Origin of the sequence: Streptomyces sp. NPDC055962, from assembly GCF_042270185.1 — a bacterium.
GTDB lineage: Bacteria > Actinomycetota > Actinomycetes > Streptomycetales > Streptomycetaceae > Streptomyces.
In genome coordinates this window covers 26,982-142,324 of the sequence record NZ_JBHJYN010000012.1, presented here as the reverse complement: position 1 = coordinate 142,324, position 115,343 = coordinate 26,982, and the positions used below count along the sequence as shown (strand labels likewise).

Genomic DNA, 115,343 nt, shown 5'->3' with positions numbered 1-115,343 from the left:
TGCGCCGGTGCTGCGGGGTCACCGCGGCATGCCGTTGTGGCCCGAGGGCACCGTCGGCAGCATGACGCACTGCGAGGGGTACCGCGCGGCTGCGCTGGCCTGGTCGTCCGAGATACGCGCTGTAGGTATCGACGCCGAGCCGAACGAGCCCCTCCCGCCCGACGTCTGGGGGATGATCTCGCTTCCCTCGGAACGAGCGAGACTGTCCACGGGCGCGCAGGACCCCGCTGTCCATTGGGACCGGCTGCTGTTCAGCGCCAAGGAGAGCGTCTTCAAGACCTGGTATCCGCTCACCCGGACGGAACTCGACTTCGACGAGGCGGACATCAGCTTCCGCCGTCGCCCGGGGACCGCCACCGAAGGCACGTTCACCGCGGACCTCTTCCGGACCGCGCCGGGGATGCCGGCGTCGTACGAGGGGAGGTGGCTGATCGACGACGGCTTCGCAGTGACGGCGATCGTGCTCCCGGCGGACCACGCCGCCTGACGCCACGGCGGGCAGCGGGGTGCGGGAGGGGCGAGGCCTGTCCGGTGTCCCTGGGTGACGCAGAGGCTCTCGGCTCGTCCCGCGTCCCTGGGTGATGCAGGAGGCTCTCGGTCGGTCCCGCCTCCCTGGGTGATGCAGGAGGCTCTCGCCATGGTGTCGGGAGTCCGGGGCCGGCGACGCATCGCGTGAACGGCCGCGCCGTATCGGCCTCCTGACCCGGAGCCCGGGGGGTGGAACGCCGTTACCACTCCACGGTAGCGATGCTACGCATGTGGTGTTAGCGTTGATTACATCAGGGTTCGTGGAACCGACGGCATCCCATTGCCACAGGAGCAGCGTCATGACCACCGATGAACAGCAGACCACCACCGGGCGCAGGGTCGCTCTCGTCACCGGGGGCTCGCGAGGAATCGGCCGCGAGAGTGCCGAACGACTGGCGGCGGACGGGTTCGCGGTCGTCATCAACTACGCGGGAAACAGGACCGAGGCGGAAGCCGCGGTCGCCGCGGTCGTCGCTGCGGGCGGTGAGGCCGTGGCGCACCAGGCGGACGTCGCGGACGAGGTGGCGGTCGCGGCGCTCTTCGACGCCGCCGAGGAGGCCTTCGGCGGCGTCGATGTGATCGTTCATGCCGCGGGTGTCATGACGCTCTCGCCGTTGGTCGACCTCGATCTGGAGGACCTGGACCGCATGTTCCGCACCAACGTCCGCGGCACGTTCGTCGTCGGCCAGCAGGCGGCCCGGCGTGTGCGCGCCGGCGGGGCGATCATCAACTTCTCGAGCTCGGTGCTGGGACTGGCCATCCCCGGATACACGGCGTACGCCGCGACCAAGGGGGCCGTCGAGGCGATGACGCTGATCCTCGCGCGTGAGCTGAGGGGCCGGGACATCACGGTCAACGCCGTCGCTCCCGGGCCGACGGCCACCGCCCTGTTCCTCGACGGCAAGGACGAGGAGACGGTCGCGAGGATGGCCGCTCAGCCACCCCTGGAGCGCCTGGGTGCCCCTGAGGACATCGCGGAGGTCGTCTCTTTCCTCGCCGGTCCCGCCCGCTGGGTCAACGGACAGGTGCTCCGTGCCAACGGCGGCATCGTCTGACGGGCCCGGACCGCAGCGAGCCCGGCGACTGCAGATCCACCATCGGCGACTGCCGAGCCACCGCCGATCCGCTGCCCGTCGTCGCCGATCCGCAGCCGGTGGTCGCCGATCCGCAGCCGGCGGACTATCGCGGCCGGGGACCAGGGCGTCGTGGGCGGCCCGAGCGGAGTGACGGGAGGCGGGGCCCGGAGGGTCGGCGGCCGATGCGGGCGCCGTCCGGTTCGCCGGGCGTGCCCCTTGATAGCGTCCGTCCGGTGAGTACACGAGCGCGCATCCTCGAAGTCGCGGCCCGGCTGGTCGCGGAGTCCCCCGACGGGGACATCTCCACGCGCGCCGTGTGCGAGGCCGCGCAGGTCGGGGCGCCCGCGCTCTACCGGCACTTCGGGGACAAGGAAGGGCTGCTCTCGGCTGTGGTCGACCACGGCTTCGACGCCTACCTGGCGACGAAGCGGGAGCGGGGCGAGACCACGGATCCCGTTCAGGACCTCCGTGACGGCTGGGACAGCCATGTCGACTTCGCCCTGCGGAACCCCAATCTGTACCGGCTGATGAACTCGCCGGCGATGCGGACGCCGCCGGCTGCCGCCCTCGAGTCGCACCGCATTCTGACGCGTGACCTGGAGCGGGCCGCCGGGCAGGGGAAGCTGCGCGTCGCCCCCGAGCTGGCCGCCCAGATGATCATGTCCGCCACGACGGGCGTCGCCTTGATGCTGGTGTCGCGCCCCGCCACCTTCCCGGACGCCGGAGTGTCCGCACGCGTGCGCGACGCCGTGCACGCCGCTGTCTTCACCCCGGACGTGCGGGCGAGCGAGCCGGGGGACACCGAGGTGCCCTCGGCCGCCGCCAGGCTGGGTGCACTGCTGCGCCGGTCGCACGGATCCGGGCTGAGCACGGCCGAGTCCGCGCTGATGACCGAGTGGCTCGACCGGGTGTCGAATGCGGAGTAGTGACCCGTCAGGGTGCGCTGTCGGGCCTCGGGGAGCGGCGGGGCCGGAGCCGGGGTGCGGTGCTCTCTGCTCGCCCCGGCCCCCGGCCCCCCGCCCTCGGCCGCGCCTGCCTGTCACTCCTGGTTCTTCTGCTCCCGCGTGCTCACCTCGGATCCCGCGACGTCCCCGGCCATCGCCTGCGCCATGCGCAGGTGAGGGGCCGCCTCCGCATGCCGGCCCTGACGTTCGAGGGTGCGCCCCAGCATCAGCCGTGCGTAGTCCTCGACGGGGTCGAGCTCCAGGACCTCGCGCAGCTCCGTCTCGGCCTTGACGAGCCTGGCCGAGTGGTAATAGGCGCGGGCCAGCAGCAACCGCGGTCCCACCTGCTCCGGAGCCTCCTGGACCAGGCCGCCCAGGATCCTGGCCGCCGTCAGGTACTCCTTCGCCTCGAAGAACAGCTGCGCCCGGTCCCAACGGTCTGCGGGCGAACCGAACTCGTAGTAGGTGTCGTCCACTTCTCCTCCTCGGCCGAAATCTGTGCACCCGCGTCAACACGGCCAAGTAGTTAAACATTCCACTAAATTTCCGGCGTGGGGACCGCCACGCACCGGCCGCACGGGAATAGGTTGTGCGCCATGAGCAATCTCGATCGCCAGGCCACTCCCTCCCTCTGCGGGGGCCGCGGCTTCGTCGTCGCCGAACCGGTGCGTGAGCTCCTCACGCCGCGGCGCGTCCAGCTCGGCGAGTCCACCGAGGTGCGCAGGCTGCTGCCGAACCTGGGGCGCCGCATGGTCGGCGCGTGGGCGTTCGTGGACCACTACGGCCCGGACGACATCGCCGACGAGCCCGGGATGCAGGTGCCGCCGCATCCCCACATGGGGCTGCAGACGGTCAGCTGGCTGCACGAGGGGGAGGTCCTGCACCGCGACAGCCTGGGCAGCCTCCAGCGGATCGGCCCGCGTGAACTGGGTCTGATGACGTCAGGCAGGGCGATCAGCCACTCCGAGGAGAGTCCGAAGCCGCACGGGCGGTTTCTGCACGGAGCTCAGCTGTGGGTCGCCCTGCCCGACGCCGACCGGCAGGTCGAGCCGCACTTCCAGCACCACACCGACCTCCCGGAAGTCACCGCGCCCGGCCTCACCGCGACGGTGATCCTCGGCGAGCTCGACGGCGCGACGTCACCGGGCAGGGCGTACACGCCCATCGTCGGGGCGGACCTGGCCCTGCGGGACGGAGCCGAGGCCCGGCTCCCGCTGGATCCGGATTTCGAGTACGCCGTGCTGTCGATGTCCGGCGAGGCCGAGGTCGACGGAGTGCCGATGCTGCCCGGGTCGATGCTCTATCTCGGCTGCGGCCGCAGCGAACTGCCCCTGCGCGCTGCTTCCGACGCGGGGCTGATGCTCCTCGGCGGCGAACCGTTCGAGGAGGAGATCATCATGTGGTGGAACTTCATCGGCAGGTCTCAGGACGACATCACTCAGGCGCGTGAGGACTGGGTGGAGGGGGTGAGGTTCGGGGACGTGAAGGGGTATGACGGGGCGCGCCTGTCCGCCCCGGAGCTGCCGCCGGGATCCCTGAAACCACGCGGTCGTACGCGCTGAGCAGGTAATTCTTCGCTGTCTTAGGTCGGTGGGTGCGGGGCGTCGTTCCCACTGACCTGTCGGGAGCAGCTTGCTGTCGCAGGTGTGCTCCTGGGTGCATCTGGGGACTCGCAGCGAACAGATGGCGGGACAGACCGCGGGAGCGTCACACCGTCTCCCACGCACGAACCACGACACGGTCACCCGTAGACGGTGCAGCGCTTGCCATCCGCGGCGCGTCGTACCGGATTCAGTGAGCCTGGTTCCGGGTGGCAGGGGACGTTGCCGGACCGGCGAGGAGTGATCGTCGGTCCAGCCGTGTACATGGTCTTGAGCCGTCCGGGCGCTCAGGTGGCTCGCCCCAAGGCTCATACGCCGGCCTGACCCTGTACCAGGTCTTGGGCCTCCTCCAGGGCCTGCTGAAGAGCTGGACCGACATCTGCACCACCTGCAACCGATTCCTGCCCCGCAACCGAACCTGAGGAAGAACCGCTAGGGGCGGGGCCGGGTGGCGGTGTCGAGGTAGAAGGCGTCGATGCTCTGGACGGCCTGCTCGAATGCCTCCAAGTTGACGGGCTTGGTCACGTAGGCGTTGGCGTGGCTGCCGTACGCGCCGGAGACGTCGTCGGGGGCGGTGGACGTGGTGAGGACGACCACGGGGATGGTCTGCAGGTCGTCATCGGTCTTCAGGACCTTCAGCAGGTCGTGGCCGTTCATGCGGGGCATGTTCAGGTCGAGGACGATGAGGTCGGGTCGGACCGTGTCGGGGGCGCGGAGGTGTTCCAGAGCGGCGACTCCGTCGGTGACCTGAACCAGGTTGCGGGTTCCGCGTTCGGAGAGGGCTTCTTCGATGAGCATGGCGTCGGCTGTGTCGTCCTCGACGAGCAGGACGTCGAAGGGGCGGGCGGGCGTCGTCATCGTGGGATGCTCCGTGGGTTTTTCGTTCGAGTGGTGGAAGAGTCCCGGCCAGCGGCGGCGGGCGCCTTGGCGGGTCATGCCGGAGGCGGCGCCGATCTGCGGGTAGCCGGCACCCGCGTGGGCGGCTTCTATGGCCGCTTGCCGCTGAAGCCTTTCAGCGGCTTGCTGCAGCTGGTCCAGTACGTGGAGCAGGGTCAGCGGGTACGCCGGGTCGCCGGATGCGGCAGGTGTCGGGGATTCCTGCAGCTGATGGGCAAGGCACTGTGCGAGCTCGCTGATTCTCGCGTCCGCGATGGCAGCTGTCTCCTGAGGGGTGGTCCGCAATACGAAGTCCTTGCCTGGCATACCCAGCACTGTAGGCCTCCGGGCAGCCCCGCGACAACATGTGTTGTCGGTGGGTCTAGAGTGGGGTGGCCGCACTCCACACGAGCGGCTTCCACAGCGAGGAGCGCTCAGGATGACCGGCGACATACAGCAACCGCGCACGCGAAGACTGTCCACGTGGACGACCCGGCGCTGGCTTCGCGTGGGGGTCGCCGCGTCCATGGTCGTGCTGACCCTGCTCGGGGTGACAGGGGCCTGGGTCATGGGACGGACCCAGTCGATCAGCAACAACCTCACGGACGTGCGGTCACCCTCGCTGTCCACCGCGTTCCGCCTGGAAACAGCCTTGGTCAACCAGGAGACCGGTATCCGCGGCTACGGCCTGACCGGCATAAAGGAGTTTCTCGCCCCCTACCGGCAGGGACTCGAGGACCAGAACGCGCACACTCAGTCGCTCAGGGAGTTGCTCCGCGGTGACACCGCTCGACTGAACGATCTCAAGGCCGTGCAGGACGCCGTGGCCAGGTGGCAGGAGGCGGTCGCCGAGCCCGTCGCCACCGCACCGTCCGGCTCGCTCCCCTCGCTGGCCCCAGGACTGCTGGCCAACGGCAAAGGGGCCTTCGACGAAGTCCGCTCGGCCCTCGAGAACCAGCAGGAGGCACTGCGCGCGGACCGCGCTCAGGCCAGAGCGGACCTGCAGTCCACGGTGACCCTGCGGAACTGGGTGTTCGGCACCATCGCACTGCTCATCGTCGTCCTGGCCGCTCTCGTCTTCGAAGGACTGCGCCGCGGCATCAACCGGCCCCTGGAACAGATGGGAGCCGATGCCCGCACCATCGCCTCAGGTGACTTCGACCACCCCATCACGCCGACCGGCCCGGCCGACCTGCGGCGTCTGAGCAGCGAGATCGACTTCATGCGCCGACGCCTCGTACGGGAACTTGCCTTCACCGAGGAGGCCCGGCTGCGGCTGGACGCACAGGCAGCCGACCTCCAGCGCTCCAACGCCGAACTGGAACAGTTCGCCTACGTGGCCTCCCACGACCTCCAGGAGCCGCTGCGCAAGGTGTCCAGCTTCACCCAGCTCCTGCAGCGCCGCTACGGAAGCCAGCTCGACGAGCGGGCCGACCAGTACATCGACTTCGCCGTCGACGGGGCGAACCGCATGCAGACCCTCATCAGCGACCTGCTCAACTTCTCCCGCGTGGGCAGGGTGCACAACGCCCACCAGAGCATCGACCTCGACAAGACACTCAAACAGACCATGTCGGCACTGAGCGTGGCTATCGAGGAAACCGGCGCGACGATCACCCACGACCCCCTGCCGACCCTGGTCGCCGACCCCAGCCAGATGCTCATGCTCTGGCAGAACCTGATCGGCAACGCCGTCAAGTTCCGCCGCCCGGGCGAGACCCCCACGATCCACATCACAGCGGCCCCGGAGGGCGGGCTGTGGCGGTTCACCGTTACCGACAACGGCATCGGTATCCCTGCCGAGTACGCCGAGAAGATTTTCGTCATCTTCCAGCGGCTGCACACCAAGGACACCTACAGCGGCAGTGGCATCGGCCTGGCGATGTGCAAGAAGATCGTCGAATTCCACGGCGGCACCATCACCATCGACCCGGACCACACCAACGGCACACGCATGACGTTCACCCTGGCACCCGAACCGCCGCAGCTCCCCAGCCCGTCCGCCACACCGGAAGCCACGCGTGCAGAAGCGGACCCGGCGCGATGACCGTCGCAGGGGAACACGTCCCTGATGCACCCTCGGGCCCGCCTCATTACCGGATCCTCCTGATCGAGGACGACCTCGGAGATGCGCTGCTCGTCGAGGAACTCCTCCACGACACGGGACTGCCCTTCCAGCTGACCACCCGCACCACCCTGGCCGAGGCCCGCACCGAACTGGCCACCAGCCAGGCCGACTGCATCCTCCTCGACCTGCACCTGCCAGACGTGTCGGGCATCCAGGCTCTCACCGCCGTACGGACACTGGCCCCGCAGACCGCCGTGATCGTCCTGACCGGGCTCTCCGAAGCCCAGGCAGGCACCGAAGCCATGGCAGCCGGAGCCCAGGACTACCTCGTCAAAGGCAAGGTCGATCCGGACACCCTGCACCGCACGGTGCGCTACGCCGTCTACCGCAGCCGGACCGAACGCGCGAACGCCCAGGCCCAGGCAGCCCGGCAGCGCGCGGAAGAGAACGCCCGCCTGGAACGCGGCCTGCTCCCACAGCCGATCCTCGACACCTCCTCGGTCAGAGTGACCTCCCGCTACCTGCCCGGTGCCGCACTGGCGCTGCTGGGCGGCGACTTCCTCGACGTGGTGGAGGGCGACGACGGACTGCTGCACGCGATCGTGGGCGACGTCAGCGGGCACGGCCCCGACGCGGCCGCCCTCGGTGTCTTCCTAAGGATCGCCTGGCGCTCTCTCGTGCTCGGCGGACACCGTGGCGAGGACCTGCTCCACCTCATGGAACGCATCCTGATCGCGGAGCGAGGCAGCGACTCCCTGTTCGCCACGTGCACCCTCCTCACCCTGGACCAGCGCGCCGCCGCCGTCACCCTCCACCTCGCCGGCCACCATGAGCCCCTGCTGACCACAGCAGAGGGGACCCACGAAGTCACCGCGGCACACGGCATGGCGCTCGGGATCGTTCCCGGTCTTCGTTCCTGGCCCTCCACCACCGTTCCGCTCCCGCCAGCAGGAGCCCTGACCCTCTACACCGACGGCCTCACCGAAGGCCACAACGGATCGAACGGTGACCGACTCGGCGTCGAAGGACTCCTCACACTGATCGGAAACCTGCCACCGGCAGACCCGGCCGTGCATGTCGATCGGCTCATCAAGGAAACCCACAGGCTGAACGCCGGACGGCACTCCGACGACCTGGCTGTCCTCCGCCTCGACTGGGGCGCCCTGTCTTCTTGACATGCTGCAGGTCGCTCGTTCCAGGACGCCGTCGTGGCCTGGCCCAGCCGGACATCGAGCGTGCGAGGTCTGCCGGCCGGACACCGGGCGGATCAGCTGAGCAGGCACACAAACGGCCCCGCCGTGACGGAGGCCTTTTCCGTGTGCAACGGAGGTGTCGGTCGGTCAGGTCGCCCAGGCCGGGCCCTGAACCCCCACGACGAGGGCATCGGAGTACTTTCCCTGGTTACAGACCGGCACAGCTCGTGCCGCCCCTCGTCGTGAAGACGTGTTCCCCATGCCCGGCCCACCTCGAGATCCGCGGCCCGCGCCAGGTCGGCGCGGGCCGCGGATCCATGTGCACGGTCCTGCGGCCTCGGCAGGTTCCCGCCGAGAACTACCGGTGGGCGGTCATGACGCGGTGGGGAGCGCCGCTTCGAGGCCACGAGAGGCGACGAGCCGGGCACTGCCGTCGGCCAGTCGGTAGGACAGCCCCACCACGCCGAGGCGGCCGGCGGCCACCCGCTCGGCCAGGACGCGGGAGCGCTCCAGCAGCAGGTCCACAGTGTGCTCGATGTGTTCGGCCAGGATCTCTTCGGCAGTCTCACGGCCGGCGGCACGGGCCGCGAGCACGCTCGGGGTAACCCGCTCGACGACGTCCCGGACGAAGCCGCCCGGTGTCTGTCCGTCCTCCAGAGCGGAGCAGGCTGCGGCGACGGCGCCGCACGAGTCGTGGCCGAGGACGACGACCAGCGGCGCGTCGAGGACGCTCACGCCGAACTCGATCGAACCGAGCACCTCAGTACCGGCCACGTGCCCTGCGGTGCGCACCACGAACAGGTCACCCAGGCCGCGGTCGAAGACGATCTCGGCTGCCAGCCGGGAGTCGGAGCACCCGAACAGCACGGCGAAGGGGCGCTGGGACGGTGCGGTCTCGGCGCGGCGGGCGGCGTCCTGATTCGGATGCTCGGAGGAGCCTGAGACGAAACGTTGGTTACCCGCCATGAGCAGCTCGAAGGCGTCGCGGGGCGTCGGGGGCTGGATCTCGGTCATGGCAGCAGCCTACGATCCGGCACCAGCCACGCACCGCCTCGCCCCTCCGTCCGAACCGGCCATGCCAACGGCTTGGGCGACCCGGGCGCCGGGCGAGGGAGGCTTCGATGTGGAACCCCAGCGCGCGGCGCAACGGCCTGCCCTGCCCCGTACGGCCGCAGGTTGTGCCTCGGTCCGAAGCTTGCGGGAGCACGCGTCGCTGCGTTCGAGGCCGAGCACGACATTGTCCTGCTTGACGCCTACCGATATTTGTTCACGCATGTTGGAGGATCAGGCTCGGCACCTTCCTACTTCGGTCTGTCGGGACTCACGGCCATCCGCTACGCGGAAACCGCCCGAGCCCTCATGGCCGGACGCCTGGAAGACGCTCCACACGCGCACGAGGGCCTTCATCAGAGGCCCGAGAGAGATCGGCCGATTGCGGTCGGCTACCTGCCTTACACGCCCTGCTGGCCGGTCACGGGCAGATGCCGAGGTGAGGGGCCGACAGCAGGGCTGGTGGGGCATCGGCCATTGAGGGGATTGGCGGCCCCGGGCAGGCGCGTCGAAGTGCTTGAGGGGGATGAGCCCGCATGGTGATCGGAGCTGTCCCATCCAGGCGGCGGCACCCCTAGTGTGCGGGAGATTTCATGTTCAAGCTCGGAAGTGCGGCAGTTCTGGCCGCGGCTGCAGGTGCCCTGGTGTTTGCCGGTGCGGGCGTGGCCAGCGCGGACGCCGGCGCACAAGGGATCGCCTACGGCTCCCCGGGTGTGCTGTCCGGCAACGTCGTCCAGATCCCCATCAACATCCCGATCAACGCGTGCGGCAACTCCGTGAACGTCATCGGTCTGCTGAACCCGGCCTTCGGGAACACCTGCATCAACGGTGACTACGACGGCAAGGGCTACGACGACGGCAAGGGTCACGACGACGGCAAGGGCTACGAAGACAAGGGCGAGGGTTACGGCCACGGCGAGTAGCCGCGCTTGAATCCCTTCTCTGCCTGGTTGCTTCGCTCAGGGGGCGACCAGGCAGAGACGGCTTCACGAAACCGGTCATCTCAGGCTGTTGCTTCTGATCACGGACCCGGTTGATGAGCAGCTGTCCGACGCCAGGAACTGCCTGCCCACAGGGACGTGGTGGCGTGGAGTGTCAAGGAGTTCGTGCGGCGGCCGAGCTGGGGTCTTCGAAGGGAACGGCCGCCGCACCACGGAAGATCCTGCTGGACTATCGGCTGTGGATCCTCCGGCGCTTGAGTATGCGTAGCTCCCAGGGTTCCCTTTGGTAGGACACGCTCACCGGCCCCGCTGTTACGGGCTGGAGGGCGGCTTCGGGAGCGCTGTCATCCGACAGTCACTGGTAGGAGCTGGGAGCGGCAACTGGTGCTGCGGCTCCCAGGGGCCGGATGGGTGCTCCCGGAAGCCGCAGCGGGTCAGCGCTCGGCAAGCTGACGGCAAGGCTGAGCGCGTCACTGCTGGCCACTCTGGCGCCTGTGGTGCGCTGCCCTGTGCGGCGACACGCGGGCGTCGGTGTAGGTGACGTCATGTGGTCCCACGAGCCCCTTCGCCGAGGTGCCGGGGCGGCCACGAAGACGCGAGGTTCGCGGGGGCCTGGGGCGGGCCATGGTTACGCCGTACAGGTGGGCGTGGACGGCCGGGGCCATCCAAAGCGTTACGTGTCACGAATGCGGGTTGTCGACGGCGCCACCTGGGGGTGGCGGTGTTGATGACGCGCCGCCGTGGCCAGCCCGCCGGCGGCGGCGCGTCGCCGCTTCCGCCGTCTTCAGTGGCGGCGGAAGCGAATGCCGCAGGGCCACCTGCACGCAGCGCAATGTCCCCGCGGTCTCCGCCCGGACTCGGAGTGTTGCCGCAGACGGTCGGCGGCCGGATTGAAGTCGACGACGAAGTACTGGCCGTCCAGGTCCACTGTCAGCTGCGACACCTTTGCCGCCTTCGCGTTGTGGGTGTCGAGTGTGTAGAAGCCGCCCCGGTCACCCACGCCGTGCAGTGCACCGGTCTGTACGCGGTAGTCGATGCCGACGAGCTTGGTGTCACCAGACAGGCCGCGCACATGCCCGATCGAGCGGGCGTGGCCGGGGGACCTGGGTCGAGAAGACGACGAGCTGGTCGTGCGCGAGGCCGATGGTGTGCGGTGCGTCGTCGGTCGCTGTCTCGCCGGCCACGGCGGCGGTCCGTGAGGCAGGTCCTGCTGGCGTGGCGGCTGCCGCGGATGCGGCGACGGCGATGGCTCAGGGCGGCGGCGACAGCGGGGGCGAGCAGGGATCTACGCATGGGTTTCTCCTAGGGAGCGGGGGCCGGCCGGACACCGGCATCACCAGGCGACGCAAACAGGCACGGCAAAAACGCGCAGCTACTTTCCGCAGTCGAACGGGAAGCGCCGGACGGTGCCCGCTCAGGCCAGTGGCTACAGGCGGCGCCCCTGAACGGCCGAACATAGACGTGCCCTTATGGGCCATTCGGTGGTTATTGCGCAATGGCCCCAAACCGGAGTGAAGGTGGCGTCGAAGTGATGGTGGACCCGCTCCGTTCCCGTGGGCGGGCCGACTACCGTTCGGAGTGCAACCGTGCGTACTCGTCTTCTGTCGGCAGCCGCTGCCGGCGCCATCGCGCTGTCCCTCGCCGCCCCCGCTCTCGCATCGGCTGAAACCGAGCCCACCCCGTTCGGTCCGCGCGGGCGGGCGGCGTCGCCCGGTCTCATCAGCGTGGGGCTGACGTCTGACCAGCGGTTGGTCGGCTTCCAGGTCACCAACCCCGGCGACAGCTGGTCGTTCGGCAAGGTCTCCGGCCTGCGGGCGGACAGGAAGCTGGTCGGCATCGACTTCCGGGTCCAGAACGGCAAGCTCTACGGCGTCGGCGACCGGGGCGGTGTCTACACCGTCAACAGCGACGCCCAGGCCGTCAAGGTCTCCCAGCTCACCGTCGCCCTGGCGGGCAAGAACTTCGGCGTCGACTTCAATCCGGCGGCCAACCGGCTGCGCGTCATCAGCGACACCGGCCAGAACCTGCGCCACAACATCGACGACCCGGCCGCGCCGCGCGCCACCACCGTCGACGGCACCCTCACCAACCCCACCACTCCGCCCTCAACCGCGCTCGGCGTCACGGGGGCCGCCTACACCAACAACGACCTCAACGCGGCCACCGCCACCACCCTGTTCGACATCGACACGGTCAACGACCGGGTCTCCCTCCAGTCCCCGGCCAACGCCGGCACCCTCGCCCCCACCGGAAACCTGGGAGTCAACGCAGGGCCCTGGGCCGGGTTCGACATCTACTACAAGCCCTCCGACGGCTCCAACCGCGGCTTCGCCGCACTGTCCACGGGTGGACAGCAGCGCTTCTACCAAGTGAACATCCTCGACGGCGAAGCGTCCCTCGTGGGCTCGTTCCCGGCCGGCCGCCAGGTCGTCGACATTGCACTCCCGCTGAACCAGCACTGAGCACGACCCGCGCCGGTGCCGGCACAAACCCTGCCGGCACCGGCGCGAGTGCCGTGGCGGCAGTGAAGCGGAAGAGCGGGTCGTTTTCGCGGCCCATCATCGTGGCCGACGTGGCTCTCGCCATCACTGAGCCTTTTCCATCCTCACTCCGAGTTGTCCAGATGCAGTGTGAGGACGGCTTGGACAAGGGCGGTGATGCGGCTCGTAGAGCATCGGAGCTTGGGGCGGGTCGGGTGCAGGAAGCTCAGAAGGTGGTTGCGGACATCGGCCCGGAGGACCAGTACGCACGCCAGATTGTGGCCGGCGATTGCTGGTCATAGATGTCCGGCTACGGCCTTCTCGCGAAGTCTCCGGTGTCGGCCTCGGTGAGGATGCCGAGCTTGACCAGGCGTTTCAGCTTGGCGCGGGCGCCTCCTACGTTCTTCGGCAACAGTTCGTGGCCGAGGGCTTCGCAGACGTCCCTCGGCCCGTAGCGGCCCGGTCACGTGGTTGAAGGCGTCGGGGATGCGCGGGTAGTCCGGGTGCTCTGGCAGGTCCGGCGTGACAGCCGGAAGCCGGTCGGCGAGGCCGGTGACGGTCTTGCAGGTGATCGCGAGGTGCTCCAGCTGCGTCTCGGCCTGTCGCAATCGGCTCTGCAGGTCGACGATCTGCGCACGGAGACCGTCGGCCAAGGTGCGGGCGGCGTCTTCCTGGAGGTCCAGGGCGTCGAGCAGGGGCTGGATGTTCATGCTGCTACCGCCCGTTCTTCGCGCCAGGTGGGGGTGTTCGTACTGAGGCGTCGGATCACGACGTGGGTCATCGCCCGGTGGAACCGGGAGGCGGAGGAAGAGGGGCGGCGCTCGTAGTCGCGGACCAGGCGCCGGTGCAGTATCAGGATCCCCCAGGTCTGCTCGATCCTCATCCGCTTCGGCTGCGGCACAAACCCCTTGACCTGCGGGTTGCGTGCGCCGATCTCGACGTCGACGCCCAGGTCGGCGCCGTGCATGACGACCTGGTACGTGAAGCTCTGGTCAACCAGGCCCTGCGGACGGTGCCGCCGGCGTGCTCGGGGACTCGGTCAAGCAGGACGGTGCCTGCGGGGTTGTCGTGGGTGTTCGGGGCGAGGACGACGACCGCGATGAGCAGGCCGAGGACGTCCACGGCCAAGCCGCGCTTGCGGCCGGGCACCCGCTTGGCCGGATCATGGCCGGTCGTGGAGGCGGGGATCCCGGCGGCCACATGAACACTCTGGGTGTCCGGTTCCACGGGGGTCGGGTCCTCTCATCGCCGGGAGCGTTCACGTAGGGGATCGCGTTCACGATCTCCCGCACGTCGTAGGCACCCTGGTGGCCGCTGACCGAACGGTGCCGGTCCTTTCACGCGGTGATCACCGGCTCGATCAACGACCACTGCTCGTCCGGCAAGTCACAGGGGTACGACTTGGGTTCACTCGTCCGATCACATCACGAGATCACCAACCGCGGACCGGCAGATGCTGCCCCGCCACCACGCCGTCAGGCGACAGCAGATCCACTCAAAGACTTAGGAATCGGCCACTGAGACCTCGTGCGACCACCCACTGGGCAGGGACCTGACCCGTGTGTACGCCGAGGAGGCCAGAAAGACGGTGTGGCGGGCGCTGCACCCGCCGTCTTCGCAGGTGTGGAGGCGTCTCGTATGCTGGCCCCGTGGAGCGGGGAAGACTGATCGCGGACCGTTACGAGCTGATGGACCGTCTGGGCCGGGGTGGCATGGGCGAGGTGTGGGCCGCGCGGGACCGTGTGCTCCACCGTCAGGTCGCGCTCAAGCTGCTGGATCCCGACGGGATTGCCCAGGCTGACCTGCCCCGGCGGTTCGAGCGCGAGGCGGTGGCCGCCGCCCAGATCGTCCACCCCAACGTCGCCGCCCTGTACGACCGGGGTATCCACGACGACGTGTTGTTCCTGGTCATGGAGAAGGTGGAGGGCCAGACGCTCGCAGCGCGTCTCCAGGCGGAGACTCCCTTTCCTCTGACGCGTGCTCTGGCCGTCGCCAGCAGCGTCTGCGCTGCGCTGGAGGCCGCCCACCGGGCCCAAGTCATCCACTACGACATCAAACCCCACAATGTCATGCTCACCGGCGACGGGCTGGTCAAGGTCATCGACTTCGGGATCGCCGGGTTCCTCCAGGCCGCGTTCACCGTGGCGCGCTCCTCCCAGCTGACCCCGGCCGGAACGCCGGAGTTCGGTGCACCGGAGCAGTTCCTCACGGAGCGCGGCGATGAGCGCTCCGACCTGTATGCACTGGGTGGGATGCTCTTCGCGATGCTCGCCGGTCGGGCGCCCTTCACCGGGCACAACAGCCTCGCGGTTGTGCGGCGCAAGATCGACGAGGATGCCCCGTCCCTCGACGCGTTCCGCCCCGGCCTGTCGCCAGAGGTGACCGCGCTCGTCGCCGGACTACTGGAGCGCGATCCTGGCCAGCGCCCCCAGTCGGCACAGCACGTCCAGGAGCGGCTACAGGCACTCTTGGTGTCGTGCGCGGCAGCGGAAGCTCCCACCGAGGCGCTTCCCCCGGCCCCGCGCACCCGCCTGATGCACGCCACGCCGCGCGCACCGGCGTCTCCCGATTCCTGGAACCGCGCCTCTACCGACGAGACGCCGTTCACTGCGGACGCCCTGCTGCCGCGGCGGTTCACCAACGACTTGAGTATCGAGTTCGCGCGGATCGCCGAGGAAACCCGCCTGGTCCATGAAGCGGGCCCCAGCGAGCTGACCGAGGAACTCACGCGCCGTGACTGCGGCGAATTGGTTGCCGCGGTCTACTCGGAGCAGCCCGGTCTCGAGGCCACGCCCGACAACCCCATCCTCATCTCCGTCCAGGTCTTCGCGTTCCCCGACGTGGCGACGGCCCAGGATGCTCACGGGTACCTGGGCGACGGGGAAGGGGGGTGGCGCCTCACCATGTGGAGCGCCCGCGACGGGGGCGGCCTCGTACCCTGTCCCGACCATGCCTACCGCAGTTTCAGATGGCGGTATATGTGGAGAAAGCACCGCTACCTGACCGCGGCGCTGGCCTACCGCGCCGACCTCACCAACGACGGCTCTATCAGGCCATGGCTTGCCGCAGCCGCCCGCAGGGCCGCGGTCTCCACCGGGCCGCAGAACCACCACGGCGTCTAGACTGGTCACACACTCAGCCACCAGTCGAAATCCGGTGGCGGTGTCAGAACCGAGCGACCCCGGTCGCGCCGATGCAGGCAACATGATCATCCCATAGCCGCCTGCTACGACCACGTGCTGGAGACCTGCGACCGAGCGTCGGCTGCTTGCATCGACAGACTCACCCCATGCATCGCACCGGACGGCGATCGGTGGTGTCCACCAACTGTGCGGGCAGCCTGGCGAGTTCCACTGTCAACGCTGCGGTCTGGATGCTCGGTGCTACCTGCGTGTCTACTCGCGACGAACCCGACGCTCTGAAGGCAGTTTTCAGGAAGTGCCCTGGGATAGCCCCACCCCCTGGAGCCGGTGCTTGTAGACCCGGTCCGTCGTCGGGGAGATCAGTGCCGAGACCTCACAGGGCCACGGAATCCAGTCGGGCAGTGGGGCCATGGCTTTGCCGTAGCGGTGCGTCGGGTCGGGAAGGCGGTACGAGGCGGGGCTGGCCTACTCGGCCGACAGACGGAGCATCGGTTCGAAGGCTGCGTCCTCCTCGCCCTCGGCCGAAGGGAGGAGTGCTACGAGCTGAGCGAGCACGAGGAGTTCGAAGCCTGGCGCGGCACCGGCGGTTGAGGGGACGACCGCTCGCCGTACGCGTCGGCCTCGTGGTCCATCTCCCGGCCGACCGACCACCGCGGCGCCTTGATGGTGACGGGCGCCCGGCGGGGAATACCAGTACAGCGCCCGTGCCCGTACAGGCCCCGGGCGGTGTCACGGTCCCGCTTGTAGTCGACCCAGCCGTCGACCGCGAGGCCCCGCAGCATCCTCAGCACGTGCCGCAGGTCATCGACGTCGTGGTGGTCACGGATATCGACGCAGGCGCACGCCGGACGTCAACGATCCGCAGGACATCCCGCTGGCCGTGGCACTGGACATGCCGGTCTACATCCGGTTCGACAACCGAGGCGGGAGCGACGTCCGGTGTCTGGAGCGCGTCGACGTCCGGGGCGACGGTGCCAACGGAGAGGACCACGTCTTCGTCTCGTCCGCCCTCGACGCGAAGCCGTTCTCCGGCTCGGCACGGAAGCCGGCTTCCAGGTCTACTGAGTATGGAGGCAGGTCGTGTTCCGGGACGGTGCCGTGACGGGCCACGGGCCCATGCCCCGGAGCGGCATCTCTCCCAGCCCCCGGGATCCCCCATGTCCGGGGGACTGCGCGCTTGCACTGCTGTAGTGCGAGGATCCCTCGCTCGAACGCCCCGGCCGTCGACGCCTTCCTGGGCGCTGCGGCGGGCGGGGTGTCAGCCCGAGCATTTCCAGCCGCCCCTGGGGAGGTGACCGTGCCCCCCCCAGGGGCACTGCGTGAAGTGATCTTGTCCGGGTTCGTCAGATGAGGCCGAGGACGGCCAAGGGGCGACGGTAATCGCGGGCCGCACGGCGGAGGGCGGCGGCCATGTGGGTCCGGCCGCTCCGGCGGTGGACGCCGACGGCGAGGTTCTGATCCAGGAGGCGAGTTCAAGGCCGGTTGCGGCGCCGGCGTCGAGGCTGGTGATCAAGTAGCCCTCCTTCGATCGACAGTTGCTCGGCGCCTTTCCGCCCTCTGGGCGGGCCAGTCGCCCACGGTGGTGCTGGTGGGGTTACCGGGGCGGTGCGGGGGTCGGCTGCCCGGCCCGTACAGCGCCGGTGCAGGGGTCGGGCCGGGCAGCCGGAGGGGGCGTGCGTCAGTTCGTCGAGGGGTTGACGGTGAGGGTGGCCGTGTTGTTCGTCAGGTCGGGGTCGAAGGTGCGGACGGCGGGTTCGTAGGCGTCGTTGTAGATGGCGGCGCGGGCGGTGGCGTTCGGTATGACGTCGTCGATGCGGAGGGTGAAGGGGAAGGTGTGGGTGGCGGGCTTGCCGGATTCGGTGAGGTAGATGGGGGTGTTGCAGCGGTAGCGGTTCTCGGACTGTGACCAGCAGACGTCGGGGGCGGAGGCGACCGAGGTGCCGGCGGGGATGTCGATGTCGACGGTCGCGGCGGGTTCGCCCGCGCCGAGGGAGGCGACCCAGGCGGGACCCGCGTTGTGGACGGTGACGGTGGCGGGGACGGTGTCGCCGGCCGCGCCGGAGACGGTGGAGGCGGTCAGCCGGTAGTCGGCCTGGTTGACGGTCTTCACCGTGAAGCTGCGGTACGGCTGGAGCTCGTCGGAGGGGGCGGCGGCCGGGGCGAGGTTCAGCTCAGGGCCGGCGCCCGGGGTGAAGACGCGGCCTGAGCGGGCCTCGGCGAGCGCCTGCTCGGAGTAGGGCTGCGCCGAATAGTCGACGCGGTCGAAGAGGGCCATGTCCTTGGTGCGGAACTTCAGCGGGAGGGAGTGGTACGAGCCCGGGGTCGTCCGCTCGTCCAGGACGCAGAGGAACGTACGGCCGGTGACGGCGTTCGTGGACTCGCAGTTGGAGGGGACGGACATGCCGAGTCGGATGCCGCGAGAGGTGAAGACGGTGAGCAGGGTGCGGTCGGCGGTGCGGTTGCCCTGGTTGCCGAGGACGACGGAGGAGTCGAAGGGCTGGTCGGGTGCCATGCCGGTGCGGTACTCGGCCTGGGTGAGGCCGAGCGCGGGGCCGTCGTTGACGGCGACGTAGGTCTCGCCCGGGTAGGCGTTCATGCCGCCGGCCTGGGCGGTGTAGCGGACGTAGCCGTCGTTGCCGTCGGTGGCGCCCGGCTTGGTGGTCAGGCCGATCCGCGCGGCGGGGGCGTTGGCGCCGCCGGGGAGTTCGGGAGTGGTGCAGACGGCAGTGGTCTCGTTCTCCGGGCGGCAGTTCGCGGGCCAGGTGACCTCGGCGAACGAGGCGACTCCGGAGGCGTCGACGGTGAGCGTGCCGGCCGGGACGGTGGTCGCCGTGTTGTCGTGGCTGATCTGCACGGTCAGCGACTGCGACAGTGCGGGGGAGCCGTCCTCGGACGGGCCCGCGAGGGTGATCTCGTACGGGTCTGACCAGAGCCACAGGGCGTCGGAGGCGGCCGCGGCGGGGGCCGCGGCCGGGCCGGTGACGGTGGCGAGCGCGCCGAGTGCGGCGGCAAAAGCGATGAGCGTCTTCTTCACGAGGATCAAGACAGCGGAGATCGACGGATGGTTGTATGAGGAAGGAGGGGTTTCCGTCCGCCGAGTCGGCCGTACCGTCGTCGAGGATGTCCGAGCGGGCGATGAGGTAGCCGAGGTGGGCGCGGCTGCCGTTGCCAGGGACCGCGGAGCGTGTGGCGATGTGGCCGCGGCAGGTGCGGACCTTCATGCCGAGGCGGCGGGCGATGGCTTCGTCGACGTGGCCCTCGACGAGGAGGTTGGCGATGACCAGCCGGGTCTCGGTGATCCCGTCGGGACGGGCTCCGTAGAGGGGTTCCACGGACCAGGGGATGCCCTGGCGAGAGCGCCCGGGCGACGGCCGAACGATTCGCGCGACCGAACGCCGCGAGCAGCACCTCACCGCTGCCTGGCCCGGTGCGGGGGAGACGCCGAGCTCGGCCGCGCACTCCTGGCGGTCCAGGGGGTCGACGTCGTCGTCCCGGCCCGGGAGCTCCGCCATGGGTTTGCCGAGGAGGTAGGCGTCGACCTGCTCGCCGTCGTACAGGCGCGAGCGGGCGTCGGCCCAGCTGAGGGCGTGATCCTGATGGGCTGTGCGCTTGGGATGGCCGGTGCCCGTACTACCCGATTCGACGGACTGAGGGCGCCGGCCGCTTCATGTCCGGGGAACAGCGAGCAGCCACCGTGCCGTCCGCACGCCTCCGTTCCAGAATCGCTCCCGTCACTGCCAGCAGCTTGCATCCGGTACCTAAGAGTTGTCCCGTAACTGCTGGTCACGGAGTTGCCCAGGCTGCGGAATCGGTGTGGCCACTGAGTTCGCGGTGCCGATATCGTCCGGTCTCTCGACCCGCCATACCAGCGGCCTACGTTCAGAGAGCGATGCACATGACCAGCCAGCACGCAACGACGACCCTGTGGCGCCCCACCGGCCCCAAGGAGCTGGATCTCGTTCGGGAGCTGAACTGGCGTGCGTGGCCGCCCCGGCTGCCCGAGCAGCCGATCTTCTACCCGGTCCTGAACGAGGACTACGCGATCAGGATCGCCCGGGACTGGAACGTGAAGCACGACGGCGCGGGCTTCGTCACTCGTTTTGAGGTCGAGTCGGAGTTCTTGAGCCGGTATCCCGTCCAGCAGGCCGGCGGGCAGACGATCCTCGAGCTCTGGGTTCCGGCCGAGGAGCTGGACGACTTCAACGCCCACATCGTTGGCGAGATCCAGGTGGTCCACACGTTCCGCTGAGGCGGGAAGGGATGTTGGGGGGTGGCGCGTCGGGCGGGTGCGATGATCCCGGCACGGCTGGTGTGATCACGGCGTCGGAGCCGCCCTGCAGCCCCCTTCACACGGCTGGGCCCCCGTGCCTTCGGGAAGCTGGTGACCGTGCTGCGGCGTGAGGGTGCGGACGCGGTCCGCAAGGGCCGACCATGAGGCCTGTCCTCGCAGGACCGGGCACTGCTGGTCGCGGCGTACCGGCGCACCAACTTGACGATGCGTCGGCTCGCGCCGCTGTTCGGGGTGTCGAAGTCCGCGGCGGACCGCGTGATCGACCGCGACGACGTCCGCGCTGTGATGACCGCTGACCCCCAGGCGGGCCAGGATTATCGATCACTTTGGCGAATCATATGACTGACTGCCAGTTCCGTGGCCTAGCCTTCGAGAGTTGTCACCCGATGAATGAGGAACTCATGCCCACCGCACGACGTGTACGCGCCCGCATCGCCGCTCCTGCGACAGCCGCCCTCCTTGCCGCGCTCTTCGTCGCCCCCGTGGCGTCGGCGGCGCCGACGAAGACAGCTGCGGAGGTCTGCGACAACATCTGCGTCGACGGGGTCCGCGCGGCCACCCACTCCGACCACGACCGTGTGGTGTTCGACCTGGGCACCGGCAGCCTTCCCACGGTCACAACGGCGACCAACACGACCGGGGAGTACGGCATGCCGAGCGGTCTGTCGGAGACGGTGGAGATCGCCGGTTCCTCGTACCTGTTCGTCGACTTCCACCCCGCACGCAGCGGGGACTACGCGGAGACCAACCCGGTGGTCGAAGCGTTCGGCCTTCCCACGGTCAAGGGTGTTCAGTTCCTGTACGAGCAGCACGCGCAGCCGGCTTTCGGAATCTCCCTGGACGGCCCGGTGTCCCGCTACAACGTGTTCACGCTGACCTCGCCGAATCGCGTGGTCATCGACATCTACCGCTAGTCAGGGCGGATCTCGCGCCGCTCCCGGACCGCCCTGCCCTGTGAGGTGGTTGCCCCGGACAGGCAGCGGGTCGTTGCTCTCACCGTGCCGTTGACCGACGCGCAGTGGGCGCGCATAGATCTCTTGCTGCCGGACCGGAGACCGAAACGGGGTGGCGGTGGAGGGAGTACCGGCAGGTGCTCGACGCCATCGTGTGGAAGTTCCGGACCGGGGCGCCCTGGGTGCGCCTGCCGGTCCTGGAAGGGCGTCGACACCCGACTGCGGAACTGGGCCGTCGACCCTGGTTCTCTGCGTGGACGAGAAGTCCCGGATCCAGGCCCTGGACCGGTCCCAGCCGGTCCTGCCGATGATGCCCGGTGTTCCCGAACGCCGCAGCCACGACTACGTCCGTTGCAGGACCACGATCCTCATGGGGCCCCTGGGTCGCCACCGGCAAGGTCATCGGCTCCCTCCACCGCCGCCACCGGGCAGCGGAGTGCAAGAAGTTCCTCACGAGGCCGGACAAGGAGGTCCCGGCCGATCTCCAGGTTCGTCTGATCTTCGACAACTACGCGGCCCACAAGACACCCGACATCAAGAAGTGGCTGTCGGCCCGTCTCCGGTTCCACCTGCATGTCACCCGGACCGGCGCGTCGTGGCTGAACCTGGTCGAGCGGTGGTTCGCCGAACTCACTCAGAAGAGCTCAAGCGCGGCGTCCGCCGCTCCGTCCAGGCCCTCGACCTCGACCTCGGCCACGTTCTCGCCGAGCCGCACCTCGCCGAGCCGCACCTCGCCGAGCCGTGTCCGCCACCCCCTCCACCGCCGTCGCGCCGCGCCGTCATCCGGAGAGGCCCCGGGCCGCCCGCACCGCGCCGGCCGTCCAAGTGTCAGATCGAGCCAGTTCGCCAATGCGCACAAAGCCGTGCTCGGGGAGGAATTCGCCTGGCGGGAGGCCGGGTTCCACGCCCCGGCGCCTCCGCGCCGGGCACGTCCCGCGCGCCAGAACCCCTGGTGCGAGCCTCCGAGGGCGTCCGACCCCGACGTGGCTCGGCACTGCGGCCGACGGCCTGACGGCGGCATGAAAACGACCAGAACTGGGTCGGGGACCGATATCCGGGATGGGTAACGTTCGCCGGACGGAGAGTCATCTGCACGGGGGCGAGGTGGGGGAGCTGAGCGGGATCACGGTCCATCTGCCGAGGAGCGGCGGCGGTGCCGAAGGGACGCACTGCGGTGACCCGGTGACGTTGCGGCTCCTTCCGGGGGAAGTGGCGCGCTTCGGGAGGGGATCGGCGACGACCCCTGTCGAACTGCGCCTCCACGACGAAGCCGTCTCCCGGCTGGCCGGTGAGATCCGGGTGACCGACGACCACTGGCAGCTCACCAACCACAGCGTGACCCAGAGCTACCTGGTGGAGAACCCGGAGGGTGCGGGAGAGTACGTGCGGGTCTCGCCGCGGCGGGCAGGCGCTCCCATTCCCTTCGAGTTCTCCCGTGTGGTGCTGCCCACCCGCCGTGGCACCACCGTCGCCTTCCAGGTCTTCGCCTCCGACCACGTCTACCTGGACCCCGACAGCATGACGGGCCACTGGGGCAGCCGCACCGTCACGGCCTACTCGCTGGACGAGACGGCCCTCTACTTCCTCGTCCTGGTCGCGCTCTGCGAGCCGAGACTGCGTGACGAGTCGCCGGTCGCCGTGCCGACCACCCCGCAGATCGTCGAGCGGCTCAGGGGGCACGCGGCGTGCGGCGGAACGTTGACAGCGCGCGCCGTCAGCTCGCACATCGACTACCTCGCCGAGGAGAAGGTGCGCATCAGCGCTCCGGCCGAGAACGGATCCGGGGGAGCGCGTCGCAACGGAAAGCGCGAGGCCCTTGTCGGGATCGCCCTGCGCTTCGGTCTCGTACGGGAGGAGCACCTGGTGCTTCTGCCGTCCCGGACCACGACCCGGGTCCAGGACCTGAGGACGGGCCGTTGACGGGACGTGGCCGGACGGAGTACACCGACCGCCTCCGCCGCACCAAGCCCTCCGGGTGCGACGGCTGCCCGTACGGCACCGGGCTCAGGGGGGCGCGGTGGTCCGCGCCGGTGCGGACGGGGGACCGGAGGGGGAGACGGTGCGGGGCCGGGGCGACACATCGGGAAGTGACGGTACGGAGCTGCTTCCGCGTGGTTACCGGTTCGGTGACTGGGAGGTCACCGAGCCACTCGCGTCCGGCGGCTGGGCGACGGTGTACGCGGGCCGCCCGGCCGGCTGCTCGGCCGTGGGGCCGGCAGAGGTCGCCCTCAAGTTCCTGCCGACCGCGGGGCTCGCACCACGCCAGGCCAGGAAGGTCGCGGAGAGCGCCCGGCGGGAAGTCGAACTGGCCCGCCGGGCAGGCCATCCCCGGCTGATCCGCCTGCTGGACGCCGTCGTGGTCAGCGATCCGGACCGTGCCTTCCTGGACGGTGCGATCGTGCTGGTGATGGAGCGGGCCGCGCGCAGTCTGCGGGATCTGTTCGACACCGGAGTGGCGGAGGATGACGTTCCCCGGCTGTTCGCCGAGATCTGCGAGGGCCTGGCCCATCTGCACGGCAGCGGCTGGGTGCACGGTGACCTCAAGCCGGAGAACATCCTGCTGATGGCCGACGGCGCGCTGAAGCTCTCGGACTTCGGGCTCGCCACCGAACTGACCGGCACCGACGGCACCCACGGGTATGCGCCGCCGATGGGCACCCTGGACTACCTCCCGCCCGAGCGTAGGCACGCCCCGCTCGGTGAGCGCGGGGTGGAGATCCGGCCCAGTGCCGACATATGGGCCCTGGGCATCATGGTCCACGAGGCGTTCACGTCCGGCGCCTCGCCGTTCCCCGGTGCGACCCCCATGGCGCGCGGCGCGGCGGTACAGGAGTACGCGGACGGGCGCGCACCGCTACGGATCGACGCCGCGGTGCCGCCGTTCTGGAGGACCCTGGCCGTCGACTGCCTGGCCCCGACCCACGCGGAGCGCTCCGCATGCAGCGCGGAGAGCCTCCTGGCGCGTATCACCGCAGGTGCGCCGCCAACCCGCCACGTCGCTCGGCGTGGGGGCGCTCGGGCCGTTCCGGTCACCGTCGCGGTGTGCGCCGTGGCCGCGACGGTCTGGCCGCTCGCCGTCGGCGACACGACACCGCGAGACGCGGGTGAACCAGCTGGTGTGGTCAGGGTGTTCAACGCCGACAACGACTGCCGCGACCGGGCGGACCGGAATCCGCAGTGCAGTCTCGGCCTGGCGATCGACCCCCTTCAGCCGTACACCGTCGACAACGTCGTACCGACCCGGGTGTGGCAGGGCGACGTCCTCGCCGTCGACTGCCGCCTCCTGAGGGGAGTGCCGATCATCGACGAGTCGGACGCCAGTTCCACGCAGTGGTACCGGGTGCGTCTCCCGGCCGGCTCCTCCCGTTCCTCGGCCTGGCTGCCCGCCGTGCGCACCACGGACCACCCCCGGGTTCCCGACTGTCCACAGCCCACGCTCTCCCCGTGAGTGTCGGAGACCGCGTCCAGGGTGTCACTCCGGATCGTTCCGGATGCCCTGCCGGGCAGCCCCACGGCTAGCTTGCGGACCGACAGCCACCGGACGGAAGAGGAAACAGCCCATGCGCGGCACGCGTTCGTTCCTGATCGGCGGGACCCTCGCCCTCGCCTCACTCGCCCCCCTCGCCCTGCCGGCGGGCACGGCCATGGCCGACGCGAGCGGCTCCGCGGCTCCCGCGCTGGTCGCCGACTCCACCCAGACCTTCCGCAATCAGGCCACGAACCGCTGCATGGACGACACCGACGACGGATTCCGCACGTGGACCTGCAACGGAAGCACTCCGCAGCTGTGGGACGTGAAGGTCTGGGGCGACGGGACCCGCCAGCTGCGCAGCGTCAACACGGGCCGCTGCGTCGAGGACTCCGACAACGGCTTCCGCACCGTGGGCACGTGCGGCTCCAGCCCCGAGCAGAGCTGGTGGATCCAGGTCTGGGGGGACGGCACCGTCCGCTTCCAGAACCAGGCGACGCTGCGGTGCATCGACGACAGCTCTCTGGGCTTCCGCACCTGGCCGTGCAACGACACCGCGTTCCAGAGCTGGATCTGATGCTTACTCGCCCAGCAGTGCCCCCGTTCCGCAGAGCCATTCCCCCCGGAAGGAGCACTCAGGTGCACGGCTCGACCCGACGACGCACGGTGTGGAGATCGGCGGTCCTCCTGGTCGTGGTCGCTGCGACCGGTCTCGGCACCCCGGCCTTCGCGCAGAGGGCTGGCGACCTGCCGGGCCCTCTCGGGAACACCGCGCCGGCCATGCTGTTCTGCGACATACCGGCGAACCGGGACATCGCGGTGACCCGCAAGGTGTACGAGGTCGGCCAGCGCCGCGGCGTGTCCGACAAGGTGATGCTCGCCGGCTTCGAGACGGGCTGGGTCGAGTCCCGCATGAACAACCTGGCGTGCGGAGACCGGGACTCCCTCGGCGTCTTCCAGCAGCGGCCCTCGATGGGCTGGTGCGAACCCGCCCAGTGTCTCGACGTCGACTTCGCGGCGAACAAGTTCTTCGAGGTGGCCCAGCAGATGGAGCCCGACTGGGACACCGCGGGAGAGCTCGCCCAAGCCGTCCAGCGCTCCGCGTACCCGGAGCGCTACCCGCAGGCGGAGGGCTACGCCCGGGAGCTGATGGGAGAGGCCTTCCAGCCCTACGGCACGATCGGGGCGAAGTACGCCGAACTGGGCGGTCCCGGCGGGCCGCTCGGCCGTCCGCTCCGCGCCGAGGAGGACTCCTCGCTCGGCGGTCGCTTCCAGCTGTTCCAGAACGGGATCGTCCTCTGGCATCCGGATGAGGCGCACGCGGTCCACGGGGACATCCTCACGAAGTTCTGGGACACCGACGCGGAGCGGCGCTGGGGTTTCCCGACGACGGAGGAGGCGGACGCGGCCCAGGCTCCCGACGGCACCCGGGGCCGCTATCAGTTCTTCGAGCGCGGCCTGTTCCTCTGGTCCGCGCAGACCGGTGCCCACACCGTCCACGGCGCGATCTACGACGCCTTCCACGCCGCGGGGCACGAGACGGTGCTCGGCTACCCGCTGACCGACGAGACCGACGAAGCCGGCGGCGGCAAGGCGCAGAGATTCCAGAAGGCCACGATCCACTGGAACGCGGACCGCGGCACCTGGATCACCGACAACTAGCCCCCTCGCCCGCATCGTCACGTCCGACCAGGAGGTCGTGTTGAGCAAGTACCACTCCACCCGCAGGAACATCCTGAAGGCCGCAGGCGGCCTTTCCACGGCCCTGGCGCTCGGTGCCGGCGGCGTCCTCGCGACCGCCACGGCGGCGAGCGCCGCCGGCGACGGATTCGGGCTCCACGTCGTCGACCACGACGAGAACGATCCCCGCATGAAGTACTACCGGTTCCAGACCGCGGCGATCGGCTGGAACCCCGGCGTCAACGTCCTGCTCCCCGACGGCTACGCCACCAGCGGCCGTAGCTACCCGGTCCTGTACGTGTTCCACGGTGGCGGCACGGATCAGGACTTCATCACCTTCGACCGGCTCGGCATCCGCGCCTGGACCGCGGGCAAGCCGGTCATCGTGGTGATGCCCGACGGCGGCCACGCGGGCTGGTACTCCAACCCGGTCAGCTCCAACGCCGGCCCGCGGGACTGGGAGACCTTCCACATCGCGCAGCTGATCCCGTGGATCGACGCGAACTTCCGCACCTTCGCGGAGTACGACGGCCGCGCGGTCGCCGGGTTCTCGATGGGTGGCTTCGGCGCGCTCAAATACGCGGCCAAGTACTACGGCCACTTCGCCTCGGTGAGTGCGCACTCCGGCCCGGCCAGCCTGCGCCGCGACTTCGGCCTGGTCACCCACTGGGCCAACGCGTCCTCCGCCGCCCTGGATCTGAACGGCGGCACGGTCTACGGGGCTCCGCTGTGGGACGAGGCCCGGGTCACCGCCGACAATCCCGTCGAGCGCATCGAGAGCTACCGGAACAAGCGGGTCTTCCTGGTCGCCGGCACGAGTCCCGACCCGGTCAACTGGTTCGACACCGTCAACGAGAGCCAGGTGCTCGCCGGTCAGCGCGAGTTCCGGGACCGGCTGGGCCAGGCGGGCATCCCCCACGAGTGGCACGAGGTGCCCGGCGGGCACTTCGTCCGGCCCGATCTCTTCCAGCGCGACCTCGACGGGGTCGTCGCACGGCTCCGCAAGGCCTGACGCGCAGGGCGGTGGAGGATCCGGCGCTGCGAAGCGGACCGAAGCGGCCCGTACCCGGCGCCCCGCCCCGCCCTCCCCCTTCCCCCGGGTCCACGCCCGGTCCCCCCACTCACACGGAGGATCGACATGTCCACCCCCTCTCAGCCGGAGCGCCGCGCCGCCAGTCGCCGGTCCACGCTCAAGGCGGGCATGGGCTTCGCCCTGGGAGCCGGCCTGCTCGGCGCGACCCCCGGCGTGGCGGCCGCTCGCGACCGGTCCGCCTCGCCGGCCGGTGCGGCTGCGCAACTGCGGCAGACCGGCGCCCCGTTGTGCGAACAGCCCGGCGACTCGGCCGCCGCACAGGGCCTCGGCTCCGGTGACCTGGCGATCCCGTACCACAGGGAGCACGACAACACCTGGGGCTATGTGTTCGGCGACGCGTTCGGCGGAATCGCCCAGGCCGAACCGTACCTGGGGTCTCCGGTGATCCTGAACCAGTCACGATTCGACGCCTCAGGCCAGACCCCGATCTCGTTCTCCTGGGCGCTGCCCACCGCCGGTGCCGCCCGCCAGTGCTTCGACTACGCGCACTGGGCGGACAACGGGCACGGCTTCGAGATCTCCCGCATCCCCAACGACTGCATCGAATTCGGCGGGCGCACCTACATCCAGTACACATCGGTGGCCCTGTGGGAGAACATTCCGGCCGGATACGACGGCTCGCTGATGTCGGGCGTCGCGTACTCGGACGACCACGGCGTGACCTGGCAGGACTACCCGTACCACTGGGCGGGTGACACGCAGGGGTCGAACCAGTCCATGTACGGGATGTGGTCGTTCGCGGGAATCGACCCCGACGGCTGGCTCTACATCTTCTCCAAGCGCTGGAACGGCACACATGTGAACACCGCCGACGGCGGCGCGATCCAGCTGTTCCGCATCCGGCCGGACCAGTTCCGCGCGGGCAATTTCGGTGCCCAGGAGAACTGGGCCTTCCTGGAAGGCCGCTGGCAGTGGACGACGGCGGCGGCACCGTCGATCATGCTGTCCGGGAACAGGATCGGGGAGTTCTCCGTCAAGAGGATCGGCAGCACGTACTGCATGAGCTACTTCGACGTGGACGACTACGCGATCTGCACGCGCACGGCGCCGCGACCGGACGCCGTCTGGACCGCTCCCAAGCCCCAGATCGTCGGTGACGGCCTCCCTCCGCACCACTGGGGGAAGCCCCAACTCCCCTTCCTCTACGGTGGATACATCCACCCGGGCAGTGCGAGCGCGACGTCCCTGACCTTGATCGCCTCGCAGTGGCAGTCGGCGAACCACGGGAAGACGCCCTACCGCGTCCTCCAGTACGACGGCATCCGCCCCTGAGGTTCCCGGTCACCGGCAGGCGTCATCGCGTACCGGCGCGGTGATGCCCGCCGTGGCCGACGTCCACGGCGGTCGCAGCGACTCTCCCCGAACACCCCGACGCGTCGTGTGACCACATCAGGGCGGTCCCGCGCCCGGGCCGCCGGCGACGACCCGCACGGGCCCGGGAGGTCACGGCCTCACCAGGCCGCCCACCCACCAGTCGTGCGGCGTGCCGTCGTTGGCGATGCTGCGACGGTGCAGTGTCCCTTCGACGGTGAAGCCGAGCTTCTCGGCGACGGCACGCGAGCCGGTGTTCCCGGCCATGGCCCACCACTCGATGCGGTGGACGTCGAGGGTCGCCCAGCCCCAGTCGCACAGGGCCCGAGCGGCCTCCACCGAGTACCCGCGTCCGCGTTGTCCGGCAGCCGCCCAGTAACCGAGCTCCCAGACGCCGCGACTGACGAGGGCCAGGCAGTACGAGCCGACCAGCGCGCCGGTGTCCTTGCGGAACGCGCCGAGGGTGTAGTCCCTGTCCGCGGCCCACTGGGCGGGCAGCTTCTCGCCGACGAGCTTCTCCGCGTCCGCGCGCCCGAACGGCACCGGCACCGGAGTGTAGAACTGGATGTCCTCGTCCTGGCAGGCTTCGTGCACGGCATCCACGTCGACAGGTGTGAAGGCCCTCAGCACCAGACGGTCGGTCTCAAGAGTCACTGGATCCATCGCGGCAGTATGGCCACCATCAACAGGCGGCGACCAGTGAATATCCCGTCCGCTCACCACCCGTCACGACACTCCGGTCCGGTCAGCAGCCGTCCCCGGCACCCTGGGACGAGGTGACGCGGGGCCGGCACCGTCCCCGTCCGCCGGCCTTCCTCCGACGATCCGGTCGGCCGTCGCCGGCTGACGGCCGACCGAGCGGAGCGGGTCCTTCCCGGGCTCACCTGGAGGAGGCGGCGAAAGTGATGTCGCGGTGGCCGAGGGACACCGTCCACGACCGGTTCGCCGCCTCCGGGGCCCGGCATTCCCCGAAGCGGGCATCACCCGGGCAGGAACGTCACCTGGGGCGCCCCCGTGCGCGGATGGACCGAGATCTCGCTGGTCACCTGGTACACATCGGCCAGCAGTCGGGGTGTGAGGACCTCGGACGGCGGGCCGCAGGCCACGATCTCGCCCTCGTGCAGGACGTGGAGGCGGTCGCAGTAGTAGGCGGCGAGGTTCAGGTCGTGCAGGGCGAGGAGGACGGTCGCCGGCAGGCGGCGCAGTATGCCGAGCACGTGCAACTGATGCCGGATGTCCAGGTGGTTGGTGGGCTCGTCGAGCACGAGGAGAGCGGGCTGCTGGGCGAGGGCCCGGGCGATGAGGACGCGTTGGCGTTCACCGCCGGAGAGCCGGTCGAAGGGGCGTTCGGCGAGGTGGGTGACATCCACCGCGGAGAGGGCGTCGTCGACGAGGGCGGTGTCCTCCGCCGTGTCGCCGTCGAGCAGCCGCTTGTGGGGGGTACGCCCCATGGCGACGACGTCGCGGACGGCGAGGTCGAAGTCGGCCGCCGAGTCCTGGACCACCGCGGCGACGGTGCGGGCCAGCAGGCGTACGGGCATGGCCCAGGCATCGGTGCCGTCGACGCGGACCGTGCCCGCGGCGGGACGCAGGACCCGGTACACGGCGCGCAGGAGGCTGGACTTGCCGCTGCCGTTGGGGCCGACCAGACCGATCACCTGGCCGTCCGACGCGGTGAGGGAGATGTCGCGCACCAGGTGGCGGGCGCCTGCGGTGAGGGTCAGATTCTCGACGGACAGGTCGGCGGCGGGGTTCATACGGCTCCTCCGCCGGTCGCGCGCCGGGCGTCCCTGCGCATCAGCCACAGGAAGAACGGCCCGCCGCAGAGCGCGGTGAGCACACCGACCGGAATCTCCAGGGGGGCGGCGACCGTGCGGGCCGCGATGTCGGCCCAGATCAGGAACACCGCGCCGGCGAGGGCGGCCGCAGGCAGTACCCGGCGGTGGTCGCCGCCCACGAACAGACGCACCGTGTGAGGCAGTATCAGACCGACGAAGCCGATCGGTCCGGCCGCCGCGACCAGCACTCCGGTGACCAGGGAGAGCAGTACGAACATCCGGGCCCTGAAGCGGGCCACGTCCAGGCCCATGGTGGTCGCGGCCTCCTCACCGGCCAGCAGCAGGTTGAGGTTGCGTGACTGGACCAGGAGGACGCCGATGCCTGCCGACACGGCCAGGACCGGGAGCAGGAGCGTGTCCCGGTCGACGCCGCCCAGGCCGCCGAGGGTCCAGGCGAGTACGGCCCGGGCCTCGTTGCCCCGGTCCGTGGTGAGCAGCAGCAGGTCCAGGACGGCGGTGAGCACCGCCGCGATCGCCACGCCGGACAGCACCAGCCGCGTGGAGGTGATGCGTCCTCCGGCGCGGGCGGTGACGTAGACGAGGACCAGTGCGCCGAGTGCGCCGGCGAAGGCGGCACCGGAGAGGGAGAGCGGTCCCAGGAAGCCCATGCCGAAGACGATGACCGTGACGGCGCCGAGGGACGCCCCGGAGGAGACCCCGAGCAGGTAGGGCTCCGCGAGCGGGTTGCGGATCAGTGCCTGCATCGCGGTGCCGACCACGGCGAGCCCGGCACCGGTCACCGCCCCCAGCAGGACACGGGGTGCCCGGACGTCGAGCACGATGGTCTCCCGCGCTCCCGACCAGCCGGCTTCCGTCCAGTCGGCTCCGAGCGCGTGCGTCACGATGCCCCAGACCTGGCCGGGTGGCACGTGGACCGAGCCGATGGCCAGCCCCGCGGTCGCGGACGCCACGAGCAGCGCGGCCAGCACGCCCAGTCCGCACGCGAAGGGCGCGCGGCGGCCCGGCGCGGGTCCGGACCTCTTTCCGGCGGACACGGGCCGACCGGCGGGTGCCCCGGTGGCGGCGGGCGTCACCGGAAGCTCTCCGGGTGCAGCCCCCGGGCCAGGTCGTCCACCGCGTACGCGGAGCGGATGCCGACCAGCGTCGCGGTCAGGGGCAGGACGACGAACCGCTTGTTCCTCACCGCGGGGACGTCGGCGAGGGCGTCCTGGGCGAGCAGGAACTTCTTCTTCTGCTCGACGCTTCCGGAGCCGGCGTAGTCGTAGACGGCGATGACCTCGGGGCGGCGTTCCACCACCTGCTCCCAGGAGACGTCACCGAAGACGTCGTCCAGATCGGCGAAGACGTTCCTTCCGCCGGCCAGCCGGATCAGGTCGGTGCCCAGCCCCTTCCCGCCCGCCGTGAACGCGCTCTTGTCTCCGCTGTCGTAGACGAAGACCGGCACATCCGGCCGGTCCTCGACGGCGGACTTCGCCTGGCCGACGCGGTCCTCCAGGTCGGAGACCAGTTTCTCGGCACGGCCGGAGACGCCGAAGATCTTGCCGATGGTGCGGACCTCGGCGTAGGTGTCCTCGACCGTCACCCGCTTCCTTCCGCAGTACTCGCGGTTGAGCTGCGTGTCGATCCCGGCGTCGGCGAACGCTTCCCGGGAGCGGCCTTCCTTCTCGGCGAAGGCACTGCCGTAGCCGCCGTAGACGAGGTCGGGTTCGGAATCGAGGATCTTCTCGAAGGACGGCTCGCGCCGGGCGAGTTCGGGTATCGCCTCGAAGTCCTTCCTCAACTCGGGCAGGACGGCCGAGTCGGGGAAGGCGGTGCCCACCATGCGGTCCTTCAGACCGAGGGCGAGCATCAGTTCGGCAGGATGCTGATGGATCGTGACCACCCGGGACGGCGGCCTCTCGTAGGTCGTCCTGACCCCGCAGTTGTCGATGGTGACCGGAAAGCCCTCCGGTGACGACGCCGTATCCGCGGGCTTCGCGGCGCTGCCGCCGGACGAGCCGCAGCCAGCGGTCAGCAGGGCGGCCGACAGGGCAAGGGCCGCGGCCGCGCCCCGCAGGGCCGGGTGCCGGCGGGCCGGGAAGGAACCCGCGCGGGCAGGGGTGGGCAAGGGATACACGTAGAGCCTCCTGGGGAGTCCGCGCTCCTCGGAACGGGCCCGCGACAGGCCAGTCTCCTGACTTCCGGCGGGTTCCTCTTCTGCACACGGCGTACGGATGAGGACGGACCGCAGGTCACAGTGGCGGGACCGTGCCGGACTCACACCGGCTTCCTGATTCCCATCGCGGCGATGACCTGGCGATATTACGTTTCTTCGCGTCGCGGGCATAGTGCCCCCCTGCTGTCACCACAGCGAAAGGGTGGAAGTATGACCGGAGCAACAGGCGACTGCGGTCCGAGGAAGCCGGTGAGAATCCGGCGCGGTCCCGCCACTGTGATCGGCGAGCGAGCCCCGCACACGACCACTGCCCCCACGGGTGGGAAGGCGCGGCGCGAGCTTCGACCCGAGAGCCAGGAGACTCACGCGGTCGCCTCCTCGACGGACCACCGGGGCGGGTCTCCCCGGAAGAGAGGAACGATCCCGCATGCCTGCCCGCACCCTCCCGACCGGCCGCGAACCTGTTCCCTGCCGGATCGTCCTGTGCCGTGACTGCTGCTGCGGCACCCCGAAGGTGACCGGCGTGGACCACGCCGCCCGGACCGAGCGGCTGAGTGCCCGGGCGCCGGTCCGGTTCTGCGCCTGTCCGGACCTCTGCGAGCAGGCCGACGTCATCGTCGTGCAGCCCTCCGCCGAGGGCCCTGCGGTCGGCGCACGACCCGTCTCGCCGAGACTGGTCAACGATCCGGACGCCACCGAAAACATCGCCGCATGGGCCACGGCCGGCGGGCCAGGAGTCCTACCCCAGCCGGATGTTCCCGACCTCTGCACCCTCACACCGCCACGCCGGCACACGACCCCCCGGCCTTGACGACGGCAGCCCGGACCGAGAGGCAGGACCCGTGGACGACGCCCGCGCACCAGCCGCATCCGTCACCGCCGCGCTGCACGACGTGGCGGGGATCGGAGGCTTCTTCGCCCTCAGGATCGGTGGCGAGGACGACGGCTGGCATCCGCTCGCCCGCTCCTACGCGGAGGGCTTCAGCGACCTCGCCGAGGCCGTCGCCCGCCGCCACCACACCCCCGAAGCACGCATCGACGTCTCCGTCGCCCAGCTCGGACACGCCGCCCGCCTCTGGTCCCCGGCCCTGGCCTGCGTCGTACTCCACGGGATGGTCCCCGATCTGGAGGGGCTCCAGCGCGCCGACGACGGACCGGCCCTCAGGGTGCCCCGCCCCGCCGGCTGGTATGCCGACCGGCTCGGCGACGGTGCACCCCGTGCTCTCTACCAGCAGGTGACACGCCATCTGTCGGCACTGTCCGACGGACTGCGCGTCAAGGTCGCCCCGCGCCTGCTGGACGGCAACTCGGCGTCGGCCCTCGCCGGGGCGGCCCACGCCCTGCTTGCGGCACGCCCCGATGTACGCCGACCGCTCACCGCCCTGACGGCCACGCTCCTGGACACCGGACGACTGGCGGGCACGGGCGTGCTCACCGGACCCGAACTCGCCTTCCGCCGCCGGAGCTGCTGCCTCTACTACCGCGCGCCGCGCGGCTCGATGTGCGGAGACTGCGGACTGGCCGGGCGCCCGCGTGCATGAGCCGTGCGCGGCGCCGTCCCGAAGGGCAGGACCCAGGGCGACCGCCGGCGCGCCATGCTGCCCCGTCCCGGCCCTGCTGGCCGGCGCGATCGCCCTGCCGGCCCTGTCCGCACCAGCATGGAGGTTCGCAGCGAAGCCGGGCCCCGTCGAAGCCTTCGTTCCCGCGCTGATCTTCGCGATCCTCCTCGGGCCGTCCATGGACCACGAGGTGTTCCCCCTCTCCCGTTCTTCGGAGCCTTCGTCCTCAGCGACGACCGCATGCTCCAGCAGTTCGGGCTCCGCCCGGCCGTCGCCGTCCTGCTGGACGGCGTGGTCGTCCATCGGACAACGGGACTGCCTTCGCCCCGCACCACGGCGTGCGTTCCCCCGTACCGCACGCGGCGGCACCGGTCGGGGACGCGCCTGCCAGACTGCGTTCCATGACCATGCAGCCACGCCGGATCCTCGTCATCGGCATCGGATCGGGGGACCCCGACCATCTGACTCTGGGCGCGGTGAAGGCGCTGCGCCGCGCCGACGTCTTCTTCATCGTCGGAAAGGGGAACCACACGTCGTCGCTCACGGATCTGCGCCACCGCATGCTGGACGAGCACGCGCAGGCGCCGTACCGCGTGGTGGAGGTGGAGGACCCGAGCCGGGACCGGAGCCCGCTGGAGCGGGGCGACTACACCCGGGCCGTCCACGACTGGCGTACCCGTCGTGCGGACATCTTCGAGGACCTGATGCGCGACGAGATGACGGCCGAGCAGACCGGAGCCTTCCTCGTGTGGGGCGACCCGACGCTGTACGACAGCACGCTCGGGATCCTGGCCGACATCGAGGCCCGTGGGTCCTTCTCACCGGACGTCGAGGTCGTCCCCGGGATCAGCAGCGTCTCGTCGCTTGCCGCCCGGCACCGCATCCCGCTCAACCAGGTGGGCCGACCGGTCCACATCACACCGGCCCGCCGGATCTTCGACGTGGGACAGAACGACGACGGGGACATCGTCGTGATGCTCGACGCGCACGAGTCCTTCACCCGGATCAAAGGGGACCACGTCTGGATCTACTGGGGGGCCTACCTCGGAACCCCGGACGAGCTCCTGATCGCAGGGCCGCTCCCGGAAGTGTCGGACCGTATCAGGCGGTTGCGGGCCGAAGCGCGTGAACGGCATGGCTGGATCATGGACACGTATCTGCTGCGGATGGTGGAGCCGCAGGCGGGACCGGCCGGCCAGGAGTGACCGCGGGGCAGCGGACCTTCGGCCTTCGTGCACCCTCACCGCCCAGGCCCCCTGATGCGCTGCTGTCGCAGGTGTGCCATCAGGCGGAGGCGTGCTCGTCGAAGCCCGGACCCGGCAGTCCCTCGGCCGTGCGCCGTCCGGGCATCCTCCCCTCGAAGTGTGCTCGGGGCCGGGTTCGGCGTCGTCCGCCGGGCGCGGTCGCCGACGCCTGTGTCGTGCGGTGGCGCCCGTTCCGTGGCGACGTGCAGGCGCGGCGGTGCACCCCTGCGTGCCGGCGGTGCCGGCGCGTGTGCCTCGCACCCTGCTCAGCGCTGCGCCCCTGGGCGGGGCCGGACGCCTCGTGGACGTCCGGCCCCGGGACAGGAAGTCAGGCCTTCTCGGCGGCCAGGTCCGCGCGGACTTCGCGGGCGGCGGCGACGAGGTTCTCGAGCGAGGTCCGGGTCTCGGGCCAGCCGCGGGTCTTCAGGCCGCAGTCGGGGTTGACCCACAGCCGCTCCGCGGGGATGGCCTCGAGTCCCTTGCGGAGGAGGGCCACCGCCTCTCGGATGCTCGGGATGCGGGGTGAGTGGATGTCGTAGACTCCGGGGCCCGCCTCGCGAGGGTAGCCGTGCTCGGCGAGTTCGTGGGCGACCTGCATGTGGGAGCGGGCGGCCTCCAGGCTGATGACGTCGGCGTCGAGGTCGTCGATGGCCTCGACGATGTCGCCGAACTCGGCGTAGCACATGTGGGTGTGGATCTGGGTGTCCGGGCGCACACCGCTGGTGGTGAGCCGGAAGGATTCGGTGGCCCATGCGAGGTAGGCGGCGTGGTCGGCGGTGCGCAGGGGCAGGGTCTCACGCAGGGCCGGTTCGTCGACCTGGATGACCGAAGTCCCCGCGGCCTCCAGGTCGTTCACCTCGTCGCGCAGAGCGAGGGCGACCTGGCGGGCGGTGTCACCGAGGGGCTGGTCGTCGCGGACGAAGGACCAGGCGAGCATGGTGACCGGTCCGGTGAGCATGCCCTTGACGGGTCGTCCGGTCAGTGACTGGGCGTAGGAGGTCCAGCGCACCGTCATCGGATCCGGGCGGGAGATGTCGCCGGCGAGGACCGGCGGGCGGACGTAGCGGGTGCCGTAGGACTGGACCCATCCGTGTCGCGTGGCCAGGTAGCCGGTGAGCTGCTCGGCGAAGTACTGGACCATGTCGTTGCGTTCGGGCTCGCCGTGCACGAGGACGTCGAGGCCGGCCTTCTCCTGGAAGGAGATCACTTCGGCGATCTCCGCTTCGATCCGCTGGTCGTACCTGATGGTGTCGATCCTCCCGGCGCGCAGGTCGGCACGGGCCGCCCGCAGCTCACCGGTCTGCGGGAACGAACCGATTGTGGTCGTCGGCAGCAACGGCAGGGCGAGGTGGGCGCGCTGGGATGCGGCCCGCTCCGGATAGGGCTGGGACCGGCGGCCTTCCGCGTCGGTGACGGCGTCGGCCCTGGCCTGTACCACCGGGTCGTAGGTGACCGGGGAGTCGGCCCGGGAAGCGAGGTCGGCCCGATTGGCGGCGATCTGCTGGGCGATGGCGTCGGTGCCCGCGGTGAGCCCCGCGGCGAGAGTGACGACTTCCTTCGTCTTCTGCCGGGCGAAGGCGAGCCAGCGGAGGATCTCGGGATCGATGTCGCTTTCCGGCTCCGTGTCGAGAGGCACGTGCAGCAGGGAGCAGGAGGCGGCGACGTCGACCTGGTCGGCGAGTCCGAGCAGGGTGCCCAGTGTGGCGAGGGACTTCTCGTAGTCGTTGATCCAGATGTTGCGGCCGTTGACGACGCCCGCCACCAGGCGCTTGCCGGGGAGGCCACCGGCGGCGGCCAGGTCCTCGACGTTTCCGGCGGCCGACTCGGTGAAGTCGAGGGCGAGGCCCTCGACCGGGGACTTGGCCAGGACCGGCAGGGCGTCGCCGAGGCGGTCGAAGTACGAGGCGACCAGCAGGCGCGGCCGGTCGGTGAGGCCGCCGAGCTCACGGTAGGCGCGGGCGACGGCGTCGAGCTCGGCAGGGGTGCGGTCCTGGACGAGTGCGGGCTCGTCGAGCTGCACCCACGCGGCGCCCGCCGCGCGGAGGTCGGCGAGGACCTCGGCGTAGACGGGAAGGAGCCGGTCCAGCAGGGTCAGCGGTTCGAACTCGACGTCGACGCCGGGGGCGGGCTTGGCGAGCAGCAGGTAGGTGACGGGGCCGACGAGTACCGGGCGGGGGGTGTGACCGAGGGCGAGGGCCTCCCGGAACTCGGCCACCTGCTTCGCGGAGTCGGCGCAGAAGACGGTCTCCGGGGCGAGTTCGGGGACCAGGTAGTGGTAGTTCGTGTCGAACCACTTCGTCATCTCGAGGGGGGCGATGTCCTGGTTGCCCCGGGCCATCGCGAAGTAGCCGTCGAGTGCGTCGGCGCGGACGGCCGCGCGGTGCCGTTCGGGGACGGCGCCGACCATGACACTGGTGTCCAGGACATGGTCGTAGAACGAGAAGTCGCCGGACGGCACCTCGTGGATGCCGGCCTCGGCCAGCTGCCTCCAGTTCGAACGGCGCAGACCGGCCGCGGTCTCCCTGAGGGCGTCGGCGCTGACGCGGCCCTTCCAGTAGCCCTCGACGGCCTTCTTCAGTTCACGGTCGGGACCCTGGCGGGGGTAGCCGTACACGGTGGCTCGTGCTGCCGCGGCTGCGGGCTTCGCTGTCACGGAACTCTCCTTCGCGAGATGTGTCCTGGACATCCCGGGGACGGGACGTGGACGCGAAGGGACGACCGATCGGACGGGTCACGCCGGGAATGCACCGTGCGTGCCGCTCGATATGTGCGCCGACCCGCCCACGAGGTCACCGGGATCTCCGCACGCGACCGGTCGCGTGCGGGCAACGGGCAGGTCTTCGGACTCGCGGGCACGGGCGTCTCCGAAGAGGCGTCCTCCTAGTGGCCGTCGCTTCCCAGACCCTCCCGGGGCCAGTGCGTATGACGGCGTTCGTTCCCACTCACCGCTGCGGGGCAGTCCCGGATTCCCACCGGGTTCCCTCTTACGACGCATCCCGTCTGGCGGACGGGGGCGAACCAGCTGCACCCGACACCCTACGGGGCGGACGGAATGCGTACACCCCCGCCCACGATCCGGGACGGCCGGGCTGCTGGTCCGACCGCACCGTGGGGTGAGGAGCGGGGACAGAACCGTTCCGCTCACCACCCCTCCACGGCAGCGCGGGTCTCAGCCCCGCTCGTACGTGCCCGCGCCCGGTTTCCGGCCGGGCAGACCTGCCCCGACCATGCGCGTGAGCAGCGGTGGCGGGGCGTACAGAGGCTCCTCGGACTCGTCGTGGAGCGACAGGGCGAGGGAAGGAACGGCCGTGTCGAGCAGGGTGTTCACGACGGACCCCGCCCGTTCGGCGGAGAGAACCACGGTCGTGGCGAGCGGCGTCGCCACGGGCACCTCCGGGCGCGGCGAAGATCTCCGTTGCCGCCTCGGCCGCCGAACCGATCGATGGTCAGTGCGCAGACACCATGGGCCGGACCACGGGAATCATCAGGCGGCCCGGACCGTAGGGCCCGCCGTCGGTGTCAGCGCGGCGAACTCCAGTGGTGCGGACGGGTCGACCGACACGTCGAGCGGGGCCGGTTCGGCGCCGGAGCGGACCAGCAGGTCGCCCACCGCGGCGATCATGGCGCCGTTGTCGGTGCAGAGCGTCATGCGCGGCACGCGCAGCTCGATGCCGGCCGCAGCGCACCGTTGTCCGGCCAGCGCGCGGAAGCGGGAGTTCGCGGCCACGCCGCCGACGACGACCAGGGTCTTCACGGCGTGGTCGCGGCAGGCACGGACGGCCTTGCGGGTGAGGACGTCGGCGACGGCTTCCTGCAGGGCGGCCGCACCGTCGGCGATCGACGGTTCCTCGCCGCGCAGGCGGTGCTGCTCCACCCAGCGGGCGGCGGCCGTCTTGAGTCCGGAGAAGGAGAACGCGTACGGGTCGTCGCCGGCCTTGCTCAGGGGGCGGGGGAAGACCACGGCCTCCGGGTCGCCCGTCCTCGCGGCATGGTCGATGGCGGGCCCCCCGGGGTAGGGCAGGCCGAGGATGCGGGCGACCTTGTCGAAGCATTCACCGGCGGCGTCGTCGAGTGTGTCGCCCAGGTGCGGGATCGGCTCGCGCACCAGGTCCCGGACCAGGAGCAGCGAGGTGTGGCCGCCGGAGACGATCAGCACGACGCACGGCCGGGGCAGCGGGCCGTGTTCCAGCGTGTCGGCCGCGACATGCCCTGCGAGGTGATGCACGCCGTACAGCGGGACGCCTGCCGCATAGGCGAGGGATTTCGCTCCGGCGAGGCCGACCTGGAGGGCACCGGACAGGCCGGGGCCGGTGGTGACGGCCACCGCGTCGATCTGTCCGAGCCGCATCCCTGCCTCGGCCAGAGCCTGCCGCACGACCGGTGTGAACGCCTGGAGGTGGGCGCGCGAGGCGATCTCGGGCACCACGCCGCCGAAACGCGCGTGCTCCTCCATGCTCGACGCCACCACGTGGGCCAGCAGCCTTCCGTCCCGCACGATGCCCGCGCCGGTCTCATCGCACGACGACTCGATCCCCAGCACCACCGGTGCACCCACCACGGCCTCCTTCTGCATGCATATTGCTCTTGCAATATATGTGCAACAAGGCTCTGCTGGTGGACCGGGTGTTCAGCGCGCCGGAACGGGAGGGACGGTCAGGGGTGCCGGGCCACCGCCAGCGGTCAGGAGTGTGGCGACGCCGACCGATGCGTTCACCGGCCGCCCCGGGCGGCAGTGCGAACTCGGCACCGCGCAGGAGGCTCAGCGGCCGGTCCGGCCGGCGACCGCGGCCAAGGCGTCCTTGACCTCCTGTGCCACACGGGCCGCGTCCTCGGGGTCGTTCACCACGTCGGTCTCGGTCATGTCGATGACGAGGACCTCGCTGGCCGAGTAGTGCTGGTGCACCCACGCGTCGTATCCCGACCACAGCGTCCGGTAGTACTCGACCAGGCTGTCGTCCTGCTCGAAGTCACGTCCCCGCAGCCCGATGCGGTGCAGGACCGTTTCGAAGTCCGCCTTGAGGTAGACCATGAGGTCAGGAGCCTTGCGGTAGGGCAGGCCGTCGATCTCTCGCATCATCTCGTCCAGCAGTCCCTCGTACACCTGCAGTTCGAGCGAGCTGATCCGGCCCAGATCGTGGTTGACCTTGGCGAAGTACCAGTCCTCGTAGATGGACCGGTCGAGGACGTTGTCGTCCTGCTTGTACGCCTCCTTGATCGACGCGAACCGGGTCCTGAGGAAGTACAGCTGGAGGAGGAAGGGGTAGCGCTTGGCCTGGATCTCCTCGGGGCTCGCGGTGTAGAAGAGCGGAAGGATCGGGTTGTCTTCCACGCTCTCGTAGAAGACCTTGCTGCCGAGCTCTTTGGCCAGCAGTTCGGCCACGCTGGTCTTGCCGATCCCGATCATGCCTCCGACGCAGATCACGGACATACCTCGTTTCTCCCTGGGCGTCTTCTGTCTGTGGGCAGGTGGGCACCTCACGCCACTGGGACGCACGTGATTCCCGAGGTCTTCATGATCAGCGCCACGCGGCCCGTCCGGACCACGGTTCCGGAACGGTCCGATGTCCTGACCGGCGCGACCGCTCTGCGGCCGTGGCGCAGGAAAGCGAGCCACAGGCACCACATCCGACGTGAATCCTAAAGGATGGTCCACCCTGGGTCGGTCCGTGCTGCGCGCTGCTCACCAGGCGCGATTCCGGAGCTCCGGTGAGGTGGGGGCGCCGTCCGGAACGTCGGCCGGGGACGCGCGCGCGGCCGTCGGCGGCGCGGAGGCGACGAGCGGCGGTGCCCGGGCGCCGGCTCGTCCGCCTGGCCACCGTCCATCTGTGGGCCTGTAGTTTTCCGGCCCTTTTGTGATGACGGAGGCATGACATGTCCGGGTGGAGGGGCATAGTCCTGACGCCCAGGAAGAACCTGCACCGGCCGGCCGGCCGATGCAGGTCATCCCCACTCTCGGATCCCCTTCGGAACCGAGTTCCCCCACGAGTGAAGGGACAGCAATGCCGCATTCCTTATGGTCGAGGGCAGCCGGCACCGCCGCCGCGATCGCCATGGCCACAGCAACGGCAGCGCACGCCGCACCCGCACCGGAGACGGACGGGACGAGGAGCGCCGCAGCGGTGGTGACACTCCGCTACGACGACAGCCGCGCAGTCGGCTGGGAGGCGGCGATCGCCGCCGGAGTCGCCTCGTGGAACCAGAACGTCGCCAACGTCAAGCTGGTCGAAGCCGCACCTGGCGCCCGCGCCGAGATCCAGATCGTCGCCACCACCGGCTGGCCGCAGGCGACGCTCGGTCCGGTGCGCCCAGGCGGACAGGTGCGTGTGGAGCTCGGCAGCCAGGCGGTGTCCGACGGCTACGACAAGACCCGCATCGCCGCCCACGAGATCGGACACAGCTTGGGCCTGCCCGACACCAAGCCCGGTCCCTGCACCCAGCTGATGTCGGGGTCGAGCGCCGGCACCGCATGCAGGAACGCCGTTCCGAACGCGACTGAACGCGGCCGTGTCGAATCCGCCTACGCCAACGGCTTCGCTCCGCTCCTGCCTTCCGCCGGACGCACCCTCGTGGACGCCGCCTACTGATCACTCCACCGGAGGGTGACCTCTGGGGACGGGTCTGCCCGGGTGCGCCCCTCGGGCGGGCCGGAGACCGCGGACACGCGCTCCGGCCCGCTCGGGCGCACGGCATCCGTCAGAGAACGTTTCCGCCCTCCACCTGCCGTCAGGCCGGGGCGATGCGGGAGATGCCGCCGGCTATGCCGAGGACGTACAGTTCGCCGTCGCAGCCCTGCACGAACGAGACGGTCTCGCCGCCGTTGACCCCGAGGTCGCTCACGCCGGTCACCTCGCCGTTCTCCATCTGCAGTGCACGGACGGTGCCGTCGCAGTAGTCGCTGAACACGTACTGACCCCGGAGGCCAGGAATGGCCTTCCCCCGGTAGACGTACCCGCCGACCACCGAGCAGCCCAGTCCGGTGCGGTCGTATTCGTGGATCGGACGCACATGGTTCGCGGGCTCCGTGCCACCCCGGAACGGATGAGTGCCCTCCATCTGGGACCATCCGTAGTTCTCACCACCCTCACTGTCCGCCGGGGCCCAGTCGATCTCCTCCCAGTCGCTCTGGCCGACGTCGCCGATCAGCAGGTCACCCGTGCCGGAGTCGAAGGAGAACCGCCACGGGTTGCGCAGCCCGTACGCCCAGATCTCACCCCTGGCGTTCGGCGTTCCGACGAAGGGGTTGTCCGACGGGATCGCGTACGGTGTGCCGCCGCGCGGGTCGATCCTCAACAACTTGCCGAGCAGCGTGTCGAGATTCTGCCCGTTTCCGTCCGGATCGCCACCGGAGCCGCCGTCGCCGAGGGCGATGTAGAGGTAGCCGTCGGGGCCGAACTTGATGTCACCGCCGTTGTGGTTCGAGTAGGGCTGAGTCTGAGTGAGAACGGTGCGCCGGGAATTCGGCTGGATCTTGCCGCCCCGCACCGCGAACTCGTCGACGGTACTGGTGCCTTCGAGGTCCGTGAACGAGATGTAGAAGTGCGCGAACTTCTTGTCGAAAGCGACGCCCAGGAGGCCGCGTTCGCCGTCGGTGGTCGTCTCTGCGGAGATGTCGAGGACGGGCTTTCCGAGTGTGCTGCCTTTGAGGACCCGTACCTTGCCTGCGCGTTCGGCTATCCAGACCGTGCCCCCGGGGCCTGCGGTCCCGGCGGTCGGATTCTGGGCCGTGGCCACCTTCTTGAGCGCGACCTTCGCCGACTGGCGTGGGGCGGCGGGCTCGTCGGCGGACGCCGTGGTCAGTGCGAGGGAAGCGACGAGGGCGATGGCGCCGATGATCGCCGAACTTCTGGTGCGAACTTTCACCGTGACCTCCTGGAGGCGGCGAAGGGGGACGTCACCCGTCTGTTCGGAACAGGGTCAGGTGGGTGTCGCCCGCGCCAGCGCGCAACCTGAGTGGGGGATGGTGCTACTGGCCACGGATGAGGATACGGGGACGACGACAGTTGGTATAGACCAAAACCCTGCCTGTCTGTTCTTCCTCCGTCCTCCGCCCCGCGACCTGCTCGGGGCCCACCCATCGGTCCGACGGCGCTCGAAGGGTCGTGGCGAGGGAACGAGGGGATGTCCGGTCTGCTTCCGGATCTGCGAGACGACGGATCCGGAAGCCACATGACTGGCCCGGCCTAGGGACGCCACTCGGGCCGATGGTCCGGGTGGTCGGCGTGTGCCTGCGCGAGGTGCCGTACCACCATGTCGACGGCCATGCGGTGCACGTCGTCCGCAGAGCGATGGGACGCGTCAGGAAGCTCTGCACCCGTCCCGGACGCCGTGTACCGCTCGAGCAGGCCCCGTGTCGCCTCGACCTGACGCAATACCTGTGCCGGGCCGTGCAGGGCGATGTGTTCGGCGCGGGCGGCGTCCTCGTCGGACCCGCCGACCTCCGGGCCCGCGGTGACCAGCGGGGGGACGTCGTCCTCCGCGGTGGCCGCGGAGTACACGCCGGTTCCCAGGGCCCGCCAGATCTCGCCCGTCCCGCCGGCGGAGACAGCTGCTGCGGCCTGCTCGTCGAGACGGGCTCGGAGAAAGTCGACCAGGTCGGCGGTCACGCCGGGCTCCCCGGCCGGTCGGTGGCTTCCCCGTCGTGGGGGTAGTCCCGGTGCTCGACATAGGGCGCGGCGAGCAGCCGAAGCTGGAACTCGGCGTTCCTGCCGTACGGCCCCGCGGTATCCAGGTACGGGACCACGGTGTCGTCGAGCAGCACGAGACGTGCTTCAGCGGCGGCGACGGAGAAGCGGGCGTGCTTGGCGGCGTCCTCGGGTTCGACACCGAAGCGATCGGGCTGGGTGACCACTACGTTGGCGGCGAAGCCGGCCTTCTCCAGCTCCTCGTTGAAACGTGCACGGACGAACGCCACCAGTTCGGCGGTCATGCGTAACTCCTCGGAGGGGTGGGCCTGGACCGTGTGAACGCCCTGACGCGCTTCCCGGTGTCCTCGCACGGGGCGGCCCCCAGGTCCCGGACAGCGCCCCGGCGGGCTTCGCGCAGGTCTCCCCGCAGGCCGCCCGGCTCATCGCGGGCGGCCTGCTCGAGGTGGTCCGTCTTGATCATGCAGGACTCCTGCGTTGCTCTGTCATCTTCCTCGACTGTCACGACAGCGTGGCCTTCGGCAGCAAGGATGGCCGTTGTGCCGTACGACGAGCAACTTCGGTGGGCGCCGGGGAACGCCGGATGGCGGCCCGGCGCCACCGGCGGGCGCCGCCACACACCGCAGCGCCGCCTCCAGCTCTTCCCGCTCGGCCTCCGTCCTCTGCGGCAGGGGAGGAGGGCTGCTGGAGGCCAGGTCCCGGGCACGCCGGTCACCGGCCGTGTATGACTGAGGAGTCCCTTCGAGACAGGGCGCCGCACCGGCAGCCTGGCCGACAGCAAGGATTCCTCGTGATCTGGAAAGTGGCGTTCGATGCCGGCCGTCCCGAGGGCGGCACCTGTTCCCATGTCGGGGACGAGCTGCCGGAGGTGGCTCCGGCCAGCTCATCAGGGTGCGAGGACTGCCTGCGCGAGGGCACCCGCTGGGTGCATCTGCGCTCCTGCCTGACCTGCGGCCATGTCGGCTGCTGCGACAGCTCGGTCCGGAAGCATGCCGCTGCGCATGCCGAGCACGCCCGGCATGCGCTGGCCCGGTCGCTGGAGAAGGGTGAGACATGGGCGTGGTGCTACGAGGACGACGTCTTCCTCACCCCCGACCGCGGCTGAGGACCGTGAGCAGGAGCGCCGGTCGTGATGCGTCGTCGGCCGGGCGCTGTCGCCGACGCCTCCGCCGGGCGGTGGCCGAGGGTGCCGCTGGTCAGGGGGCAGGGGCCATCGGCAGGGCTGTTGCCGCCGGTCAGAAGGCGTAACGGACGGTCAGCCAAGGGACATGGGTGCCGATCAGGGTCCGCATGGTCTCCACCCCTGAGGCTTTGATGCCGTCGCGGTACCGCACGTTCCAGCTCTCGTTCTGCGAGCGCTTCGGCTGCTGGAGGTCCGGGCGCCAGAGGGTGTCCTCGGCCCGGGGGTGCCACGCCATGTTGACGTCGTGAAGGTCTCGGTTGTGGGTGAGCATGATGATCTCGGCCGAGGCCTGCCTCTTCACCCGCGCCGGAAGGACATCGTCCATGCGGCGCAGCACCTCCGACCAGGCCTGCACCCACCCCGGTCTGATGACGACGGGGGACAGGTTGAAGTGCACTTCGTAGCCGGCGTCGAGGAAGTCCGCGGCCGCGGCGATCCGGTCCTCCACGGGACTGGTACGGATGTCGAGAAGCCGCGAGTCGGCAGGGGGCATCACGGAGAAACGGACGCGGGTCCGGCCCCCGGGGTCGAGCAGGAGCAGGTCCGGGTTGACGAACTTGGTGGCGAACGACGCCTTGGCGGTGGGCCACCTGGAGAAGGCGCGTACCAGATCCGCGGTGTTGTCGCTGATCAGCGCGTCGACCGCACAGTCGTTGTTCTCGCCGATGTCGTACACCCACGCGTCGGGGTCGCACTGATTGGCGTCCCGCTTGGGGCCTTGGGCGACGACGTGGTGCCGGATGCGCGCGATGATGCGGTCGATGTTGGTGAAGACGGTGATCGGATTGGCGAAGCCCTTCCGCCGAGGTACGTAACAGTACGAACAGGCCATGGCGCACCCATTGGCCGCCCCGGGAGCGATCCAGTCGGCCGAACGGCCGTTGGGCCGGACGGTCAGAGTCTTCCTTTCGCCCAGTACCAGGACGGTGCGTTTGATCCGCACCCAGCGCTCGGCGTTCCCCTCGTTGCCGTGAAGCTGCGGAATGCGCCAGTGGGAGTCGGTGTGCACCACCTCGGCGTCGGGGAAGGCCGCAAGGATCTGTCGGCCACGCGGTGACACGGCGGATCCAGGCTCCGCGTGGATCCGCCGCACCGACAGCATCCGCCGGGCCTCGGGGGAGCCGCGGAACGCGGACTCCGGCGCGGCGCGCCCCGGCCCGACCGGAATGTCGTCGAGGCCGAACAGCCCTTCGGGGCCTTCGTCGTCCGGCGGACCGGACGGGTGGGACCAGCGCATACCTCTCCTGAATCTTCCGTGTCGGCCACCACTCTAGGCAGGCGCGCGGCATGCCTCGCTCACCCCACCACCCACCGCCCACCGCCCACCGCCCACCGGCTCGGGGTCAGGGCGGGCCGTCACCACGGGCGTGCTCCTGCCGGCGTACGTCCGCGAGGTCGCCGAGCCGGTCGAGCTGCTTCACTGCTCGCGAGGTCCGGTGATTGTGCGCGAGCCGGTCCCGGTGCCGGTCGACGAAGGTCCAGTAGCCCGTGGTGTACGGGCAGGCGTGCTCGCCGGTCCGGTCGCCGGGTCTGTACTCGCAGGGCCCGCACATGTCGCTCATACGGTTGATGTAGGCACCGCCCGAGGTATAGGGCTTGGTCGTCATCCTGCCGCCGTCCGCGTACTGGGACATCCCGATGACGTTGGGGACCATGACCCAGTCGTAGCCGTCCACGAAACTGCGGTGGAACCAGTCGGTGACCCCCGCGGGGTCCCAGCCCCGTTGGAGTGCGTAGCCGCCGAGGACCATCAGCCGGGGGATGTGATGGGTCCACCCGGTGTCGCGGACCTGAGCCAGCACCGTCCGCAGGCAGCGCGCGCCGACCGAATCCGCGTCCAGGTCGTTCCACCACCCGGGGAGCGGAGCGGTGTGCCGCAGGACGTTGGAGTACCGGTACTCCTCGCCGAAGTACCAGTAGAGGTGCCACATGTACTCGCGCCAGCCGGCGATCTGCCGGACGAAGCCCTCCACGCTGTTGATCGGCGCCCGGCCGGCCCGCCACTCCTCCTCCGCCCCCTCGACGCATTCGGCGGGGTCGAGCAGGCCGAGGTTGAGCGAGGACGACAGGAGACTGTGGCTCATGACCGGATCGGCTGCGAGCATGGCGTCCTCGAACGGGCCGAAGTCGTTCAGCCGGTGTGCGAGAAAGCGTTTCAGGGCAGCGCGGGCCTCGGTGCGGGTCGCAGGGAACAGGCGGGGCCCGTCGCGCCCGACGAAGGACACGTCCCCGTCCTTCTCCCAGCGGTCGAGGTCGTGCCGGACCTCGTCGTCGATGTCGTCCTCGCGGGGCCGGTAGGGCCGTCCGACGGAGAGGGTGGTGCTGTCGCGGGGCGGGCGCTGCCGGTTGTCGTGGTCGAGGTTCCACCGGCCGCCCGCCGGCTGGTCGCCATCCATCAGCAGGTCGTGGTCGCGCCGGACCCAGCGGTAGAAGTCCTCCTGGCGCAGGCTCTTCCCCCCGTGCGCGTCCGCCCACGTCGCGAAGTCCTCCATGGGCACGAGGAACCCGCGCGCAGGTGCCACGGACACCTGTGGCAGGCCACGCACCAGGCCGGCGGCCGCGAACGAGGTCGGGTGGTGCACCGTGACCGGACCTCCGCCGGTCGCCTCGTCCAGGCCGGCCCGGTAGGTGTCGGCGCGCACATAGGTCAGGCGGTCACCGAGCTCCGCCGCGCGGTGGCGCATCGCGGACAGGATCAGATGGGCCTTGGCCCGGTGGAAGCGGCGCCGCCGGAACACCGAGCGTGCCTCGATCATGAGCAGAGGAGTGTCGCGGCCGGGCCCGTCACCGGCACCCGGAGTCAGGAAGTGAGGGCCGAGCTGGTCGCCGAAGAGCCAGTGCATGACGTGTGTCTCCTCAGTCGCCGCCACGGAGTGCTTCAAGTGTGCGGCCGGCCGGAGAGGTCGAAAAGCGGAGCGGGACAGCCGGGTGAGGCGTGCCGGGTCCGACACCAGAGGCCAGGATCCGCGCCGGGGCCAGGATCCGCGCCGGGGCCGGGGCCGGGGTCGTGGCAGGCCCATGGCCCGGCGCCCATGACGCCAGGTCGTCATGGGCCGCCGGATCGAAGCCGCGGGGGCCCGCGCCGTGAGCCGGTGGGCCGCCTGACGATGTCGGCCCGAGCCGGCAGGGGGCCTGCCGTGGCGCGGCGCACCCGCACGGGTGGTCGGCGCGGACGAACGGTGACGGCAGGGGCGAAGCGCGTGTCCTGCGAGGGGTGAGCCGCGTTGTATCGATCATGAACGTACGCCGTACCCTCACCGCCGCCGCGGCCGGATCCTTCCTGCTGGCCGCCGCCGCCCCCGCCGCCCAGGCAGACGCTTTCGCCTCCACCCTCACCGACACCGCCCTGACCACCAGCACGGTCGGGCAGCAGGCCGCTTCCGCCGGCTCCGCAGTCGTGCAGAAGCCCGCCATCGCGAACCGGGTCTCCGCCGTCGGGGACCTGGCGGAGGCAGGAGAGGACGCGGTGAGCGCGGGCGACCAACTCGTCAACGGCTGACCGCGTGGCCGCCCCGTGCCCTGGTTGCCTCCGCGGGAACCGGCGCGGCGCGGTGGGCGACCCGTGGATCCCCGTCCCGGCCGGTGCCAGACTGGCCGTGTGACGGACTCCGATCGCCGGACGGGCCGGCTCCTCGAACGCGCCATCCTGGAACTGCTGGAGGGGCGTGGCTCCGCCGCGACGATCTGTCCCTCCGACGCCGCACGCGCGGTGTACGACGGGGACGACGACGGCTGGCGGGCGCTCATGGAGCCGACCCGCCGCGCCGCTGCGCGACTGGTCGCGGCCGGTGACGTGGAAATCACTCAGGCGGGCCGTCCGGTCGAGCCGGCACAGGCGCGCGGCCCGATCCGCATCCGTCGCGCTCGCTGACATGCACCCGCAGGCTGTACCGCGCCCATCGAGGACCCGGCTGTCCCGCGGCGCGCTCGTGTTCCCGGAGCGGGCCACCCGCTGAGCGCGTTCGTTGACGGTTCCCACGCCCCCGCGTCGTCCTCGCCCGTGGACGGGCACGGGTCACTGGAGGGCGCCGCTGAGTCTGCCCTCCTTGAGTAACGCCTGGACCAGGGCGGAGTTCGCCCCGGGCGCCAGGAGGAGCCGGGGGAGTGGCTCCGGAAGATCTCGATGCGATGGCAGCCCATGAGGAGACCGACGACCGCCATCTGCTGCACCCCCGTCACCTCGCTCCACGCCACGAAGTCGCGTACCCGGCCGAACCTGCCGGTGACCGCCACGCCGCCCGCGCACAGACATCACCTGTTCACACCGAGTGTGGCGGTGAGCGCGCGCCATCCGAGTTTCAGGCCGTACACCGCGGCCACCACCACTGTCGTGACGACGGCGTTCTCGTCGACCGCGCTCGGGCTGACGACTGTGGTGATGAGCATGAAGCCCCAGGGAATCAGCAGGAATGCCCTCAGTATCTGCATGATGGCGCCCATTGCCGGGTTGATGACGGCGTAGTCGCCGCGTACGTTGCCGAGCCCCGGACCAGCCCCTGTGTTTCGCACCGGCGCTCCCTCGGTCGCGGCTGCATGCGCGCGGAGGGCGCGCGCCTCGTCTGCACGGCATGCGGGTGCCGTCGGCGCCTCGAACCGGCCCGCAGCGGCACGGTCCCGGACGACGCTCCGGGAACGCCGGTTCCACGTCTCTCGGACAGGACGTGACGGGGCATCAGGCGAGCGCCACCGTCGTCGGACTCACCGGTGGTGAGGGATGCGGACGGGGTGTGACACGACGAGCACCTTCCATCGGACCGGCACGTGGTGGGCGCTTTCCTGGAGCTCGATCCGGCCTGTGGCGCCGCCATCCGGGGGACGATGGTTTCAGGATTCGCCGCTGCGGGCGTCGGTGGAATCACGTACGTGCCCCCGTGGACGGGCCGGGCCGGTGCAGGTGTTGGCCGCCCGACGGGCCTCAGGTGCGGGCATGTACGTAGTGCATGTCAGGGAAACCACGGACGCGCGGCACCGCAGGGGATGGAAAAGTGGTTTGCGGGGGAGGGCCGGTGCGGGGGACCGGCCCGGGGGGCGATCGAGAGGCCGAACGCTGTCAGGGGCGTTCCGGACGTCTCGCCCCCCGCAGCCTTCCCGGGACAAGCAGTGACACCTCCACGGCCTGCTGCTCGACGTGGTAGACAATGCCGTGGAGTCAGCCAGAGGGATCACACCTGCGGGAGCGGCCCCCGGTGCCGCGCCAAGCCGCACGGGCGGGAGCCCGCTCGTCGGTCGTGAGGCCGAAATCGCCGCGATGGAAGCGGTGTTCGACCGTTCGGGCCGGGGAAGCCCCGCGATCGTCGACCTCACCGGCGCGGCGGGGATCGGCAAGAGCCGCCTGGTGGGAGAGTTCTGCCGGCGTGCCGGGCAACGCGGTGCGACGGTGCTGCGCGGACGGGCCACGGAGTACGAACAGCACCTCCCGTTCCAGCCGTTCGCCGACGCGTTCGCCGATGCGGACGACCGGGACCCGAGCGCGGCCAGCGAGTTGCTCGCCGTCCTGTCCCCTGCTCCCCGCGGGCTGACCATCGGTCCGTCCCCCGCGACGGACCCACCCACCGTCGACCGCTTCGCTCTGCACCGTTCCACGGCACGGCTGTTGGCGCAGCTCGGTACGACGGGCCTGGTGGTCGCCCTGGACGACATGCACTGGGCGGACCCGGCGTCGCTCGAGCTCCTGGACCACCTCGTCCGGCACCCGGTTCCCGGGCCGGTCGTTCTCCTCGTGTCCCGTCGCGACCGGCAGACGCCGCCGGCGCTCACCGTGGCGCTCACCCGTGGACTCGACACCGGCTCGGTGATCCGGATCGCTCTGCCACCGCTCCCCGAGCGGGAATGCGTCGAAGGGCTCGCCCCTGATCTGCCACGCGTCCGGGCGGCGCAGCTCTACGCCGCCAGCGAGGGCAACCCCCTGTACTTCCTCTCCCTGCTGCATGCCCACCGCGAGGGGGCCGCCCCTGGCCATGGCGCCTCCTCGACCGCGACCGGGGACGGCTGCGACGGGCTGCCGGCAGGCCTCGGACCGCTGCTGCTGAACGAGCTCACGCCGCTCACGCCGTCACAGCGCCGGACCCTGGAAGTGGTCGCGGTGCTCGGCGACCACGCCACGCCCTCCGTCACAGGTGCGACGGCCCGCCGCACCGACGCCGAGCTCGACGGCGACCTGGACGCCCTGGCCCGGCGTGATCTCGTACGTGCGGGTCCGGGCGGCCGGCTGATGCTGCGCCACCCGGTACTCCGGACGCTGGTGTACGAGTCCACCGCCTCGTGGCGACGCATCGACATCCACCGCACGGCCGCCGTCGAGCTGGCTCGTACGGGCGCCCCTGCGGTCGCGCGGGCCCCGCACATCGAACGCTCGGTGACCACCTGGGACACCGAGGCGGTAGCCGTACTGAGGCAGGCCGCCGACGAGACCGCGTCGACGGCCCCGACGAGCTGCGCGCACTGGCTCGCTGCCGTGCTCCGGCTGCTGCCGGACACCGCCGAACACGCCGCCGAGCGGCGACGGCTGATGCTGAGGCGCGCGCGTGCGCTCGGTGTCGCCGGCGGCCTGCGGGAGAGCCGGGAGCTCCTGCACCAGGTCATCAGCACCTCGGGTCCGGACGAGGCCGGCGTCAGGGTCTCGGCCGTGGTGCTGTGCGCCCTCGTGGAGCGGCACCTCGGACGGTACCCCGAGGCGATCGCCCTGCTGCGCCGCGAGCTGACGAGGGAGGCCGGACCGTCGCCCGCCGACAGGGTCTCGATCGGGCTCGAACTGGGCTCCTCCGCGCCCCACAACACCCCGTATCCGCAGGTGCGGGAAGAGATGTCCCGGACCCTCTCGGCTGCCCGCGACCTCGAGGACGTACCGGGTGAAGCCGGCGCCCTGGCCCTCGCCGCGTTCGGCGAGGCGTACGAAGGCGGCACGGCCACGGCGGCCGGGCTCGCCGGGCAGGCGGCGGAGCTGATGGACGGCCTGCCCGACGGCGACCTCACGCCCCTGTGCGAGCCCCTGGCCAGGCTCGGCTGGGCGGAGGCGTTCCTGGGCAGGTTCACCGACGCCGAGCGCCATGCCGACCGCGGCCTCGAGATCGCCCGGCGCAGCGGGCAGGTCTACCTGCTGCCTCTCCTGCTGCTGTGCAAGGCGCACGTCCGGATACAGACCTGCCGCCTGCCGTCGGCGCGGCAACTGGCCGACGAGGCAGAGGACATCGCACGAGGCACAGGAAGCAGCGAACTGCTTTCGTTCGCCCTGGCCAACAAGGCCCAGGTGCTGGTGGTGGCCTCCGCGCCCGGTGACCCGGAAGCCCTGTCCGCCGCCGAGGAGGCGGTCTCCGGCATGGGACCGAGCGACAACTGGCGGGCCTCCATGGCCTGGTGCATGCTCGGCTACGCGGCGCTCACCGGCGGCGACCCGCACCGCGCCCGGGACGCGCTGCTCCGGGCGGGCGGCGAGGACCTGCACGGCCTTCAGCCCTCGATGCGCCCCCTGTTCCTGGAACTCCTCGTCACCGCGGCGCTCCTCACGGGGGATGCCGGTTCCGCGTCCGCCTGGGCCGAGCGTGCGCACAAGGAGGCCGATCGCCTCGGCCTGCCCCTGCAACGCGCCTCCGCCCTGCGCAGCGCCGCTCAGCTGGCGCTGCACGGCGGCGACCCGGTGACCGCGGCGACGCTGCTCTCCGAGGCGGTCGAGGAGTGCGCACGGTCCGGTGCCGTCTTCTGGGAGGCGCGCTCACTGCTGCTCGCCGCCCCGGTCCTGGCAGCCGCCGGGTACGCGGCGCGGGGGGAGGCGATGCGGGAGAGGGGCCACCGGCTGGCCACCACCGGGGGTGCACACCTGCTGGCCGGTCTGGCAGCGGCGACGACGGCGGGAGCACCGGCAGCCCCGGAGGGCTCCGGCATCCCGCAACGGCTGATGTCGTTGACGGCGCGTGAACGAGAGGTCGCCGCGCTCGTTGCCGAGGGCCTCACGAACCAGGCGATCGCCGACAGGCTGTACCTGAGTCCGCGCACCGTCGAGACCCATCTGTCCCGGGTGTACCGCAAGACCGACATCGCTTCCCGCGCGGCCCTGGCCGCGCTGATGGCCCGCCGCTGACCGGGAGCTGCCGGCTCGGAGCGTGCCCGAGTCCGCGGGCGGCGGCACAAGCGCTGCGGTCAGGCTGCGCCGGGCCGCCGGGGGGCCTCGCCCAGGCCGGTGCAGTACGCGATCGTCGCGTCGTCCGCCGGCACCGCGCGTCTGGTCTCCTCCTGCCGGACGCGACGGATGACCTCACCGGGGCCGGCCGACGCGAGGATGTCCATCAGCTGCGTCCAGCCGGCGAGGCCGAACGGGTCCACGAAGCGCCCGGCCCCATTGCTGAGCAGGGCGGCCGAGGTGATCTCGGAGACCGGACAACTGCCCGTGACGGCCTCCTCCGCCGCCCGCGGATCGTCCTTGGCCACCCAGAAGCCACCGGGCGCGTTCCGGTTGGCGCGCAGCGCGCGGAGGGTGCGGTGGTACGCGTCGCTGCCCTCCGCGACGCCCTGGAGCGCGGCCTCGTACCGTCGGGCGACGACCACCTCCCGGGGATCGGTCACCACGAGTGGCGCCCGGTCCGCCCTGTCGAGCACGAGGACGGAATCGCCCAGGACCAGGTACTCGGCCAGACCGCCGGAGACGCGCAGGACGGCCACGGTCGCCGAGGGGCTGATGGGGTCGGTGACGGCGCAGGTGTCGCGGTGCTCGTCCGTCACCCGCGCGACGGCTTCGGCGAGCAGATCCGCGAGACCGCGGTCCGGCGCGAGTGCCAGGAGCCCGAGGAGGCTTGCTCCCAGCCGGCCCGCGTACCAGGCGACGCCGTGCCGGCAGGTGTGGTCGCTGCCGGGGATTCCGGCGCCGTCGATCAGTACCGCCCCAGTCGGCACGGCACCGGTGAAGTCCTCGTTCGACCGACCGGTCCGCTTCGGAACACTCGTCATCGACACCCGCATGCCCTGCCGCCCTCCTCCCGCCGACGGAGCGTCGACCCTACAGCCGCCCTGCGGGCGCGCACGGTCGCCGTCGTGCGCGGTGACGCAGCCGGGCGGCCCACGGCCGTGGACACGTCTGCTCGGGCAAGCCATGCGAAAGGGAGCCATATGTGTGAAGAGCAGGACACCGAGGGTGTCAGGTCGCTACGATTCCGGGCGCCGCGCCGTGTACGACTGCTCGGTCGGCCGCACGAGGCACCTCGCAACCAGCGTTCAGGGGGCAGTGGGATGAGTGCAGCGGGTCTGCGCGGTTGGGCCGCGGCGGGAACGGTCTTGCTCGCCGCGGGGGTGAACGTCGTCACCGGTGTGCTGACCCAGGAGTGGTCGGCCGCCTGGTGGGGTGCGCTCGCCGTTCTGGTGGTCGTAGGAGGTGGTCTCCAGGCGTGGCTCACCTTCAAGGACGGCCCGCACGCCGCCCAGCGGGTGTCGGGATCCGTCGTCGGAGGCTCGGTCGAGCAACGGCTCCACGGCGCCGGGGAGCAATCGGTCGCCGACACCCAGGTGCACGGCGGACTGACCCAGCGTCAGGACAACGACCATTAGCCGGTGGTGGCCGTGGCGCAGAAAGCCGGCGACGCACCTGCTCGAGCAGCTGGTCGACGACGTCGCAGTCGACGGGGATCTGATCCAGGCGGGCGGCCCTGTGGCTTCGCACGTCACTGCGGACACGGTCGTCGTCGGCGGCGACCACAGGAGTGACACCCGCGCCGAGTTGACCGTGCACGGGGATCTGACGGTGACCGGCGGATATGTCGCCGGTCGGGACATCCACATCGTGGAAAGCAGTCCCATGACACCCCCCAGCCCTCGTCTGCTGCCACGTGACGCCACAGACTTCGTCAACCGGGCCGACGAACTTGCCGAGGCCGCCCGACTCGCGGACGCGGAAGGGCCCACCCCTGTCATCGTCTTCACCGGCAGTGCGGGAGTGGGCAAGACGGCGCTTGCCGTGCGACTGTGCCATTCCCTGGCGGGGAGCCGTCCCGACGGTGCGCTCTTCACGGACCTGGGTGGCTTCGGCGGGCGGGAACGCCGTACGTCGGATGTCCTGGCCGAGTTCCTTCTGGCACTGGGGCTGCCCGCGCAGCGGATCCCCGCGGGGTTCGACGACCGGCGCAATCAGTTCCGCACCATGACCGCTGACGCGCGACTGGTCGTGCTGATCGACAACGCGTCCGAGGAGACGCAGGTCAGGGATCTGGTGCCGTCGGGTCCGTCGGCTGCGGTGGTCGTGACCAGCCGCAGCCGTCTGGCCGGACTGTCCGGCGCGAGGGTGCTGGAGGTGCGCGGACTCCGCGAGGACGCGGCGACGCGACTGCTGCAGATCGTCGCCTACCAGGTGAGCGACGCGCCGCCCGAGGCCCTGGCCCAGATCGCCGCGCACTGCGCGGGCCTACCGCTTGCGCTGGTGATCGCCGGTGCGCGGATGAACGTTCTCACGCACTCGGCGGGGGAGCGGATGGCGGAGATGCTGGGCGACGAGAGACGTCGTCTGAACTGGCTGTCGGCGGGAGACCTTGCTGTGCGGACGTCCTTTCGGACCAGCTACCGGCATCTGCCCGACGAGGAGCAACAGGCGTTCAGACTGCTGTCCCGGGTCGGGGAGGGCTGCTTCGCGGCCTGGCACCTGGCGCGTCTGGCGGAAGTGGACATCGACCGGGCGGATTCGATCCTCACCCGTCTTCACGATCTGAATCTGGTACGCACGGCATCCGTCTCGGACGGGTGTGATCACATTCTCTACGAGTTCCACGATCTGATCAGGGACTTCGCCGACGAGCTGTATGACGGGGAGGGGCCGTCGAACGCTCCGGATCGGCGGCTGCTCAGGGCTTACCGGCTGGTCACGGAGGCGGTCGGCCGGGCCCTTGCTCCCCGGAGCGATGGCGGAGCGGGCGGTGTGGCCGTCGACCTCGCCCCCGGGCGACTGCTGATCCACGATCACCTGGCGTGGTGCGCGGCGGAGCACGCCAATGTTCTCGTGATGGTGCGGCGGGCCTCGGAGGCCGGTGACTGGGAGGACGTGGTCGCGCTCGGCAGCGCGTTGATGCCTTTCTTCCAGACGCGGTGCATGTGGGCGACCGCGGAGGAGTGCTACGCGTTGGCCGGGAGCGCGGCCGACCACGCGGGTGATACCGCAGCCAAGGCGGAGTTGCTTCTCGCCGTGGCGGGCGTCCGCCGTTCGCAGGCGCGCTGGGCAGAAGCGGTCGAGGCGTTGGAGGAGTGCCTGGCCCTGCACGACGGCCTGCCTCCGGGCAAGGAGGTCGCCTACGCTCTCGGTGGGATCGGTGTGGCGCTGCGGAACGAAGGGTCCTGGGAATCCGCCTGGCGCTGCTTCCAGGAGAGCAGACAGATTCTGGACGCCGAACACGATCCCTGGGGGACGGCCTTCGCCGTCCGGGGCCTCGGTACGGTCCGTCAGGGGCAGGAACGCTGGGACGAAGCACATCAGTTCTTGTCCGAGGCTGCTGAACTGTTCCGGTCGGCCGGGGACTCGGGGCGCGAAGCGATGGCCCTGGTGCGCGTCGGGGCGGTTCTGCGGGGGCTGGGCCGCCCTGATGAGGCATTGGCGGTGCTCGGTCGAGTGGCGCCAGTCTTCGCGGATCGGCAGAACTCCAGCTGGGTGGCGATCACCGCCGTGCACCAGTCGGCCTGTTGGTCGGACCTGGGCGACCAGGCCCGGGCCGACGCACTTCTTGATCTGGCCGAACCGGTATTTGCCGATCTGGGCGACGAACGGTGGCAGGCCATCGCCCATCTGCACCGGGGAGTGTCCCGCCGCAAGGCGGGGAGCCATGCGGAGGCCGGCACGTGCCTCGGCCTGGCGGCTGAGGGCTTCGACGCCCTCGGTGACCGGCCCGGTATCGCCGGTGTGCTGTACGAGCGGGGGCTCCTCCTGAGGGAGACCGGCGACGAGCACGGCGCAGTCACTGCCCTGGAGGCGGCTCAGACGGCATTCCAGGCTCTGGGTTCGCGTCGGGCGGAACGAATCGCCCGGCTGCTGATGCCGGATCAGGCTCCCTGAAAGCGGGCTCGAGGAGCTCGGGGAGTCCCAGCAGGGTGACGAGGTCACGCCCCAGTTGTCGCTCGTCGGTGGCGAGTAGCGTCCGCATCCCGACGCCTGCGGCAGCCGCCAGATGCCTGGGCTGGTCATCGACGAACAGTACGTCGTCCGCTGCCAGGCCGAGCCGCCCGAGCGCCAGGTGGAAAATGACCGGGTCCGGCTTCGCATACCCGGCCTCGCAGGACAGGACGACTGGATCGAAACCCTCGTACGCCCCTGCCTGAGCCAGCGCGTCCGCCAGAGGCGGCCAGACGTTCGACAGGATGCCTGTGCGGACTCCGCGCGAACGAAGGCCGTGCGCCAAGCAGTACACCCGTTCGTGACGACGGAGCAGGTCGGGCCAGTTCCAGGACTGTTCGTCGAGACTGCGCTTTCGCCGAGGAGTCCGTTCATGGACGGAGGCCACGAATGCAGCTGTCGAGATACCACCTATGCGGAATGCGCGGTGCAGATCCTCGATCAGTTCGGCCGGGACGTGGGTCCCGAGTCGATCGCTCAGCATCAGCGCGTGACTCCTGAAGGTCCCGCCCGGACTGAGGACTCCGCCGTAGTCAAAAAGGACTGCCTTTATCAATCGTCAGACTCCTCGCCTTGACATGGGTGCGGTGGCACACTGCTGCGTGCAACTTCGGTTCGTAAGAGCACATGGGATGGATTCGTGTCACACAGCCAAAAGGGTACGCCGTCGCAGTGGTGCTGGAAGGTGCCGCGTCACTGATCGAGAAGAGGTGTCACATGGCAGATGCCGAGGTGCGCTCCGAACCAGTGCAAGAAGCAGTAGGTTTCCCTTCCGATTGCTTCATCTGTGCGGCATGCGGCGGTGAACCAGTCGTTCTGTCGCTGGACCGGCCGCTCAGACGCGAGGCCGGGGTGGGCGCGGTGATCACCGGCGCCGGCCCGCTCGCGATCGGCTATGTCCTGATCGTTCCGGACCGGCATGTCGGCGACATCGCCACGGCGCTCAGGGCTGACGGCTCGTTCCTCTCCTTCGTCAAGCGTGCTCTTGCCGAGTACGAGGAACTGTTCGGGAGGTACACGGTCTGGGAGCACGGATCGGCATCCTTGGATGTCCGTACCTCAGGGTGTGTCGCCCACGCTCACCTCAACGTCATCCCGGAGGCGTCCTTCGCCCCGCCGGCCAACTCCCGCGCTCTCGACGACTGGGCCGACCTCGCAGGGGTTTCGGCTTCCCCGTATCTACTGCTCGGTGGGAGTGGGGCCTCCCTGCTCGTCGGTGACGACTCGGGCGTCTCCCAGCACTACCGGCGCGCATGGGCGCAACGAGTCGGTGATGTCGACCGCTGGGACTACGCCTTGCCGGGTGGAACGGACCTGCAGACGGCCACCGCGGAGAGGTACGGGGCATGGTGACGGCGGACGGACCGCTCACGCGGGGGCCGGAAGGGGTGGGGCCGACGAACTGGGCTGTCGGGCCGGGATCCGACCTTCCCGACCACGTCACATGGAATCCCGCCGAACGGAACTGGCACCTGCGTGCCCCGTGGCGAGGCCGACTGGCACCCGCCGACTCCGCGATCGGACCATGTCCATTCTGTTCGGGTGGCCCCGAGGCCCCGTCGTCGGACGCTCCCCACGTCGTGACCAGCAAGTACCCCTTCATCGCCGCTCCCGCCGACGCGTCGTACGATCCGCACCGCGTGCTGTTCTTCTCGCCTCGGCACGACCGGAACCTGGACGCCCTCACCTGCCGTCAGCTCGTTGCCGTCCTCGACCGGATCAGCGACGAGTGCGCGGCGCTTCTGGAGTGCGAGGGCGTTCGATCCGTCTACGCCTTCCAAGCGTCGGGACCGCTGTTCGGAGGGTCCGTCTCACACCCGCATCTCCAGGTTCTCGGGTTTCCCTTCGTGCCGACGAAGCTCGTTCTGGACACCAGCTACGGGTGCCCGCTCTGTGTCGACTTCGGAGAGCGGGAGTGCACGGTTTCCGTGACTGCCGACTTCACTCTCGCGGTGCCACCGTGGTCACGACTTCCCTACGAGATGGTGATCGCACCCCGCTCGCATGTGCAGAGTCTGAGTGAGTGCGACACGGCCCAGATCGCGGTCCTCCTGTCCCGGGGACTCCGCGCGATCAGGGCATTGGTTCCCACCGCTGACACGCCCTACACACTCAACTTCATGACGGCGCCCATGTCCCTTGACGGAGCCGGAGGGAGATCCGTGCTCCCCGGGCACCACCTACGCATCGAGATCTTCCCCTTCTCGACCGAAGCGGGTCGCCTCCGACAGATCGTGGCCATCGAGGCGGGGGCAGGAGTCGTACTCAATCCGGTGCCTCCACCGGAAGCCGCCACACGCCTCCGGGCAGTCGTGGCACAGGACGCGGCAGGAGAGCAGTCATGATCCGGGTGCAGATGGTCGGCACCCAGAGGTCCGGATCGAATCTGCTGCGTCTGATGCTTGACCAGGGCGGCTCGCTCCTGGCGCCACCGTCGGCTCACGAACTGCGGGATCTGCTGCCGCTGGCCCCGCTCTACGAGCCGCTCGACGACGTCGGGAATCAGCGAAGGCTCGCGTCCGACCTGTCCGAGCTGGTCCGCGCGAACGCGCTCGCGTGGCCGGACGGCCACGTGGACGCCGACCGTCTGCTCGGCTGCCTCAAGGGGACCGGCCTCACCGATTTCGTCATTGCACTGTACGACCAGGCGGCGACCCACGCCGCCCGCATCGGCTGGGTGAGCAAGTGCCTGGAGAACGTTCACTGCTTCGAAGAGCTTGAGGCGACCGGGGCGTCCCCGCGCTATGTGCACCTCGTGCGGGACCCCCGGGACGTCGCCCTCAGCTTTCGCCGGGCACCGATCGGCCCCAAGGACCCCCGTGTCATCGCCGCCATGTGGCGCAACGATCAACAAGCCGCTCGTGCGATTGCTCGACGGTGTCCCGAGCGGACCCGCGTGGAGCACTTCGAGGATCTGATCCTCCGTCCCGCCCGCAGTCTGAGGTCTCTGGCTGCCTGGCTCGGAATTCCGTACAGTGACGCGTCCCTTCACTATCATCGGCGGAAGGACGCCGCCGAAGCCGCTGAGCTTTCACCCTTGTGGTCCAACCTGTCCAGTGCGCCTATGGCTGATCGGGTATCAGTTCATCTGGCCGAGGCGGGAAACGAGGAGTTCCTGTGTTCCGTCGAAGAACTGGTATTCGACGAGATGGCACGGTACGGATATGAGCCGCTCCACGCGACGTCGGCCCGTGTACTTTCACCGGAGGAATCTGTCGCAGCCAGGGAGAACGACGAGCGACTCAGAGAGGAATCCGTACGATCGCATTCCGGTCGCGACCAGTCGGCACATCTTCTCCGCGGTCGCTTGTTGCAGGCAATTCGAAGCTCACTCGAGCGATCCGAGGAGCCGGGCGGATGAAGACCACGGGCATAATCTGCGATGTGGGCGGAACACTGCTGCTCACTGACAGACTTCACCGGTCCGCCTGGCGCCGAGCGCTCAGGTCGCAGGGGCTGGAGACCGACGCGAACGTCCAACGTGCCGTCTCCGGACTGGAGAAGGGTCTTGACAGCTTCGCGACAGCCGGCTCCATGGGTGTCCCGCCGGATCAGGCGAGGCGCCTCGCGCGTTCCAAGCAGCAGTACGCTCAGGTGCCGGAGCCGTGTTCTCCCAATCGGGTGACGATCGAGTGGATGCGGGGACAGGAGCACGACGCTGTCTTCGCGGCCATCAGCCACAGCGACGAGTCGTGGACTCGCAGCATGCTGCAACTCGCGGGCGTGCTCGAACTTTTCGCCTTCGTCCGCGGCCGTACGGACCAGAGGTGTGTGGCCAAGGAGACCCTTCTCTCGGACACAGCCGAGATTCTGCACCGCTGGTGGGGAACCAGCGCAGTGATCTACTGCGGGGACACCGCGTACGACCGAGAAATCGCCGAGCAACTCCAGTTCTCCTACGTGGACGTGAGGTCGCTGTGAGAGAGGTCGGGAGTGCCGGCACCGAAGAGCGACTCGGACGGGCAGGACGGACGGGGCCTGAGCTTCCGCTCGACCGGCAGGCCGACGGGCTCCGCGATGTCGCGCGATGGGCCCGCCGCCTGGCCGTTCGCAGGGCACATGCCACCGGGCAGGGGCACATCGGAGGCGAATTCTCGGTCGTGGACATTCTGGTGACGCTGTACTGCGCGGTGATGAGACTGCCCGGGTCGGCCGGCGGGCCCGACCCCGACCGGCTCATCCTCTCCAAGGGGCATGCCGCCGTCGCGCTCTACGCCGCCATGGCCGCTGCTGGTGTGCTCGACCATTCCCGGCTACGGGCCGACGGTGGGGACGGCCTCCCCGGCCATCCCGTGAAGGGCTCCGCCCCCGGCATCGAGGCGACCACAGGCTCGCTCGGCCACGGACTCTCCCTGGGAGTCGGTGCGGCGCTCGGGTCGAGGATGGACGGCTCCCGGGCCCGCACCTTCGTCGTGCTGGGGGACGGAGAGCTGCAGGAAGGGTCCAACTGGGAGGCCTTCATGCTCGCAGCCCACTTGCGGCTCGGAAACCTGACCGCAGTGGTCGACGCCAATGGCCTCCAGCAGGGCGGCAGGGTCTCCACGACGAACGGCATCGAACCGCTCGAGGACAAGATGCGGGCGTTCGGCTGGTGTTGCAGCACTGTGGACGGACACGACTTCGAGGCCATGCTCGGCACCTTGACGCTCTCGCCCGGCACAGAATCCCGGCAACCCAGAGTTGTCGTGGCACGGACGACCAAGGGGTACGGAGTGAGCTTCATGGCGGACGATCCCTCCTGGCACCATCGAATCCCTACCGATGACGAACTGGTCCGCGCGCTGGGGGAGCTCGATGGCTGAGCCCCGGGTGGCCGTAGGCGGGCCGGACGACGTCGCAGAGCAGCCGTCGAACTGCCGGGACGCGTGGAGCCTCGCTCTGGAGGCCGCGGCGGCACGCGACGACCGCGTGGTCGTCCTGGTGAACGACTCGATCGGCTCGGCCGGCCTGGAAGGCTTTTCCCGACGCTTTCCGGAACGAGTCATCGATGTCGGGATCGCCGAGCAGAACATGGTGTCGGTGGCCGCGGGGCTCGCTACGACAGGCAGAACGGTCTTCGTCTCGTCGGCGGCCTCGTTCCTCACCGGGCGGGCGCTCGAGCAGATCAAGGTCGATGTGGCGTACACGAGAGCGAACGTCAAATTGATCGGGCAGTCCCCGGGCGTCGGCTACGGGCCGCTCGGCTCCACTCATCACGCGATCGAGGACATCTCCTGGATGAGCGCTCTGCCCGCCGTCCCAGTCGTCGCTCCTTCGAACCCTGCCGAAACGGCATCCGCCGTCGCCTGGGCTGCGGGGTGGGCGGGATGTGTGTACATCCGTGTGCCCCGGCGGTTGTACGGAACGCCGAGCACGTCGCCGGAAACCTTCACCTTCGGACGCGCGACCGTGGCCAGAGAGGGACCGGACATCACGCTCGTCGCGACCGGCGCGATCACCGGGCTTGTGACGGAAGCCGCCGAGCTCCTCGCGACGGAAGGCATCGACGCCCGAGTGCTCCTCATGAGCACGATCAAGCCTCTCGACCCTGGCCCGCTCCTCGACGCCGCACTCGGCGGGGCCGGCATCGTGACCGTGGAGGACGGCCTCGTGACCGGTCTGGGGGCCTCCGTCGCGGCCTTCCTCTCTGAGCACCTCCCCACCCCGATGCGTCGCATCGGCTTCCACGACGCCTTCGCCGGAACCGGCGACGACCACACGCTGCTGGAGCGGGCCGGCATCAGCGTTGCGGGGATCGCGGCCGCCGCTCGCTCCCTGATGGCGAGACCCCTCCCGCCGACTCCGTGTACATCCGCCTGCGGCTTCCGAGTGGCTGAGGTGCAGGGCGGATGAGGCCGTCCGAGCAGACACGGCCGTTCGGCGAGACAGGCCGGGCGCTCCCTCCGTTGTCGGTGGGCACCGCGGCCCTCGGGCGACCGTCGTATCTCACGATCGACCACGGACGGGATGTCACCGACCCGTCGGTGGAGGGCATGCGCCGTCTGACGTTCGACGTCCTGGACGCCGCCTACGCGGCGGGGATCCGTCACATCGACACCGCACACTCCTACGGTCTGGCTGAGCACTTCATCGAGGAGTGGATGGAGAGATCCGCAGCGGACGACCTGTTCCTCACGTCCAAGTGGGGCTATGCCTACGTCGGAGGCTGGAGCGTCGACAGTCGAGCCCAGGAGGTCAAGGACCTCAGGCTGACGACCTTCGCCCGCCAAGCGCCTGTGTCGTTCAGGCGCTTCGGGACTCGGTTGAGCGGATATCAGATACATTCAGCCACCGTCGAATCGGGTGTGCTGGCCGACGAGGCAGTACTCGACGCGATGTGTGCCCTGGCGGAGACAGGCGTCCTCATAGGGGTCTCGACCTCCGGCCCCCGCCAGGCCGAGGCCATCGACACCGTGGTCCAGTACAAGAAGTCGAACCGGTTACCTCTCAGCTTCGTGCAGTCCACATGGAACCTGCTCGAGACCTCCGCTGCCGCCGCCTTGTCGAGGGCTGCTGAGGCCGGAATCGGTGTGATCGTCAAAGAGGCGCTCGCGAACGGCCTGCTGGCCCGCGGTCACGAGATCCCACGCGAAGTCCGCACCACGGCGGAGCGACACGGAGTGGGCCCTGACGCGGTGTGCCTCGCGGCGGCGCTGGCCCTCGACGCCCGGCCGGTGGTGCTCACCGGACCGTCGACCGTGAAGCAGCTTCTGGAGAACCTCGAAGCGCCGGCACTCGAACTCACGGAGGTCGAGTTGCGTGAACTCGGCGGGAAGCCACGCGACCCCTCCGCATACTGGGCAGCACGTTCCGCTCTGCGGTGGTCGTGAGCGGGCTGTCATCGATCGAGGTCCGCAGAGGGGGCCGTCCGAGTGGCTTGGTCTGCCCGGCCAGTCGGACGGCCCCTCGGAAGGTGACGACCATGCTTCCTGCACAGGGCGGCATCGACGTAGGTTGCGCATGCTTACGGGAACGGCGTGCCTCAGCAGAGCGAGCTGTCATGCGGCTGTCGCCTGTCGCGACAGCCGGGCTCCGGACCTGGATGGCGGACTCGGCGTCAGTGGGCCGACGAAGCAGGCGGAGCAACACGACCTGCGGAAAGCTCCTTGGTGAGCGAAGCACGGGCCCGGAGGGGGCGGCCACCCCGGACGGGCCCGTGCGCGTACCACTCCCTTGTTCCGGCCGGGAGCAGGTGGGACGTCAGTCCAGGCCGAGTACGGACATCGTGTGTTCGGCCATGCGCCGCTCGCCCAGGGCGTTGGGGTGGACAGGGACGATGTTCGTGCCGAACAGGAGCGGCTCGATCCATCGCGTTCCGGACGCCTTGCAGGCGTCGTGGCCTTCGGACGCCGCGGCGAAGTCCACGTAGGTCGCACCGGTCTCCTCGGCGGCGCGTTCGACGACGGCGTTCAGGTGGGACTGGATGGCGCGCAGATAGGGCACGTCACCGGAGGCGATGGGAAGCTTGGCGAAGCAGGACGGGTCCGATGCGGCCGGCGTGATCCAGGGGTATCCCAGGGCGGCGATGCGGGCGTTGGGCGCCTTGGCCCGGAGGGTCTGCAGTGCTGACTTGAGGGCGGGGTAGGTGTTCGCCTCGATCTGGGCGTCGAACGAGTCGCCGTTCTTGTCCTTGCAGGGGCTGCCCTTCCCGCCGCTGAGGACACCCGCCGTGCCGCACGTGGTCAGGGCGTTGATGAAGGTGCTGTTGTCGTTGCCGCCCATCGTGAACGTCACCAGGTCGGTGTCCGCGCTGAGCGCGTCGGCCTGGGGGGCCACGCCCGGGTACTGGGAGTGGGTGAAGTCCTTGGTCTGCGCGGCGCCGCAGGTGACGTCCTTGAGCCGGGCGCCCGTCGCGGAGGCGATGACGTGGGGGTAGTTCGCGGTGGAACGCAGACACAGCAGATTGGACAGGTCCACGGGCAGGACACCCGAGCCTGCGCTGTAGCTGTCGCCGAGGGCGACGTAGTCCAGAGGCGTCGCAGCGTGCGCGGTGGTGGTCCCGGCGGCGGTGAGGGCCAGCGCACAGGTCAGAGCTGATGCGGCCATGACAGTACGGGTTCTGGTCATGTGCTCTCTCTTCTCGATGGCGGTGCGGGAGGGGTCTCGACTGCCTCGCGGCAGCCGGTCCCGCGGCGAAGGAGCGGCTCGAGCGGGGTGGCACCGACACCGGTGGGGCGGTCTGCGGTGCGCGCGCCGGTTCCCGTCGGACGCCTCGGGCGCGGTTACCGCCCGGTGCTACCCCTAGGTAATGTGGGCCACCCCCGCTGCGGCGTCAACTAAGTTGACACAACTTTCCCGGGCCGTCGTCGAGCCGGCCGCGTGCCCCTCGGCGTCACGCAGGGATCCCCGCCCGCCGGGGTGGTCGTCGGGCCTACTCTGGGGCACATGGCGCAGCCCGGATCAGGAACCACGACGCGCGGGGCCATCCATGCCGCAGCCACCCGGCTGTTCCAGGAGCGGGGATACGCCGGAGCGACCGTCCGTCAGATCGCGGCGGCGGCCGGAGCCGACCCGGCGCTGGTGATCCGTCACTTCAAGAACAAGGAACTGCTGTTCCTGGAGACGATGCATCTGACCATCGACGACGAACCGCTCCTGGACGTCCCCGTGGAGGTGCTCGGTGAGCGTCTCGTCGACCTGGTCCTCGGCCTCGACGGCGGCGCCCGGGGAGTGTTCCTCGCCCTGGTGCGCGGCAGCAACGAGCCGGAGATCCTCCAACGGCTCAAGGACACCCACGAGAAGGTCCTGATCGAACCGTTGCGCGCCCGGCTGTCAGGGCCGGATGCCGACATCCGTGCCCGCCTGGCGGCCTCGGTCGCGGCGGGACTGCTCCACTCCCTGTGGGTGGCACGCGACGAGACGCTGCTCGGTACCGAGCGCTCCACCCTGGTGACCTACTACGGCGCACTGATCCAGCACGTGCTGACACCACCCGCCTCCGGATCCCGCCTTCTCGAAACACCCTCCGCAGCAGGCTCCTCGTTCCTATGATCGATTCGGTCCTTCGGATCCCCGGAGGACCGACGGGAGGAGGGGTTGTGTCGCACCTATCGAGACGCAAGCTGCTGGGGTACTCGGGGACGGCAGCGGCGGGGGCCGTTTTCGCGTCCGCAGGGTCGGCCGAGGCCACGGAGGCTGCGGCGGACGAGGCGACGGCGACGGTCGACTTCACGGACGGAACGGAGTTCCGGGCCGAGGCGAGCATGTCCGAGAGCGACCTGATGATGGACATGACCTTCACGGTCCGCGTCGACAAGCCGAACGGCCTGCCGTCCGCGCAGGACATCACCCCGCTGGAGGTGGCCCAGGCGCTCTCGGCCCTGGCTCAGTCCAAGGGCTGGCCCCCGCTCACCTTCTACGGCACGCCGCCTCCTGTCGCGCTGAACTGACGGCACGGGACGCCGGGAGACTGCCGTCGGAGCGGCCCAACCCGGCGTCCCGTCCGTGCCGGGCATGCCCGTCGTGCCGGCGAGGGCGGGCCAGGGAGCGGGCGGGCAGGTGACGCTGGATCCCGCTCTCGCGGCGTACGGACGTCGCGGCGCCGGTCCGCCCTTCGCGACCGACGGGTGCGCCGGCCGCCCGAGCGCGTCACCCGGTGCGCGTGCCGGTTCGGGGCTCGGCGGGCCGTGCCGGGCGCAGCAGCACCGGTCGCAGTCTGCTGTACCCGCGCACCGATACCGGGCGGAGCACTTTCAGTTCGTACGGGGCCATGCCTGCCAGTTCGCCCGCCAGCACCGTGTTGACCAGGACGGTGCCGGGGCGGGCCACCGCGGTGAGCCGGGCGGCGATGTTCACCGCTGCCCCGTAGACGTCGCCGAATCGGCTGAGTACGGCGCCGTGGGCCAGTCCCGTCCGCAGTCGCGGCAGTGCCTGTTCCGCTTCGGCGCGGGCGGCGAGTTCCAGGGCGATGTCCGCGGCCGCCTGTGCCGACTCGCATACGAAGAGCACCTCGTCGCCGATGGTCTTCACCACCCGGCCCCGGCCCTCGGCGACCACGTCGCCGGTCAGGCCCTCGAACCGGTCGAGCACCTGCACGAGTTCGGTGCTGTCCAGTCCGCGGGTCATCCGGGTGTAGCCGACCATGTCCGTGAATCCCACGGCCCGGTCGCGGACGTCGGCACCCTCACGGGGTGGCGAGGTCCCGCCCGCCTCGTCCTTCCCCGGATCGCGCCGGGCCGGTGCATCCCGCTGCGTCTCGGCCAGAAGCCGCCCGGTGGACGCGGCCAGGTGGCGGCGCCAGACGTGCCGCTGGAGGAGTTCGATCTCGGGCAGCAGCGCCGCGGCGTGGCCCATCAGCTCCTCGTCGTCCCAAGGGGCGGCCGAGTCGTGCTGCATCCAGGCCCAGAGCGTGTGCACCTGCCACTCGGCGAGCCGGGACAGATGGTGCCCGAGGGCGCGCGCCATCATCGTCTCGCTCTCCTCGGTGATGAGGCCGGCCCGGATGAGCCGCTCGCCCGCACGGAGTGCCTCGACATCGGCGTCGGTGAACACCCTGGCGTCCTCGTCGGCCACCGGAAACCCCAGCGCACGCCAGATCTGGGCGGTCCGTCCGGGTCCGACCCCGGACCGTTCGGCGATGTCCCGCCTCGTCCAGACGCGGCCGCCACCGAGCAGTACCGCTTCGACGGTCCTCTGCGGATCGTCCGGGCCGGAGGGCTCCGTCGCGTCTTCCGCCGGCTCTGTCGCGCTCATGTGGTGTGCACGATCAGCACGTCGAGGCCGGCCTTCCTCGCGATGTCCGCCGGCACGGAACCGAGGATGCGTCCGGCGAGCGAACGCAGCCCCCTGTTCCCGACGACCAGGAGGTCGGCCGACGACTCCCGTGCGATCCGTACGAGTGCGGGGACCGGTTCGTCCTGCACGGCGACCGACCGGATCTCTGTCGCACCCTGCGCGCGGGCCCGGTCCCTGGCGATCCGCAGGGTGTCCTCGGCCGGTGCCGAGCCCATCACCTGATAGGCCTCGGACCCCAGTTGGTCCTGGGCCAGGGCGAGCTCGGGTCCGCGCATCGGTGCGTAGGCGCAGGCGATCACGAGTTCGGCCCCGCACACGGCGGCGAGCCGGGCAGCCTTCTCGACGGCTGCGAACGACGACTCCGACCCGTCCGTGCCGACCATGACAGTCCGGTAGGCGATCAAGTCACCCTCCTTACCAGGGAGTAAACTTACTCCCGGGTAAGATATGGCGCGCGGGCCCGCCGGGCAAGGGGCAGAACGAGCCGCTCCTGTCCGATCGTCCTTCCTGAGCCACCCCTTCAGCGCACCCGGTGTCGAGTCCTACGAACGGTGCGCGCCCGGTCGTCACATCAGGACACAGGGGGACCGTCGCATCTTCGGGTCATCCCCCATGCGGCATCCCGGCCGGCGGGAGGGAGACTTCCCGCCAGGGGCGTCGGCCTGTCATGAAGGCCGACGCCGGCCGCCGAAGGGGGACACACGATGAGTGGTCAGCTGTACGACGGGATCGGCGAGGCGTTCGAGGGTTTCAAGACCCTTCCCCTCGCGCGCTACGCGGAGGTTCCCGGCTTTCTCGCCCTCGTCGGCGACGTCACCGGCAGGTCCGTCCTCGACCTGGCCTCCGGAACCGGCTTCTACAGCAGGGAGTTCAAGCGCCGCGGTGCCACCGATGTGCTGGGCGTCGACATCTCCTCCGCGATGGTCGACGCGGCGCGGGCCCTGGAGGACCGTGCCCCTCTGGGCGTGCGCTACGAGGTCGGTGACGTCGCCGGCCTGCGTGCCTTCGAGCAGCGCTTCGACCTCGCGATCGCGGTCCAGCTGTTCAACTACGCCGAGGACGTCGAGACCATCGGGCGGATGTGCCGGGCCATCCACCGCAGCGTCGAGGACGGAGGCGAACTCTTCGTCCTCATGCAGAACCCGGACTTCCGCTTCGGCGGACCCTCACTGGCCAAGTACGGCTTCCTGTGCGAGTCGCTCGGCGAGGAGACCGCGATCGGGCCGCGCGTACGGATCACCGCCCTCCTCGACCCGCCGATCTCCTTCGAGGCGAACCCGCCCAGCCGGGACGTCTACGAGCAGTGCCTGGGTGCGGCCGGATTCAGCGAGATCGCGTGGGTTCCGCTGGAGATCTCCGCCGAGGGCCTCCGCGCGTACGGGAAGGAGTTCTGGGAGGACTGCACCGCCAACCCGCCGCTGACGATGCTGCGCTGCCGAGCCTGACCCCTGGTGCGCCCGCCCCGGGGCGGCCGGGTGCGGCCCGCACCTCCCGTGCCGGCCGACGGCGCAGGCCACGGTGGTCGGCGGCTGGGGGGGTGTCCGCCCCGGCCTCCCGGCGCGGTGGTGTGTCCGACCCGCTGCCGGTGTCCGGCGTGTCCGGCCATCGCTACCGATGCCCGGCGTGTCCGGCCCGGCCGGCCCTGTACCCGGCGGGGGATCGGCTGTCCGCCTGCTCATGTCCGGCGCCCGGCCGGCCGGCTGCCGCGGCCGAGGGGACGCGCGAAGGATGCGGTCCTGCACGCTCGTGAAGCACGGACGGAAATAATCTCGGAGAGGATGTCGAGAACCCGGGACCAGCTCCGTCCCCGTGGTGAAGGCGGCCGACAGGGCCCCACCAGCACCGAGGAGATCACGATGGCCAAGTACCTGCTTCTGAAGCACTACCGCGGCGCTCCGGCCCCGGTCAACGACGTACCGATGACCGAGTGGACCCCGGAGGAGGTCTCCGCCCACATGCGGTACATGAGCGACTTCGCCGACCGGCTGGAGAAGAGCGGTGAGTTCGTGGACGGCCAGGCGCTCGCCCCTGAGGGGACGTTCGTCCAGTACGGCGGCGAGGGGCGCCCGCCCGTGACCGACGGGCCCTTCGCGGAGACCAAGGACCTCATCGCCGGCTGGATGGTGATCGACGTCGACAGCTACGAGCGCGCCGTCGAGCTGGCCGGGGAGCTGTCGGCCGCCCCCGGAGCGGGAGGCAGGCCGATCCACGAGTGGCTCGAGCTGCGCCCGTTCCTGAGCGCGCAGCCGGCCGTCACCGACTGCCCCCATCGATGAACGAGGCTCTGATCCGGAGCCTCACGCCGAGCGTGCTCGGGGTCCTCGTCCGCCGCGGAGCCGACTTCGCGGCGGCCGAGGACGCCGTGCAGGACGCCCTGGTCGAGGCGGTCCGGGTCTGGCCGGCCGACCCTCCGCGGGATGCGAAGGGCTGGCTGGTCACCGCGGCCTGGCGCAAGTTCCTCGACGCCACCCGCTCGGACGCCGCCCGCCGCCGTCGCGAGGACCGTGTCGAGGAGGAGCCGGCCCCGGGGCCGGCTCCCGCAGCGGACGACACGCTCCAGCTGTACTTCCTCTGCGCCCACCCCTCGCTGACCCCGTCGTCGGCCGTCGCGCTCACGCTGCGCGCCGTCGGCGGGCTGACCACCCGGCAGATCGCCGACGCCTGTCTGGTCCCCGAGGCCACCATGGCGCAGCGCATCAGCCGTGCCAAGCGCACGGTCTCCGGCGTGCGGTTCGAGCAGTCCGGCGACGTCGCCACGGTGCTGCGCGTCCTCTACCTGGTCTTCAACGAGGGCTACTCCGGTGACGTCGACCTCGCGGCTGAGGCCATCCGGCTCACCCGGCAGCTCGCCGCCTCGATCGACCACCCCGAAGTGGCGGGACTGCTCGCCCTCATGCTGCTCCACCACGCCCGCCGCGCGTCCCGGACCGCGCCCGACGGCAGTCTGGTGCCGCTCGCCGAGCAGGACCGGAGCCGGTGGGACACAGCGTCGATCGCCGAGGGCGTGGAGATCCTGCAGGCGGCTCTCGCCCGCGACCGGCTGGGGGAATTCCAGGCACAGGCCGCCGTCGCGGCGCTGCACGCCGACGCACCCACCGCGGAGGAGACCGACTGGGTGCAGATCGTCGAGTGGTACGACGAGCTCGCCCACCTCACCGACAGCCCGGTCGTCCGGCTCAACCGCGCGGTTGCCCTCGGCGAGGCCGACGGACCGCGCGCCGGTCTGGCGGCGCTCGCCGCGCTGCCGGACTCGGTTCCCCGGCATGCAGCTGTGGCGGCGTACCTCCATGAGCGCGACGGTGACCTGGAGACGGCGGCACAGCTCTACGCCGAGGCGGCCCACAAGGCACCCAACCTCGCGGAGCGCGACCATCTGACACGTCAGGCCGCCCGGCTCAACGCCCGGCGCGGCCGCTGACGTGCAACGCACCTCCGCTACGGCACGGGCGCAGTACGGACACGGGCACGGCGTGGCACCGGACCTGAGCGGGGCCTCCCGGGCGGTCCGGTCCGGTCCGCGTCAGCGTGCACGGCGGCGCAAGGCCGGGACGGGCCGAGATATCGTACGGCGGTCTGTTCGCCGTGCGGAAGGAGCAGATGCCGCAGCCCGCAGGCCTCCGTCGAACCCGGACAGACCGCAACCTCTGCCGGGAACGTGGCTCACAGCTGCACGGCTCCGGCACGAAGACCTGCGACCAGGTGATGACCGTCCACATCCCGCCGGGGCGTACTTCGCACCGCTGATACCTCTGGAGGCAGACCGTGTCCACGCAGGCCCGTACGTCCGAACGCCGGCCCCCGGGCGACCGGGCCGTAGCCAATCTGATCGCCCGCTATGCCGAACTCGTGGACGACGGTGACTTCGAAGGGCTGGGCGACCTGCTCGCGGACGCGTCCTTCACCGGAGGCGGTGGGACGGTGAGCGGCCGCGAGGCGATCCGGAAGATGTTCCAGGACACCCTCATCGTCTACGCCGACGGCACTCCGCGGACTCAGCACGTCACCACGAACCTCTCCGTCGAGGTGGACGAGGATGCGGGTACGGCGGCCTCGCGTTCGTATGTGACCGTGTGGCAGGCGTTGCCGGATCTGCCGCTCCAGGCCATCGCCGGGGGCCGCTACCACGACCGGTTCGAGCGTCGCGGCGGGGAGTGGCGCTTCGTCGATCGGCGGGTCCGCATCACTCTCGTCGGCGACGTGGGCCGGCACCTGCGCCCGGCCGCGCGACACGGGTAGCTCCGCCCCGGCACAGGGGTGGCTCCGCCCGGCTCGGGTCCTCCCAAGGCAGAGGAAAAGGGGGGTGAGAGGGGACGTCCGGCCGTGCTTACATGGCCGCCATGGTGTCTCCTGAGCGTCTGCTCGCCTTCGCGGCCATGTCATTCGTGCTGATCATCATCCCTGGTCCGAGCGTGCTGTTCGTGATCGGCCGGGCGCTGGCGCAGGGGCGCCGTGCCGCGCTGACCACCGTCGTGGGCAACACCCTGGGCGCATACGTCCTCGTCGCGACCGTGGCGCTCGGCGTCGGGTCGATCGTGGAGCGTTCCGTCCTCGTCTTCACGGTGCTCAAGACGGCCGGTGCCGCCTACCTGGTGTACCTGGGGATCAAGGCGTGGCGGCAACGGGGTTCGCTGCAGGCCGCCTTCACCGGTGCCGCGGGCGCGCGGGGAAGCCTGCGCACGCTGTCGGAGGGCTTCATGGTCGGTGTGGCCAACCCCAAGACCATTGTCTTTTTCGCGGCGGTGCTGCCGCAGTTCGTCGACCGCGCCCAAGGGCATGTGGTGGTTCAGATGCTTCTGCTGGGGCTCGTCTTCACCGTCATCGCGCTGGCCAGCGACAGCGTGTGGGGGCTGGCCGCTGCCACCGGCCGGGAGTGGTTCGCCCGCTCGCCCCGGCGGCTCTCCCTGGTCGGGGGCATCGGAGGGATCACGATGATCGGCCTCGGCCTCACGGTCGCGACGACAGGCCGCAAGGACTGACCGCGCGGAGGGGCTGTCCTGCGAACGGGGAGTGGGGAGTGTCCGGACCGCGGCCGGCTGTCGCTCAGTTTCCGGCCCCGCCGTCCCCGTGCAGCCGCATCAAGTCCAGGTCCTCGCCCCGACCTGGTCGACCCTGGCGGGAAGCTTTGAATGATGGTTCACTCCTTGCATGGCCTACCGCAAGACCCCCGCCGAGATCAGCCGGCTCGAAGCCGCGCGGGAGCACCTCATCGCCTGTGCCACCGCGGTCGTCGCGGAAGTGGGCTGGTCACAGGCGTCCGTGACCGCCGTGGCCGACTCCGCCGGCATCGCGGCCGGCTCGGTGTACCAGCACTTCCCGTCCAAGGCGGCGCTCGCCGTCGAGGTCTTCCGGCGCGCCGCCGGACGTGAGGTCGAGGTGCTGGGCGAGGTGCTGCACGGCCCGGGCGACCCCGTGGAACGGCTCCGCCGAGGAGCCGAGGTCTTCGCCCGTCGCGCCCTGGAGAACAGAGGCCTCGCCTACGCGCTGCTCGCCGCACCCGCCGAACCCGCGGTGGGCGCGGAGCGTCTCGCGTTCCGGCGCCGCTACCGCGCCCTCTTCGCCGACGTGATCCACGGGGGCATGGCGGCGGGACAACTCCCGCCGCAGAACGCCGGGATCACCGCGGCCGCCCTCACCGGGGCGATCGGGGAGGTGCTCGTCGACCCGCTCTCCGCCCCTGACGCGGGAGCCACCGAGGAACTGCTCGCCGATCTCACCGCCACCGCGCTGCGCTGCGCGGGCGCCCCGGCCACCTGACCCCCGATCCGCTCCCGGAGGAAGCCCGATGACGACGACCGGTTCCGCCACCCACGAAGTGACCAACCAGGCACCGCCGTTGGCGGGCCACGACGCCGCAGACGACCCGGTGCTCCTCGACGGCGTGCGGAGGGAGGGCGCCGCGTGGCATCTCGACGACCTGCACCGGCTCGGCCGCCTGGTCGGCTCCGAGGAGGCGCAGCACCGCGCGGACCAGGCGAACCGGTTCGAACCCGAACTGCGCACCCACGACCGCTACGGCCACCGCATCGACGAGGTCGAGTTCCACCCCGCCTACCACTCCCTGATGGACACGTCGGTGAGCGAGGGCCTCGCGGGCGCCGCCTGGGCCGACGAGCGGCCCGGCGCCCACGTGGCACGGGCCGCCGGCTTCATGCTGACCACGATGCTGGAGCCGGGACACCTGTGCCCTGTCTCGATGACGTACGCGGTGGTCCCGGCCCTCCGCCACGCCCCGGACCTCGCCAAGACGTACGAGCCCCTGCTCACCGGGCGCGTCTACGATCCCGGGCTGCGGCCCCCCGCCGGGAAAGGCGGCCTGCTCGCCGGGATGGGCATGACGGAGAAGCAGGGCGGCACCGATGTCCGTGCCAACACCACGACCGCCACCGAGCAGAGCGACGGGACATGGCGGCTGCGCGGGCACAAGTGGTTCACCAGCGCCCCGATGAACGACCTGTTCCTCGTGCTGGCGCAGGCACCCGGCGGCCTCTCCTGCTTCCTCCTCCCGCGCGTCCTGCCAGACGGCAGCCGCAACACCTTCCGCATCCAGCGCCTCAAGGACAAGCTGGGCAACCGCTCCAACGCCAGCAGCGAACCGGAGTTCGACGACACCGTCGCATGGCTCGTCGGCGACGAGGGCAAGGGCGTACGGACGATCATCGAGATGGTGACGATGACACGGCTCGACTGCGTCCTCGGCTCCGCGGCGGGCACCCGTGCCGCCCTCGCCCAGGCCGTCCACCACGCCCGGTACCGGTCGGTGTTCGGCGCCAAGCTGATCGACCAGCCCCTGATGCGCAACGTGCTGGCGGACCTCGCGCTGGAGTCCGAGGCCGCCACGACACTCGGGCTGCGGCTGGCCGGTGCCGCCGACCGGGCCCGGCGGGGGGACTCCAAGGAGCGCGCCTTCCTCCGCCTGGCCACCGCGGCCGGCAAGTACTGGGTCTGCAAGCGCCAGCCCGCCGCCGTGGCAGAGGCTCTGGAATGCCTCGGCGGCAACGGCTACGACGAGGCGTCCGGCATGCCGCGCCTCTACCGCGAAGCACCTCTCAACGGCATCTGGGAGGGCTCCGGCAACGTCAACGCACTGGACCTGCTGAGGGCGCTGGCGCGTGAACCCGAGTCCCTGGAGGCGTTCCGCGCGGAGATCGAGCCGGCGGCGGGGGCCGACCGCCGGCTGGACGCCGCCTGGCGGGCACTCCAGGGAGAGCTCGCCGACACGGCGGACGCCCCCCTGCGGGCCCGCCGCGTCATCGAACGCGCGGCGCTCGTGCTGCAGGGCTCCCTCCTCGTCCGGCACGCGCCCGCCGCCGTCGGCGACGCGTTCTGCGCGTCACGCCTGGCCGGGGACCAGGGGATGGCCTTCGGGACCCTGGCCGCAGGCACGGACTTCGGCGGGCTGATGGAACGCCTCCCCGTATGAGAGATGTCATGTGAACCGATGACAGACCGCACTGCCGCCCGGCTCGCCCCGCCGAGAGCCTGGAGTGCATGAACGCAATCATCGAGAGCGTCGGACTGAGGCGCAGCTATCGGGGGTTCGACGCCGTACGCGGCGTCGACTTCACCGTGGCCCGCGGAGAGCTGTTCGCCCTGCTCGGCACCAACGGTGCGGGGAAGACCTCCACCCTGGAGCTCCTGGAGGGGCAGGCCGTGCCCTCCGGGGGAACCGTGCGGGTGCTGGGCCGGGACCCGTTCCGCGACCGGGCGGCGGTCCGGCCCCGGGTCGGAGTGATGCTGCAGGAGGGCGGCTTCCCTACGGAGCTGACCGTCCTGGAGACCGTGCGGATGTGGGCGGGCTGCACCAGCGGCGCCCGGCCGGCCGGCGAAGCCCTCGAACTGACCCGCCTGAGCGACCGGCGCACCGTACGGGTCAAGCAGCTCTCCGGTGGTGAACGCCGCCGCCTCGACCTCACTCTCGCCCTGCTGGGCCGCCCGGAGGTGCTGTTCCTGGACGAGCCCACGACGGGGCTCGACGCACAGTCCCGCCGGGACACCTGGGAGCTGATCCGGGAGCTGAAGGCCCAGGGCACGACCGTGCTGCTCACCACGCACTACCTGGAGGAGGCGGAGCAGCTGGCCGACCGGCTGGCGATCATGCACCGTGGGCTGATCGCCACGACCGGACGGGTGTCCGACGTGGTCGCCGAGCGGCCCTCCCGCATCAGTTTCGACCTGCCGGCCGACAGGTTCCTGGGCGAACTGCCGCCGCTCGCGGCGATGGGCGTGACCCGGCACGAGACCGAGGGTCGGACCGTACGGCTGGAGACCAGGGAGCTGCAGCGCACCGCGACCGAGCTCCTCGCGTGGGCGCACCACGCCGGAGTGGAGCTCCGGGCCCTCGACGCCCGGTCGGCCTCCCTGGAGGAGGCGTTCATGGAGATCGCCAGGGGCCTGGAGAACGAGGAGACACGATGACCACGACCGCAGGTGTGACACGACCTGAGGCCGCCGCGCCTGCGCGGAGCGGTGCCGGGGCCCGGCTGGCCGCCCTCGGCCGCGCGGAGCTGACCCTGCTGCTGCGCAGCAGGGCGGCGCTGATCACCGCGCTCCTCGTGCCGGCCGTCACGGCCTTCTCGATGCGGGGCATGGTCAGGAGCCTGGACCTGGGCGGCACCGGCCTGTCGATCGCCACCGTCCTGCTGCCCGGTGCACTGGGGCTGGCGCTCATCTTCTCCGTCTACGCGAATCTGGTCGGTGTCTACGTCACCCGGCGCGAGAGCCTCGTGCTCAAGCGGCTGCGCACGGGCGAGGTGCGCGACTGGGAGATCTTCGCCGGAGGTGCGCTCCCGGCGCTGCTGCTGGCACTGGTGCAGTGCGTGCTGCTGGTCATCGGCCTCACCGTGACCCTGGACGCGCCCGCGCCCGCGGCCCCTCACCTGGTCGTCGTCGGGCTGCTGACCGGTGGGGCGCTGCTCGTGGCCGCCGCGGCGCTGACCGCCGCGGTCACCCGGACGGCAGAGAGTGCGCAGCTGACCTTCCTGCCGTTCTGGCTGCTGAGCATGGCCGGCTCCGGGATGTTCGTACCGCGTGAGGTCCTGCCCGGCGTGGTGGCCGACATCAGCGCGTGGCTGCCCTTCTCACCGGTGACGGACCTCCTGAGGGGGGCCTGGACGGGCGATCTCGGGATCATGGACCAGGGGCGCCTCGTGCTCGCCGCGCTGGCCTGGACAGGTGTGGCGGCCCTCGGCGTGCGGCAGTGGTTCCGCTGGGGCCCGCGCCATTGAGTACCGCGGTCCCGGAACGGGAGAGCTGAGACCATGAGCGTGAACGACTGGGTGGAACGGCTCGGCGGCCCCGACGGCCTCCGCCGGTACCGCCGCTCCGCACTCGCCAGCGTCGCCTTCTTCCCCGTCTGCGAGGTGGGGCTCTGGGTGCTCTGGGCGACGACGACGGACGCCGGCGCCTCCACGCCGGCAACGGTCGCCGTACTCGGCGTGGTCCATGCCGTGATCCAGACGCTGCTCAGCCGTGCCGCCCTGCGGCACTACCTGGACGCGGGTCCACGGCCCGGCCGGCTCGTGGTGCTGTACGCGGCGGTGACCGCGGGGATCTCCGCCCTGGGGTGCGTGCTGCTGTCGACCGGCCGCATCGACGACCGCGAACTGGCCTCCTGCCTGTTGTGGCTGCTGATGTTCTACTCCGGACCGACCGTCCTGGCGCTGCCGCCCCGGGCAGGCGCCGTCCTCGTCGCAGTCGTCACGATCGGGTCCCTGGCCGGAGCCGTCGCGGCGGGTCTCGACGGCTCGGCCCTGGCCGTCGTGGTCAGCGGCACCGTGCTGCTCGTGCCGTTCCTCGGAGCGGCGTTCCGGGCCACCGGATGGGGCGTCCGGCTGGTCGAGGAACTGGCCGCTGCGCGGGAGACACAGGCACGGCTGGCGGTGGCCGAGGAGCGGCTGCGCTTCGGCCGTGACCTGCACGACGTACTGGGCCGCAACCTCGCGGTCGTGGCGTTCACCAGTGAGCTCGCGGCACAGCTGGCGCGGCGCGGCCGACCCGAGGCGGTCGAGCAGATGGAGGAGGTGCAGCGGATCGCGCAGGAGTCGCAGCGGGAGATCCGGTCCGTGGTCCGCGGGTACCGCACCGCCGATCTGCACACCGAGCTCGCCGGAGCGCGCTCCGTCCTGGAGGCGGCGGGCATCGACTGCCGCATCGAGTACGGACCGGCGGCCCGTCTTCCCTCCGGAGTGCAGACAGCCATCGGCTGGGTGGTCCGGGAGGCGACCACGAACGTGCTGCGCCACGCGCAGGGCGCTTCCCGCTGCACCGTGTCGCTGCGCACAGCGGGACCGGCCGCGGCCCTGCTGGTGATGGAGAACGACGGCGCGGCCGGCACACCACCCGGCACAGGCACAGGACTCACCGGGCTGCGGGAGCGTCTGGCCGTCCTCGGCGGCACCCTGACGACCGCACGCGAGCCCGGCGGGATCTTCCGCCTCACCGCACACATCCCGTGGGAGGACGCAGAATGATCACGGTCCTGCTCGCCGACGACGAGCACCTCATCCGGGGCGCCCTCGCCTCCCTCCTCGCCCTGGAGGACGACATCACGGTCGTCGCGCAGGCCGGGACGGGCGACGAAGCCCTGGCCATGGCGAGGGTGCACCGCCCCGATGTCGCCGTCCTCGACCTCCAGATGCCCGGCCCCGACGGCGTGACCGTCGCCGCGGAACTGCGCGACACCCTGCCCGGCTGCGTTTCGATGATCGTCACCAGTCACGCCCGGGCCGGTGCCCTGAAGCGCGCGCTGGGTGCCGGGGTGCGCGGCTTCGTGCCCAAGACGGTGTCCGCGCACCACCTGGCCGAGATCATCCGCACCGTCCACACCGGCGGCCGCTACATCGACCCGGAACTGGCAGCCGACGCCATCGCCGTGGGCGAGTCACCGCTGACGGCGCGCGAGGCTGAACTCCTGTCGTACGCCGAGGACGGGGCGCCGGTCGGCGACATCGCCTCGCGCGCCCGGCTGTCCGCCGGAACGGTCCGGAACTACCTCTCCTCCGCGGCGATGAAACTGGGCGCCGAGAACCGCCATGTCGCCGCCCGCACGGCCCGCGAACGCGGATGGCTCTGAGGCGCGGTCCCCGGGGTCATGCGCGCGGTGACGACGCTCCGACCGCCTCGGCAGGCCCCCGGAACCCGCTCGTCTTGTGAGCCGACCCATAGGGCGCAGATCACATACGAGGCGCGGTAGTAGGCCTGGTGGCGGGGCCCCGCGCCGCACGAGCGCGTCGGCCGGCCTCCCGGCCCGGTCCTACGTAGACACGTAGTAACAGGGGGCATTGCCCTCTCCCCGGCGTGCCGCTAACCATGGTTCGAGCCCGGGAGCCGACCCGGCGAGCCGGTCGAGCGGCGCACGAGTCCGTACGGACCTCGCCGCGCACGTCCGCTCCGCCACCGGTCCCGTGGCCGTCCTGTCATCGCAGCAAGGAGAGTGTTCTATCCGTACGTCCGCTCAGTCCCTCGCCCCTGTCACCCGTGCCGCCCGGATCCGTACGTACGCGGTGTCCGGTCTCTGCGTCGCCGGAGCCGCAGCAGCGGCCCTGACTCTCGCTCCGTCCCCGGCGCACGCCGCCGAGCCGGCCTCGCACGGTGTGACCACGGCCGGGGTCTCGGCAACCGGAGTGTCCGCGCAGGCCGACGCCCTCGCCAAGAAGGCCGGCAAGGCGGCGTCGGACTCGGACAAGCTGGACCACTGGATCCGCAAGTCCCTCAAGATCATGAAGGCCGAGGGGATCCCGGGCACCTACGAGGGCCTGCACCGCAACATCATGCGTGAGTCGGGCGGCGACCCCGACGCGGCCAACGGCTGGGACGTCAACGCGCAGAACGGGACGCCCTCCAAGGGGCTCCTGCAGGTGATCCAGCCGACGTTCGAGGCCTTCCACGTCGACGGTACGTCCAAGGACCTGACCGACCCGGTCGCCAACATCACCGCGGCCGCCAACTACGCCGCCGACAAGTACGGCTCCATCGACAACGTCGACTCCGCCTACTGATCACAGGCAGCGAAGGCTGCACGGCCCTCCCCGGGGAGCCGGCCGGACAGCCCGGGCTTCCGCCCACACGCGTCACCGCCCCGGCCGGTCACCCGACCAGCCGGGGCTTCGCCGTGCCCGGACCCCGCAGGAGCTACCGCAGCCCCGTCTGTGGCGTACAGATCTGGCACGCCTCGATGCCGGGTTCCGCCAAGGCGACGAGTGCGTCCTGGCGGTCGATGTAGCCGAAGTCGTTCTTGTACAACGTGCACGACCCCCGGTGCAGCAGCGCGCTGTCGCTGGAGCGCTGGGGCTGGATCTTCCACGACTGCTCGGCCCGAGCCTGCTCCCGCCGGCGCAGGTCGGCCTTCTCCTGGCTCTCGAGCTCCCGGACCTTCTGGTCCGCACACCTGAGCTGCCACGCGAGGTACTCCCGTGTGGCCCGCCACTTCTCGAGCCGCGATATCCCGCCGGATTCCGACATCGGACTCAGACCGCCCCGTCCGTGGCCGCCGCCGCGTCCTCGTGGGTGTGCTTGAGCGCCATACGCCCCGCGACCACCGCACTGCGCTCCAGCGTCGCCCAGAACGGATGCGTGGACACCGTGATGCTCAGTTCGAGGAAGCGGGCCCGGAACGCGGCGACCTCCCGGTGCTGCTCCTCGGTGTAGCCGGGGCTGTCGGGCTTGGAGGACCGGTAGTCGCTGTGCACCTGCTTGTCGCCCTCCCACCCGGGCATGGGCTCGGCCGACCACGGCAGGGTCCGGGCGTACTGCTCGTAGGCGGCGCGGGTCTGGTGCAGGGCGAGCTGGGCGTCGCACAGGTCCTGGGGGAAGTCGTACGTGGTCACCCGTGAATGGTACGTCTGTTCGAATTGCTGATGCGAGGGCGCGCCGACGCGGAGGAGCCGGCCCACCCGAACGGCCGCCCTCCTCGGTCTGCGGATGTGTCCGCACCGGCTCTCCGGCAGGAGTGAACCAGGTGGGCCGGTGGGTACGGGGGGAGCCCGTCCGCGGAGGGGGTGGCGGCCAATAGGGTGATCGCATGTCTGTCATGCTGAGCTCAACCAAGACACGGGCCGCGCTCCGTACGTCGGCGCGCGTCTCGGTCGAGCTGCTCCTCGTCCTTGTCATGGCCGCGACCGCGATTTGGCTCCTGGGCCGCATGTGGTCGGTCGTCTGGCCCCTCGTCGTCGGCCTGTTGCTCACCACCCTGACGTGGCCCACGGTCCGCCACCTGCGCGGGCGGGGGTGGCCCCCGGCTCTCGCGGCCTCGGTGGTGACCGTGGCGTTCCTCCTGGTCGCCGGGGGAGTCGTGGCGCTGATCGCGGTGCCGGTGGCCTCCCAGTCCGGGGAACTCGCCGACGGCGTGGTCGAAGGCATCCAGAAGCTGCGCGAATGGGCCTCGGGTCCGCCGCTCAACATCGGTGACGACCAGATCACCGGGGCGTTCGATTCAGCGACCGCCCGCATCCAGGACAGCGTCGGCAGCATGGTGACCACCGTCGTCACGGGGGTGAGCACGGTCGTCAACGGTGTGGTCACCGCCGTCCTGGCGGTCTTCCTGATGTTCTTCATGCTCAAGGACGGCCCCCGGTTCCTGCCCTGGCTCGAACGCCAGCTGCCCGGTCGCCTGGCCACCGATGTTCCGACCGTCGCCGCGCGCGGCTGGGCGACGCTGGGCGAGTTCGTGCGCTCCCAGGCGTACGTCGGCCTGCTCGACGCCGTCCTCATCGGCATCGGTCTGTGGATCGTCGGGGTGCCGCTGGTGCTCCCGCTGGCGGTCCTGACCTTCGTGTCCGCGTTCGTACCGATCGTCGGAGCCCTCTTCGCCGGCTTCGTCGCGGTCCTGATCGCCCTGGTGTCCAACGGGCCGACCGACGCACTGATCGTGCTGGCGATCATCGTCGTGGTGCAGCAGCTCGAAGGGAACGTGTTCCAGCCCATGATCCAGAGCCGCGGGCTCGGCCTGCACGCCGCGGTCGTCCTCCTCGCGGTGACGCTCGGCGGCAGCCTCGCGGGAATCGTGGGCAGCCTCCTCGCCGTGCCCGCCGCCGCGCTCATCGCGGTGGTGTGGAACTACGTGCGGGAGCAGCTCGGAGAGCCGGGCCCGGACCCGGACAGCGGCCCCGCTCCGGGCGAGGACCCGGCTCCGGACGCCGACCCGGAGAACCCGCGCGTCGCCGTGTGACGAGGCCCGCCCGGCGTCGGGGAAAGCCGGGCCCGTCCGTGATCTGCCGTGATGCCGGCAGGTGACGGACGGGCCCCCGAGCGCCGGGCGGCGGTGCTCAGGTGTACTTCTGCGCGGCTTCGCGGCGCTGCCTCTTGCCCAGGGCCGCCTGGGAGAGGTCCTCGGCCTGGGACCGGAGATTCTTGTAGCCGTATCCCCGTTGCGCCAGCCATGCCTTCGCCGCCTCTTCGGCCCGCTCGGTCGCCTCGAGGATGTCCTCCTCTTCCTCCCCGGAGTCCTGGAAGCGGAAGGTGAACGCGGACCGTGCGGTGATGTCGTAGCTGAGGTGTCCTTCGGGGGTGAACGCGGCGCGCAGCACGTCGTGCTCCGCGGCCCGGGCCAGGAGCTCGGCGCGCTGGTCGGTGGTGAGCCCGTCGAAAACACCGCGGACAGTGATACGGAACGTACGCGTACTCATCCCAGGACCCTAGCCAGCCGGCGGGGCAGGAAGCCACCGGATTTCCCGGAGCGCACGGTCCGGGGCACACGGGCCGCCGGCTCCGGAGGTCACCTCGGCGGCGAGACCTGCGCGCGCACCCACGCGGGGTCGGGGTTGACGTGCGGCCGGCCTGCCACCACCACGGTCGGTACGGTCTCGTCGCCGTCGTTGGCCGCCCGCACCACGGACGCGCCCGCCGGGTCGCGCCAGATGTCCACCCAGTGCAGCCGGCGCGCCCGTCGGCCCAGCCGGAACCGGAGGCGCATGCAGAACGCGCAGCCCGGCCGCCAGTAGACGACCGGACGGCCGTCCGCCGCGCTGCGACGCTGCGCCTCCGCGGCGCCGATCGACCGCGGGAACGCCAGCGGCGAATACGTCCCCGCGAGCACGACGAACAGCAGCAGGAGCACGACGGCGGTGCCGGGCAACCCTCTGGTGAACAGCGAGATCGCGACGAACGCGCCGCAGAGCACGAGCAACATCGACAGCATCCAGGCGCGCATCATGAGGCCGCATGCTATCGGTGGCCGCGTGCCGCGATCCGGCGCCCGGGGCGGACGGCCCTCGGGACACCGGACCACGGAGGACATCCCGCCCGCCGCCGTTCCAGGGGATCAGCTGCCCGTTCGGAACCGGCGGGCCCCGGGGCGCGGGAGGTCAGAGGCGTCCCCGGGGGACCACGGTGAACGTGCCGCGGCCGGCGGGCAGGTTCACCGTGTACTGACGCAGGTAGGTGTCCAGATACGGTGACCGGGCACCACCGGTCGCGATGTCGTCGGACGGGTCGTCCAGGGCCAGCCGGAGCTGCGCCCCCTCGACCTCGATCGTCTCGCCGGAAGGCGTGTCGCGCCAGGAGCCGGTCCTGACGGAGCCGACCTCGACGGCCAGGACGTGCCCGGCTCCCAGGGTCCAGTCGGTGGCCTTGAGATCGACGGTGAGCCTGCCCGTGGCCAGCAGCGAGACCTGCTCGTCGAACATGACGGCGGTGCCGTCCGGGGCGACGTCGTACAACTTGAGCATGACGTTGCCCTCGCCCTCGGCCTTCAGGCTCACCTGCGGGGTCCCTGTGACCCGCACCGCCTTCGCGAGCGCCTCGGACCACACGAAGTAGCTCGACGTGACCTTCCCGGCCTCCTGGAGCCGGGCCGGCCCCTCGGGCAGTCCCTTCGGCGCCGCCGGCTCCGGGGCGGGCGCATGCTCCATGTCCCGTGCGTCGGAACTCCCCGGGCGCTTCCCGGTGGCAGATCCGCCGGACGGGCCGAGGGAGGCGATACCCGAGAGGCCGCCGTCGTCCACGTAGGAGCCTCCGCCGAGGGACAGGGTGACGCGGCGCTCCACGACCGGCCAGGTCTTCTGGGCCCGCCACGCGCCGGTCGAGTCCTCGACGGCGTAGGCCGGATGACGGACCGTCGGCCTGACACCCTTGAGGTACTGGTCGTAGAACGAGAGGGTCTCCTCGTACCAGCCCTCCCGGCCCATGGCCAGACGGCCGTCGGAGGTGCGGTCACCGCCGCGTACGTGGTCCCACTGTCCGACCCAGCCGCGCTCCGGGCCCTGGTGGTTGTCGAGGTACTCCTGCATCTCCTCGGGCTTGGTGTTGTTCTCGACGAACCCCTGGGTCACGAAGAGCGGGGTGTCGGTGCCCTCGGCCGCTTTCGCGAGGTCGCGGGACACCCAGTGCGGATCGTCCTGGTCGGCGATCCGGTACCCGGCGGAGTTCTGTGCCAGGCACTCGGGATGGTCGTCCTCGTAGCGGGAGTTGGCCAGGTAGTGCGCGTCGTCGTCCGGCAGCTGGCCGAGCGTGGCGATGGAGTTGTAGGCGTTGGCGGTCCCGGTGACGTTCGGGCGGGGCACACCGTTGGAGTAGATGTACTGGTACATGTCCCAGACGGGTTCCTGGGCGACGACGGCCTTGAGGGCCCGCTGGTCCAGGTTGTTGCCGATGAGCCCCGTCACGGCGTCGTAGGACTTGCCGTACAGACCGACCGAGCCGGTGGACCAGGGCTGTCTCGCCGCCCAGTCGACGGCCGCCTTCACGTCCGCCTGTTCACCCGGTCCGCCCCAGTCGAGGCAGCCGGTCGACCCGCCGAAGCCGCGCAGGTCCACCATGACGAAGGCATAGCCCTGGTCGAACAGGTCGGTGCCCTCGACGAAGTCCTGGAAGCGGGTGGAGGGCCCGGTGTGCGTCCAGCCCTCGGCGCCGGACTGCCCGGAGTGACCGAAGTACGGCCCGACCGACAAAACGACCGGAACCCTGGCCTTCTTCGGCAGCCGTTCGGGCAGCAGGACGTCGGCGTGCAGTTCGGTCCCGGAACGGTCCGAGGACGGGAAGTAGTGCTGCGTCCAGCGCGCCCCCTCGGGCACCCGGTCGTTCTCCTGGTGGGTGACGGGGACGGCCGCGATGGAGGTTGGCCCCTGCTCCGCCGTCGGCCCGGATGCGGCGGCGGGGCCGGCGAGGGCGGCGGTCAGTGCGAGGCTCGTGACAAGTGCTGAGGCGGCCCGTCCGGCCGTGCGACGTGCTCTCACATGCTTCTCCCGGCTCGGTGGGTACGGGGTCACGCAGTGGTGCAGGCCGAGCAGCGGCACCCGGCCCGCCGTGACGGGTGCGACGGTGGTCGCGCGCACATCCACGGTGCTGGGTCGCAGTCGCGGGGACGAGCCGGAGCCGACGGTGACGAAGTCTATGATCGTACCGGGGTGGCTTCAATATGCAGGTGGGCCACGTGTGTTGCCGATGGGACCGGCTTCGCGAGCCGGGCGCGTGGAAGCGGGGGAGCGCCGTCCCCGGCGACCTGGCAGGGAGAGAACGGTCACCCGGCCACGACAAGGCGGCGGGTGGACGGAGGGGCACGGACCGGGCCGTCGGCCCGCCGTACCAGACCCGTGAACCGTCGTCCGGCGCCTCCGCTCACGGTCGTGGGGCCTTCCGGGTCGCGTCGGTGACGCGGTCGATCCGGTAGTAGTCCGCGACGCACTCTCCGGGCCAGTAGGAGCGGCCCCGCCGGCTGAACGGCTCCAGCATCTGGCTGATCACGAGCCGCTCGTACGGGAGGACCTCCGCACCGGCCCCCGCCCCTTCGCGAAGCCGACGGTCCTGGGCGTCCCACTTCACGGCCCGTGCGCGCAGCTCCGCGTCGAGATCGAGCAGCCCCACGGCCGGGCCGACGCAGGCCACGACGCAGAGCACCGCGCACACGGCCCGGAGCAGGCCGGTCGCCGTGCGCGCCTGCCTCCCGGCCGCGAGCCCCAGCAGCGCGCCGGCACCGATCAGCAGGGCCACGAACAGCAGGAGGTAGTCGTTCCAGAGGCGGGCGGCGCTGGGTGCACTCACCCGGTCCTGGAACACCGGGTGGGCGATGACCGTACAGACGTATCCGGACACCAGGAACGCGGCGACTCCGGCGCACGCCGTCAGGGGCCGGCCGACGGGCGGACGGGGCGTGTTCCCGTCCGGGGTTCGGCACAGCAGGCCCAGGAGCACCCCCACCGCGAGCGCCCCGACGTACGGCCAGGTGGTGACCACGGTGAGGACGATCTCCCCGAACCCGCGCAGAGAGGCAGCGAGCGACTCCGGGGCGACCATGGACGCCGTACCCGCCCCGAACCGCTCCCGCCGGTGCTGCGAGCCGGGGGACGTGACCAGGACGACGGCACCGGCGCCGACTCCGGCCATCCCCGCCGCGCACCACCGGCGGAGGAAGGTGCGCGCCGGCCCCGCGGCTCCACGGAGGCTGAGGAGGAGGGCGGTGGCCAGCAGCACCGCCACGACGACCGCGGTCTCCTCCGACAGGGTGCCGATGGCCAGGCCGGCGAACGCCACGACGGCGAGCGCCACGCCCCTCCCGCGGCGCGAACGGGCCGCGAGGAACGGGAGCAGCGCGGCGCAGGCAAGCACGGGCGGCATCGTGTGCGAGACCGACGCGGCCGGCCAGTAGAACGTCTTGTACGTGTTGGGCGTGGCGAACAGGAAGAGAACGGTCGCCATGGCGGCGACCAGCAACGGCAGCCCGCGCGGCACGGTGAGCCCGGCGCGCCGCAGGGCGAGGACCGTCACGGCCCGGAACACCGCGAGCGTCAGCGCGCCGGTGACAAGACCGAACCACTGGTGGCCGGGGACCTGGAACGTCGCGTAGGCACCGACGAGCAGCGCGTTGGCGACCCGCCCGTTGTCCTCGAAGTAGAACTGCCCGATGAGGCCCGCGATTCCCCCGTCGCGCACCGCGGGCAGGAAGCACCAGTCGTCGGCACCGGGCCGGACCGACCGTCCGAACCACGCGGCGGCGGCGAGCAGGGCGAGGGGCGGGAGGGAGAGAACCGTCAGCCGGAGCCGGTCCCGCGTGTGCGGTGGCCGCACGCGGTCCGGCACGCCCCGCGGTTCACGGACGTCCGGCGTCGCCCGGTGTCCGGCGGGCCGGGGACCGCGGATTCCGGTGTGCCGTCGGACATGGCGGCTCACCGGTCCTCTGAGGAGTTGAGGGGGAGTTCGGGGAGGGGAGCGATCATCGTCCGTCCGGGCGTCCGCCCTGCGTTTCCGGCATCCCCGTCGTCCTCGACGTCCCCGGCCGGCGCGGAGCCTGCGCGCCGGCCCGACATGATCGCCCACCGGGCCAGCAGGAAGGAGACCGGGGTGACGAGGACACCCGCCGCGAGGGCCGCCAGGTTCTTGTCCATGCCGAGCCCGCCGACCGCGGCGTACAGCAGCACCCCGGAGGCCACGAGGTTGACGGCGCTCGACACGGGATAGCGCACGAACGCCCGCCATGTCGGCCTCGTCCGGCAGGTGACGTAGGAGTTGAGCAGGAACGAGCACACGATGCTGACCGCGTACCCGAGGACATGGGCCACCAGATAGGGGATCCATCGGTTCAGTACGGCGTAGACGCCGAGATAGACAGCCGTGTTCACGCACCCGACCAGGACGAAACTGCCGAACTGGCGGACGGTGCGGGCCCGGGGCGCGGCGGGCTCCCGCAGATCCATGATGTCCGGGGGAGCGGGACGGACCGGCAGCGCCGGTCCGCTCTCGTCGGTCTCCCGCACCACGTAGGGCGGACGGTGCTTCGCCTCGTGGTAGATGCGGCCCACGTATTCGCCGATGACCCCCAGGGTGACCAGCTGGATGCCGCTGAGCGCCACCACCGCGGTGAGCAGGGTGGCGTAGCCCGGCGTGTCCGCGCCGTGCAGCACGACCTTCACCACGGTCCACAGCGCGTACGCCAGTGCGGAGAGGAAGATCCAGAAGCCGGTGTAGATGGCCAGGCGGAGCGGACGGTTGTTGAAGGAGAGGAGCCCGTCGATGCCGTAGTTCAGCAGCCTTCTGCTCCCCCACTTCGACCGGCCCGCCACGCGTTCGCTGTTCCGGTAGCGGAAGCTGACGGTGTCGAAGCCGATCCAGGAGAAGATCCCCTTCGAGAAGCGGTTGCTCTCCGGCAGTGACAGGACGCTCCGGACCGCCCGACGGGACAGCAGCCGGAAATCACCCGTCCCGTCGAGGAGCTCCACGTCCACACAGCGGCGCACGACCGCGTAGTAGGTGTGGCTGAGCGTGCTGCGGACCAGGCCCTCGCCCGTGCGGTCGCGACGCGGGATGACCTGGTCGTAGCCGTGGCGGTGCAGTTCGAGCATGCGGGGGATGAGACCGGGCGGGTGCTGCAGGTCGGCGTCCATGATGACCACGGCGGCCCCCCGCGCCATGCGGAGTCCGGCGAGCATGGCCGCCTCCTTGCCGAAGTTCCGGCTGAACGCCGTGTAGCGCGTACGGTCGTCCCGCGCGGCGAAGGAGCTGAGCAGCATCCGGGTGCCGTCGCGGCTCCCGTCGTCCACGTAGCAGATCTCGAAGGGCTCTTTGAGCCCTTCGAGGACGGCTGTCAGAGCCGCGTGGAAGGAGGCGATTCCTTCGGCCTCGTTGAAGCAGGGCACGACGACCGACAGCTGAAGGCCGGTCACGCGGCACCTCCGGACGTCCTCGGGCTCGGACCTGGGATCGCGGGTCGCCTCCGTCCCACACGTTGCGCACCGGTGGCCCATCCAACGGCGAGGTCCTCCCGCCGCTGCCGCGAACGCGCGGGCCGTTGCGTTCTTTCGCACGAATGGCGCACACCTGTCGGGGCGCGACGGCCGGCCCGGCGCGCGGCACCGGCGGCCTCAGGCGGGGTTCGGAAGTCCGGGCCGGCGGCTCACCGGGGGTCCGCGCGACGACCACCCCGAGGTCACGGACGGTTCAGCACACGGGCCCCTGGTTCACCGACGGCTCAGCACACGGGCGCCTGGTTCACCGACGGTTCAGCACGGGGAGCACCGGGGTCACCGATGGCTCAGCACGTTGACCACCCGGCCGTTGGGATCACGGACGAAGAACCGGCGCACTCCCCACTCCTCGTCCCCCAGGGGGTGCACGATCTCGGCGCCGCTCTCCCGCATGGCCGCGTAGGCCGCGTCCACGTCGTCCACCTCGATGCTCATGTCCGGCACGACCGGTGCCGTCCTGTCGCGGCTCATGAAGGTGATCTGCGCGGTGGGATGGGTGGGTGAAGCGAGCGTCATCACCCAGCCGAGGTTCATCACCTCCTCGAACCCGAGGAGCCCGTAGAAGCCCCGGCTCTCCTCCATGGCCTCCGAGTTGATGTCGGGCATGACACGGCGGACGGACATCGGCGACTCCTCACCCTGCGTTCGTGTGGGACCCGAACGGTAGCGGTCCGGGGGCCCGCCACGGCGTACGTGCGGTGGCGGGCCCGCCCGTCTCAGCGCCTGGTGCGCACCAGCAGGTAGACGAAGTACGGCGCACCGATGACTGCGGTCATCAGGCCCGCGCCGAGCTGCGCCGGTGCGATCACCGTGCGCCCCGCCAGATCCGCGAGACAGACCAGGAGCCCTCCGAGCAGGAGGGCGACCGGGACCACCCGGACGTGCCGCCGTCCGACGAGGGCGCGCGCCGCGTGCGGGGCGACGAGCCCGACGAAGGCGATCGTCCCGGCGGCCGACACGGCGGTGGCGGCGAGCAGGACGGACGTGACGAGGAAGCCGAGGCGTGCCCTGGGCAGCCCCAGGCCGAGGAGCCTCGGGGTGTCCTCGTCGAGCGCGACGAGGTCGAGCTCGCGGCGGCGCGTCACCGCCACGACGACGCCGACGGCGAGGACGACGGCGACGGGTACCACGTCGGGCATGTTCCGCCCGTACGTCGAACCGGACAGCCAGGTCAGGGCCTTCGTGGTGTCGAAGGGGTCGCTGAGCACGATGACCAGGCTGATCAGGGCCGCGGCGGCGGACGACACCCCGAAGCCGAGCAGGACCAGTCTGTTCTGCCGGAAGCCGCCCCGCGCCGCCAGTCCGAAGACGAGCGTCGCGGTGACCGCCGCCCCGCCGAACGCCGCGCCCGCGATCTCCCACGAGCCGGGGGACTGCGCGGTGGTGACCAGGAGGACCGCGCCGAGACCGGCGCCTCCGGAGACTCCCAGGATGCCCGGTTCCGCCAGCGGGTTACGGGTCACCGCCTGCACCAGCGTTCCTGACAGGGCGAGCGCACCACCGGCGAGGAGCGCGGCCGTCACCCGGGGGACCCGGGTGTCGAGGACGAAGGTGACGACCCGGCCCGCCCGGCCCTGCGCCCAGTTCACGACATCGCCCAGCAGCAGCTTCGAGTCACCGAGCAGAACGGCCGCGAGCAGCACGCCCACCAGGACGACGGCGAGCGTGACCACGGTGACGGCGAACGCCTTCCGCCCGGGGATGCGCAGGCGGTCCGGCGCGTCGGCCGAGGCGGTGTCACGGGTGCGGAGCGCCATCACGACGAGGAAGACTCCACCGACCACGGTCGTGACGACGCCCGTGGGCACCTCCACGGCGGTGTCGGCGGGCACGACCGCGCGCAGCACCACGTCGGAGAGGAGCACGAGCGCGGCTCCGACGAGACCTGCCACGGGGATGGCCACCCGGGAGCGGACGAGCCCCCGGAACCGGCGGGTGAGAGGGCGGACGAGCGCGGGCGCGCAGAGTCCGACGAAGCCGATCGGGCCGGCGAGTGTGACCGCCGCCGCGGAGAGCAGTGTGGCGAGCACGACGGTGGTGACGCGCGTCCCGCGGACGGAGACACCCAGTCCCCGGGCGGCGTCGTCACCCAGCGCCAAGGCGTCGACGCGACGGGCGACCAGGAGGAGCCCGGCCAGGCCGACGGCCACGACCGGGGCCATCTGGACGACGCCGTCGAACCCGTTCTGGCCGACGCTTCCCTGGTTCCACCGGTAGAGACCCTCGGTCTGCTGCGGGAAGAGGAGCAGCAGCGCGTCGGTCACGGCGTTCAGCCCCAGAGCGAGGGCGGTTCCCGCGAGGACCAGCCGGACGGTGCCCTTGCCGAGCCCGGACAGTCCGAGCACGACGGCCGCGGCGGCCAGTCCGCCGGCGAACGCGGCGCCCGACGAGGCGAGGAGCGGGAGGGTGGTCCCGGTGACGGCGAGCACCCCGAGCGCCAGGTAGGAACCGGCGTTCACGGCGAGGGTGTCGGGTGCGGCGAGCACGTTCCGGCTGACCGCCTGGAGGGCGGAGCCGGCCATGCCGAGGGCCAGCCCGACGAGGACGGCGGCGACCATCCTCGGCAGCCGGGACGCGATGACGACGGAGGCGTCCCCCGCCTCGGCGTTGCCGGTGAGCGCGTTCCAGACCTGCGAGGCGCCGACGTCGGCGGTGCCCTGGGTGATGTCGACGGCGGCGAGTGCCGCGATCAGCAGCACGAGCGTGGCCGTCACGGCGACCGCGCCCGTCGTGGCCGCGGCGGTGCGGTCACGGCCGACCGCGGTCTTGTCGATGACGGCCACGGCGCGCTACTTCGTCAGCGCGTCGACGAGGGAGTCGATGTACGCCTCCATCGAGCGGGGACCACCGAACATCCAGACGCCGTCGGGCAGCCGGTGCACGTTGCCGTCCTTCACGAAGGGGAGCGACGTCCACACGGCGTTCTTCGCGAGCGGGCCGGTGAACGTGTCACCGTCGGCGTCGTTGGCGACATAGGTGAACTGGACGTCCCCGAGGCCGGTGAGGCCTTCGACGTCGGTGGTGGCGAGGCCGTAGCTGGCGTCGCCCTTCACCTTCCAGGCGTTCTTCAGGCCGAGCTTCTCGTTGACGGCACCGAGCAGGGACGTGCCGGTGTAGGCGCGGATGGAGACCTGGTTCGACGCTTCGTAACCGTCGGCGGAGGCGATCTCCGCGCCGCCGAGACCGGCGTCCTCGAGGGCCTTCCTGCCGTCGGCGAGACTTGCCTCGAAGTCCTTCATGAGGGCGTCCGCCTCGGCCTCCTTGCCGGTGGCCTTCGCTATGAGGTCGACGCTCTCCGTCATGGAGGCGATCTGGTCGGCGCCGTCGGCGGCCGTCAGCTCCAGGACGGGCGCGACCTTGCGGAGCTGCTTCACCACGGCCGGCGCGAGGTCGGTGGTGGCGACCACGAGGTCGGGCGCGAGCGCGGCGACGGTGTCGATGCTCGGCTCGCCGCGGGTCCCGATGTCCTTGGGGTCACCGGTGAGCGGGGCCGCGGTGTTCCACGCGGTGTAGCCCTTCACGTCGGCGACGCCCACGGGGGCGACTCCGAGGGAGACCAGGTCCTCGACCACGTTCCACTCGGTGGCGACGACCTTCGTGGCGGGGCCGTCGAGCGTCACCTTCGTGCCCTTGGCATCGGTGAGGGTGATCTTCCCCGCGGGCTTCTTCGAGGCCGCGGCGTCGTCGGAGGACGGCTCGGTGGTCCCGCAGGCGGCGAGGGAGAGGGCGGCGACGGCGACGGTGGCCGTGGCGAGGAGGTGGCGTCTCATGAGGAGGTGCTGAGCCTTTCGGATCTGGAGTGGTGGCGGCCGATCGCGCGGGTGCGCAGCCGGCCGGTGGAGGGGTCGGTCCCCACGTCTATACGGATGCCGTAGACGTCGGACAGGAGGTCGGGGGTGAACACGTCCTCGGGCAGGCCGTCGGCGACGATGCGTCCCGCCCGCAGCAGGGCGACGCGGTCGGCGACGGCCGCGGCCTGGTCGAGGTCGTGGAGGACGACGCCCACGGCGATGCCCTGGTCGTCGGCGAGATCGCGGATCAGGTCGAGGAGTTCGACCTGGTAGCGGAGGTCGAGGTAGGTGGTCGGTTCGTCCAGGAGCAGGACGCCCGTCTCCTGCGCGAGGCAGCTCGCGAGCCACACGCGCTGGAGCTGACCGCCGGAGAGCTGTTCGACGCCCCGGTCGGCGAGGTCGGAGACACCGGTGAGGCCGAGCGCCCGGTCCACGGCGGCGGTGCCGCGGGGATCGGGACGGCCCCAGCGCCCCCGGTAGGGGTAGCGGCCGAAGTCGACCACGTCCCGGACGGTGAGTCCGCCCGGCGTCGAGCGGGACTGGGTCAGCAGCGCGACGCGGCGTGCGAACTCACGGGCCCCGAGCGCGAAGCCGTCCGCGGCCTCGTCCGTGCCCGCGTCGACCGTGAGCGATCCGGTGCGAGGGCTCTGCAGCCGGGCGAGCGTGCGCAACAGCGTGGACTTCCCGCTGCCGTTGGGACCCACGAGCGCGGTCACCTCGGCGGGCCGCAGGGTGATGGCCGCTCCGTGCACGACGTCGACGCGGCCGTACGCCACGGTGACCCCGTCGGCGGACAGCCCGTGTCCACGGGGACGTGGTACGGCAGCGGACATAGGGGTGCCCACAGCACTGGAAGTGCTCTCACCAGCTCTCATGGACGTTAGGTTAGCCTGCCCTTATGAGTGCTTGTGACCACCCCCGCCCGATGGGAGAGGGTGACGCCGCGGGGCGCCTGCCTTCTGCGCCCGGGGCCTGCGCGCGCAGAGTGCCCGCAGGCTTCGCACGGCGGTCGTGGCGGGGCGGTGGTCGAGTCGTCCGGCTGTCGGGGCTCGCGAGCGCTGATGAAGAGTCAGGCAAGCCTGCGGAAAGCCGAGTTGCTGCGTGCGTGCGGCCTTCCGATGTGGTGCGACACCCCCCGGGAGCCGTGGCCGGAGAGATGTGGCCGGCGCGCACACGGCAGGCACCTACGGCGCGTGGGGCGCTCGGCGGGCCTCACTCCGCTCCGTGGGGCCGGCCGGGCGGATCGCCTCGTGGGAGCCGGCGCCTGCACCCGTGCCGGCCACCCCGGGTGGCCGTCGCGTCCGGCACGGGAATGTGCGGGCGGGATGCGGCGACCGGTGCGGCCGGCACGGGTGGGAGGTGGTCCGTGAGGAGTCAGGGGTGGCTGGTCAGGTAGCCGCCCATGGTCGTGAAGTGCTCCGTCGCCGGAAGCTCCCGGCCGTCCTCGGTGCGCACCCGCGTGATGGCGAGGCCGCGGTTGCGGCCGGTGCGGGCGTCGGCGCCGGCCACGATCACCACACCCTCGCCCTCGCGGTAGAAGACCCGTCCGGGCGTCCCGCCGTAACGGCCTTCGGAGACCACGGCGGCGACGACCTCGATGCGCTTGCCCCGGTGGTAGGTGAAGGCGCTGGGGTACGGCTCGGACTGGGCGCGGATCAGGCGCTCGAGGTCCTCCGCGGGCCAGGTCCAGTCGATGCGGATGTCCTCCTCGGCCCGCTTGTGGAAGAACGTCGCCCGGGTGCGGTCCTGGCGGGTGAACTCGGTCTCGCCGGCGGCGATGCGGCCGAGCGCTCCGATGGTGACCGGGCCGATCAGATCGACGGTCTTGTGGAAGAGGTCGGTCGCGGTGTCCTTCGGGCCGACCGGGACCGCCTCCTGGGCGACGATGTCGCCGGCGTCGAGCTCGTCGTTCATCATGTGCGCCGTGACGCCCACCTCGGACTCGCCGTTGATCAGAGCCCAGATCAGGGGCGAGAACCCGGCGTACTTCGGCAGCAGCGAGTCGTGGACGTTCAGCGTGCCGTGGCGCGGGAGCCCGAAGATGCGCGGAGGGATCCATGTCCGCCAGTTGTTGGCCACGATGATGTCCGGGGCGGCCTCCTGGAGGCGCGCGAACAGCTCGTCGTCGTCGGGACGGTTCCGGATCACCACGGGGACGCCACGCGCCTCGGCGAGGTCGGCGACGGAGTCGCTCCAGATCTTCTCGTACGCGTGCTCGCTCCTGGGGTGTGTCACCACCAGCACCACGTCGTGCTCGGAGTCCAGGAGGGCTTGAAGGGTTCGGTGCCCCCAGGTCTGGTACCCGAACATGACGACCCGCATGGGTTCCTCCTTGGTGCAGGGACTGACGAACAGACAGTAAAGCGAGGCTTACCTTACTGTGCAACAGTGCCTCATGGGAGGCGCGTTGACGGACACGCGCTGTTCCGTCGTTCTTGCTGTGGGCTATCGACAGCTTCGCGAGATGAGCTTAGGCTCACCTAAATAGCGACGGGCCGCCCTGCCGGGTGTGTCCGCTCATCTCTGCTTCCCCCACGCCATTTCTCGGCGGCTTCACCGCACGATGGGAGTGACATGTCTCAGGTCCTGCCTGGCGACACAGCATCACCGGTCCTCGACCTGATCGGCATCGGCTTCGGGCCGTCCAACGTGGCCATGGCGATCGCGCTCAGCGAGCACAACGCGGGCGCCGGCGCGAACGAGGCGGTGTCCGCCCACTTCTTCGAGCAGCAGCCGCGCTTCGGCTGGCACCGAGGGATGCTGATCGACGACGCGACCATGCAGGTGTCCTTCCTCAAGGACCTGGTGACACTGCGGAACCCGACCAGTGAGTACAGCTTCCTCTGCTACCTGAAGAGCAGGGGCCGGCTGGTCGACTTCATCAACCACAAGAACCTGTTCCCTCTGCGGGTCGAGTTCCACGACTACTTCGAGTGGGCCGCCGCCAAGGTCGGCGGCATGGTCTCCTACGGCCACGAGGTCGTCGGTGTCACGCCGGTCGTGCAGGACGGGGTGGTGGACCACCTGGACGTGACGGTCCGTTCGGGTGAGGGGCTCGTGGTCCACCGAGCCCGGAACGTCGTCATCGGGACGGGGCTGCGCCCTCTGATGCCCGAGGGCGTGGAGCGGGGCGACCGTGTCTGGCACAACTCCGACCTGCTGGCCAAGGTCGAGGAGCTGGAAGGGACTTCACCCTCCCGGTTCGTCGTCGTGGGCGCCGGGCAGAGTGCCGCGGAGAACGTCGCCTACCTGCACCGGCGCTTTCCCGAGGCCGAGGTCTGCGCGGTCTTCTCCCGCTACGGCTACAGCCCCGCCGACGACAGCAGCTTCGCCAACCGGATCTTCGACCCCGGGGCGGTCGACGAGTACTTCGCGGCGCCCGGGAACGTCAAGCGCCGGCTGATGGACTACCACGGCAACACCAACTACTCCGTGGTGGACATCGATCTGATCGACGACCTGTACCGGCAGATGTACCAGGAGAAGGTCCTCGGCACCGAGCGGCTCCGCTTCATCAACGTGTCCCGGCTCGAGTCCGTCGTGGAGAAGCCGGACACGGTCCACGCCACGGTGAAGTCCCTGGTCACGGGGGAGGAGAGCGTGCTGGACGCCGATGTCGTGGTGTTCGCGACCGGCTACAGCCCCGTCGACCCGCTCGGGCTCCTCGGTGAGGCCGCCGACCACTGCCTCCGCGACGAGGAGGGACGCGTACAGGTCGAACGCGACTACCGCATAGCGACCGCCCCCGAACTGCGCTGCGGGCTCTACCTCCAGGGCGGGACGGAGCACACGCACGGCATCACGTCCGCCCTGCTGTCCAACACCGCGATCCGGGTCGGCGAGATCCTGGACTCGCTGCTCGGCCGCGGAGTCAAGGCCGCTTCCGACGAGGCCCGGCTGGTCGCCGACCGGTCCGGGGGTGCGGCCGGCTAGTCCCACTTGGCGGACCCGGGAGCGGGTCCGCCACCTGGGGAGAAGGAGGAGCGAGCCCGCGCGGCCGGCCAACCGGCCGTGTGGCACCCGTAGATCAAAGGGATAACGTACGTCGACATGAGCACGACTGCTGTGGAGCGCCCCGCTCCCCGGGGCGCGGAAGCCGCCCGTCGGAGACGGGTGATGGGTCTGGGTGCGCTGGTGGCGATCCTGGTGATCGGGGTGGCCGCCTCACTCACCGTCGGTGCGCGTGCCCTGAGCCCCGCCGAGGTGTGGCAGGGGCTGTTCGCCGCGCCGGACGCCGACCGTCACCTCACCGAGATCAGGCTCATCGTGCAGACGGTGCGGGTGCCCCGGACGGTGCTCGCGGTCGTGGCGGGCGTGGCCCTGGGGGTCGGCGGTGCGCTGATCCAGGGGTACACGCGCAACCCCATCGCCGACACGGGGCTGCTGGGTGTGAACTCCGGCGCCTCGTTCGCCGTGGTGACCGTGATCGCGCTCCTCGGCCTGGCGGACCCCTTGCAGTACGTCTGGTTCGCCTTCCTGGGGGCGGGCATCGCCGGTGTCGTCGTGTTCGGGCTGTCGAGCGTGGGCAGGGGGGCGGGGAATCCCCTGACCCTCGCCCTGGCCGGCCAGGGGGTCACGGTGTTCCTCGCCGCGATGACCACCGCCGTCGCCCTGTCCGACCTGAAGTCGCTGAACGTGCTGCGGTTCTGGAACGCGGGATCCGTCGCCGGTGTCGGCTTCGACGTCATCTGGCCGGTGACCGCGTTCGTCCTGGCGGGGCTGGTGCTGGCGCTGACCGTCCTCCCCTCCCTCAACCTGCTCAACCTGGGTGACGACGTGGCACGGGGGCTGGGCGTGAACATCGCGCTGAGCCGGACCGTGGGGATCGCCGCCATCACCCTGCTGGCGGGGGCGGCGACGGCGGCCTGCGGCCCCATCGCCTTCCTGGGGCTGATGGTGGCCCACGTCGCCCGCTATCTGACCGGGCCGGACTACCGCTGGCTCGTGCCGTACGCGGGACTTCTCGGAGCCGTGGTCCTCCTGGTCTGCGACATCGTGGGCCGCCTGGTGGTGCGTCCGGGCGAACTGGACGCGGGCGTCGTCGTGGCCCTTCTCGGTGCCCCGTTCTTCGCGGTGCTCGTGTGGCGAGGAAAGTTCAGGAGCGCATGAACGCGACAGAGGTGAAGCGACCCGTGACCCCCGGAGTACGGGTCGGGCAGATGTCCTTCGTCTGGCGGCCCTGGATCGTCTGCGTCACGCTGCTGCTGGCGGCGGCCACCTTCCTGGTGTTCTGCCTGTCCATCTCCGTCGGGGACTTCCCGCTCGGCCTGGACCGGGTGATCGCCACGATCCTGGGGCGGGGCGAGCAGGTCGACGAGTTCGTGGTCATGGATCTGCGGATGCCGAGGGCGCTGGCCGGGCTCCTCGTGGGCATCGCCCTGGGCGTCTCCGGGGGCATCACCCAGTCCGTGGCGCGCAATCCGCTGGCCAGCCCGGACATCCTCGGGATCACCGGAGGAGCCACCGCTGTCGCGGTGTTCCTGGTGACGGTGTCGGGCGGGACCGCCGCAGCCGTCGTCAGCTCCGTGGGCCTCTCGGCCGCGGCGCTCGCCGGCGGCCTCGGCACGGGGCTGCTCGTGTACTTCCTGGCGTGGCGGCGCGGGATCGACGGTTTCCGGCTCATCCTCATCGGGATATCGGTGACCGCGATGGCGGAGGCCGTTACGACCTGGCTCCTGGCCACGGCGGACATCAGGGATGTGGCGAGGGCCCAGGCCTGGCTGGTGGGTTCGCTGGACAACCGTTCGTGGGACGAGGTCCGGGTGGTGTTCTGGTGCACGCTGGTCCTCGTGGCGGTCGTGACGGGCGCCGCGTTCCAGTTCAAGCCGATGCACCTCGGTGACGACGTCGCCGCGGGCCTGGGCGTCCGCTTCACTCGGGTGCGGGCCGTCCTCCTGCTCTGCGCGGTGCTGCTGGCCGCCGCGGCCGTGAGCGCGGCGGGCCCCGTCCCCTTCGTGGCGCTGGTCGCACCGCAGGTGGCCATGCGGCTGGCCCGCTGTCCGACCCCGCCCCTGGTGGCCTCGGGGCTGGTGGGTGCGCTGCTGCTGATCGGTGCGGACCTGGTCGCGCGCTCGGCGCTGCCCGTCACCCTCCCGGTCGGCGTGGTCACCGCGGCGATCGGGGGGCCCTTCCTTGTATACCTGCTGGTGCGGGCGAACCTCAGATAGATGACCGAAGAGACCGTACGAACCGGACAACCGGGGGGACCTGTGGGCGTTCAGCACATCACCGAGACCGATCCCGCGGTCCAGGACGTCCCTCGGCTGGCCGCCCGGGGCGTCTCGGTCGGCTACGGGGGCCGGACCGTCATCGACGGTCTCGACGTGACCGTCCCGTCGGGGCTGATCACCACGATCATCGGCCCCAACGGATGCGGGAAGTCGACCCTGTTGCGGACGCTGACGCGGCTGCTCAAGCCGACCGCGGGAGCGGTCGTGCTGGACGGCGAGGACATCGCTGCGCTCAGGACGAGGGAGGTGGCCAGGAAGCTCGGTCTCCTCCCGCAGGGCCCGGTCGCCCCGGAGGGGCTGACGGTCGCCGATCTGGTCGCCCGGGGACGGCATCCCCACCAGAGCTGGCTGCGGCAGTGGTCGTCGGACGACGCCGCCGTCGTGGAGCGCGCACTGGCCATGACAGGGGTGTCGGACCTGGCGGACAGGCCGGTCGACTCCCTGTCCGGCGGGCAGCGCCAGCGCGTCTGGATATCGATGACGCTGGCCCAGGGCACCGACCTGCTCCTGCTGGACGAGCCGACGACGTATCTGGACCTCGCCCACGCGATCGACGTCCTCGACCTCGTGGACGACCTGCACGAGGCGGGGCGCACCGTGGTGATGGTGCTGCACGACCTCAACCTGGCGACCCGGTACAGCGACAACCTCGTCGTCATGCGGGAGGGGGCGATCCTGGCGCAGGGCCACCCGCGCGACGTCGTCACGGCGGAGCTGCTGGAGGAGGCGTTCGGGCTGCGGGCCAAGGTGATCGAGGACCCGGTGGGCGACCGTCCCCTCATCGTGCCCATCGGGCGCACCCATGTGCGTCTCAACTGATGGTTTCCCAAAGGAAATAGCAAGAGTTAGGCTAGGCTAACCTCACTCCGCATGGATAAGGTTTGGCTGCCCTTCCACGGGCGTAGCCGACAGCGTGAAAGCAGGGGATTGACGGATGCTCTTCCACAGATCGACGTTTGTGAAGCCGCGGCGGCGGCTGGCGGCGACCCTCTCCGCCGTGACCCTCGGCGTCGGCCTCCTCGCGGGATGCAGCTCCGACCCCGCGGACGAAGGGACGAGCGACAAGGCCCCGGCCGCCGAGGCCGGCGCGTTCCCGGTCACCGTGGAGCACGCCTTCGGATCCACGAAGATCACCAAGGCTCCCGAACGGGTCGTCACCGTGGGCTACACCGACGACCAGGCGGTCCTGGCACTCGGCACCAAGCCCGTCGGCATGGTCGACCAGTACCCGAACCCGGCCGGGACGTCCCCCGACATCAACACCCAGTGGCCCTGGGTGAAGGACAAGTGGGGCGACGCCGAGCCGGAAGTCATCATGAGCAACGGTGACACGGGCCCCAACTACGAGAAGATCGCGGCCCTGCGGCCGGATCTGATCATCGCCGTCTACTCCGAGGTCGACCAGGCCGCCTACGACAAGCTCTCGAAGATCGCCCCGACCGTGGGCCGCACCAAGGCCGAGAAGGAACTCTTCAGCGCGCCGTGGCAGGACAACGCCGTCCACATCGCCAAGGCGCTCGGCAAGGAGGACGAGGGCGCCGCGCTGGTCAAGGGCATCCAGGACAAGCTCGATGCCGCGAAGGAGGCGCACCCGGAGTTCGCGGACCAGACCGCCGTCCCGCTGTCCTGGTACGAGGGCAAGGTGGCACCGTTCACCACCACCGACGTACGCGGACGCCTGGTGACGGGCATCGGCTTCCAGGGCAACACGGAGATCGACAAGATCGCGGGCGACAAGTTCTACACCCAGCTCTCGCCCGAGCGCATCGACCTGATCGACGTCGACCGCATCTTCGTCATCAACGACAAGGCCGACCAGGACGCGCTGAAGAAGTTCGAACTCTTCGCGAACCTGCCCGCGGTCAAGGCGGGCAAGGTGTCCTACCTCCTGGACAGCGAGGGCCCGGCGGTGGGCGCCGCCATGTCCCAGGGCACCCTGCTGTCCCTGCCGTACGCGATCGACGAGCTCGTCAAGTCGGTCGACCAGTGACGCGGGCAGCCCTGCTCCGCCACCGGCACGCCCTGGCACCTGCGTGAGCACCACCGACACCCGAGTCGCCCCGGCCGCCCTGCGCACGGCGGCCGGAGGCGAGTCCACCCGCTGGGTCGCCGCGCGCTGCCGAGAACTGCCCTGGCTGACCTCGGCCACCGTACTCACCACGGTGGCCGGGGCGGCGCTCCAGGTGCTCCCCGTCCTCCTGCTCGGCCAGGTGGTCGACGGTGTGGTCCAGGGCGACGACCGCTCGGTCCTGGTCACGATCGGCATCCTGATGGGAGCCGCCGCGCTGTTCGGCGCGGCGGCCACCGCGGTCTCGACCTACCTGATCGGACGGCTGGGCGCGGATCTCCTGGCCCGGCTGCGGGAATCCGCGGTCCGGGCGGTGCTGGGGATGCCGAGCGCTCGGATCGAACAGGTCGGCCGGGGAGACGTGCTGTCCCGGGTCGGCGACGACGTGGCCGTGCTCTCCCGGGGCATCCGCACGGCCATCCCCACCGTGTTCTCGGCGGGTGTGCTGGTGGCCATCGCCACGGTCGGCATGTTCGGACTCGACTGGAGGCTCGGCCTGGCGGGCGCCGGCGCGCTGCCCGCCTATGCGCTGGCCCTGCGCTGGTACCTCCCCAGGTCGGCGCCGCTCTACCGGCGCCAGCGGGCGGCCCAGGCCGAGCGCGCCCAGGCGTTGATCAGCGGACTGAACGGGATTGACACCGTCCGGGCGTACCGTCTGGAGGCCGCCTTCCGCGAGAAGGTCACCGAACGGTCCTGGCGCGTGCGCGAGTTCGGCATCGAGGTCTTCCGTATCTTCGGCCGGTTCGTCGGCAGGGAGAACCGGGCCGAGTTCATCGGGCTGGTCCTGATTCTGGTGGTCGGCTACGTCCTCCTGGAAAACGGTGCCGCGAGCCTGGGTGAGGTGTCTGCGGCGCCTCTCATGTTCCACCGCCTGTTCACCCCGCTCGGCGCGATCATGTTCACCTTCGACGAGGCGCAGAAGTCGGGCGCCAGCCTCACGCGGCTCGTCGGGGTGCTGGGGGAGTCTGCGGAGGACCGCCTGGTGGGCGACACCTCCGTGGCGGCCGCGGACGCCGTGCCGTACGCCGTGACGGTCGAGGGGCTGACCTTCCGCTATCCGGGAGCCGAGGATCCCGTCCTGCGGGACGTCGACCTGACGATCCCGGCGGGCGGTTCGCTCGCCCTGGTGGGGGCGACCGGCGCGGGCAAGTCGACACTGGCCGCGCTGATCGCGGGCATCGGGAGTCCCGATGCCGGATCCGTGCGCATCGGGCCGCACGACCTCGCGGACATGGACGAGGCGGGCGCGCGGGCCCTGGTGAGCATCCTGACGCAGGAGACGCACGTGTTCTCCGGGCCGCTCGCCGACGACCTGCGGCTGGCCGCGCCCCGCGCGACCGACGCCGAACTGGACGACGCGCTGCGCACGGTCGGCGCCGCCGGCTGGGTCGAAGCGCTCCCCGACGGGCCGGCCACCCCGGTCGGCGAGGGCGGCGAACGCCTGGACGTCACCAAGGTCGCCCAGATCGCCCTGGCCCGGCTGGTGCTGAACCGGGCCCCGGTGGTCGTGCTCGACGAGTCGACCGCCGAAGCGGGCAGCGAGGGCGCCGCCGAGCTGGAGCGGTCCGTACAGGCCGCGTGCGCCGGGCGGACCACGCTGTTCGTGGCGCACCGGCTGACCCAGGCGATGGCCGCGGACCGGATCGCCGTGCTGGACGCGGGGCGCGTCGTGGAACAGGGAACGCACGAGGAGCTGGTGGCTCTCGGCGGGCAGTACGCACGACTGTGGCGGGCCTGGCGCGAGGGCAGTTAGGCACATCCGGGGCGAGGTCGGTCCCACTCTCACTACGCTGGAAGGACATGGGTCTTCGATGACGGATCAGACTGCTCCCCTCGTGCGGCTTTCCCCCACGAGCCTGGACGGCCTGCGCAGGCGGACCGGCGACTACGCGGACCGGACGCTCACCGGGGCGTGCGCCATCGGACTGTCGTACTGGGCGACGGGCCGCAGCCCCGACGGCATCGACCTGACCCCCGCCACCCTGTTCGCCGACGTCCTCCGCTGGGCCGACAACGGGGGTGCGGCACCCGCCGGCTGGGAGACGGGCGCCGACGGCAGGAGCATCACCACCCCGGACGGCATCGAGCCGGCCGAGGCGCAGCTCGCCCTGGACGACCTGGCGGACTTCCCGGACCGGCCGGTCGGCACCATCGGCCCGACCGGAGCGGCGGCCAGGGCACGGACCCTGGCCGAGTGGAACGACACCGACGCCGAGCGGATCCGCCCGACGATCGTGGAGATGTTCCGCGAGCAGGTCCGCAGGAGGCCGGACGCCGTCGCGATCGTCGACGAGCATCGTACGCTGACCTACCGTCAGGCCGCCGAGCTCTCCGCCCAGCTGGCCCATCACCTCATCGCACGCGGCCTCACCGCCGAACAGGTCGTGGGCATCTCCCTCGGACGTTCGGCCGACATGGTGATCGGGCTCCTCGGGGTGCTCCAGGCCGGCTGTGCGTTCGTGCCCCTCGACCCGCAGTGGCCGGCCGCGCGCCGCGCCGTCGTCATCGAGGACGCCCGGGTCGTCCTGCAGCTCGACGACTCGGGCCGGGGGCGCGACGGGGAGCCGGAGGCCGTCGCCGTCGACCTCTCCGACTGGCGCCACGGCTCCTGCCCCGCGGAGGGGCCCGACATCGACGTGCCCGGCGCCGCCCTGGCGTACGTGATCTTCACGTCCGGATCGACCGGCCGGCCCAAGGGCGCCATGATCCGGCACGAGGCGATCAGCGAGCGCCTGCTGTGGCAGTCCGAGGAGATCCTCGGCTTCGGCGACGACGACGCGTCACTCTTCAAGGCGCCGCTGTCCTTCGACATCTCCATCAACGAGATCTTCCTGCCGCTGGTGCGCGGGGGCAGGCTGGTCGTCCTGCGCCCCGGCGGCGAACGCGACCCCCAGCACCTCCTGGGCGTGCTGGCCGAGCAGCGCGTGACCTTCACCTACCTGGTGTCGTCCATGCTGGACGTGCTGCTGGAGATGGCGGGAGACTCCGGGCGGCTCGACAGCCTGCGCCACGTGTGGTGCGGCGGGGAGGTGCTGACCTCCGAACTGTACGAACGCTTCCGCACCCGGCTCGACATCCCCCTCTACCACGGCTACGGCCCCGCGGAGACGACGATCGGCGTCTCGCACGTCATCTACCGGGGCGAGGCGGAGCGCCTGTCGACGTCCATAGGCAGGGCGAACCCCAACACCCAGCTGTACGTCCTCGACGACGAGCTGCGCCCGGTGCCCGTCGGGGTCGGCGGCGAGCTGTACGTCGGAGGGTTCCTCCTGGGGCGCGGATACGTCAACGCCGCCGGGCTCACCGCGTCCCGGTTCGTCGCGAACCCGTTCGCGGGGGACGGCTCCCGGCTGTACAGGACCGGCGACCTCGCGCGCTTCGCCCCGGACGGGACGCTGGACTTCCTCGGCCGGGCCGACAACCAGATCAAGATCCGCGGCATGCGGCTGGAGATCGAGGACGTGGAGATCGGCCTCGCCGAGCACCCCGGGGTACGCCACACCTGCGTCGTCGCGAAGAAGAACACGGCGGGCGGCACCTACCTGGTGGGCTACGTCATCCCGGCCGCCGGCAGCGAGGAGCTGCACGGCGACGACGTCAGGGCATGGGCCGAGGCGCACATGGTGGAGTACATGGTGCCCACCCACATCGTCGCGCTGCAGGAGTTCCCCCTCACCGCGAACGGCAAGATCGACCGGGCCGCGCTCCCGGAACCCCGCGTCGGGACCGGTTCCCTCGTCCAGCCCACCACCGACGAGGAACGCCTGGTCTGCGACGCCGTCGCGAGCGTGCTGCGCCTGGACGAGGTCGGTGTCGACCAGGACTTCTTCCGGCTCGGCGGGGACAGCATCCTGGCCATCTCCCTGCTCGGTGCGCTCCGCGGGGCCGGTCTCTACGTCACGGCACGGCAGATCTTCACCCACAGCGTGGTCGGCGCCCTGGCGGCGGTCGTGAGCCGCGAGGACGCCTCGGTCACGGAACACGGCGACGAGGCGACCGGCACCGTCGTGGGCTCGCCCGTCGTGCAGTGGCTCGGCGAGACCACGGACGCGATCGACGGCTTCGTGCAGTCGGTCGTCCTGAACACCCCCGCGGAGCTGACCGCGGAAGCCCTGGACCAGATCCTCACCGCCGTGGTGGGGCGGCACGACATGCTGCGGGCCGCCCTGGTGCGCGGCGAGCGCTGGAGCTTCGACATCCCGGAGGCGGACCGGAGCGGCGGGAGCGCCGCCCGGTGGCAGGAGAGCGACCTCCCGCTGGACGCCTGCGTCGCGCACGCCACGGAGGGGCTCGACCCGGCCAACGGCGTCATGCTGCGGGCCGTCTGGCGCCGCGAGGCGCGGCAACTGGTCCTGGTCGCCCACCACGTGGTGATCGACGGTGTGTCCTGGCGGATCCTCATGGAGGACCTGGCCACCGCGTGGAGCGGTCTCACCTCCGGAGCGGGGATCGAACTCCCCCCGGTCGGGACGTCGTTCCGGCGCTGGACCCAGCTGCTGGAGGGAGCCGGGTTCGAGGCGGACCGCGCGGCCTGGGAGCGTCCGCTGCCGGGCACGGACCTGCCCCTGGGCCGACGCGCCCTGACGGACACCGACACCGTGGCCGGGGAGCGGACCCACGTCGTCCGGGTGGGACCCGAGGCCACGGCCGCGCTGCTGGGGGAGATCCCCGGCCTGTTCCACGCGGGCGTCAACGACGTGCTGGTGACCGCGCTCACCGTCGCCCTGGCCCGGTGGCGCCGTGACCTCGGCCAGGACCAGACCTTCGCGCACATCGAACTCGAAGGACACGGCCGCGAAGGACGGTTCGTTGCCGGGAGCGCCGGCTTCGAGCCGGAACTGTCCCGGACCGTGGGCTGGTTCACCACTCTCTTCCCGGTGGTCGTGGACCCGGGCGCGGCGGCCGACCCCACCTCACCGAAGTACCTGGCCGCCGCCCTCAAGGCGGTCAAGGACGATCTCGGACGTGTGCCGGGCAACGGCCTCTCCTACGGAGCCCTGCGGTATCTGACCGACGCCGGGCTGGAGACCCCGGCGCCCCAGGTGCTGTTCAACTACCTCGGCCGCTTCGACTCGGGCACCTCCGGGGACTGGGAGTTCGCCGGCGCCACCGGACAACTGGGTGAGAAGCGTGACCCGGGGATGCGGCTGCCGCGCGTCCTGGAGTTCAACGCCGTCGCCGAACCCGCGTCGAGCGGCGCGTACGAGCTGACCACCACCCTCTCCTGGCCCGAGGGAGTGTTCGCCGACGCGGACACCGCGGTCATCGGCGCCTACCTCCAGGAGGCCCTGACCGGCCTCGCCGCCCTCGACCGGGGCGGCCACTCGCCCGGTGACTTCCCCCTGGTGGCCCTCACCCAGGCCGATGTCGACGCCCTGGACGGACCGGAGCTCCGTGACATCCTGCCCCTGACCCCGTTGCAGGAGGGCCTCTACTTCCACTCGGTCTTCGACGACGACTCGTCGGGCAGCTATGTCGAGCAGCAACTGCTCACGCTGGAGGGCGAGGTGGACGCCGGCAGGCTCGCGGCCGCGGCCACCCGGCTGCTCACCCTGTACCCGAATCTCGCCGCCCGCTTCACCGCCCTCGCCGACGGACGCGTCGTCTCCGTGCTGGAGAGCGGAGTGGTGGCTCCCTTCACCACGCTGGACCGCCCGGGTATCGGCGACGCCGAGATCCGCGACCACGCCGAGCGTGACCGTCGCGCCGGGTTCGACCTGGCCACGGGCCCGCTCATGCGGTACACGCTCATCCGCGGCGGGGCCGGCAGGAACGTCCTGGTGCAGACCGTGCACCACATCATCGCGGACGGCTGGTCGGTGCCGCCCATGCTCCGTACCCTGCTCACCGAGTACCACGCGCCGGGCACCCTCTACCCGCGCGGCGGCTTCCCCGACTACGTGCACCGGCTCGCCGGACTCGACGGCGGGGAGAGCGACCGCGTCTGGCGCGAGCAGCTCGCCGGTCTGTCCGGCCCCTCCCTGGTCGCCGACGGCCACACCCCGTCCGACAGGTTCGACGACACAGCGGTGGACCCGGAGACCGACATCGAGGCGGCCGCCCGGTCGGCGGGCGTGCCGCTGAGCGTGGCGGTGCACAGTGCCTGGGCGGTGACGCTGGGAGGGATCCTGCACAGCGGTGACGTGGTGTTCGGCTCCACGGTCTCCGGCCGCGACGCGGACGTGCCCGGCATCGAGGACATGGTCGGCCTCTTCATCAACACGATCCCCCTCAGGGCACGCTGGGACACCACCACCACGGCGGGCGACCTCCTCGCCTCCGTGCGGGAGCACCAGAGCGCCGTGCTGGCGCACCAGCACGTCTCCCTGGCGGCGACGGGCAGACAGGCAGGCGGCGGCTCCCTCTTCGACACCCTGGTGGTCTTCGACGTCGCGACCGACCTGGAGGCCCTGCGGCAGCCCGGCGACGAGCTGGCCGTCACCGGCATCGTCAACGAGGGCGCCCCTCACTACCCGCTGACCCTGGTCGTGGAACGCACCCCCGACGGCCGCCCGCGCTTCAACCTCGTCTACGACTGCGCCCTGCTGCGGGAGACCGGCGCCCGGGCGATCCTGGACACGTTCAGCCGGACGCTCACCGGGCTGCTCACCCGCCCGGACACCCGCGTGGAGGAGCTGGGCCACGACGAGACCCGGCCTCCCGCACCGATCGCCCCGACCTCCCTGAGCGCACTGTTCGACGCCGCGGCGGCCCGAGCCCCGCAGGCGACGGCCGTCACCCACTGCGCTCTCGACGGCGGTACCCGGTCCCTGACCTACGGCGAGCTGGCCGACGCGAAGGACGAGCTGGCGGCGGCACTGCGCGCGGCCGGCGTCGCACCGGGCAGACGCGTCGCCGTCGCCGTACCGCGTTCCCCGGAGCAGGTCGTCGCCCTTCTGGCGATCGTCACCGCGGGCGGGGCGTACGTACCCCTCGACCTGGCCTACCCCGACGAACGGCTGGAGTACGTCCTGGCCGACGCCGCACCGCAGGTCGTGCTCGTCGACCGTGCGCAGCGGGACCGTTTCGCGGCACTGCTGAACAGGGCGGGAGGGGCGCATCCGGGCATGCTGGTGCTGGGGGAGGAGCTGCCGCAGGAGGCCGCCCCGACGGCGGCGCACGCCGGAGCCGGCTGGCACGACCCCGCCTACGTGATCTACACGTCCGGATCGACGGGCAGGCCCAAGGGCGTCGTCGTCCCCCACTCCAGCGTGGTGACACTGCTCGCCCACACCCGGCCCTGCATGGACTTCGGCCCGGACGACGTGTGGGTCCAGTTCCACTCGTACTCCTTCGACTTCGCGGTCTGGGAGCTGTGGGGCGCCCTGGTGCACGGCGGAGAGCTCCTGGTCCCGGAGTACGCACTGACCCGCTCCCCGGTGGACTTCCACCGGCTGGTCCGTGAGCGCGGGGTGACCGTGCTCAACCAGACCCCTTCGGCCTTCTACCGGTTCATCGAGGCCGACCGGCACGCCGGCGAGCCGCTTCCCGCGCTGCGCCGGATCATCTTCGGGGGCGAGGCGCTGGACCTGTCCCGGCTCCGCGGCTGGACCGAGCGGCACGGCACCGGCTCGCCGGAACTGGTCAACATGTACGGCATCACCGAGACCACCGTCCACGTCACCCACCGGGTGCTCACCGACGAGGACTTCACCGCCGACGTCAGCCCCATCGGCGGTCCCGTCCCCGGCCTGACCACCTATCTGCTCGACGACCGGCTGCGCCCCGTCCCGCCCGGCAGGGTCGGTGCGATCTACGTCGCCGGTGCCCAGGTGTCGCTCGGCTATCTGGGCAGGCCGGGGCTGACCGCGGGCCGGTTCGTGGCGGACCCGTTCGCCGGCGACGGCTCCCGGATGTACCACACGGGCGACCTCGCCCGCCGCACGCTCGACGGCGAGCTGCAGTTCGCCGGCCGCGCCGACGACCAGGTGCAGCTCAAGGGGTTCCGCATCGAGCTCGGGGAGGTGGAGACCGCCATCCGTGAGCTCGACGGCGTGACCGACGTGGCGGTGACCGTCGCGGACGGCGGCGACCACCTCGTCGCGCACGTCGTGGGCCGGGCGCCGGACGACCTCACCGGCCTCCTGTCCGCGAAGCTGCCCGTGCACATGGTGCCCGGCCGGGTGCTGACGGCGGACGTGCTGCCGCTCACGGTCAACGGCAAGCTGGACCGCAAGGCCCTGACCGAGCGCGCCGCGCAGGAGGGGACGCCGCCGGTCGCCGCGAGCGGTTCCGTGCTCGCGGAGCTGGTCGGGATCTTCGCCGGAGCGCTGCCCGGCACGCCCGACGTGGACGGCGACACCGACTTCTTCTCGGCCGGAGGCGACAGCATCGTCGCCATCACCGTCATCAACCGGGCCAGAGCGCTCGGTCTGCAGATCGCCCCGCGGGACGTGTTCCTCCTCAGGACGCCCCGCGCGCTCGCCGAGCACCTCGGCGCGGCGGCGCCCCGGGCCGCGGCGCCCGCCCCCGCCCCCCGCGAGGACGGCCCGCTCATGCCCACACCGATCATCCTGCGCCAGCGCGAACTGGGCGGCTCACTCGCCCGGTTCGCCCAGGCCAGGTCGCTGGTGGCACCCGAGGGCACCGGGCTCGCCGACGTGGAGCGTGCGGCGCAGGCCGTCGTGGCGGCGCACCCGGCGCTCCGGCTGCGCCTGCTCGTACGGCACGGGGTGTGGAACCTCGGCACCGAGCCCTCCCGCGCGGTCACCGTCGTGCCGGCGGACACCGACGCGACGACCGCGGCGAACGAGGCCGCCGGACGCCTCGACCCCGAGTGCGGCGACGTCATCGCGTTCTCCTGGCTGGAGGCCGGCCGGACCCTGGTCGTCACCGTGCACCACCTGGCCGTCGACTCCGTGTCCTGGCTGGTCCTGCTGGACGACCTCGCCACCGCCCTCCGAGGCGGGACGCTGCCCCCGCCGACCACGTCCTACGCCGAGTACGCCGAAGCCCTGAACCTCACGCCCGCGGGCGGGACCGACGACCTCGGCCACTGGATCACCACGCTCCAAGCCCCCGCGCTCCTGCCCGTGGCCGGGAGGCCGCGCGAGACCACGGTCGTGCTCGCCCCCGAGGTGAGCGACCGGGTGACACGCATGGCGCCCGCCGCGCTCGGCATCGGCCTCACCGAACTGCTCTGCGGCGCGCTCCGGGCGGCCCTGACCCACGTCCAGGCGTCGCCCACCGATCTCGCCGTCGAGCTGGAGCGGCACGGCCGGGTCCCGGCGCGGGAGCACCACGACTACACCCGCACGGTCGGCTGGTTCACCTCCATCGCCCCGGTGCGCCTCACCGCGCACACCGACCCCGTCGCCGCGGCCCGCGAGGTCGCCGACCGGCAGCCCGACGAACACGGGCACGTCGCCTACGGCCGGCTCAGGTATCTCGACCCGCAGACGGCACCGCTGCTGACGGCCCGCCCGCAGGTGCTGTTCAACTACCTCGGACGGGGCAGCGAGTCCCAGGCGCTGCACATCACCGGAGGGGAGCAGGGCGCCGCGTACGCCGTCGAGGTCAACGCGTGGATCGACGAACCCACCGGCAGTCTGCACGCGGCGTTCACGCTCGCCGACGGCATCCCCGACGAGGTGACCGGACACTGGCTCAGGGCGCTCGAACACATTGCGGACGCCTCCTCCACGGCCGAGCGCACCGCACCGGTCACCCCGCTCCAACGGGGCCTGTACTTCCAGGCCCAGATGGCCGGCACCGCCGGACACTACGTCGCGCAGAGCTACTTCACCTTCGACCGGCGCCTGGACGCCGACGCGCTGTCCGAGGCGATGACCCACGTCATCGCACGGCACCCGGTCGTGGGCGCCGGCTTCACCACCGACGACGACGGCAACCCCGTCCAGGTCCTGAAGGCCGGCAGGCGGGTCGGTGTCCGTACGGTCCGTCTGCGGACGGACGCGGACGTCGAGGCACTGCGCGCCGAAGACCGCGACACGGGATTCGACCCCGGCGAGCCGCCGCTGATCCGGCTGACCCTCGTCCGTCTCCCCGGCGGAGGCGACGGCCTGCTGCTCAGCTACCACCTGCTCCTGTGGGACGGCTGGTCCCGCGAGATCGTGCTGCGCGACCTCTTCGACGCCTACCGGACCGTCCTCGGGGGCGGGACACCGGACGCGGCCCCGGCCTCACCGGCCTTCGAGGAGTACGCCCGCAGGCTCGACGCCAGGGACCCCGCCGTATCGGAACGCTTCTGGGCGGAGCACCTGGCCGGCCTCACCGGCCCGACGCTCCTCGCCGGACCGCAGCCGTCCCTCACGGACGAGCTGCCGCGTGCGCTCGTGCACACCCTGTCCGCCGAGCTGTCGGATCTCCTGAGGGAGACGGCCAAGGCACACGGTGTCACCCTGAACACGGTGCTGACGGGTGCGTTCGGACTCCTGCTGGGCGCGCACACGGGACGGAGCGACGCCGTGTTCGGCGTGACCGTCTCCGGCCGGGAGGGCGAGGACCTGGCCGGCATCGTCGGTGTGCTGCTCAACACCGTGCCCATGTGGACACGGGTACGGCCCGAGGCCACGGCCCGGGAGTACCTCGCCGCCGTCCAGGCGGCCCGGGTCGAGGCGATGGACCACGAGCACCTGGGGCTCGGCGAGATCCAGCGGGCCAGCGGCCACGACACCCTCTTCGACAACCTCTTCGTCCTCCAGAACTTCCTCGACCTCGACGCGTTCGCCGAGATGAACGCCGGCCACGGCATCACCGCGGTCCAGGCCGACGACTCGACGCACTACCCGTACACCTGGGTCGTCACCCCCGGCGACCGGCTCACTGTGAAGCTGGAGCACCGCGACGACGACTCAGGGAAAGCCCGCCGCCTCCTCGACGACTACCTGAGCGTGCTCGGCGACCTCGCCCGCTCCACCGGCCCGGTCGGCGCGCTGCCCGGCCTCGGCACCGCCCCCGGACCCGGCGGACGTACGGACATCGGCACGGACACCGTCGTCGACCGCTTCGACGTGGCGGCAGGCCGGGCACCGGAGCGGACCGCCCTCGTCGCCGACGGCGCGACGATGACCTTCGCCCAGCTCAGGGACCGCAGCCGGGCCGTGGCCGGTGCACTCGTCCGGCGGGGCATCGGCCCGGAGACGACCGTGGGCCTCGCGATCCCGCGCTCCCTCGACTCGATCGTGGCCCTCTTCGCCGTACTGCGCACCGGGGCCGCTTACGTGCCGCTGGAACTGGACCACCCGGACGAGCGGATCGCGGCGATCCTCGACGCGGCACGCCCGGACGTGATCCTCACGGTGAGCGCCGTGTCGCCCCGGCTGACCGGCGACCTCATCGAGCTCGACCGGCCCCTGCCCGCGGCCGAGCCGGTCGTCACCTTCGCGCCGGACGCCCCGCACCGCCTGCGGCACCCCGCCTACACCATCTACACCTCCGGATCGACCGGCAGGCCCAAGGGCGTGGTGACCGAGTACGCCGGGCTCACCAACATGCTGATCAACCATCAGCGCCGGATCTTCGAACCGGTGCTGGCCGAACACGGGCACCGGATCTTCAGGATCGCGCACACCGTGTCGTTCGCGTTCGACATGTCGTGGGAGGAGCTGCTGTGGCTCGCCGACGGCCACGAGGTGCACATCTGCGACGAGGAACTGCGCCGCGACGCGCCCCGGCTGGTCGACTACTGCCTGGAGCACGGGATCGACGTCATCAACGTGACCCCGACCTACGCGCAGCAACTGGTCGCAGAAGGACTGCTCGACGACCCCGGGCGACGGCCCGCGCTGGTCCTGCTCGGCGGCGAGGCCGTCACCCCGACCCTGTGGCAGCGGCTCGCGGGGACAGAGGGGACGGCCGGGTACAACCTGTACGGGCCCACCGAGTACACCATCAACACCCTCGGCGTCGGCACCTTCGAGTGCCAGGACCCGGTGGTGGGCGTGGCGATCGACAACACCGACGTGTACGTCCTGGATCCGTGGCTGCGCCCCCTCCCGGACGGTGTCCCCGGCGAGCTGTACGTGGCGGGCATCGGCATCGCCCGGGGCTACCTCGGGCAGCCGGCCCAGACCGCGGACCGCTTCGTCGCGTGCCCCTTCGGCGAACCCGGCGCAAGGATGTACCGCACCGGCGACCTGGTCGTCCGGCGGCCCGACGGCAACCTGATGTACCTCGGCCGCACCGACCAGCAGGTCAAGATCCGCGGACACCGCGTCGAACTCGGCGAGGTCGAGGCGGCGTTCGCGGCCCACCCCGCCGTACGGTTCGCGGCCGCGGTCGCCCAGCCGGACCCGCAGGTCGACGGATCGCACCGGCTGGCCGCCTACCTCGTGCTGGACGGCGCGGACCTGGCGGCGGTAGCCGCCGAGGTCGGGACGGCGCTGCCGGACTTCCTCCGCCCGACGCACTACGCCCAGGTCGACAGCATCCCGCTCACCGTGAACGGCAAGGCCGACACCAAGGCGCTGCCGGAGGCCAAGCCGCTCGGGGTGCTCACCACCGGGAACGAGCGCGGACCCGGGACGGAGACGGAGTCCGTGGTCTGCGAGTTCTTCGCCGAGGCGCTGGACCTCGACGACGACGAGGTCAGCGCGGTGAGCGACTTCGTCTCCCTCGGCGGACACTCCATGCTGGCGGTGCGGCTGACCGGGCTGCTCCGCCGGGAGTACGGTCCTGTGATCACCATCCGTGATCTGCTCACCCTTCGAACCCCGGAAGCGATTGCGCGCCACCTTGAAGACAACACCTGACGTGCGAAGGCCCCGCCCGGGGGCCGACATCCTCCGGACCGCCCTGCGCCGCAACGCCGGCGCGGTGGTCCGGGGCACGGTCCTCATGGGCCTCTACCAGGCGGGAGAGACGGCCTTCCCCATCGCGCTCGGCCTGATCGTGGAACACACGATGCGGGACCGGAGCCTCGGTTCGCTGGGCCTGTCGATCGCCGCGCTGGCCGTGATCATCACGACGGTCTCGCTGTCGTGGCGGTTCGGGATGCGGGTCCTGCAGAAGGCCAACACGACCGAGGCGCACCGCTGGAGGGTGCGTGTGGCGGCCTGCGGGCTCCAGCCGGTGGCCAGGGACGTCGACCTGAAGTCCGGCGAGGTGCTCACCATCGCCACCGAGGACGCCGACCAGACGGCCGACATCGTCGAGGTGGTGCCGCTGCTCGTCAGCTCACTGGTCGCGGTCGTGGTCGCCTCGGTCGCGCTGGGTCTCGCCGACATCCGTCTCGGCCTGCTGGTGATCGTGGGCACCGTGGCGATCCTGTCGGTGCTCAGCGTGATGTCCCGGCGGATCGGATCCGGTACCCGTGAACAGCAGGCCAGAGTGGCACGGGCTGGGGCCAAGGTCGCCGACCTGATCACCGGCCTGCGCCCGCTGCACGGCTTCGGCGGCAACCACGCGGCGTTCGTGTCGTACCGGAAGGTCAGTACGGAGGCACGCCACCAGGCGGTCACCGTCGCCCGGGTGAACGGCGTGTACGCGGGCACGGCGCTCGCCCTCAACACCGTGCTCGCCGCAGCGGTGACACTGACGGCGGGCGTGCTGGCGTACGCGGACCGGATCACCATCGGCGAGCTCGTCATGGCGGTCGGGCTCGCGCAGTTCATCATGGAACCGCTGAAGATGTTCTCGGAGATGCCGAAATACGTGATGATGGCGCGCGCTTCGGCCGACCGGATGGCGCTGGTGCTCTCCGCACCGCCCCTCACGGACCCGGGCCAGGAGCGCCCCGAGGCGGGCGGGGACCTGGAGGTCGACTGCCTCCGGTACGGCACCCTTCAGGCACTCAAGTTCCAGGTGCGCGCAGGGGAGTTCGTGGCGATCGCCTCCTACCGGCCGCGCTCGGCGGCCGATCTCGCATCGGTCCTGGGCGCACACGTGCCACCCCGGGCGTACGGGGGAGCGGTGCGGATCGGCGGGCGGGAGATCGCGGACCTGTCGGTGGAGGCGCTGCGCGCGCACATGCTGGTGAACCCGTACGACGGGGAGATCTTCGAGGGCAGCCTCCGCACGAACATCGATCCGTCGGGCACCAGCCGGATGGTCGACGAGGCCGTGGAGGCGTCGCTGCTGACCGATGTCGTCGCTCTCCACCGTGAGGGACTCGACCACGGGGTGCGCGACCGGGGCGCCAACCTCTCCGGGGGGCAGCGCCAGCGGCTGTCCCTGGCCCGTGCCCTCGCCGCGGACTCGGAGGTCCTCGTCCTCCACGACCCGACCACGGCGGTCGACGCGGTCACGGAACAGCTCATCGCGCGGAACATCGCGAAGCTGCGCAAGGGCCGCACCACCGTCGTGCTCACCAGCAGCCCCGCCCTGCTGGACGCGGCGGACCGTGTCCTCGTCGTGGACGAAGGGGTGGTCACCGCCGAGGACACGCATCGCCGTCTCCTCGCCACCGACGAGGACTACTGCCGGGCCGTGGCGCGGTGACCGGTCGGGGGGGGCCCCGGCGGGGGGGGGCCCCCCCGGGGGGGGGGGGGCCCGCCCGGGGCGCCGCCCCGCGCCCGGCCCGCGCCGGGCGGGGGGCCCCCCCCCCCGGGCGGGGCGGGCAGG

The 115,343-nt window shown here is 71.0% G+C and carries 95 protein-coding genes, 5 pseudogenes and 3 riboswitches (1 of these 103 only partly in view); of the genes and pseudogenes, 60 read left to right on the top strand and 40 right to left on the bottom strand.

Translation table 11 applies throughout. From position 1 onward, the window contains the following. The 3 genes from ACFC51_RS28550 to ACFC51_RS28540 all read left to right on the top strand — a co-directional run. Nucleotides 1-487 carry the 3' portion of a 4'-phosphopantetheinyl transferase gene (locus ACFC51_RS28550; RefSeq protein ID WP_376368976.1) on the top strand. Its footprint begins 185 nt before the window's first position, so 487 of the gene's 672 nt are visible here — the last part of the coding sequence; the start codon falls outside the window, past its left edge; the stop codon is at nt 485-487. Between the two features lie 340 nt (nt 488-827). Next, nucleotides 828-1,583: an SDR family oxidoreductase gene (locus tag ACFC51_RS28545; protein WP_376531587.1), complete on the top strand. Its 756-nt coding sequence runs from the start codon at nt 828-830 to the stop codon at nt 1,581-1,583. Between the two features lie 254 nt (nt 1,584-1,837). Next, the gene (locus tag ACFC51_RS28540) at nt 1,838-2,530 is read left to right on the top strand and encodes a TetR/AcrR family transcriptional regulator (protein ID WP_376531585.1); all 693 of its coding nucleotides are present in this window, start codon (nt 1,838-1,840) and stop codon (nt 2,528-2,530) included. 113 nt (nt 2,531-2,643) lie between these two features. Here the strand turns inward: ACFC51_RS28540 and ACFC51_RS28535 are convergent, their stop codons facing one another. Further along, nucleotides 2,644-3,024 carry a tetratricopeptide repeat protein gene (locus ACFC51_RS28535; RefSeq protein WP_376368974.1) on the bottom strand — a complete coding sequence of 127 codons (381 nt, stop codon included), beginning with the start codon at nt 3,022-3,024 and terminating at the stop codon, nt 2,644-2,646. Nucleotides 3,025-3,144: 120 nt separating this feature from the next. Between ACFC51_RS28535 and ACFC51_RS28530 the strand changes: the two genes are divergently transcribed. Continuing rightward, nucleotides 3,145-4,110: a pirin family protein gene (locus tag ACFC51_RS28530; RefSeq protein WP_376531584.1), complete on the top strand. Its 966-nt coding sequence runs from the start codon at nt 3,145-3,147 to the stop codon at nt 4,108-4,110. Between the two features lie 471 nt (nt 4,111-4,581). On the opposite strand, the gene ACFC51_RS28525 is transcribed toward ACFC51_RS28530, so the two are convergent. Then, nucleotides 4,582-5,352: a response regulator gene (locus ACFC51_RS28525; protein ID WP_376531582.1), complete on the bottom strand. Its 771-nt coding sequence runs from the start codon at nt 5,350-5,352 to the stop codon at nt 4,582-4,584. A gap of 112 nt (nt 5,353-5,464) precedes the next feature. On the opposite strand from ACFC51_RS28525, the gene ACFC51_RS28520 reads away from it, so the two are divergent. Both ACFC51_RS28520 and ACFC51_RS28515 read left to right on the top strand, forming a co-directional pair. Next, a complete protein-coding gene (locus tag ACFC51_RS28520) occupies nt 5,465-7,072 on the top strand; it encodes an ATP-binding protein (RefSeq protein ID WP_376531580.1) in 1,608 nt (535 codons plus the stop codon). Then, nucleotides 7,069-8,268 carry a SpoIIE family protein phosphatase gene (locus ACFC51_RS28515; RefSeq protein WP_376368970.1) on the top strand — a complete coding sequence of 400 codons (1,200 nt, stop codon included), beginning with the start codon at nt 7,069-7,071 and terminating at the stop codon, nt 8,266-8,268. Before ACFC51_RS28520 ends, ACFC51_RS28515 begins: the two co-directional genes overlap by 4 nt. Before the next feature lie 390 nt (nt 8,269-8,658). On the opposite strand, the gene ACFC51_RS28510 is transcribed toward ACFC51_RS28515, so the two are convergent. Continuing rightward, nucleotides 8,659-9,300 carry a carbonic anhydrase gene (locus ACFC51_RS28510; protein WP_376368969.1) on the bottom strand — a complete coding sequence of 214 codons (642 nt, stop codon included), beginning with the start codon at nt 9,298-9,300 and terminating at the stop codon, nt 8,659-8,661. A 629-nt stretch (nt 9,301-9,929) separates the two neighbouring features. Between ACFC51_RS28510 and ACFC51_RS28505 the strand changes: the two genes are divergently transcribed. Then, nucleotides 9,930-10,259 carry a chaplin gene (locus tag ACFC51_RS28505; RefSeq protein WP_376368968.1) on the top strand — a complete coding sequence of 110 codons (330 nt, stop codon included), beginning with the start codon at nt 9,930-9,932 and terminating at the stop codon, nt 10,257-10,259. An 802-nt stretch (nt 10,260-11,061) separates the two neighbouring features. Here the strand turns inward: ACFC51_RS28505 and ACFC51_RS28500 are convergent. Further along, nucleotides 11,062-11,481 carry a DUF4394 domain-containing protein gene (locus ACFC51_RS28500; protein WP_376368989.1) on the bottom strand — a complete coding sequence of 140 codons (420 nt, stop codon included), beginning with the start codon at nt 11,479-11,481 and terminating at the stop codon, nt 11,062-11,064. A gap of 382 nt (nt 11,482-11,863) precedes the next feature. On the opposite strand from ACFC51_RS28500, the gene ACFC51_RS28495 reads away from it, so the two are divergent. After that, nucleotides 11,864-12,739, top strand: a complete 876-nt coding sequence (locus ACFC51_RS28495; protein WP_376368967.1) for a DUF4394 domain-containing protein — start codon at nt 11,864-11,866, stop codon at nt 12,737-12,739. A gap of 314 nt (nt 12,740-13,053) precedes the next feature. Here ACFC51_RS28495 and ACFC51_RS28490 read toward each other — a convergent pair whose 3' ends face one another. Both ACFC51_RS28490 and ACFC51_RS28485 read right to left on the bottom strand, forming a co-directional pair. Beyond that, nucleotides 13,054-13,467: a hypothetical protein gene (locus ACFC51_RS28490; RefSeq protein WP_376368966.1), complete on the bottom strand. Its 414-nt coding sequence runs from the start codon at nt 13,465-13,467 to the stop codon at nt 13,054-13,056. Continuing rightward, nucleotides 13,464-14,142: pseudogene (locus ACFC51_RS28485) on the bottom strand (transposase). Before ACFC51_RS28485 ends, ACFC51_RS28490 begins: the two are co-directional and overlap by 4 nt. Nucleotides 14,143-14,406: 264 nt before the next feature. Between ACFC51_RS28485 and ACFC51_RS28480 the strand changes: the two are divergent. Beyond that, complete coding sequence (locus ACFC51_RS28480) at nt 14,407-15,879, top strand: serine/threonine-protein kinase (protein ID WP_376531578.1); 1,473 nt, start codon at nt 14,407-14,409, stop codon at nt 15,877-15,879. Nucleotides 15,880-16,436: 557 nt separating this feature from the next. Here the strand turns inward: ACFC51_RS28480 and ACFC51_RS28475 are convergent. Both ACFC51_RS28475 and ACFC51_RS28470 read right to left on the bottom strand, forming a co-directional pair. Continuing rightward, complete coding sequence (locus ACFC51_RS28475) at nt 16,437-16,691, bottom strand: hypothetical protein (protein WP_376531576.1); 255 nt, start codon at nt 16,689-16,691, stop codon at nt 16,437-16,439. An 887-nt stretch (nt 16,692-17,578) separates the two neighbouring features. Next, the gene (locus ACFC51_RS28470; RefSeq protein WP_376531574.1) at nt 17,579-18,934 is read right to left on the bottom strand and encodes a hypothetical protein; all 1,356 of its coding nucleotides are present in this window, start codon (nt 18,932-18,934) and stop codon (nt 17,579-17,581) included. An 855-nt stretch (nt 18,935-19,789) separates the two neighbouring features. On the opposite strand from ACFC51_RS28470, the gene ACFC51_RS28465 reads away from it, so the two are divergent. From ACFC51_RS28465 to ACFC51_RS28420, 10 genes and pseudogenes are all read left to right on the top strand, one after another. After that, entirely contained in the window at nt 19,790-20,149 is a 360-nt protein-coding gene (locus ACFC51_RS28465) for a hypothetical protein (protein WP_376368961.1), read from the top strand. Between the two features lie 11 nt (nt 20,150-20,160). Then, nucleotides 20,161-20,455 (top strand): annotated as a pseudogene (locus ACFC51_RS28460) (transposase family protein); the annotation flags it as partial. Nucleotides 20,456-20,592: 137 nt separating this feature from the next. Next, nucleotides 20,593-21,105 carry a hypothetical protein gene (locus tag ACFC51_RS28455; protein ID WP_376531572.1) on the top strand — a complete coding sequence of 171 codons (513 nt, stop codon included), beginning with the start codon at nt 20,593-20,595 and terminating at the stop codon, nt 21,103-21,105. Between the two features lie 280 nt (nt 21,106-21,385). Beyond that, nucleotides 21,386-21,835 (top strand): annotated as a pseudogene (locus ACFC51_RS28450) (IS630 family transposase); the annotation flags it as partial. A 422-nt stretch (nt 21,836-22,257) separates the two neighbouring features. Next, nucleotides 22,258-23,064 (top strand): serine/threonine protein kinase, encoded by an 807-nt coding sequence (locus ACFC51_RS28445; protein WP_376531652.1) that lies wholly within the window; start codon nt 22,258-22,260, stop codon nt 23,062-23,064. Nucleotides 23,065-23,161: 97 nt separating this feature from the next. Next, the gene (locus ACFC51_RS28440) at nt 23,162-24,592 is read left to right on the top strand and encodes a serine/threonine-protein kinase (protein ID WP_376531570.1); all 1,431 of its coding nucleotides are present in this window, start codon (nt 23,162-23,164) and stop codon (nt 24,590-24,592) included. Nucleotides 24,593-24,704: 112 nt separating this feature from the next. Next, nucleotides 24,705-25,190, top strand: coding sequence for an RICIN domain-containing protein (locus ACFC51_RS28435; protein WP_376368957.1), 486 nt, complete (start codon nt 24,705-24,707; stop codon nt 25,188-25,190). A gap of 89 nt (nt 25,191-25,279) precedes the next feature. Then, a complete protein-coding gene (locus tag ACFC51_RS28430) occupies nt 25,280-26,275 on the top strand; it encodes an LGFP repeat-containing protein (protein WP_376531650.1) in 996 nt (331 codons plus the stop codon). Between the two features lie 40 nt (nt 26,276-26,315). Further along, nucleotides 26,316-27,305 (top strand): alpha/beta hydrolase, encoded by a 990-nt coding sequence (locus tag ACFC51_RS28425; RefSeq protein WP_376531568.1) that lies wholly within the window; start codon nt 26,316-26,318, stop codon nt 27,303-27,305. 126 nt (nt 27,306-27,431) lie between these two features. Next, complete coding sequence (locus ACFC51_RS28420) at nt 27,432-28,658, top strand: DUF4185 domain-containing protein (protein ID WP_376368955.1); 1,227 nt, start codon at nt 27,432-27,434, stop codon at nt 28,656-28,658. Between the two features lie 171 nt (nt 28,659-28,829). On the opposite strand, the gene ACFC51_RS28415 is transcribed toward ACFC51_RS28420, so the two are convergent. The 4 genes from ACFC51_RS28415 to ACFC51_RS28400 all read right to left on the bottom strand — a co-directional run bounded on the left by ACFC51_RS28415 (nt 28,830) and on the right by ACFC51_RS28400 (nt 32,603). Next, nucleotides 28,830-29,360, bottom strand: a complete 531-nt coding sequence (locus ACFC51_RS28415) for a GNAT family N-acetyltransferase (protein ID WP_376531566.1) — start codon at nt 29,358-29,360, stop codon at nt 28,830-28,832. A gap of 317 nt (nt 29,361-29,677) precedes the next feature. Next, the gene (locus ACFC51_RS28410; RefSeq protein ID WP_376531564.1) at nt 29,678-30,454 is read right to left on the bottom strand and encodes an ABC transporter ATP-binding protein; all 777 of its coding nucleotides are present in this window, start codon (nt 30,452-30,454) and stop codon (nt 29,678-29,680) included. Continuing rightward, nucleotides 30,451-31,569 carry a FecCD family ABC transporter permease gene (locus tag ACFC51_RS28405; protein ID WP_376531562.1) on the bottom strand — a complete coding sequence of 373 codons (1,119 nt, stop codon included), beginning with the start codon at nt 31,567-31,569 and terminating at the stop codon, nt 30,451-30,453. Before ACFC51_RS28405 ends, ACFC51_RS28410 begins: the two co-directional genes overlap by 4 nt. After that, on the bottom strand, nt 31,566-32,603 hold the full coding sequence (locus ACFC51_RS28400) for an ABC transporter substrate-binding protein (RefSeq protein ID WP_376368986.1): 1,038 nt from the start codon (nt 32,601-32,603) through the stop codon (nt 31,566-31,568). Before ACFC51_RS28400 ends, ACFC51_RS28405 begins: the two co-directional genes overlap by 4 nt. Before the next feature lie 38 nt (nt 32,604-32,641). Then, a riboswitch (cobalamin riboswitch) is annotated at nt 32,642-32,807 on the bottom strand. An 83-nt stretch (nt 32,808-32,890) separates the two neighbouring features. Beyond that, nucleotides 32,891-33,015: riboswitch (cobalamin riboswitch) on the top strand. Nucleotides 33,016-33,078: 63 nt separating this feature from the next. Between ACFC51_RS28400 and ACFC51_RS28395 the strand changes: the two genes are divergently transcribed. From ACFC51_RS28395 to cobF, 4 genes and pseudogenes are all read left to right on the top strand, one after another. Next, nucleotides 33,079-33,462: a (2Fe-2S) ferredoxin domain-containing protein gene (locus tag ACFC51_RS28395; RefSeq protein ID WP_376531560.1), complete on the top strand. Its 384-nt coding sequence runs from the start codon at nt 33,079-33,081 to the stop codon at nt 33,460-33,462. Nucleotides 33,463-33,493: 31 nt separating this feature from the next. After that, complete coding sequence (locus tag ACFC51_RS28390) at nt 33,494-34,192, top strand: (2Fe-2S)-binding protein (RefSeq protein WP_376368950.1); 699 nt, start codon at nt 33,494-33,496, stop codon at nt 34,190-34,192. Nucleotides 34,193-34,316: 124 nt separating this feature from the next. Further along, a pseudogene (locus tag ACFC51_RS28385) lies at nt 34,317-34,510 on the top strand (hypothetical protein); the annotation flags it as partial. Nucleotides 34,511-34,611: 101 nt separating this feature from the next. Further along, nucleotides 34,612-35,415, top strand: a complete 804-nt coding sequence (gene cobF, locus ACFC51_RS28380; RefSeq protein ID WP_376368949.1) for a precorrin-6A synthase (deacetylating) — start codon at nt 34,612-34,614, stop codon at nt 35,413-35,415. Nucleotides 35,416-35,782: 367 nt separating this feature from the next. Here the strand turns inward: cobF and metE are convergent, their stop codons facing one another. From metE to ACFC51_RS28360, 4 genes and pseudogenes are all read right to left on the bottom strand, one after another. Next, a complete protein-coding gene (metE, locus tag ACFC51_RS28375) occupies nt 35,783-38,107 on the bottom strand; it encodes a 5-methyltetrahydropteroyltriglutamate--homocysteine S-methyltransferase (RefSeq protein WP_376531558.1) in 2,325 nt (774 codons plus the stop codon). Between the two features lie 160 nt (nt 38,108-38,267). Continuing rightward, nucleotides 38,268-38,492, bottom strand: a riboswitch (cobalamin riboswitch). 131 nt (nt 38,493-38,623) lie between these two features. Beyond that, nucleotides 38,624-38,770, bottom strand: a pseudogene (locus ACFC51_RS28370) (3-hydroxyacyl-CoA dehydrogenase family protein); the annotation flags it as partial. A gap of 168 nt (nt 38,771-38,938) precedes the next feature. Further along, nucleotides 38,939-40,027: a tRNA (adenosine(37)-N6)-threonylcarbamoyltransferase complex transferase subunit TsaD gene (gene tsaD / locus ACFC51_RS28365; RefSeq protein ID WP_376531556.1), complete on the bottom strand. Its 1,089-nt coding sequence runs from the start codon at nt 40,025-40,027 to the stop codon at nt 38,939-38,941. 186 nt (nt 40,028-40,213) lie between these two features. Continuing rightward, on the bottom strand, nt 40,214-40,882 hold the full coding sequence (locus tag ACFC51_RS28360; protein WP_376368945.1) for a deoxynucleoside kinase: 669 nt from the start codon (nt 40,880-40,882) through the stop codon (nt 40,214-40,216). 571 nt (nt 40,883-41,453) lie between these two features. Between ACFC51_RS28360 and ACFC51_RS28355 the strand changes: the two genes are divergently transcribed. Continuing rightward, nucleotides 41,454-42,038, top strand: a complete 585-nt coding sequence (locus ACFC51_RS28355; protein WP_376368944.1) for a snapalysin family zinc-dependent metalloprotease — start codon at nt 41,454-41,456, stop codon at nt 42,036-42,038. Nucleotides 42,039-42,177: 139 nt separating this feature from the next. On the opposite strand, the gene ACFC51_RS28350 is transcribed toward ACFC51_RS28355, so the two are convergent. The 4 genes from ACFC51_RS28350 to ACFC51_RS28335 form a co-directional block, all read right to left on the bottom strand. Beyond that, nucleotides 42,178-43,314: a PQQ-dependent sugar dehydrogenase gene (locus tag ACFC51_RS28350; protein ID WP_376531554.1), complete on the bottom strand. Its 1,137-nt coding sequence runs from the start codon at nt 43,312-43,314 to the stop codon at nt 42,178-42,180. Between the two features lie 320 nt (nt 43,315-43,634). Further along, nucleotides 43,635-44,057: a DUF6221 family protein gene (locus ACFC51_RS28345; RefSeq protein WP_376531552.1), complete on the bottom strand. Its 423-nt coding sequence runs from the start codon at nt 44,055-44,057 to the stop codon at nt 43,635-43,637. After that, nucleotides 44,054-44,380 carry a hypothetical protein gene (locus ACFC51_RS28340; protein ID WP_376368941.1) on the bottom strand — a complete coding sequence of 109 codons (327 nt, stop codon included), beginning with the start codon at nt 44,378-44,380 and terminating at the stop codon, nt 44,054-44,056. The genes ACFC51_RS28345 and ACFC51_RS28340 overlap by 4 nt, the downstream gene beginning before the upstream one ends. Next, nucleotides 44,377-44,559: a hypothetical protein gene (locus ACFC51_RS28335; RefSeq protein ID WP_376368940.1), complete on the bottom strand. Its 183-nt coding sequence runs from the start codon at nt 44,557-44,559 to the stop codon at nt 44,377-44,379. Before ACFC51_RS28335 ends, ACFC51_RS28340 begins: the two co-directional genes overlap by 4 nt. A 327-nt stretch (nt 44,560-44,886) precedes the next feature. Between ACFC51_RS28335 and ACFC51_RS28330 the strand changes: the two genes are divergently transcribed. Continuing rightward, complete coding sequence (locus ACFC51_RS28330; protein WP_376531550.1) at nt 44,887-45,201, top strand: UBP-type zinc finger domain-containing protein; 315 nt, start codon at nt 44,887-44,889, stop codon at nt 45,199-45,201. Between the two features lie 130 nt (nt 45,202-45,331). Here the strand turns inward: ACFC51_RS28330 and ACFC51_RS28325 are convergent, their stop codons facing one another. Continuing rightward, nucleotides 45,332-46,516: a spore photoproduct lyase family protein gene (locus tag ACFC51_RS28325; RefSeq protein ID WP_376531548.1), complete on the bottom strand. Its 1,185-nt coding sequence runs from the start codon at nt 46,514-46,516 to the stop codon at nt 45,332-45,334. Between the two features lie 106 nt (nt 46,517-46,622). Then, a complete protein-coding gene (locus ACFC51_RS28320; RefSeq protein WP_376531546.1) occupies nt 46,623-48,122 on the bottom strand; it encodes a cryptochrome/photolyase family protein in 1,500 nt (499 codons plus the stop codon). 371 nt (nt 48,123-48,493) lie between these two features. Here ACFC51_RS28320 and ACFC51_RS28315 point away from each other — a divergent pair, with 371 nt between their 5' ends. Together ACFC51_RS28315 and ACFC51_RS28310 are read left to right on the top strand one after the other, a co-directional pair. After that, nucleotides 48,494-48,778: a hypothetical protein gene (locus tag ACFC51_RS28315; protein WP_376414872.1), complete on the top strand. Its 285-nt coding sequence runs from the start codon at nt 48,494-48,496 to the stop codon at nt 48,776-48,778. A gap of 99 nt (nt 48,779-48,877) precedes the next feature. Further along, on the top strand, nt 48,878-49,150 hold the full coding sequence (locus tag ACFC51_RS28310; protein ID WP_376368935.1) for a DUF3253 domain-containing protein: 273 nt from the start codon (nt 48,878-48,880) through the stop codon (nt 49,148-49,150). Nucleotides 49,151-49,530: 380 nt separating this feature from the next. Here the strand turns inward: ACFC51_RS28310 and ACFC51_RS28305 are convergent, their stop codons facing one another. Next, on the bottom strand, nt 49,531-49,788 hold the full coding sequence (locus ACFC51_RS28305; RefSeq protein WP_376531544.1) for a hypothetical protein: 258 nt from the start codon (nt 49,786-49,788) through the stop codon (nt 49,531-49,533). A gap of 739 nt (nt 49,789-50,527) precedes the next feature. Here ACFC51_RS28305 and ACFC51_RS28300 point away from each other — a divergent pair. Continuing rightward, the gene (locus ACFC51_RS28300; protein WP_376531542.1) at nt 50,528-53,353 is read left to right on the top strand and encodes an AAA family ATPase; all 2,826 of its coding nucleotides are present in this window, start codon (nt 50,528-50,530) and stop codon (nt 53,351-53,353) included. 59 nt (nt 53,354-53,412) lie between these two features. Here the strand turns inward: ACFC51_RS28300 and ACFC51_RS28295 are convergent, their stop codons facing one another. Next, nucleotides 53,413-54,216 carry an integrase gene (locus ACFC51_RS28295; protein WP_376531540.1) on the bottom strand — a complete coding sequence of 268 codons (804 nt, stop codon included), beginning with the start codon at nt 54,214-54,216 and terminating at the stop codon, nt 53,413-53,415. Between the two features lie 279 nt (nt 54,217-54,495). Here ACFC51_RS28295 and ACFC51_RS28290 point away from each other — a divergent pair, with 279 nt between their 5' ends. Further along, nucleotides 54,496-54,810, top strand: a complete 315-nt coding sequence (locus tag ACFC51_RS28290; protein ID WP_376531538.1) for a hypothetical protein — start codon at nt 54,496-54,498, stop codon at nt 54,808-54,810. 100 nt (nt 54,811-54,910) lie between these two features. After that, nucleotides 54,911-57,292: a tetratricopeptide repeat protein gene (locus ACFC51_RS28285; RefSeq protein WP_376531536.1), complete on the top strand. Its 2,382-nt coding sequence runs from the start codon at nt 54,911-54,913 to the stop codon at nt 57,290-57,292. On the opposite strand, the gene ACFC51_RS28280 is transcribed toward ACFC51_RS28285, so the two are convergent. After that, on the bottom strand, nt 57,195-57,905 hold the full coding sequence (locus ACFC51_RS28280) for an HAD family hydrolase (protein ID WP_376531534.1): 711 nt from the start codon (nt 57,903-57,905) through the stop codon (nt 57,195-57,197). The genes ACFC51_RS28285 and ACFC51_RS28280 overlap by 98 nt on opposite strands. Before the next feature lie 305 nt (nt 57,906-58,210). Between ACFC51_RS28280 and ACFC51_RS28275 the strand changes: the two genes are divergently transcribed. The 7 genes from ACFC51_RS28275 to ACFC51_RS28245 all read left to right on the top strand — a co-directional run bounded on the left by ACFC51_RS28275 (nt 58,211) and on the right by ACFC51_RS28245 (nt 64,158). Continuing rightward, nucleotides 58,211-58,702, top strand: a complete 492-nt coding sequence (locus ACFC51_RS28275) for a hypothetical protein (RefSeq protein ID WP_376368928.1) — start codon at nt 58,211-58,213, stop codon at nt 58,700-58,702. 287 nt (nt 58,703-58,989) lie between these two features. Further along, on the top strand, nt 58,990-59,694 hold the full coding sequence (locus ACFC51_RS28270; RefSeq protein ID WP_376368927.1) for a hypothetical protein: 705 nt from the start codon (nt 58,990-58,992) through the stop codon (nt 59,692-59,694). Next, nucleotides 59,691-60,710, top strand: coding sequence for a sulfotransferase (locus tag ACFC51_RS28265; protein ID WP_376368926.1), 1,020 nt, complete (start codon nt 59,691-59,693; stop codon nt 60,708-60,710). The genes ACFC51_RS28270 and ACFC51_RS28265 overlap by 4 nt, the downstream gene beginning before the upstream one ends. Continuing rightward, nucleotides 60,707-61,270, top strand: a complete 564-nt coding sequence (locus ACFC51_RS28260) for an HAD family hydrolase (RefSeq protein ID WP_376531532.1) — start codon at nt 60,707-60,709, stop codon at nt 61,268-61,270. The genes ACFC51_RS28265 and ACFC51_RS28260 overlap by 4 nt, the downstream gene beginning before the upstream one ends. Further along, nucleotides 61,171-62,151: a transketolase gene (locus ACFC51_RS28255; protein ID WP_376368924.1), complete on the top strand. Its 981-nt coding sequence runs from the start codon at nt 61,171-61,173 to the stop codon at nt 62,149-62,151. Before ACFC51_RS28260 ends, ACFC51_RS28255 begins: the two co-directional genes overlap by 100 nt. Next, nucleotides 62,144-63,181 carry a transketolase family protein gene (locus ACFC51_RS28250; RefSeq protein ID WP_376531530.1) on the top strand — a complete coding sequence of 346 codons (1,038 nt, stop codon included), beginning with the start codon at nt 62,144-62,146 and terminating at the stop codon, nt 63,179-63,181. The genes ACFC51_RS28255 and ACFC51_RS28250 overlap by 8 nt, the downstream gene beginning before the upstream one ends. Further along, nucleotides 63,178-64,158: an aldo/keto reductase gene (locus ACFC51_RS28245; RefSeq protein ID WP_376368922.1), complete on the top strand. Its 981-nt coding sequence runs from the start codon at nt 63,178-63,180 to the stop codon at nt 64,156-64,158. The genes ACFC51_RS28250 and ACFC51_RS28245 overlap by 4 nt, the downstream gene beginning before the upstream one ends. A gap of 370 nt (nt 64,159-64,528) precedes the next feature. Here the strand turns inward: ACFC51_RS28245 and ACFC51_RS28240 are convergent, their stop codons facing one another. Beyond that, complete coding sequence (locus tag ACFC51_RS28240; RefSeq protein WP_376531528.1) at nt 64,529-65,374, bottom strand: SGNH/GDSL hydrolase family protein; 846 nt, start codon at nt 65,372-65,374, stop codon at nt 64,529-64,531. Between the two features lie 339 nt (nt 65,375-65,713). Between ACFC51_RS28240 and ACFC51_RS28235 the strand changes: the two genes are divergently transcribed. Together ACFC51_RS28235 and ACFC51_RS28230 are read left to right on the top strand one after the other, a co-directional pair. Next, nucleotides 65,714-66,319 carry a TetR family transcriptional regulator gene (locus tag ACFC51_RS28235; RefSeq protein ID WP_376368920.1) on the top strand — a complete coding sequence of 202 codons (606 nt, stop codon included), beginning with the start codon at nt 65,714-65,716 and terminating at the stop codon, nt 66,317-66,319. Nucleotides 66,320-66,366: 47 nt separating this feature from the next. Further along, nucleotides 66,367-66,717: a hypothetical protein gene (locus ACFC51_RS28230; RefSeq protein WP_376368919.1), complete on the top strand. Its 351-nt coding sequence runs from the start codon at nt 66,367-66,369 to the stop codon at nt 66,715-66,717. 199 nt (nt 66,718-66,916) lie between these two features. Here the strand turns inward: ACFC51_RS28230 and ACFC51_RS28225 are convergent, their stop codons facing one another. Both ACFC51_RS28225 and ACFC51_RS28220 read right to left on the bottom strand, forming a co-directional pair. Beyond that, the gene (locus tag ACFC51_RS28225; RefSeq protein ID WP_376531526.1) at nt 66,917-68,020 is read right to left on the bottom strand and encodes an adenylate/guanylate cyclase domain-containing protein; all 1,104 of its coding nucleotides are present in this window, start codon (nt 68,018-68,020) and stop codon (nt 66,917-66,919) included. After that, nucleotides 68,017-68,466 (bottom strand): universal stress protein, encoded by a 450-nt coding sequence (locus ACFC51_RS28220; protein WP_376368917.1) that lies wholly within the window; start codon nt 68,464-68,466, stop codon nt 68,017-68,019. The genes ACFC51_RS28225 and ACFC51_RS28220 overlap by 4 nt, the downstream gene beginning before the upstream one ends. A gap of 300 nt (nt 68,467-68,766) precedes the next feature. On the opposite strand from ACFC51_RS28220, the gene ACFC51_RS28215 reads away from it, so the two are divergent. From ACFC51_RS28215 to ACFC51_RS28160, 12 genes are all read left to right on the top strand, one after another. Beyond that, entirely contained in the window at nt 68,767-69,507 is a 741-nt protein-coding gene (locus ACFC51_RS28215) for a class I SAM-dependent methyltransferase (protein ID WP_376368916.1), read from the top strand. A 411-nt stretch (nt 69,508-69,918) separates the two neighbouring features. After that, complete coding sequence (locus ACFC51_RS28210) at nt 69,919-70,338, top strand: YciI family protein (RefSeq protein ID WP_376531524.1); 420 nt, start codon at nt 69,919-69,921, stop codon at nt 70,336-70,338. Next, entirely contained in the window at nt 70,335-71,480 is a 1,146-nt protein-coding gene (locus tag ACFC51_RS28205) for an RNA polymerase sigma factor (RefSeq protein ID WP_376368915.1), read from the top strand. The genes ACFC51_RS28210 and ACFC51_RS28205 overlap by 4 nt, the downstream gene beginning before the upstream one ends. 344 nt (nt 71,481-71,824) lie before the next feature. Next, nucleotides 71,825-72,298, top strand: a complete 474-nt coding sequence (locus ACFC51_RS28200; RefSeq protein ID WP_376368914.1) for a nuclear transport factor 2 family protein — start codon at nt 71,825-71,827, stop codon at nt 72,296-72,298. A 101-nt stretch (nt 72,299-72,399) separates the two neighbouring features. Further along, on the top strand, nt 72,400-73,038 hold the full coding sequence (locus ACFC51_RS28195; RefSeq protein WP_376531522.1) for a LysE family translocator: 639 nt from the start codon (nt 72,400-72,402) through the stop codon (nt 73,036-73,038). Nucleotides 73,039-73,207: 169 nt separating this feature from the next. Continuing rightward, a complete protein-coding gene (locus ACFC51_RS28190) occupies nt 73,208-73,816 on the top strand; it encodes a TetR/AcrR family transcriptional regulator (protein ID WP_376368911.1) in 609 nt (202 codons plus the stop codon). 28 nt (nt 73,817-73,844) lie between these two features. Continuing rightward, complete coding sequence (locus tag ACFC51_RS28185) at nt 73,845-75,482, top strand: acyl-CoA dehydrogenase family protein (protein ID WP_376368910.1); 1,638 nt, start codon at nt 73,845-73,847, stop codon at nt 75,480-75,482. A 68-nt stretch (nt 75,483-75,550) separates the two neighbouring features. Beyond that, the gene (locus tag ACFC51_RS28180) at nt 75,551-76,477 is read left to right on the top strand and encodes an ABC transporter ATP-binding protein (protein ID WP_376531520.1); all 927 of its coding nucleotides are present in this window, start codon (nt 75,551-75,553) and stop codon (nt 76,475-76,477) included. Further along, nucleotides 76,474-77,286, top strand: a complete 813-nt coding sequence (locus tag ACFC51_RS28175) for an ABC transporter permease (protein ID WP_376531518.1) — start codon at nt 76,474-76,476, stop codon at nt 77,284-77,286. The genes ACFC51_RS28180 and ACFC51_RS28175 overlap by 4 nt, the downstream gene beginning before the upstream one ends. 33 nt (nt 77,287-77,319) lie before the next feature. Beyond that, complete coding sequence (locus ACFC51_RS28170; RefSeq protein WP_376368907.1) at nt 77,320-78,531, top strand: sensor histidine kinase; 1,212 nt, start codon at nt 77,320-77,322, stop codon at nt 78,529-78,531. Further along, nucleotides 78,528-79,133: a DNA-binding response regulator gene (locus ACFC51_RS28165; RefSeq protein ID WP_376531516.1), complete on the top strand. Its 606-nt coding sequence runs from the start codon at nt 78,528-78,530 to the stop codon at nt 79,131-79,133. Before ACFC51_RS28170 ends, ACFC51_RS28165 begins: the two co-directional genes overlap by 4 nt. Nucleotides 79,134-79,500: 367 nt before the next feature. Continuing rightward, nucleotides 79,501-80,058 carry a transglycosylase SLT domain-containing protein gene (locus ACFC51_RS28160; RefSeq protein ID WP_376368985.1) on the top strand — a complete coding sequence of 186 codons (558 nt, stop codon included), beginning with the start codon at nt 79,501-79,503 and terminating at the stop codon, nt 80,056-80,058. Nucleotides 80,059-80,191: 133 nt separating this feature from the next. On the opposite strand, the gene ACFC51_RS28155 is transcribed toward ACFC51_RS28160, so the two are convergent. Together ACFC51_RS28155 and ACFC51_RS28150 are read right to left on the bottom strand one after the other, a co-directional pair. Continuing rightward, entirely contained in the window at nt 80,192-80,521 is a 330-nt protein-coding gene (locus ACFC51_RS28155; RefSeq protein ID WP_376368905.1) for a DUF6233 domain-containing protein, read from the bottom strand. Nucleotides 80,522-80,526: 5 nt separating this feature from the next. Continuing rightward, entirely contained in the window at nt 80,527-80,886 is a 360-nt protein-coding gene (locus ACFC51_RS28150; RefSeq protein WP_376368904.1) for a hypothetical protein, read from the bottom strand. 194 nt (nt 80,887-81,080) lie between these two features. Between ACFC51_RS28150 and ACFC51_RS28145 the strand changes: the two genes are divergently transcribed. Continuing rightward, nucleotides 81,081-82,226 (top strand): AI-2E family transporter, encoded by a 1,146-nt coding sequence (locus tag ACFC51_RS28145; RefSeq protein WP_376531514.1) that lies wholly within the window; start codon nt 81,081-81,083, stop codon nt 82,224-82,226. Between the two features lie 97 nt (nt 82,227-82,323). On the opposite strand, the gene ACFC51_RS28140 is transcribed toward ACFC51_RS28145, so the two are convergent. From ACFC51_RS28140 to ACFC51_RS28095, 10 genes are all read right to left on the bottom strand, one after another. After that, complete coding sequence (locus ACFC51_RS28140) at nt 82,324-82,683, bottom strand: DUF6204 family protein (protein WP_376368902.1); 360 nt, start codon at nt 82,681-82,683, stop codon at nt 82,324-82,326. An 89-nt stretch (nt 82,684-82,772) separates the two neighbouring features. Further along, complete coding sequence (locus tag ACFC51_RS28135) at nt 82,773-83,210, bottom strand: glutaredoxin domain-containing protein (RefSeq protein WP_376368901.1); 438 nt, start codon at nt 83,208-83,210, stop codon at nt 82,773-82,775. 151 nt (nt 83,211-83,361) lie between these two features. Then, nucleotides 83,362-85,230, bottom strand: coding sequence for a CocE/NonD family hydrolase (locus ACFC51_RS28130; RefSeq protein WP_376531648.1), 1,869 nt, complete (start codon nt 85,228-85,230; stop codon nt 83,362-83,364). A gap of 382 nt (nt 85,231-85,612) precedes the next feature. Beyond that, nucleotides 85,613-87,058 (bottom strand): DUF6056 family protein, encoded by a 1,446-nt coding sequence (locus tag ACFC51_RS28125; RefSeq protein ID WP_376531513.1) that lies wholly within the window; start codon nt 87,056-87,058, stop codon nt 85,613-85,615. 98 nt (nt 87,059-87,156) lie between these two features. Then, complete coding sequence (locus ACFC51_RS28120; protein WP_376368899.1) at nt 87,157-88,650, bottom strand: glycosyltransferase; 1,494 nt, start codon at nt 88,648-88,650, stop codon at nt 87,157-87,159. 357 nt (nt 88,651-89,007) lie between these two features. Beyond that, nucleotides 89,008-89,355 carry a VOC family protein gene (locus tag ACFC51_RS28115; RefSeq protein WP_376531511.1) on the bottom strand — a complete coding sequence of 116 codons (348 nt, stop codon included), beginning with the start codon at nt 89,353-89,355 and terminating at the stop codon, nt 89,008-89,010. Between the two features lie 92 nt (nt 89,356-89,447). Continuing rightward, the gene (locus ACFC51_RS28110; RefSeq protein WP_376531509.1) at nt 89,448-91,514 is read right to left on the bottom strand and encodes an iron ABC transporter permease; all 2,067 of its coding nucleotides are present in this window, start codon (nt 91,512-91,514) and stop codon (nt 89,448-89,450) included. A 6-nt stretch (nt 91,515-91,520) separates the two neighbouring features. Further along, nucleotides 91,521-92,501, bottom strand: a complete 981-nt coding sequence (locus tag ACFC51_RS28105) for an ABC transporter substrate-binding protein (protein ID WP_376531507.1) — start codon at nt 92,499-92,501, stop codon at nt 91,521-91,523. Next, a complete protein-coding gene (locus tag ACFC51_RS28100; RefSeq protein ID WP_376368895.1) occupies nt 92,498-93,397 on the bottom strand; it encodes an ABC transporter ATP-binding protein in 900 nt (299 codons plus the stop codon). Before ACFC51_RS28100 ends, ACFC51_RS28105 begins: the two co-directional genes overlap by 4 nt. 499 nt (nt 93,398-93,896) lie before the next feature. Then, the gene (locus ACFC51_RS28095) at nt 93,897-94,844 is read right to left on the bottom strand and encodes a methionyl-tRNA formyltransferase (RefSeq protein WP_376531505.1); all 948 of its coding nucleotides are present in this window, start codon (nt 94,842-94,844) and stop codon (nt 93,897-93,899) included. Between the two features lie 252 nt (nt 94,845-95,096). Between ACFC51_RS28095 and ACFC51_RS28090 the strand changes: the two genes are divergently transcribed. The 8 genes from ACFC51_RS28090 to ACFC51_RS28055 all read left to right on the top strand — a co-directional run bounded on the left by ACFC51_RS28090 (nt 95,097) and on the right by ACFC51_RS28055 (nt 115,220). Further along, nucleotides 95,097-96,455 carry a lysine N(6)-hydroxylase/L-ornithine N(5)-oxygenase family protein gene (locus ACFC51_RS28090; RefSeq protein ID WP_376368893.1) on the top strand — a complete coding sequence of 453 codons (1,359 nt, stop codon included), beginning with the start codon at nt 95,097-95,099 and terminating at the stop codon, nt 96,453-96,455. A gap of 117 nt (nt 96,456-96,572) precedes the next feature. Further along, nucleotides 96,573-97,631, top strand: a complete 1,059-nt coding sequence (locus tag ACFC51_RS28085) for a FecCD family ABC transporter permease (RefSeq protein WP_376368892.1) — start codon at nt 96,573-96,575, stop codon at nt 97,629-97,631. After that, on the top strand, nt 97,628-98,689 hold the full coding sequence (locus ACFC51_RS28080) for a FecCD family ABC transporter permease (protein WP_376368891.1): 1,062 nt from the start codon (nt 97,628-97,630) through the stop codon (nt 98,687-98,689). Before ACFC51_RS28085 ends, ACFC51_RS28080 begins: the two co-directional genes overlap by 4 nt. 42 nt (nt 98,690-98,731) lie before the next feature. Beyond that, nucleotides 98,732-99,571: an ABC transporter ATP-binding protein gene (locus ACFC51_RS28075; RefSeq protein WP_376531503.1), complete on the top strand. Its 840-nt coding sequence runs from the start codon at nt 98,732-98,734 to the stop codon at nt 99,569-99,571. Between the two features lie 115 nt (nt 99,572-99,686). Further along, the gene (locus ACFC51_RS28070) at nt 99,687-100,742 is read left to right on the top strand and encodes an iron-siderophore ABC transporter substrate-binding protein (protein ID WP_376368889.1); all 1,056 of its coding nucleotides are present in this window, start codon (nt 99,687-99,689) and stop codon (nt 100,740-100,742) included. Between the two features lie 43 nt (nt 100,743-100,785). Further along, complete coding sequence (locus ACFC51_RS28065) at nt 100,786-102,573, top strand: ABC transporter ATP-binding protein (RefSeq protein ID WP_376368888.1); 1,788 nt, start codon at nt 100,786-100,788, stop codon at nt 102,571-102,573. 58 nt (nt 102,574-102,631) lie between these two features. Continuing rightward, the gene (locus ACFC51_RS28060) at nt 102,632-113,533 is read left to right on the top strand and encodes an amino acid adenylation domain-containing protein (protein WP_376531501.1); all 10,902 of its coding nucleotides are present in this window, start codon (nt 102,632-102,634) and stop codon (nt 113,531-113,533) included. Continuing rightward, complete coding sequence (locus tag ACFC51_RS28055; protein WP_376531499.1) at nt 113,517-115,220, top strand: ABC transporter ATP-binding protein; 1,704 nt, start codon at nt 113,517-113,519, stop codon at nt 115,218-115,220. The genes ACFC51_RS28060 and ACFC51_RS28055 overlap by 17 nt, the downstream gene beginning before the upstream one ends. Nucleotides 115,221-115,343: the final 123 nt, after the last annotated feature.

Coding starts and splice junctions, on each gene's coding strand:
- ACFC51_RS28465 (WP_376368961.1), top strand. CDS start 19,790: ATGCACATGACCAGCCAGCACGCAACGACGACCCTGTGGCGCCCCACC.
- ACFC51_RS28505 (WP_376368968.1), top strand. CDS start 9,930: ATGTTCAAGCTCGGAAGTGCGGCAGTTCTGGCCGCGGCTGCAGGTGCC.
- ACFC51_RS28295 (WP_376531540.1), bottom strand. CDS start 54,216: ATGACGAGTGTTCCGAAGCGGACCGGTCGGTCGAACGAGGACTTCACC.
- ACFC51_RS28090 (WP_376368893.1), top strand. CDS start 95,097: ATGTCTCAGGTCCTGCCTGGCGACACAGCATCACCGGTCCTCGACCTG.
- ACFC51_RS28545 (WP_376531587.1), top strand. CDS start 828: ATGACCACCGATGAACAGCAGACCACCACCGGGCGCAGGGTCGCTCTC.
- ACFC51_RS28170 (WP_376368907.1), top strand. CDS start 77,320: ATGAGCGTGAACGACTGGGTGGAACGGCTCGGCGGCCCCGACGGCCTC.
- ACFC51_RS28195 (WP_376531522.1), top strand. CDS start 72,400: ATGGTGTCTCCTGAGCGTCTGCTCGCCTTCGCGGCCATGTCATTCGTG.
- ACFC51_RS28300 (WP_376531542.1), top strand. CDS start 50,528: ATGGAAGCGGTGTTCGACCGTTCGGGCCGGGGAAGCCCCGCGATCGTC.
- ACFC51_RS28410 (WP_376531564.1), bottom strand. CDS start 30,454: ATGAACCCCGCCGCCGACCTGTCCGTCGAGAATCTGACCCTCACCGCA.
- ACFC51_RS28435 (WP_376368957.1), top strand. CDS start 24,705: ATGCGCGGCACGCGTTCGTTCCTGATCGGCGGGACCCTCGCCCTCGCC.
- ACFC51_RS28235 (WP_376368920.1), top strand. CDS start 65,714: ATGGCGCAGCCCGGATCAGGAACCACGACGCGCGGGGCCATCCATGCC.
- ACFC51_RS28335 (WP_376368940.1), bottom strand. CDS start 44,559: ATGATCAAGACGGACCACCTCGAGCAGGCCGCCCGCGATGAGCCGGGC.
- ACFC51_RS28340 (WP_376368941.1), bottom strand. CDS start 44,380: ATGACCGCCGAACTGGTGGCGTTCGTCCGTGCACGTTTCAACGAGGAG.
- ACFC51_RS28360 (WP_376368945.1), bottom strand. CDS start 40,882: ATGTCCGTGATCTGCGTCGGAGGCATGATCGGGATCGGCAAGACCAGC.
- ACFC51_RS28510 (WP_376368969.1), bottom strand. CDS start 9,300: ATGACCGAGATCCAGCCCCCGACGCCCCGCGACGCCTTCGAGCTGCTC.
- ACFC51_RS28180 (WP_376531520.1), top strand. CDS start 75,551: ATGAACGCAATCATCGAGAGCGTCGGACTGAGGCGCAGCTATCGGGGG.
- ACFC51_RS28520 (WP_376531580.1), top strand. CDS start 5,465: ATGACCGGCGACATACAGCAACCGCGCACGCGAAGACTGTCCACGTGG.
- ACFC51_RS28455 (WP_376531572.1), top strand. CDS start 20,593: ATGCCCACCGCACGACGTGTACGCGCCCGCATCGCCGCTCCTGCGACA.
- ACFC51_RS28290 (WP_376531538.1), top strand. CDS start 54,496: ATGAGTGCAGCGGGTCTGCGCGGTTGGGCCGCGGCGGGAACGGTCTTG.
- ACFC51_RS28525 (WP_376531582.1), bottom strand. CDS start 5,352: ATGCCAGGCAAGGACTTCGTATTGCGGACCACCCCTCAGGAGACAGCT.
- ACFC51_RS28325 (WP_376531548.1), bottom strand. CDS start 46,516: ATGCGCTGGTCCCACCCGTCCGGTCCGCCGGACGACGAAGGCCCCGAA.
- ACFC51_RS28205 (WP_376368915.1), top strand. CDS start 70,335: ATGAACGAGGCTCTGATCCGGAGCCTCACGCCGAGCGTGCTCGGGGTC.
- ACFC51_RS28165 (WP_376531516.1), top strand. CDS start 78,528: ATGATCACGGTCCTGCTCGCCGACGACGAGCACCTCATCCGGGGCGCC.
- ACFC51_RS28215 (WP_376368916.1), top strand. CDS start 68,767: ATGAGTGGTCAGCTGTACGACGGGATCGGCGAGGCGTTCGAGGGTTTC.
- ACFC51_RS28225 (WP_376531526.1), bottom strand. CDS start 68,020: ATGAGCGCGACAGAGCCGGCGGAAGACGCGACGGAGCCCTCCGGCCCG.
- ACFC51_RS28140 (WP_376368902.1), bottom strand. CDS start 82,683: ATGAGTACGCGTACGTTCCGTATCACTGTCCGCGGTGTTTTCGACGGG.
- ACFC51_RS28395 (WP_376531560.1), top strand. CDS start 33,079: ATGCCTGCCCGCACCCTCCCGACCGGCCGCGAACCTGTTCCCTGCCGG.
- ACFC51_RS28105 (WP_376531507.1), bottom strand. CDS start 92,501: ATGAGACGCCACCTCCTCGCCACGGCCACCGTCGCCGTCGCCGCCCTC.
- ACFC51_RS28070 (WP_376368889.1), top strand. CDS start 99,687: ATGCTCTTCCACAGATCGACGTTTGTGAAGCCGCGGCGGCGGCTGGCG.
- ACFC51_RS28355 (WP_376368944.1), top strand. CDS start 41,454: ATGCCGCATTCCTTATGGTCGAGGGCAGCCGGCACCGCCGCCGCGATC.
- ACFC51_RS28155 (WP_376368905.1), bottom strand. CDS start 80,521: ATGTCGGAATCCGGCGGGATATCGCGGCTCGAGAAGTGGCGGGCCACA.
- ACFC51_RS28175 (WP_376531518.1), top strand. CDS start 76,474: ATGACCACGACCGCAGGTGTGACACGACCTGAGGCCGCCGCGCCTGCG.
- ACFC51_RS28135 (WP_376368901.1), bottom strand. CDS start 83,210: ATGATGCGCGCCTGGATGCTGTCGATGTTGCTCGTGCTCTGCGGCGCG.
- ACFC51_RS28185 (WP_376368910.1), top strand. CDS start 73,845: ATGACGACGACCGGTTCCGCCACCCACGAAGTGACCAACCAGGCACCG.
- cobF (WP_376368949.1), top strand. CDS start 34,612: ATGACCATGCAGCCACGCCGGATCCTCGTCATCGGCATCGGATCGGGG.
- ACFC51_RS28085 (WP_376368892.1), top strand. CDS start 96,573: ATGAGCACGACTGCTGTGGAGCGCCCCGCTCCCCGGGGCGCGGAAGCC.
- ACFC51_RS28115 (WP_376531511.1), bottom strand. CDS start 89,355: ATGTCCGTCCGCCGTGTCATGCCCGACATCAACTCGGAGGCCATGGAG.
- ACFC51_RS28095 (WP_376531505.1), bottom strand. CDS start 94,844: ATGCGGGTCGTCATGTTCGGGTACCAGACCTGGGGGCACCGAACCCTT.
- ACFC51_RS28100 (WP_376368895.1), bottom strand. CDS start 93,397: ATGAGAGCTGGTGAGAGCACTTCCAGTGCTGTGGGCACCCCTATGTCC.
- ACFC51_RS28490 (WP_376368966.1), bottom strand. CDS start 13,467: ATGAACATCCAGCCCCTGCTCGACGCCCTGGACCTCCAGGAAGACGCC.
- ACFC51_RS28265 (WP_376368926.1), top strand. CDS start 59,691: ATGATCCGGGTGCAGATGGTCGGCACCCAGAGGTCCGGATCGAATCTG.
- ACFC51_RS28060 (WP_376531501.1), top strand. CDS start 102,632: ATGACGGATCAGACTGCTCCCCTCGTGCGGCTTTCCCCCACGAGCCTG.
- ACFC51_RS28145 (WP_376531514.1), top strand. CDS start 81,081: ATGTCTGTCATGCTGAGCTCAACCAAGACACGGGCCGCGCTCCGTACG.
- ACFC51_RS28260 (WP_376531532.1), top strand. CDS start 60,707: ATGAAGACCACGGGCATAATCTGCGATGTGGGCGGAACACTGCTGCTC.
- ACFC51_RS28240 (WP_376531528.1), bottom strand. CDS start 65,374: ATGGCCGCATCAGCTCTGACCTGTGCGCTGGCCCTCACCGCCGCCGGG.
- ACFC51_RS28530 (WP_376531584.1), top strand. CDS start 3,145: ATGAGCAATCTCGATCGCCAGGCCACTCCCTCCCTCTGCGGGGGCCGC.
- ACFC51_RS28210 (WP_376531524.1), top strand. CDS start 69,919: ATGGCCAAGTACCTGCTTCTGAAGCACTACCGCGGCGCTCCGGCCCCG.
- tsaD (WP_376531556.1), bottom strand. CDS start 40,027: ATGCAGAAGGAGGCCGTGGTGGGTGCACCGGTGGTGCTGGGGATCGAG.
- ACFC51_RS28245 (WP_376368922.1), top strand. CDS start 63,178: ATGAGGCCGTCCGAGCAGACACGGCCGTTCGGCGAGACAGGCCGGGCG.
- ACFC51_RS28080 (WP_376368891.1), top strand. CDS start 97,628: ATGAACGCGACAGAGGTGAAGCGACCCGTGACCCCCGGAGTACGGGTC.
- ACFC51_RS28250 (WP_376531530.1), top strand. CDS start 62,144: ATGGCTGAGCCCCGGGTGGCCGTAGGCGGGCCGGACGACGTCGCAGAG.
- ACFC51_RS28515 (WP_376368970.1), top strand. CDS start 7,069: ATGACCGTCGCAGGGGAACACGTCCCTGATGCACCCTCGGGCCCGCCT.
- ACFC51_RS28415 (WP_376531566.1), bottom strand. CDS start 29,360: ATGGATCCAGTGACTCTTGAGACCGACCGTCTGGTGCTGAGGGCCTTC.
- ACFC51_RS28320 (WP_376531546.1), bottom strand. CDS start 48,122: ATGCACTGGCTCTTCGGCGACCAGCTCGGCCCTCACTTCCTGACTCCG.
- ACFC51_RS28420 (WP_376368955.1), top strand. CDS start 27,432: ATGTCCACCCCCTCTCAGCCGGAGCGCCGCGCCGCCAGTCGCCGGTCC.
- ACFC51_RS28190 (WP_376368911.1), top strand. CDS start 73,208: ATGGCCTACCGCAAGACCCCCGCCGAGATCAGCCGGCTCGAAGCCGCG.